Below are 99,269 nucleotides of genomic sequence, written 5' to 3'. Positions count from 1 at the left end.
TTAAACTCTTGTCCAAGACGAATTGGCACCGCATCTTGTAAATGTGTACGACCCATTTTAATAACATGGTCAAACTGTTCTGCTTTTAATTCAAATACATCATGCATATAACCCATCGTTTGTAATAAGCCTTCTAATGCATTTAACGTTGCGATATGAATCGCCGTTGGGAATGCATCATTTGTTGATTGGGCCATATTTACATGACTATTTGGACTAATATAATGATAGTCTCCCTTTTCCATTCCTAATAATTCAAGAGCACGATTGGCAATGACTTCATTTGCATTCATGTTCATTGAAGTACCCGCTCCGCCTTGGATTGGATCTACGATGAAATGATCATGCCATTTTCCATCAAGAATTTCTTGAGCAGCTTCTGCGATCGCACCGCCCTTGTTTAATTCCAATCTTCCTACATCTGTATTCGCAAGCGCTGCTGCTTTTTTTACAACTGCGAACGCTTTAATTAAACCTTCATGGATTTTGTATCCTGTAATTGGGAAGTTTTCAACTGCACGCATTGTTTGTACGCCGTAGTATGCATAGTTTGGTACTTCTTTTTCACCTAAAAAATCTTTTTCAATTCGAACACCATTTTTAACTTCAGTTAATGTTGCCATGATTATTCACTCCTTAACGATTTCTTATGCTGCTTTTGTTTCTTTGACTGTTTCTACATATTGTTTTGCTTTCTCATTATCGAATTCGCCTTCCCACTTCGACATAACAATGGCCGCTAATGCATTTCCTAATACATTGACAGATGAGCGAATCATATCTAAAATGCGGTCAATTCCCGCAATTAATGCGATACCTTCTAGTGGTAACCCCATTGAACCTAACGTTGCTAATACAACAACGAACGATGCACCTGGAACTCCCGCCATACCTTTGGATGTTAACATGAGAACGAATAATAACGTTATTTGCTCCGTTAGTGACATGTGCACACCGTACATTTGTGCAACAAACAATGCCGCTAACGCTTGATAAATAGCCGATCCAGTCAAGTTAAATGTATAACCTGTCGGAATTACGAAAGAGGCAACTGCCTTTGGACAACCGAACTCTTCCATTTTTCTCATTATATTAGGTAAAACAGCTTCTGAACTTGCTGTCGTAAATGAAAGAATCAATTCTTCTTTTAAAATTTTTATTAATGTAAAAATGTTTACTCCAACCATTCGTGCATTAATACCTAATACAATCACAACGAATAGTATAACAGTTACGTATACAGCTAGCACTAGTTTTCCTAGCGGAAGTAGTGTTGCTACACCAAATTTTGCAACCGTAACGGCAATTAATGCGAATACACCAAATGGTGCAAATTTCATAACTTGATTTGTAACCCAAAACATGGCTTCGAGTACGCCTTCAAAAAAGTTAAAGACAGGCTTTCCTTTTTCCCCAATTGCCGCAACTCCTAAGCCGAATAATACTGAGAAGAATATAATCGGTAATAGGTCACCTTGTGCAATCGATTCAAATACGTTTTTCGGTACAATGTGAACAATTGTCTCAGCAAAACCTTTCTTCTCTGTTGCATCTGCAGTTTGTTTATAAGAAGAAATATCACTTTGCTGTAAATTACTCATATCAACACCAGTACCTGGTTGGAATATATTCGCTGCAAGTAATCCCATTAAAATAGCAATCGTCGTAATAATTTCGAAATAAAGAATTGTCTTACCACCCAGTTTCCCAAGCTTCTTCATATCTCCTACACCAGCTACTGCAACAATTAATGCTGAAATAACAATTGGTACTACAATCATCTTAATTAAGTGAATAAATATATCCCCAATTGGTGTGATATAAGAAATCGCCGTTTTATTGCCATAAAAGACTGCCCCTACTACAATCCCTAAAACAAGCGCGACAAAAATTTGTGTTGCCAATCCGAATTTTTTCATTTATGTTCATCCCCTTCATGCGAACGCTTTCAATTTGAATTTATAAAAGCTACTCACACATCTTATAAGCGAACCTACAAAATCATACAAAAACCTACAAGTTCGTCACAAAAAATTCAAATATTTTTCTTCTTTTTTTCATTGACACCATTTTGTTAAAAAACGATAAAATAAACTTGATAAGTAATCAGATTGTTTCGTATAATCAAAAAGATATATACTTAAAACAAATCAAAATGAAAAGGAGTGGATGTTATGAAAAACTATACAAAGCAATTCGTCCTATCTTCTTCTTTTCTTTTTCATTTTCTTAAAAAGGAACAAAGGCATTCGCCTTTGTTCCTTTTTTATTGCGATCTATATAGGGGGAATTGTTATGAAGCCATATAAACGTGTCTTAATTAAATTAAGCGGCGGTGCACTTGCCGATCAAACTGGAAATAGCTTTAACTCCAAACGATTAGAACATATCGCAAACGAAATTTTATCCATTGTTGATTTAGGTATCGAAGTATCCATCGTCATCGGTGGCGGTAACATTTTTAGGGGGCATCTAGCTGAAGAATGGGGAATCGATCGCGTAGAAGCTGATAATATCGGTACGTTAGGTACAATCATTAACAGCTTAATGCTTCGCGGTGTTTTAACAAGTAAAACAAATAGAGAAGTACGCGTTATGACTTCCATTCCATTTAATGCAGTAGCTGAACCATACATTCGCTTGCGTGCAGTCCACCATTTAGATAACGGCTATATCGTTATCTTTGGAGGCGGAAACGGGCAACCGTTCGTGACGACAGATTATCCAAGCGTACAAAGAGCTATTGAAATGAATAGCGATGCCATATTAGTCGCAAAACAGGGTGTCGATGGCGTTTTTACAAGTGATCCGAAGCATAACAAATCAGCAAAAATGTACAGCAAACTAAACTATAATGATGTCGTTAGACAAAATATACAAGTCATGGATCAAGCGGCATTACTGCTTGCCCGGGACTACAATTTACCAACGCATGTCTTTAACTTTGATGAGCCTGGAGTCATGAAAAAAATATGTTTAGGTGAACATGTGGGGACGTTGATTAATGATGATGTTACGATGCTGGTGCATGAAAAATAATGATTTCCCACCAAAAAGGGTGCCTTTTGTAGGCACCCTTTCCTAATCCATCATCACAAATAGAACTCAACCAATCCCGCCACTTTCTCCTTACAACGCTCCCAAAAAGATAACTTCTCAAAAAACTCTTTCGTCATTTCTTTCGAATCATGAAAATCCTCTGTTAACGCCTTATTAACTTGTCCTACAATAGGACCGCCATAAATATAAAAATTCATTTCATCATTTATATTGAAGCTACGCGAAGTAAAGTTTGTTGTACCAATAACAGTTAATTCATTATCAATAAGCATTAATTTGCCATGGAACATTCCTTTTTTATACCCATATACAGTAATCCCATTATTAACAGCTTGACGTATGTATGGATACGCCGCTTCTTTTATAAGAGGTAGATCTGGTTTATATGACCAAAGTATTTTTACTGTAACACCACGCTTTTGTGCTGCGATTAAAGCATTCATGGATTCTTTATTTTTTGCTATAAAATACGGCGTTGCAATTACAATGGAGTGCTGAGCTTGTTTTATGAGCTCTATATATTTTTCAGCAACGTAATGCCCATTGTAACTAGTCATAGTATGTAATGTATTCCCTTTACTAGCTTTATTCGTACTCCTCTTTATCTCTTCTTTCGTATCTCGTTTCCAATCTAAAGCAAACTGCTCTTCTAAATCTTTTGCTCCTTCTCCTTTAAGCCGTACATGATAATCACGCCAATATCCAAATCGCTTATCTTTCCCTAAGTACTCATCTCCTATATTAAATCCGCCTGTATAGCCAATATCCCCATCAATCGTCGTAATACGGCGATGATTACGATGGTGAAGTGAATAAAATCCGAATGGCAATGCAGGTTTTCTACTATATGTAAAATGCACACCACTTTCCCGCAATTCATTTATCATCTTTCTTTCAAATGATAAATCATTAATGCGATCAACTGATAAATAGACGTTTACTCCTTCTTTTGCTTTCTCTTTTAATAAGTTTAAAAAAGTATGACTACTTTTATCATCCGACAAAATGAAGAAATAAGTGTAGATGGAGCTTTTGGCTTCTCTTATATCAGTAAATAATTGTTTATAAAAAGACTTCCCTTCTACATATAATTGAAAGTCACTATAATGAGGCGCATACTCTGTCGGCATGTTTTTTCCAGCTTCCATTTTCCTACCTAAGGTAACATCGATATGCATACAAATTACAATAAAAACGAAAATAGCAATAATAATAGAAGTAACTCTTAATATTTTTTTAATCATTTTGGTTTCCTTCCAATCATATTCCTTACTATTTCGTAGTGTTTCATTTAAATATGTTTTCATACGAAATGTATTTCTTATTTTTATTGATACTAAACAGTTAAAGGAGATACGAATATGAGAAAAGGAAAAACTCCTATTGTTTTTATCTCAGGTCTTTTCGGTTCAATGAGCAATATTATTATTCCCGGCACTGGTAATTGGAGTTTTGGACTTTCTGCATTTGTTTACGAACCATTCATCATGATGCTAGAAAGTATGGGGTACGAACGAAATAAAGACTTGTTCATCTGTTTTTATGACTGGCGGCAGCGTATTGTTTTTTCTACACAAAAATATTTATTACAAACGATTGCTTATGCTAAAAAGATTACAGGTTGCGATAAACTAAATTTAATTTGTCATAGTATGGGCGGCCTTCTTGGACGTTCTTACGTTCAAAGTGACGAATATAAAAATGATGTGAATCAACTTATAATACTCTGCACACCAAACGCTGGATCTCCACCAAATTATAGTTATTGGACTTGAGGCAGTCTCCCTATCCATGCCTCTTCTAAAATAAATATCGTTCATTTTTATATGGAACAATATATTTGTTACTTAAGCATCTTACATAAAATGAATAAAGTTGAGGCAATACACATTTACTTTCCAGGATTACAAGATGTTATTCCTTGTAAAGATTACGGAAATTATTTATTTATAAAATCCAACTCTTCTATTACATTTCTTCCTTATAGTAAGATGGAAACGAAAAACCCTTTCCTCGATACATTAAATAAAAATAGATTTATTATACAAAAAAGAAATATTGAAACGACACTCATTGCCGGAGATGGAGAGGAAACAACTCAATATTTACAAGTCGTCCCTTCACATTCCAAACTGAAATGGACAGACGGCAAAGTCGTCGGTGATTTACTTACAAAACATGGTGACGGTAACGCTGTTCTACATAGCGTTTTTCTTCTAGAGGGAAATAAATATGTTTTGCATGCTTCACATAACGAAGTGCTCTACAAAAGCATTCCTATACTACAAAAGATACTCTAAGTTTCAAACAAAAAAGGTATGGCATTAAGCCACACCTTTTCACATTAAACAAAATTTCTCGCATCATTATTTCTTCCAAACTTATAAATAGCAATTAAGAAGAATGCAATTGCGAAAGCGAATAAAATTAAAATGTTTAAATACAACTCCGAGAATGGTATTCCCTGCTGTAGTTTTGATATCGTATCTAACAACCAGCGCTGCGGAAGAAAATTAGCTACTTTTTGTACTGCACTTGGCATAATATCATATGGGAAATAACATCCAGCAAGTAAGCATGTTGGTACAATGATCATATTTTGCATCGCATTTGCCGATGCTGAGTTTTTCGAAAAAGCTACAAGGACTAATGATATTCCAATTGCGATTAATGCAAATAGCATTAGTACGCCCATCATCACTATGAAAGGCATATTGATATTCGTATGAAAAACATTCGTTAGGAATAGGATTGTAATCAAAATTTGTACTGTTAGTATTATCATATTTACTCCGACATTAGATAATATAAACTTCTTCCCATCTATCGGCGTTGATAATAGTCTAAAGTACGTTCTATTCTCTTTTTCTTTTAAAATATGACCTGATAAGTTCGCTGCTGAAAACAGCATAAACATAATAAGGTAACCCATCGTTTGATTTGTCATATCTTTATTTTTCGAAGTATCTTCTAGCGTCTCAGTTTTCATTTTAAATGAACCTTTTTGATACCCTGCGTACATATTATCAAACGCACTTTGATCTGTTCCTGCCACTTTACTAATAGCTGCTATATTATCAATATAATTATATAAATATGATTTTATAAATCCTGTTACTTGATCACCTTTAATCGATGAAATTTCAATATGCTCTGGTTTTCCTTCTCGAACACTTTTTGAAAAACCAGAAGCTAATGTAATAACTCCATCAAGTTTTTTGGAAGTGAGTTTATCTTCTACTTCAGACTCCTTCACCTTACTCACATTCACATGATTTAATCCTTCTAAAAACTTTATCGTATCATTTGCTATCGGCTCATTTTCTTTATTTACAATCCCGATATTTAACGTTCCTTGCCCCGCATTTCCGTATATCGAAAAAGAGATGAGCGTTCCGATTATTGGCAAACTAATAATAATGAATAACCCTTTTTTATTTTTCAAAAGTACAGATAACGTTTTTTGTATGAGCCATAAAATATCCTTCATACTATAGCCCCTCCCGTCTACGTAATGCAATAATTGCAATTAATAAAAAGAGTGCTGATATTCCAAGGTTTAAAGAAATGACTGGTAGTGCTGCCCCTACATCATTTGCATAAATAATTTTCATAACAGCTGTATTTGCCCAAGTTAATGGCGATAAATTCGTAACGAAATTTTCTTCTACTACGAAATATGCACCTCCAAAAATAGAAGCTAATTGCACAACAACCATAATAATTGCCCTAGACGCTTCAGCTGTTTTCGTGATATATCCGATTCCTAAACCGAAGCTAATTGCTAGAAAGACTTGTGTTAATAAAATAAGAAATATGATTCCAAGATGGTCGCCCCAATTCGCTTGAAAAACAAATTTACTAAATAACATGACGAGTAATATGCACAGGGCATTTGCTACTAGGCTACCAAGTACTTTTCCAATGAATATTTCAGCTTTACTTATAGGTGCAGCAATGAGACGATCTCCTGTTTTACGTATTCGTTCTCCTCGAATTAAAGAACTCGCTCCCATCGCAGCATACAGTGCAATCATCGTTGTCATTACAACCGCATAGTAATCCATAGAACCTGGTTTTTTCGCAGCTTGTAAAGATGTTTCTTTTATATAATCATTATGATTTCCGTTTGAAATAACTGCGCTCACCTTAGTAGGATCTACTTTTGCAACTTCGACCGCTACATTGTACTTATCAACAAATGTTGTAAGCATTCCTTCCACAATACTCCCCTCAATACTACTTTTGTCACTTCCGTAAAATTTTGCACCATCTTTATTTAACTCTACATAAGCAGCATATTTATTTTTCTTCACTTCTTCTTTCCCATCTATACTGCCGGAAGCTTTTTTAAAATGAATACCTGATTTATCCACTTCTTTCGTAAATGCTGCAAACGATTGAGAAAACGTGCTACTCGCTTCATCTTTATATAGCACTTGTATATCTTTAATCGAATGACTATCACTATTAAATGCGTTGGTTAACGCTGTTCCTAACACAAGCATAAGTACAATCGGAAATGCTAACATAAAAACTAAAGTTCTTACGTCTCTGAAATCTCTTTTAATATGCATAATTGCAATATTGAAGATGTTCAATTGATGAACCTCCCTTTACCTTTTCTTCATTTACCTTTTATTTATCTCGTAAGTTTCTTCCGGTTAACGTAAGAAATACTGTTTCTAAGTTTGGAGCCTGCTCCTCTAATGAACGAATTTCAATGTCATGATTAATGAAATGCTGAATAATTTGATTTAAATTATTTAATCCTGCATCCGAGTTTACCTTGATTACGTTCTCTTCAATTTGAACAGCTTTCACACCGTTTATCTCTTTTAACTTTTCTACATCTAAATTTTCTACTGACTTCACTTCAATCCAAATATCTTTCGTATCTGTAATAATCGCTTTTAACTGTTCTTTCGTACCTTCTGCAATCACTTTACCGTGGTCGACAATTGCGATTTTCGTACAAATCTCTTCTACTTCTTCCATGTAGTGGCTCGTGTAAATAATCGTACTTCCCATTTCATTTAATTTACGTACTGACTGCAAAATGTAGTTTCTTGACTGTGGATCAATTCCAACTGTCGGCTCATCCATAATAATTAACTTCGGTCTATGAGCAATCGCACAAGCGATATTCAGTCTTCGTTTCATCCCGCCAGAAAAGTTTTTCGGATAACTTTTATGTTTATCGCTAAGTCCTACAAATTGAAGAGCTTCCTCTACCCTAGCTTTTAATTCGGCTCCTCGTAATCCGTACAACCCAGCAAAGAATTTCACATTTTCATAGGCAGTTAACTCTTCATAAATCGCAATATCTTGCGGAACAATACCAATATTCATCTTTGCAAATCGATTATGTTTCTTTATATTTTTTCCTAGTATGCTAATTTCACCTTCATTACTTCTTAACAAACCAGCAATCATATTTATCGTTGTACTCTTACCAGCACCATTTGATCCTAAAAAGCCAAATATTTCTCCTTCTTTAATAGATAAAGACATATTATCAACTGCGATGAAATCACCAAATTTTTTCGTTAAATTTTTAATTTCTAATGTATTCATCATTTTCACCCCTATTTCGGTTTCTCTGCTTTTAGTATAAACAAAAAGAATGAACCTGCTCAGTGCAGAAGTTCATTCTTTTCACATGAGAATATTCACTTTTTTCATATGAGATGGTTCATCTTCGTCCCATTCTCTTATATCGGCAACAACATCGTCACTGAAAAGCCACTTGTTCCATCTACAATAATTTTTCCGTTTACTGAAGCTGTTCGCTCCTCCATCCCCATAATACCGAGACCTTTTTTAACAAGAGCTGCCCCTTTTCCGTTATCCTTCACTTGCACCTTAACCATCTTGTTAAGCACATGAATATCTATAGAAATAACTGTAGCATCAGCATATTTCATTGCATTTGTTAGTGCTTCTGTAACATTCTCACCGATAATTTTCCACTGAATGGGAGAAATCATATCTAAGTTCCCTTTATATACAAAAGGAATATTCACATCATTCTTACCGGCAAATTCTTCTATGAATAATTTCATACGATGAATACCAATTTGCTCAGTTGGTGGCTTCATATTTTTTAATGTAATGCGAATACTTTCAATTCCATCTTTTGAAATGTGAATTGCATTTTGTAATAACTCCGCAGATTTTTCTTTATCTATTTCCATTAACCTTTTTGCTGCTTCCATTTGAATAAGCGCACCCGTCATCGAGTGACCAATTTTATCATGAATTTCTTGCGATAACCGATTTCTCTCTTCTAGCTTAAATGTGTATTCAGATTGTCTTATGTACTCTTTATTTTCATGTAAGCTTTTCGTAAGTCGTTGCATATCTTTTCGCATCTTATCATTTTGCGATTCAAGCTTTACTACACGCGATATATATCGATCTGCAATAGTTAAAACGAGAAAAGAAAATGCAACAATTAATCCATAAGTCATTCGAATACTTTCATCTGCAATCGTAATTGGGAGCATCATAACGACAAAGCGTGGCCAATTCTTTTCTATGTAATAGAATGTAATTTCGTATAAGTTCAAAGGTAAAAACAAAATGAAAAATGGATGAACCCTCCATGTAAATAACATAACTACGCCAATGGACATACAGATTAATATTTTTTTATACGTATCTTTTTTAAATATAGAAATCATTACGTTTACAGAGAGGTAAATAAGTAAAGTAAATATAACCCACGGTAAATTTGCTATATTTGCGTAAATATAACTGAACACAATATATAAAAAGACAATTAATTTACTTACAGTTAACCAAAATTCCATATCATTAATCTACTTTCCCTGTTAAGTAATAAATCGCAATTTGTGTGCGATGTTCAAGTCCAGTTTTCCCTAAAACTGACGTAATATAATTTGCAATTGTTCCCTCAGATATAAAAAGCTGTTTCGAAATTTCTTTATTTGAGAAACCTTTTGCAATTAATGCAATAATACTAAGCTCCCTTTCTGTGAAAAGGCTCTTATCAATTTTACATTCTTCCTCTTTACTTTCCATTAAATTAGACTTAATTTTATCGAGAATAACATCTTGCATAACAGTTTGACCGTTATATACTCCTTTTATCGCATCACGAATACGCTCCGGATCGTTATTTTTTAATAAATAACCTTTCGCTCCATTTTTTACTGCATCCAAAATATATTCATCATCATCAAACGTCGTTAAAATAAGCGGTTTTGTTTTCGTCTCTTCACAAATGAACTTCGTCGCCTCTACCCCGTTCATATTTGGCATACGAACATCTAAAAGAGCAATATCAACTTCATGCTTTTTACAATACGCTACAGCTTCTTCCCCATCATTTACAGTATCTACTACTTCAAACTCTTCGTATGTATTTAAAATAATTTTCATGCCTTCTCTAATAAAAGAGTTATCATCTGCTATTAATATTTTAATTTTCATGTTTGTTAGTATGGACCTTGCCCTACTAACATTCACATCCTTTCTACGTGTAACATTTCCTACTTGCTCATTATATACTTCTCTTTACCATTTTTTCACACCTTTTTTCATCTAGCTCTCCCGCAAAAAATATATTATTCTTTTTTTACAAAATGTGTAGGGTGACTTATCATTCTTTACGTCTATATAATAGAATGCGTCAAAAAGGAGGGAGAGACCGATTGAGGAAAAACAATTAATTGAAAAAGCACAGCAAGGAAGCGAGCATGCTTTTCGTATCCTTGTACAAACATATCGTCATTATATTTTTCAAGTTATCTTTTCTATTTTAAGACATGAAGAAGATGCGAAAGATGTTACACAAGAAGTATTCGTAAAAATTCACACCTCTCTCCCAAATTATCAATTTCGCGGATTAAAAACGTGGATGGCACGTATTGCCACCAATCACGCTATTGATTATAAGAGAAAGAAAGCTAGAGAAAGTGAAGAACTCTCCTTATGTAAAGAAGCTGAGGAAAATATACAGTCCTCTCATAATATTGAGGCTTTATTATTGACGAAAGAGCAAAAATTACTCATTGCTCAAAAACTGAGAGAACTTCCAGAAAATTACCGTGACGTCGTTCTCGCACATTACTTAGAAGAAAAGAGCTATCAAGAAATTGCTTTACAGGAAAACATCGAAGTAAAAACAGTCGAAATGAAACTGTATCGAGCACGAAAATGGATTAAAAAACATTGGAAGGAGGAAGAGTTTCTATGATGCATTATTCAAAAGAAGATTGGCGCAATTATACATTAGATTTTATAGAAAGCAATGAACGTGAATCTATGGAAGAACATCTTTATGAATGTGATTATTGTTTAGCACTTTATATGGAAAGTATTGATGAACAACATGAAAACCTTCCAATGATAAATGATGATTCATTTACGAACGAAGTTATGACGCAAATTAATTTTGAAACACTACAGTCTAATGAAAATATAAAAACAACCTCACTAAAGCGCACGATCATTCATTACATAATTGCGACTGCGGCTACAATTATTTTTATGGTAAGTGGTTTATTTCAGTATATTTTTACAGCGACATCAAATTTAGAGAAATCTTCAAAACATAACGAGTCTTCTATTTCACAACAAATTGTAAACAAATCGGTAGACACATCGAAAAAGGACGGAGGTTCAAAGCATGAATAAAAATCCCTTTTTAGCACTTGTATTAGGGCTAATTCCTGGGCTTGGACATTTATACTTAAAAAAACTAGGACGGTTTATTTTATATAGCGGAGGATCACTATTTCTATTCTCCTTTGCAGTATTTTGTACCATAGTAGTAAGAGAACGTGATATTGCTTTTCTTTCTCTATTTTTACTAGCTGTTCTATGGGTAATTAACTTACTAGATTTAGTTATCACCATTATAAACCAAACGAAAAAGCAAGAAGCTGGAGAAGTGATAAATTCCTCTAAAGAGAGCGAACGATTTTATATCATTCTCTTATCCATCATCCCTGGGCTTGGCCATTTCCAATTAGGACTTATGCAACGCGGACTTACATTTTTAGTAGCTTGCACAGGAATCGGGAGTATGATCATTTTCGTTGCACTTTTAACATCGCAAGAAAGTTTTCTTATCTTCCTTATTACGTTACCTGTTTTATGGATTTATAATTTCTTTGACGTTGTTCAGCAACTACAGAAAAAAGAACGTGGCGAGCAACTAGATGATCGTACTATTTTCGAAGAGTTTGAAGAACATCGTGAACAAGGAAAGAAGAATAAAACATTCGCTTCTATTTTAGCGATGTTCCCCGGAGCAGGACATATGTATTTAGGTTTACAACGCCGCGGCCTTCAGCTTATGGCAGCCTTTTTACTTTCAATATATTTACTCGATTTATTAAGACTTTCTGCGTTTTTATTTTTAGTTCCAATCATTTGGTTCTATAGCTTCTTTGACGCTTTACAGCAAACTGCAAAGTATGGAAAAGAACGTGTAAATGACGAGCCTATCATTGATTATTTTATCAATCATCAAAGATGGATCGGTATCGGGTTAATTACACTCGGTGGTTATTATTTATTAGATCAAACAGTCCTTCCTATTTTGAATGATTACTTTGCAACTATATTTAACATTCATCTTAGCGAGCTATATTATCGCTATTTCCAAACATCTATCGTTGCACTCCTCTTAATTGGCGGCGGCTTTAAATTGTTACTTGGAAATAAAGAAAACAAAGGTGGTACAAAAGAATGAGAACATGGCGTGTTGGAACATTCTCAATGGGGCTTTCTATTATATCGTTAGGATGCTTTTTACTTTTTTCAGTCGTAAAAGGAATTCAAGTATTAGATACACTAACTGCATGGTGGCCAGTTTTACTCATCATACTTGGAGCTGAAGTTTTACTATACCTTCTATTCTCTAAAAAAGAGCAATCTTTTATTAAATATGATATTTTTAGTATTTTCTTTATCGGCGTTTTAGGAAGTGTCGGAATTGCTTTTTACTGTTTATTATCAACTGGATTACTAGAAGAAGTTCGTCACTCTATTAACACAACGAGGCAAACGAGTAATATTCCAGACGGACAATTTGATATACCTGAATCTATCAAAAAAATCGTAGTAGATGCAGGACATCAGCTTCTAACGATAGAGGGAAATAATACAAATCAAATTCATCTTTTGGGAACTTATGAAATGACAACGAAAGCAAATGAAAAACTCAATTTAAAACGAGATGATTTCCTTTCAGTTCAAACGGCTGGAGAAACGATGTATATCACTTTAAAATCATTACCTGTTCAGCATACGTTATTTAATTCAGCACCACAGGTGAAACCAACGCTTGTTCTTCCGCAAAATAAAAATGTGGAAATCCGTGCTTCAAATAACGAACTATCTCTTTATCCAGGTCAATTACAAAATAATTGGTTTGTACAGGAAAGCTCAAGAGTGTCTGTCCATCTTGCAAAAGAAAGTGATGTATCTTTAACAGCAGTAACGAATCAAAAAGAAACCCATGGAAGTACACCTTGGGAACAAGTAGAAGATTTAACGAAAAACGAAAATACTTCTTCAGAAGAACATCCAGAATTAAACAACCAAGAACATTGGTATAAAAATTCGATTAAAACTGGAAATGGGACGTACAAGTTAAATATTGAGAAAGCTTATAATTTGAATATGAGTGTTCTCGAAAAATAAAAAACCTTCCGCAATTGCGGAAGGTTTTTCTCATATAATCGCTTTAATTCCTTCTAACACTAATCCAATCATAAATCCGCAAACCGCCCCGTTCACTCGGATCCACTGTAAATCTTTACCGACATTATTTTCAATCATTTCGATTAACGTTTTATCATCTAACTTATCAAGATTTTCTTGTACAAGCTTACCGATTTTCGAATGGTTCTTTTCCACAAGTGTGACAACTTGCTTTTGTAACCACTCCTCTATTTTTTGAACAGTTTGTTCATCTTCTTTTATTTTATTCATTTGTTTTTGTAAAAATGGAATAACATATTTATCAGCAAATTCTTCATTATTTACAAAAGCAACTGCTCTTTGCTGTACTTGCTCTAGCATCTCTTTTATTTTGTCAGTAGCATTCCAATTCGCAAGCCACTTTTCTTTCCAATTTTCTAATTCCTGTAATAAGGCTTCATTTTCTTTTACATTGATAATTTCTTGACGAATCTTCGCTAATATAAGTTGTCTTGTGCTATTATCAGCCTCTTGTAAGCTGTTAATATTACTAATGATAAACTTCTGCAAAATGCCGCCAATCTTATCTTCATCTACAATATTCATAAATGATTTCAAAGTAAACTGCAAGAATCCATCTACTTTTATATTTTCCATCGCCTTCATACCTAAGCTACCGAGCTGGTAACGAGCTTCATCTTGCGCTGTCCAATCTTTTACCTTCACTAATATGTAATCAAGTGTCTTTTCATCATATTCTTGCACAACTAATTGATCAACAAGCACTTGTAAAATGTTATTTGTATTAATTGTATGTAAATATGTCTTTAATTCTTTTTCAATAATAACCGCTAATTTTTCTGTATCGATTGAAACAATCGCCTTCTCAGCAATCGTTACAATGCCTTTTTTCACAGCATCAGACTGCATTTCTCTCTCTGCAATTTGTAGCACCATTTGTGCTAGCTGCATTTCTTTTACTTTATTCGTAATACTTTCTTTCGTTAGCCACTCATTTTCTAACGTATTGATGAGCCCTTTCGTTACTCGTTTACGGTTTTTAGGTAACAAAGCTGTATGCGGAATTGGAATTCCCATCGGGTGACGGAATAATGCTGTAACTGCGAACCAATCTGCAAGCCCGCCAACTAACCCAGCTTCAAATCCCCCTTGTATAATCTCTCCAGCTATCGTTCCTTGAAAAGGGATAGAAGCCGCAAAGCCTACACCCATAACCCCAAGCGAAATACCCGCTATATATTTAGTCTGTAATGACATCGTATACACATCCTCTTATTATGTAAAATAAAGCTTTTTTGTTGTATTTATTCAATATTAGTTATCCTTTATATATACTATAAAGAACTATTGTGAAAATAACAAAGATTTTTATGTACATGAAAAAATGAGGCTACAATTAGCCTCATTTTTCTTATACCGTTAACTCCAAACCTTTCCTATAATATTCATTCATTACATCTTTTGGAACCATACTTCCACCCGTTCCCCACACAATATGAGTACCTTTTTTCACCTTCTCTGTTAACTGTTGCTTTTGTAAATACTCATCTTCTTTACATACTTTCACTGGCCCTATCATACCTGCTAGTGCAGAAGGCTCTAAATAAATATTCTCCGTGTCAGCTAGTTCTTTTAACAATCTATATAACTCTTCATCGCTTACTGTGTAATTCCCACTCAAAAATGGTTCCATCGTTTTACCGACAAATCCAGACGGTCTTCCTACCGCTAGTCCGTCCGCGTCTGTTACATTATCAATCCCGATATCTTGAACAGCAATTTTATCATGAAGTCCTGTCATTAAACCGAGTAACATGCATGGAGAGTGCGTAGGCTCCGCAAAGAAGCAGTGCACGTTGTCTTTATACAATAACTTTAAACCGAATGCTACCCCGCCAGGTCCTCCTCCTACTCCGCACGGAAGATAAACAAATAAAGGATGATTTTCATCTACTACAACCTCTAACTCTTCTAATTGCTTTTGTAATCGCGATGCTGCTACTGCGTATCCTAAAAATAAATCATGGGAATTTTCATCATCTACAAAATAACAGCTAGGATCGGCATCTGCTTGCTGACGCCCCTCTTCTACTGCTTTACTATAATCAGCTTCATACTCAATAACGTTTACACCTTTACTTCTTAATAAATCTTTCTTCCATTCTTTTGCGTCTGCTGACATATGAACCGTTACGTTAAAACCTAGTTTGGCACTCATAATCCCAATGCTTAGCCCTAAATTTCCTGTTGAACCGACCGCAATTGAATATTTGGCAAAAAACTCTCTACATGTATCACTATCCAAAATGGAATAATCATCTTCTTCTGTTAACATACCATGCTGCAAAGCTAATTGTTCAGCATATTTTAACACTTCATAAATGCCACCCCTAGCTTTAATTGATCCTGATATCGGAAGATGACTATCACATTTTAATAATAATTCTCCTAAAATAGGTTGCTTGTAATTTGTCTCTAAAGCTTCTTTCATAGAAGATATTTTCACTAAAGGTGATTCGATTATGCCATTCGTCCCTTTCGTTTCAGGAAAAACTTTCGCAATATATGGTGCAAAACGCTTTAATCTCTCTTCCGCATCTTTTACATTCTCTTCATTAAGTGGTGAATCTTTTATTGCCCTTTCATACTTTTCTATGTTTGGATTTATCCAAAATACTTCTTCTGTTGCAATAAGTTTATTCACTAATGGGTATTCTGCTTGTAATGCCCCTATTTCTTTCATTTTGTTTCCTCCTTATATCCTTGTAGCTCACCATATAATAAATTATAATTAAATTAATTTTAATATAGTTTAACACAAATCGTTAACTTTAGTTAATTTTAATTTAATTTATTTAAATATAATTTAATAACCCTTAAGGAGATTTTCATTATGGAAAATATAGATATTGGTAAAAAAATTGAAAAACAAAGAAAAGAAAAAGGTTTAACTAGTAAAGAACTAGCAAAGATGGCCGATATTACACCATCTATGTTAAGTCAAATTGAGCGTGGGTCTGCTAACCCTTCTATTCAAACATTAAAAGTGCTTGCTAAAGCTCTTGATGTGCCAACATTTAGCTTTTTACTTGAAGATACAAATACAGACGATTTAATTGTACGTTCCCATAAACGAAAGAAAATGATTATTGATAATTTATCATATGAAATGCTTTCACCTGATTTCACTGGAAATTTAGCAACAGCAATTATGACCGTCCCGCCTAATACAGCTTCATCAGAAAATGTGCTAGAACATAAAGGAGAAGAATTAGCATTTGTCTTAGATGGGAAAATCACATTATATTTAAATGAGGAAGAATACGTATTAGAAACTGGCGACAGTGTAAAAATACCTGCTTATTTAAAGCATAAATGGGTGAATCATTTTGAAAAAAATGCCATTGTTTTGTTTTCTGTTACTCCGCCGATTTTTTAATGTATCAATAAAAACAGGATGATTCTTATAAAATGCGGATTATCCTGTTTTTATTAAATAAGAAAGTGAAATTTTTGTTAAAAACTTAACAGTTGGACCCAATCCGAACAATCCTCCTAAAAACATTTTTACAAGTGAAGCTATCCCTCCCATTGATGCTAACGTATCATGAGTCAGATTCATCCCACCACTACCAGAGGCACTTGTAATATTCACATAAAAATAAGAAATACGTAAAAATTAATTAATTTTTCAGAATTTTGTTGAAAAATATGGTAAAATTACTCTTATACTTCTTCTATTTTGCTATTATAGAAATAATTAAATTAGGATACTTTTATCGGATGGGGGAATATATAATGAGTGTGTTATTAAAAGGGCATGAACAGATTGTCAACGAATTAAACATTTTATATCAAGTAATGGTAGCGGAGCAATTAATTGAAGCGAAACAATTAAAAGAAAAAATAGAGAAACAGATTAATAAAATTGAAGCTGATCAAAATCTATCGCTTTACTACTCCCTACTAAACTTTAAATATAAGGTCCTAACCGATTGGACAAACATTAAGTATGATACTTTTAGTCAAATTGTTCGTTTAGACAATCCAATAACTGAAGACTTTATTACTTATTATTATCACTTTTTTAAAGCTGAACATGCTACCATTATTGGAAATTATGATGAAGCAAAAAAAGAATACGAAAAAGCTGAATCCCTTTTAAAACATGTACCAGGCGAACTAGAAGAAGCTGAATATAAATATAAATTTGCTATATTTAATCACCATACAAACAAACCACTTACATCAATCAATTATGCAAATCAAGCGAAAGAGATTTTCTCAAAATATCCACGTTATGAAATTAAAATAGCTCTATGCGAAAACATTTTAGGCTCATGTTCTGTTTATTTAAAACAATTCGAACAAGCCGAAGAGAACTATAATTCAGCAATCAATATTTTACAAAAGCTGAAAGACGATACACTAATCTTAAAAGTTCGAAATAACTTAGGTTGGCTCTACTCTTCTCAAAATCTATCAACCCTTGCTATTAGACATCTTACAATAGTTACAAACAAATTACCTAAACACCTAAAAGCCAATTTTCTACAAGCCAAAGAACATTTTAGTTTAAATGAAAAAGAACTTGCAAACGATTGGGTTCAAAAAGGCTTAGAAATTTGTAATGAATTAAATAATCAAGAATATAAACACCATTTCACTATCTTAAAAACACAACACACTGGTATTCTAGACGACTTAGAAAACGCAATCATTGCAGGCACTACATATTTTAACAGTAAAGAATTATACGATTATGCACAAGAATATTACGAATTATTAGCAGTAGAATTTCATAAAGTGAATAAAATAGAGAAATCTCAAAAAATATTTTTTCAAAACTTACGAAGCAAAACAAAAATTATTAACTAAGGAGGCACTAAGATAATGAAAAAGATTAGTTTAGCTATTTTAACCTTTACATGCATACTTGCTTTTGGCTTTAATAATTTCACTGAAAATCAACAAGCAAAACAACTTCCAAAATGGGATACAGATAAACAAGAAACACATGCAGACCTATAGAAACCTAAAAACCCCTAATAAAGGGTTTTAGGTTTCTACAATATAATAATACGCTTATAAAAGATAGCCATACACAGATACTCTCTGTACATGGCTATCTTTTATTTTTTCGGCACCAACAAAATCCCTAAACTAATAATACAAAAGCTCATTATTTGCTGTGCTGATAGACCAAACAGAACCGAATTTTGTTCACTAACAAGCGAAATAATGATTTGAGCAAAACCCTCAATAATTAGAAAAACACTTATATTCTTTCCATTTCCGAGCCTTTCTTTTTTCATCCATAACAAGCCCATTATACAAAGAGCAAGGATGATCTCGTATACGAATATAGGGTGATATAAAAGTTTAGATTCATATATTTTCATTCCCCATGGTAGTGTCGTTGGTGCACCTACTTCATGATGTAATAGAAAATAAAAGATAGTGCACACACACAATCCAAAAGGGAGTACATCAAGTAAAATACGAAGTGAAAATTGTTCCTTTTTACTTTTCCAAACAATGTATACACTAGCAATTACGCATCCTACTACAATATGTTGCATACTTCCAATAGCTAATATTGCTTGCACTGGCGCCCCAAAAGCCCATACAGGATTTAAAATTGCTGGTGCAAACTTCCATACAAATACGATGATAAGAAACGCATTTGTTACGGCATCCATCATTTTTTCATATGATGCATTTTGATGCCTCATCTTTCGTTTCATCAACATAAATCCAAATAGACTTCCAATTATAAGAGATACGGGTTGTAATCTCACGATCCACTCCATCATCACGAAATCCCCTTTTAGCTCTCAATCAATTTCTTAAATTTCTTTTCTAATTGATCTGGTGGTAATACACCTCGTACATGATCTACTATAATTCCATCTTTATTAACAAAAAATGTCGTCGGTAAAGAGAATACTTTATAATCTAGTCCAGCTACTCCGTCCATATCTAGTAGAACCGGAAACTCAAATCCATAGCGATTAGCAAATGCGCTTGCTTCTTGTACTGGGTCACTAACAGTTGCATTCACCGCAAAAATTTCAACATCCTTTTTATATTTATCATACATATGAACTAAGTCAGGTGCCTCCATTTCACACGGCCCACACCATGATGCCCAAAAATTAATAATATACGGTTTTCCCTTGGCATCATTTAACGACTGCAACTTTCCGTCCAATCCTTTTAATGTGATGCCAGGTGCTTTAAAACCTACTTGTGGTAATACTTCTTTCTCTTGTAACTCTGCTTGTTTCGCTTTTCTTTCCTTTTCTTCTTTCTTTGAATTATAAAAGTTAACCCCCGCCCAAACGAGAGCACCTACTAGTATAATAGCAATTAGTTTCTTCACTTTTCTTCCTCCTCATTTTTAAAAACCTGTAAATCCACCAAATAGACGAATAAAGAATGCTGTAATTTTCGTCATTTGATTTGTATACAATAAAATACCTGTAATATATGATAAATAAGATATATATAGCGATAAAAAGTATAATGATATAAATGACAACACCTCTATCCACACTACATATAGTAGTGTTTATTCTTAAAAAAAGAGGCTATATGCACTCTCCGACAATAAGTACAATTGACACATAGAATAACCCTACTGTTACATATACCGAGTTCGTATGTAACGGAATAGTAAGCTTAGCAACCTTTTCATTTAACACTTGCTCGATTCGTAAATTTATTGCTGTTTTTGCAAATGAAGCTGTAACACATCGATTTTCCATTGTCTTTATTTTAATTAATTTTAATAATGCGCTACCTAACTCAAATGAAGATTCCATTTTTTGCATCGCATATTTATCTGCTGCTAACTCTTGATACGTATGATATCGTTGTAACAATTCTTTTAATATCGGGATGTACATCATTCCTTCTGCTAATAACGTAAAACAAAATAATTTTAGCGGATCCCAATTATTTTGATGATATTCTTCATGGAAAATAATCGCATCAATCTCTTCATCTGAAAACGTCTGAAGCAAACCTTCCGACATGACAACTTTCGGACGGAATAATCCAATTGTAAACGCTGCAACTTCCGCAGTCGGCAGTATATATATTTGTTTCCCTTTTCTAATAAATGGGATAAGTACTTTTTGTACTTTTTTACTATAGAAAAATTGCCGCCAAATTCTTTTACACACAATCAATACAGTAATTAATAATAACCCCGCTATTATAATACGAACCATTGATAGTTCTTTCATATGTTTTTCTAACTGAAACAAGCAAAACTTTGAAAGGAAGAATGCCTTATTTTGAAAGAGAAATGGATATGTAACATAATACAATAACAAGCTGAAAAAGAGGGTACTAACAATGAGCGCTAACAATACGATTTTACGCATTTTCCATTTCATTTCATCGATCCTCTTTTTTTAACTGATTCAATTTGTCTTCTAATTTTTTTATTAAATTCGGATCAGCCTGCTCTAACTCATCTATCATATGTGTTATAACTAAATCTCCAAATTCCCCCACTAATTCCTGTGTCATTTTCTTCGTTTGATTGGATAAGAATTCTTCTTTCGTTTGTATAGCACGATATATGCCACTTCTTTTCACAGTCTGTTTTTCTAAGTGTAATTTCTCTACTAACCTGTTCATAACTGTCATAACAGTATTAAAATTTACAGGCGATTCTTCACTTAATTTCTGCTGGACTTCTTTAATCGTAATACCATCGCTAGACCAAACAATCTCCATAATCTTCGCTTCAAGCGGTCCAAAGAAATGATTTAATCCTTGCTCATTTAACCTATAGTTTTGCGTAAACATCGTATGACTCCTTTCACACTACGAATTGTAGTACAAATTAAATGAGAGGTCAAACGCAAGTAATACAAACTAAAATTCACTACCTATAAATACGTACCACATTCTATTCATTATAAGCCTAACTTATCTCCAAATGTATCAAAGAGATACTGCTCTAATATTTGTACACTAAACTTCTCATTACGCCCAAGGGCAAATAATTCCCGATCCTTCGCTACGATAGTATCTAACGGAATAACTACATTATCCACTATTTTTGTAATTTCAATTATATTACTTTTTACATTTACTTCTGTTTTAAATTCAACGTTTTCTAACACTATATGTGAACGTCTTCCTGATGTAAAAAAAGTAAAATTAGGATTTTTAACAACGCCAATTTCAGTCTCTAACGCATATAAATAGTGAAAAATTACATCTCTATGTCCATCTTTTATTATTTTTTCATCCTTCTCATCGTCTAAGTATTCTTTCAGCTTCGTTGTAAATTCAAATCGAAAATCCACTTTTTTCACGCTCCTTCTTTGTATTTCATATTAAATAAATATATTGAAATAATTTTACCATATTGTAATACAACTTCCTATTAAAAGTAAAAACTGTTTTAGAAAATCGCTATTATTTCCGATACCCTTTTAAAATATAAGTATAAATTCAATATGAATGAATGCTTCATTACATCTATTTAAACATATTTTTTCCATTTTTTGAAACATTAGTATGAAATATTATATATCAATGAATGGTTTCTAATGTATTGGTATATATAGTCAGTAGTTTCTTTACTATTCTGATATACTTAAGCTACATTTTCTAATTATTGATTACATTACGGAAGGAATGTAACTCTCTTCTATCGAATTTTTATATAACAAAAATGATTAGGTGGTGCTTTACTATGAAATTAGCTGTCATTGGTGGCGGTGATTTACAAGATTCAAATCACTTGCCTATTAATGAACGCCTTATAGAATTAACAAATAAACAGTATCCAAAAGTATTGTTTATTCCAACGGCTAGTCATGATGATGAAAGCTATATAAAATTATTTTTAGACACGTTTGAAAAACAATTACATTGTGAAGTACAAATTTTACGCATTACAACAGATTCACCTTCTAAGTATGAAATAGAGGAGATGATTCATTCAGCCGATTTAATTTATCTAGGTGGCGGAAACTATATTCACATGCTTACGCAATGGAAAGAACATAGACTTGATGAAAAATTATTATTGGCTCTGCAACAAGGAACACTTATTGCTGGTTATAGCGCTGGTGCTATGTGTTGGTTCACGTCTAGTATCCGATCAGATTATGAAGGTTCTGGTTATATAGAGAGTAACGGATGGGGTATTGTTAATAAAAGATTTTGTCCACATTATAATCAATTAAACAGAATGAACGCCTTCCATTCCTTTTTACAAAATCATCAAGGGAATATAGAAGGAATTGCACTGGAGGATAATTGCGCTTTATATATTACAGAGGAATCCTTTGAGATTATCGGTGAACCGGAAAAAGCGTGGGAGTTTTATATGAGTGATAAAACACTCATTAGACAACATTTTGATATAACTTTAAAAAGCTATTTGTAAACCTGCACTTACGAAAAAATGTCCCTAAGTCTAATAACTTAGGGACATTTTTCTATTTAACTAACTAATCGTGTAATTCGTTTCTTTTGCCATGAAAGCTTATAATATGCATACTGCAATAGTAAGCTGACAATAAATGCTGCTGGATACCCGATCCAAATGCCTTCTATTCCAAGACTTGTATGGTAAGAAAGATAATATGCTACGGGTACTTCTACAAGCCAAATTGAAACAACTCCAATAACAGTTGGCCAAAGTACTGTACCGCTCGCTCGCATTGTCGCACTAATAATTTGTGCATGACCGAAAATTAAATAACTCCATAACGTAATCATAACTAAGCTATGAGCAATTTCAATTGTAGTTTGACTCGTTAAAAATAGTGATAAAATGTCTCTTGAGAATAAATAAATAAGAGATATTAACACACCACCGATGACGTAGTTCATAATAATTCCGGCCTTCACAACTTTCTGCAATCGATCAAATTGATTCGCCCCAATTGATTGTGCTGCAAAAATAGAAACTGTAATACCAAGGCTAACTGCTGGCATTTGTACATAACTTGCAACTTGATTCACAACGCCGTAAGCAGCTGTTGCATCCGAACCGTAACGATTTACAAATGCGATTACGGCAATCTCAGATAATGAAACTAATATCATATTTATACTTGCCGGTATACCGAGCCTTAGCAATAGCTTTAATAACTCCCCATCCATTCGAAGGTATTTTCTAACCATTCCATCTAGTTGTAATGGGTGATTTTTCTTCTTTAAATACACAAGCATGACAATAAACGTAATAACTGTAGATATAACAGATGCATAGGCTGCTCCATACACATCTAATTTCGGAGCTCCTAACCATCCAAAAATAAGAACTGGTAATAAAATCATATTTAGTGCTGTACTTACAATTAAAAAGTAAAATGGCGTTTTAGAATCTCCTGTACCTCTCATAAATGTTGTATATGCGAAATATAAAAATAATACTGGCATCGATATAAATAAAATCCGTGCATAATGTACACTTATTTCAATAATATTTTCTGGCGTTCCCATTAGACGCATAATATCCATCGCAAAAATACTTCCTATTATCGCCAACACAACTCCAATAATAAAGGTAAATGTCAGCGTCGTACCAACGATAGCTTTTAAACGATCTTCGTTTTTAGCACCAAACGCTTGACCAATTAAAATAGAGCTCCCTGAACCGATACCAATTACAAATGAAACGAGCAAGAAAAATAATGGGAAGAATGCTGATATGGCCGCTAAATCATTAACTCCAAGCCATCTTCCTACTACTACCATACCAAATAATTGTCCAACTGATTGTAGTACATTACTTAATAATAACGGTACTAAAAACATCGACATCGATTTCCAAATTGGTTTACTCTCACTTTCCAACTTATGTGACTCCGCACCTTCTTTATTGTTATCTGCAGGTGGTTTCAAATTTCATTTCTCCTTTTATTAAAAATCTATTTTCAATATCTATCTCTTTGTATAGTTGTTATAATACTGTGCTTCTATTCATTTTCTTTTCATATGATTATAACTTCACCCAATATTGACTTCCATCGGCTGTTCGATCTAAAAATCCATATTCGATTAAATATCTTCTTAAAGTTACGAAATCAGGGTATACATTTTCTATCACTGTATTTACTTCTTTTTCAGTATACTTTTTATTACTATCAAACTTTTTCACTAAATGACGCAATATAATTAATTTACGCTTTTGTTTCTTCGGAAATTTAGAGAGAGGTCCATCTAATCCTTCTGTAAAGTGAGCTTTTAATACTTCATTATTTTCTTCTTCCGTAATATTGTATCGGTCATCCACCATCGTTGCTGTTCTGTGAATTGGTACAAATTTCGTTTGTACTTTTGATTTTTCTTCTGATAATTCCATTAGCGCTAAAAATACTTTTGCTTGCTTCATTTTCTCTCGCAGTGTAAATCGATGATTACGAATTGTTGATGTACTTCCGCCATCCAACTCTTTTACAATTTCTTTATCATTCAGTCCCATATAGAAAAACTGAACCATTTTCTTTTGTAAATCCGTTAATCCAGTAAATTTCTTATCCATATTTAGCAAATAATCAAACATAGACGTATGCTCATTTTGAATATGCAATTGGACGAACTTCTCTGCTTCATACAAAACTTGATTATCTTGATAAATAACACCTTTAATAAATGTTTCACCACAAGCTAAGCAAATGTACCCCTCTTTTTCTTCATCAAACACATACCCTTTCTTTAATTCCTCTATTGACGCATCCCAAAACTTCTCTGAAATATCGCTCATACTAAACACTCCTTCAAAATGTTTATTTAAAAACCAAACAAATCGCTATATCGTTTATTATCACTTCTTCATCTTATCACAACACAAACAAACATTTCAACGTTTCGTTTGCCCATTTTATAAACTTTTATTAAAACATCTATCGAAAGGATTTGATATAACGAAAAGCGAATGTATTTATACAACCTCATTTTATAGGATGTGAAATAGAACATGAATATTCTTCAAGACCCTTGGTTTACCGTTAAGCAAATTACACAGAACGCATATGCGATTAGTGAATATGGAACTGGTATTCACTCATTACAAAACTTCAGTATTCAATTTTAACTACAAAAAAGATGTTTCCGTATAAGAAAACACCTTTTACTTTTTATCCCGCTATTTACCGGGCAGTAAGCCTCCCACTAATTAACGTTTCACTTTATATATTCTATTTACAGTCTCTACTAAAACCTTACTTGCTTGTACAAATGTATGCTTTCGATTTCTATCTTCAACAAATTTATTAGCACAACTACTCATAATCATCATACAACTAATTATGACTAACGCTATCTTTCTATTCTTGTAAGTCACTTTATGCCACTCCACTATTACAAAACTTCTTTGGAATTTATCCCATCAAGAAATTTTACATGAATAATAAAACGTGTGAATATGCAATTCTGCATATTCACACGTTTTATCACAATGTTATGATTTAATTTAGTTAAAGAACAAGTATACCGAGGTGACTAACTTGAAATTTAAAGCGAAAAAAATCCATTCCACGTCATTTTCATTACATTATTTATAATTATTTTTTTCGTTTCATTATTCTTCCAAAATGAAAATTCTATTTTTTTCTACTCTCATGATGCTGCTAAATATCGTGAATCTTTCTTCATTCTATTTCTCTCACTACAACGTAACGGAATCATCTCTTGTTGTAAAACACGGTTTCATTTTTCATACTGAAATTCCATTTGAAGATATTCGTCACGTTAAATACTCTGGTAAAAAACTTCATTCAAAAAAATGGACTAGACAACAATTAGAAATCCATTACAATTTATTTGACTCAGTGACCACTTTCATACCACTAGAAGAAGAAAAATTACATTTCACTCTTAAAAGAGAACTGCCCACAGATGAAAGTAATGAATACGCCTGCTAACAAATAATATATTTTGAAGCTTACATTATTGCAAGTAGATGAAACATAAAAATGAACATCAAAAAAGCCAAGATTCTATACTCAGAACCCTGGCTTTTTCTATTACTCTTTTGGAGCAATCATTTTCTTTGGATCTACAATTTCATCAAATTGCTCTTCTGTTAGTAGCCCAGATTGCAATGCTGCTTCTTTTAAAGTTAATCCTTCTTTATGAGCATGCTTCGCAATTTTCGCTGCATTTTCATATCCGATATGTGGGTTTAGCGCTGTTACAAGCATTAGTGAGCGATTCACATTTTCATTAATTACTTCTTCATCTGCTTCAATACCAACTGCACAATTGTCATTAAACGAAACAATTGCATCCGCTAATAAGTGAGCTGATTGTAAGAAGTTATAAGCAATAACAGGTTTAAATACATTTAACTCAAAGTTACCTTGGCTCGCAGCAAATCCGATTGTTGCATCATTTCCCATTACTTGCGCTACAACCATCGTTAACGCTTCACTTTGCGTTGGATTTACTTTACCTGGCATAATAGAGCTCCCTGGTTCATTTGCTGGAATAATAATTTCTCCAAGACCACTACGTGGACCACTTGCAAGCCAACGTACATCGTTAGCAATCTTCATTAGATCCGCAGCTAATGCTTTTAATGCACCGTGAGTATATACAACTTCATCATGGCTCGTTAATGCATGGAACTTATTTGGTGCAGAAACAAATTGTTTACCTGTAAATTGACTAATTTCCTCTGATACCATCTCGCCAAATTTAGGATGAGCATTAATACCTGTTCCAACCGCAGTTCCACCAATTGCTAACTCTTTCATATATGTATTGCTCTCTGCAATCATACGCTCTGTTTTTTCAAGCATACGGTGCCATCCGCTAATTTCTTGCCCTAAAGTTAACGGCGTTGCATCTTGTAAATGTGTACGACCAATTTTTATAATATGTTCAAATGCAGTTACTTTTTCTGCTAAAGTTTCTTTTAATTTCGTAATTGCTGGTAATACGTGATTTTCTACTGCGATTACACAAGCTACATGAAGCGCCGTTGGAAATGTATCATTTGAACTTTGTGACATGTTCACATCATCATTCGGATGAATATGTACGTCAGATCCCTTCTCTTTCAAAATTTGATTCCCACGATTTGCAATTACTTCATTCACATTCATGTTTGACTGTGTACCACTACCTGTTTGCCATACGACAAGCGGAAAATGTTCATTCCATTTCCCTGCAATCACTTCATCCGCAGCTTCTACAATTGCTTCTGCTTTTTCTTCTGATAGCTTTCCTAATTTTTGATTGCTAAGCGCTGCACTCTTCTTTAAAATTGCAAATGCTTTTACAATTTCAAGCGGCATTTGCTCTGTTCCAATTGGAAAGTTTTCTTTACTACGTTGTGTTTGTGCTGCCCATAATTTATCAGCTGGAACTTTTATTTCTCCTAATGTATCTCTTTCAATTCTGTACTCCATGTTTTCATCCCCTTGAAAATATAATACCTACATCTCTTATAATAACAGACTTTCTCTTAAATGATAAGAATTCTCACTCTTATATATAGATATTCTATATTTATTTTAAAAAATTCCTCTTGACCTAAACTTAAGTTTAGGCTGTATCCTTTCCATTGTAACCTACTATAACATTACTGGAGGAATTCAATATGAAAAAATATGCTTTTATAACAGGTGCGAATAAAGGAATTGGATATGAACTTGTTCGTCAATTAGCAGAAAAAGATTATCACGTATTTTTAGGTGCTCGTAATGAACAACTTGGACAACAAGCCGTAGAATCTTTAAATGTTTCAAACGTTTCCTATATTCAAGTAGATATTTCAAATTCACAATCCATTCAAGAAGCAACAAAGAAAATTTACGAAACGACTGATTACTTACATTTATTAATTAATAATGCAGGCATAGCGCTAGACTTCAATATGCTACCTAGTGAATTAAATATTGAAACTTTACGCCAAGGATTTGAAGTTAATTTTTTTGGAACTTTCCAAATGATGCAAGCCTTTTTACCATTATTAAAGAATTCAAGCAACGGTAAAATAATAAATGTAACAACTGACATGGCCTCACTAACAATGTTTGCTAATGGTGAAACACATCCAATTAATACACTAGGATATAATTCTTCAAAAACAGCTATTAATGCTTTAACATTAGCTTTTAGTAAAGAATTTGCCACTAACGGTCCAGAAGTATTTGGGGTAACTCCTGGTTTTACAACTACGGATCTTAATGGAAATTCCCCCGGTGGCCATACAACCACTGAAAGTGCTAAAATTATTATTAAATATGCATTAAGTGAAACAAACTATAATGGTAAAATACTTAACAAAGATGGCATTATACCTTGGTAATAAAAGGATGAATGATATGTATTATACAATTGGGCAAGTCGCCAAAATGCAACACTTAACTATTTCTCAAATACGTTATTACGATAAACAAGGACTGTTTCCTTTTCTGCAAAGAAACGAAAAAGGAGATCGAGTTTTTGATGAAGAAGCACTGAAATATTTAGAGATGATTTTGTGTTTAAAAAACACTGGTATGCCAATTCAAAAAATAAAACAATTTATCGACTGGTCTATGGAAGGAGAATCTACCATCCTTCAAAGGTTAGAATTAATGAAACAACAGGAGACCAATGTCTTACAGCTCATTCAAGACACTGAAAAAAACTTAAAAAAGATACAACAAAAAATTGCTAAATATGAGAATGAAATAACTTCAGCAAATGCTATTAAAAAATAAAAAAATCACCTTCTACATATTGTAGAAGGTGATTTTTATTTTATGATGCTTGCTTTCCTTTATCTGCATCATCTACATACCAGATGAATTTGCCTGTATATCCGTAAATAACTGCTAAAATTAACGATACGAAGCTTAACCACATAAACGGAACGTATGAGAACGTTGCTACACCTAAAATACCAGCCATAAAAATACCATTATCAGACCATGGAACCATACCTGAAGTTAACGTTCCACCTACTTCTGAGTTACGCGCTAATACACGACGGTCTATTTTTAATTTATCATAGCTATCTTCCATAATTTTTGGTGTTAAAATTAGTGATACATACATCGCACAACCAAATATATTAGCTAAGAATGCCACGATTAATGTAGACAATGTTACATTACCTGCAGAATTTAATTTCTTCTCAAATTTTGATACGATTACTTTTAAAACACCTAGTTTTTCAAGTAATCCACCAAATCCTAAACCGAAAATAATAACGGCTACTGAGCCAAGCATGCCGTTAATTCCACCACGGTTTAATAACTTGTCAACAAACTCAACACCAGATTGAATTGAGAATCCGTTATAAGCTGTTCCAATCGCCTCTCCAAAGTTCATCCCTTGGAAAAGAGTTGCCCAAATTGCACCAATTAAAGCTCCCATTGCAATTGTTGGCATAGACGGTTTCTTCATCGCTAATAGAACGATAACAATGACCGCCGGAACAAGCATCCATATTTTAATATCAAATTGCTTTAATAAAGCTTCTTTTAAAAATTCTACTCGATTCAAATCTACATTATCGCCGCCATACATCCAACCAGCTACAGTAAACATAATACTAGTAATAATATAAGCTGGAACATCTAATACGAGCATAGCTCGAACGTGAGCAATAACATCTACTTTCGCCATAGAAGCTGCAAGAACTGTGCTATCAGAAAGTGGTGATAATTTGTCGCCGAAATAAGCTCCTGAAAGAACTGCACCAGCAACAAGCGCAAGTGGTAAACCAAGTCCTTCACCAATCGCCATCATAGCAATACCTGCTGTTCCCACTGTTCCCCAAGACGTTCCTGTTGCGATAGAAGTTATAGAACAAATAATTAATGTTGCTAATAGGAATATGCTAGGGTGAATAAATTCTAATCCATAATAGATTAATGTTGGTACTACCCCACCAGCAATCCATGTTCCAATTAAAGCACCTACTGCAACTAAAATCAGTATCGCTTCTAATCCGTTAGAAATCCCTTTCGTAATTGCATCTTGCAATTCTTGATAACGAAATCCTAATCTTAATCCAAGCGCAATTACTAAAAACCATGAAATAAATAGCGCTAATTGAATTGGGAGATCAAAAATCGTTTGGAAGGAAAAGACAACAGCAAGAAATAGTAATAAAAGAACTATGATTTCTAGCATCGATGGTAATCTTACACTTTTCATTTTTTTCTCTCCTTACAAGTCGATAACATGACGTATGTCGTCTTACATGTATGTAATATACAATTAGCGAAGACAAAACAAAATTTTCATATTATTTCGATTTATTTTTCCAGTATAATATATTCACAACCCTTTCTATTGTAAAAGTAGATTACGTTTTTCGCAATGAAAAATATAAAAAATGTTGTATTTTTATTTATCCCGATATTTTCGGCCAATAAGACCCCCGTCTCAAAATTCAGTAAGTGCAAAGCACTTAGGTAAGAAATTAACTACTGTAAAATTCCGAATTGATATGAACGTATTAAAGCTTCACTTTATTTACAAAGAAAAATCCCATACTAACTTTTTTAATATTTGCTGCAACAAAACTTTTTACAACTATCTTAACTTTTTAATTCACACCATAATTTCCCACACAAAAATAGGGCACACATCATTAAAATGATGCATGCCCTACCTTTATTTATACATATTTTGTATTTCTTCTTTATTTTTAAGTATTTCCTCAAACTTATCACTACAACCCTTCGGAAATAACACTCCCAGTCCATATGAATGCGCAAATTGAAAATGAGGGTACTTCGCTTTTACCTCATCCCAAAACTTATATACGCCGAAATCACTACTTCTAACTTCAATATCATGAAATAATACAATACCGTTTTTCGCGACTTTCGGTAGCCATGTATTATAATCGTGAGAAACAGCTTCATACGTATGATAGCCATCAATATGCAAAAGATTTATCGTTTCATCTTGAAACCGGTCTACAGCATCATCAAAAGTAGATCGAATTAAATTTCCTATATTAAGGTAGTTATCGCTCACTACTTTTTCTACTATTTGAAAAACCCCTTCTCCATATGGACCTGTATGCCCATCTCCAGCCCAAGTATCTACTGCAAAGCATTTAGTCGATAACCCTCCATCTTTTACTCCCTGACAAAAACTAAAAAAGGAAGCTCCTAAATGTGTACCTAACTCAACTAAAGTTTCTGGTTTTTCAAATCGTACTAAGTCATATGCAAAATCTAAATGTCCACTCCACGCAGATTGTGACCGAATAATAGGACTAAATGTTTCAAATTCAAATGATGGTTTATGAGTAACCCAGTTCATCGCATAACTCCTTCTGCACATATTTTTAACAAACCAAATTACTCTTATCTTTATTTTTTTATCGCCTTGATTATGATTCTATTTCATGAAAATATGAAGAATTTATTCTTTTCTATTGAGGTAAAGCATCATATACATATGGGTCAGTTGGCTTATTAATTTTTTCGATTTTGTTTACTTTTACAAGTGGAAAGACTGTTCCTTTATATGTCGTTTCATCTAATAATCCTGTTATTTTTACCCATGTTTCTTCTGGAATTTTCTCAATATTTTTCCCGGTAACAATCATCCCCCAGACTGATGCATCCGCAATACAACAAGTTATGCCATATCGAGCCACTACTGCTTTATTACCCGTCACATCTTTATCCTTATATATAAACCCTAAAAATGTAATTTCTTTCCCTTTAAACCAATTAACATTTTGACCAATTACATTCATTGTTTGAACATAATCCTTATCCTTTACTTGTAGTTTACGCTGTCCTAACATACTTTTTACTACTTGCTCTTCCGTTTTATAAGTCGTTGCTAAATTTGATGTTTCTTCTGAATCAACTAATACTTCTCGCTCATCAAACTTAACCTGTTTCCCCTCTTTTTCGTTTCTTTCCAGACTTCTCGCCTGTACACTTTGATTCATACCCCTTTTTCCTGCTAAACTTCCATCAATTGTTACACTTCCAAAGAGAAAAGCACTAACTATCGGAACAACAAATAAAACATATACAAAGAAACTTTTTATCCCTGATTTTGATGTTGTATGATGTTTACAACAATTATAATCATGCTGTTTTTCTCTTCCATCCCCCCAAACTTGTACAATACCAAAAATTAAAATTACTACAAAAGCTATATACGTAAATTTGATCATTTTTGGAGCGATAAAATTATAAATATTCCCTGTTACAAGTAGTTTAAATAAGAGCATTGCTAAACCAATTAAAATAATGCTACGAATATAGCGATGATATGCCTTCTGCTCCTCTTTCTCCATTCTTTCTCACCTCCTATAACATTATGATTTGCACGATGGTATACACAGATACAATGACAATTCCCATCAAAAAGAATACAAATCTCTTTTGAAAATACGCAAATAGCATTAACGTATTTTTCATATCAAGCATAGGCCCAAACACAAGAAATGCGAGAAGTGCCTTTATCGAGAAAACATGTCCAAAAGACGCAGCTATAAAAGCATCGGCTGCAGAGCAAATTGATAAAACATAACCAAACCCCATCATAATAACGGGAGCAATTACTTCGTTATGTGCTACTGCATCCAGTACATTCCGATCAAAAAACGTTTGAAATACACTTGCTAAAAAAGCACCAATCAATAAATACTTACCAGTATCAAAAAACTCATCTACAGTGTGATTCATAACATCTTTCCAACTCTTTTTTTTGCTTGTTTGAGCTGAAACCTCTACGTCTTTTAAAACATTTCTTTCGCGATAGCAATAATACACAATTAGACCTATGAATAGAGCAACTAGAATTGTTATCCCAAAGCGTGCATATACAACGTAATCATTTTTTGGAAACGCATATACAGTAGATAAAAAAACGACTGGATTCATAATGGGTGCACTCAGTAAAATAACAATGCCTACATGAAGTGGTAACCCCTTTTGAATGAGCCTTCTTACAATTGGTATAATGACACATTCACACATTGGAAAAAGAACTCCCACAAATACTGCTGGAATCATTGCAACAATTGGAGATTTCGGCATTACTTTTTGAATCATATCTTCCGTCACAAACACTTGAATACATGAAGAAACAATTACCCCTAATAAAATAAAAGGTATTGCTTCAAAAATGATACTTAAAAATACCGTATTCACATTCAGCCATTCCTGCGGTATATTTGTGTGCAAATTTACTAGACTTGTAAAATCTACAAAAAATAATAAAAAGAGAAACATAGCGATAAGAGCTATGCCTACTAATTCTTTTGAAACTCTATTAAAGACCAAGCTTCTCGCCTCCATTTTATTTACATGTAAACATGTGCTTGTCCAAATGCTTCATACTACAGCACAAATTTTATAGTCTATTTCTATTCTTAAATCGTAATCATTATGATTTATTATTGATTTTTCTTTTCCTATCGTTTAATATAAAACGTAATCATAACGATTTAAAGGAGAGATCGTTTCATGAAAAAAGTACCTATCACTGTATTAAGTGGTTTTTTAGGATCTGGAAAAACTACCTTACTACATCACATTTTGACTAATAAGAATAACTTAAAAGTAGCTGTTATCGTTAATGATATGAGCGAAGTAAACATTGATGCATCTCTTATAAAAAAGGGTGGTTTTTCACGTACGGAGGAAAAACTAGTAGAGATTCAAAATGGCTGTATTTGTTGTACACTACGAGAAGATTTAATGATAGAAGTGAATCGTCTTGTGGAAAATGGTGATATTGACTATATTATTATTGAATCTTCTGGTATAAGTGAGCCTATTCCAGTTGCTCAAACGTTTACTTATACAGACGAAGTTCTTAACATTGATTTAACGAAAAATTGTCGCCTCGATACGATGGTTACAGTTGTAGATGCAAATAGATTTTGGGATGATTTTGCAGATGGAGAAAGTTTATTAGACCGAAAACAAGCAATCGATGAGAATGATACCCGGGAAGTTATTGATTTATTAATAGATCAAATTGAATTTGCAAACGTAATTATTCTTAATAAGATAGATTTGCTAGAAAAAGAAGATGTGATAGAGCTTCATCATTTACTAAAAAAATTAAATCCTAATGCAAAAGTTCTTGAATCTTCGTTTAGCAAAGTACCATTACAAGAAATTTTAAACACAAATCTATTTAATTATGAAGAAGCCAGTCAATCGGCCGGCTGGATACAAGAATTAAATAGTGACCATCATACACCAGAAACGGAAGAATACGGTATCAATTCCTTTGTTTACCGCCGCAAATATCCTTTCCATCCCGAGCGCCTTATGAATTGGCTAGAAAGATGGCCTTTAGATGTTGTAAGAGCGAAAGGATTCTTCTGGCTGGCATCTCGTAATAATATGATAGGGCTTCTATCTCAAGCAGGTTCCTCTATTACAATTCAAGGAGCCGGTGAGTGGATAGCGGCATTACCTGAAACTGAAAGAAATCAAATGATTACAGAAGAACCAGAAGTATTGAAAAACTGGGATAAACAATATGGAGATCGAATAACCGAACTCGTATTTATTGGAATTGATATGAACCGTTCTTTAATTGAACAATCATTAGATAGTTGTCTATTAACAGAGAAAGAAATGAAACAAGATTGGGATAGATTTGTTGATCCTATTCCAGCTTTTACTTATACTTCATAACAATTAATAAAAGGCTTCAGTAGAATGAAGCCTTTTTACTTTATAGTACTCTTATTTAATAAGTTTGCTTTAATTATGAATACAATTGTACCTAAAACAATTAATATAGCATATACGATACCAACTACATTACCTATTTTTTCTAAGCCAAGCGGTAATATTATAGTAGCAACTCCAACTATATAAGAAAATGCTCCTGAAAGCTTCGCTAATTTATTTTTATCTCCAACAAACGTTTCTTCTTGATATCCTGCTAACAAAAACAACCCCTTTTTCACATGTATTTGATACCCTAAAAAAATGATAAGTAACCCAACAAATAAACAAACTAAAAATCCAGCTAACATATACTCCCCCTCCTCTACAATATTTTACTATACATAAAAAACAAATTAGAAATTTCAGTTTATTAACGAGTCATTCTGTGATATATTGCATATTGTATTCAATTTGTATTTTTAGAAAGGAGAATTTTAGATCATATGGATTCAAATCGATTAAAAGGAATTATAATGGTCATAATCGGTGCTTGTTTATGGGGCTTGTCTGGTACAGCTGCACAACAACTTTTTCAATATGACAATGTCTCAACCGAATGGTTAGTTACGATCCGTTTACTTATATCTGGAATTATTTTGCTCATTATTTCCTCATTCGGAACGAGAAAAAAAGAGATATTTAGCATTTGGAAACAAAAATCTGATGCTATTAAAATGATTTTGTTTGGTCTATTCGGTATGCTTGCTGTACAGTATACGTATTTCGCTTCAATTAAAGAAGGAAATGCTGCCGTGGCAACATTATTACAATATTTAGCTCCTATATTCATCACTGTATACTTACTTTTCAAATGGAACGTTCGTCCATCAAAAATTGATTTCATTTCAATTACCCTTTCATTAGTAGGCACTTTTCTCTTACTAACAAACGGGTCTGTTCATAACTTGGCTGTTTCTACACCAGCTATTATTTGGGGGATTTTATCTGGATTATCTCTCGCTTTTTATAGTTTATATTCAAAGGAATTGTTAGAAAAATGGTCTTCCTCCGTTATCGTTGGATGGGGCATGATTATTGGGGGTATTGGTGTAACGATTGTACACTTTATTTCTACAAACGAATTCATTTTATTATCAACTATGAAATATGTAAAACTAAGTACCCTACCGCTCATCACATTTGTCGTCATTTTCGGGACACTTATTGCCTTTTATTTATACTTAGACAGCATACGATACCTGACTCCGAAAGAAACAACATTATTTGGTTGCACAGAACCACTCGCAGCTATTATTTCTTCTGTACTTATATTGCAAGTGCCATTTCAATCTTTTCAGTTATTAGGCGCTTTTTGTGTCATTGTAATGGTGCTCATCTTAAGCCAAAAGCCGGATGAAGGGAAACAAAAATTAAAGCTTGTTCATGCAAAAAAAGAAAATATACAATGAAAGGATTGAATTCACTATGCCTGTCCCTCAAAATTATAAAAAACCAGGAAGAGTTTCAGCAAAATCACTCGTTTTAAATCAACTACAAAATTGGATTATTGAAGGTGTACTGAAGCCCAATGAAAAAATTAATGATGGGGAATTGGCTGAGGCACTAGGAGTAAGCAGAACACCTGTAAGAGAAGCACTTCAAATATTAGAGCTTTCTGGATTAGTGGAAATGGTACCAGGGCAAAAAACGAAAATTGCTCCTATTAAGTTAGACGACGTATCTATCATTTATGAAACGATGGCTGGTCTTCACTCTATTATAGGAAAGCAAGCTCTTCAAAACATTACAAACGCTGATATTCAACTACTTTCTGAAATAAATGAGCATTTTCAGCAATCTATAGAGAAAAAAAAAGCAAAACAAGCTTTAGAATTAGATATACAATTCCACAATACAATTTCTTCTATTGCTAAAAACCAATATATTGAACCCTTTCTAGAAAATATGCAACTTCACGTTTTACGTCTTGAATATTTGTTTTTCCAAAACTTTGTTCCAGCAAGTCAATCTATTGAAGAACATCACTCTATCATTCAAGCATTACAGAAGCAGGACGAAAAACAAATGGAACAAATAATGACCCAAAACTGGCTCCGTCCCATGAAAGAAATACAAAAAATAATTTCTACGAAATAAAAAGAGGGCTGGTTACACAAAATCGTAACCAGCTCTCCTTTTACTAATCTATATAGCTACGCCTGAATATTCGCATAATCTTCCATATCTTCGTACTCTTTTTCCAATTCCTCTAAAGACAGCTCGTATAATTGTCGGTCGCGAATCTTAAACACACCTGCTCCAATTAACTCATCAATTAAATGCCTCTTACGATTTTCAACAGCAAAACGGAGTTGACTACTCATCTTTTAAAAAACTCCTTTCTACGATCATTGAAAATGATAATCTCTATCAATTACCACTTTTGATTATAAAAGATGACTCTTTATAAGTAAAGTAATTTCATGAAATATTTACCTTGCAAAGTACTTGTGGCCACATTATATATATGTATGCCGTGCGAAAAATGTTATGACACTTTTTCTTATCCTTTTTCTTTCATACTTTGCAAGTTGTCTCATCATGATTAAATTCACCATCTATTTCTACTTGAATGGTGACATGTTCTACATGAAATTTCTCCTTTAATACATACGTAGCCTCTTTTAATACACTTTGCGTTTCATTTCCTTTAATAATAAGATGACATGTTAATACTTGAAAATCTGATGTGACAGACCATATGTGCAAATCATGAACTTCTTTGACAATCGGAATATTTAATAACGTACTTTTTACCTCTTCAACATTTATGTGCTGTGGTGCACCTTCCATTAATATATGAACCGTATCACGTGTTACACGCCATCCACTAATAATGACTAAAATAGACACAAGAATACTAGCAATCGCATCTGCAGCAGTCCATCCGAAAAATTTAATAAGTAACGCAGCAATAATCGCTCCGACGGAACCCAATAGATCGCCTAGTACGTGCAGGAAAGCACTTCTTAAATTCAAATTACCTTTCACATCTCCGCCTCTCATTAATATCCAAGCTGATAAAATATTAATAAGCAGACCCAGGACTGCAATAATGAGCATCCCATTACTAGCAATCTCAACTGGTTCTTTAAAACGACGGATTGCTTCAATAAAAATGTATACCGAAATGACAATAAGAACGACACCGTTACATAATGCTGCTAACATTTCGACTCGCTTATACCCGTATGTTTTCGCAGTTGTTGCTGTTTTTTCTCCGAGTTTAAACGCAAGTAAACTTAAAGCTAAAGATACTGCATCACTTAGCATATGCCCCGCGTCAGATAGTAGTGCTAAGCTATTTGTTACAAATCCACCAACAACTTCTGCAATCATAAAACTTGTTGTTAGTAGGAAGGCAATTAGTAACGCCTTTTTATTTTTTGAATGACCATGATCATGCGAATGTCCCATACTTATACTCCTTTAAGTACAATATCTGTATGTTAGTATGAAACAAACTCCCCATCTTTATCCCGAATTGACTGATTGTAAACGCCCGCTTCCTCTGTATACACACTTCGCTATTTTTTAAACAATCCCTTTTTCTCAAATAAAACAAGACTACTTCTTTTTTATTTTCATATTGTTTACTAATGAAAGAATTTTTAAGGAGGTTACTTAAATGAAACGTTTATTTCTCTGTATGGAACGTGAACTTGTTGTAGTGAAAGAACACAATGATAACTATGAAACGACTTATCACTTACAAAATATGCAACCTACCTGTATCGCTGTTGATCCATTTCAAAAGAATCGTGTATATTGCGGAACATTTGGACGAGGTCTATGGTTAAGTGACGATAGTGGGGATTCATGGCGACCAATTGGAGATTCTTATCGTTACTTTGATTTCCCTAAAGAAGATGGTATTTTGCACTCCTCTATCACTTCCATAACAATAAGCTCAAATGAACAAGTTAACGGATATGGGGTCGTTTATGTCGGCACAGAACCGAGCGCTTTATTTCGCTCTGAAAATGGTGGTGAAACGTGGACTGAACTTAAAAATATGAAATCATTATTATCTTCTTATACATGGGCTTTCCCGCCTAGACCTTTTACCCATCACGTACGCTGGATTACAGTTGATCCAAACAACCCTAATACAATACACGTTTCAATCGAAGCTGGTGCTGTTATTCAAAGTAATGATAAAGGGCATACATGGATTGATAAAAAATTCGGTGCTCCTATCGATGCTCATCAATTACTTATGCACCCTGAAGCACCAAATCGTCTTTATGCATCATGTGGTGACGGATTTATGGGCGGACCTGATCGTGCTTATCTTGAGAGTTATAACAATGGAAACAGCTGGATCTCATGTAGTGCAGGACTTGAACATCATTATTTATACAGCATGGCTATCGATCCAGCTGATTGTGATACGATTCTCGTTTCTGCTGCGCCAAGTGCTGATCTCGCTCATCATCGTATCCCTTATGAATCTTATATTTATCGAAAAACGAAAGATACTCCGTTCCAGCAAGTACAACAAGGATTACCATCTGCAATCGGTACAGTCATTTCGATGTTTGCGACAAACGAAGCCGAACCACATACGTTCTACACGTTAAATAACAATGGCGTCTTTCAATCCAATGATAGCGGCGAATCGTGGGAACAACTAAATATTTCGTGGAAAGATGAATATAAAACGCAGCATCCGCATGCATTGCTCGTTACTAGTTCTTAACAAAAAAAAGACTGCCTAAATGATTTTAGGCAGTCTCTCTTTTATTTCTTTAAATCAATGACAATATCATCTAACACAATATCTTTACTCTTCGCTTCTTTTTTCGGTACTTCTATTTTCTTCTCTTTCCCATTCACATACTCTACTCCACCATGATTTTCAGGTGTATGTACTCGCAAGTGCACGCGAGGTGTAACGATAAGCTTTGTTGCATTTTCGTTTAGTTTTTGGAAGGTGGCACTCCAATGGATATTGTAAGGATCGTTGCCACTTCCCCCATTTCCTTCACCCGAATAAATATTCCCTAAATCATCCTTAACCGTCAATTCAACATCTACACTATCCCATTCTTTCCTCGCGCCCTTAGAAACCTCTTGATTGTAATAAAGAATAAATGAAACTGGCGATATTGCGACCTTTTCCATATTTGCTTTTATACCTTCTTTTTCCGAACTCCCACCAATTGTTCTCTCTTTACTATCCACTGATTTTACAGTTAACGCGAAATTCCAATTACCTTCTATTGATTTTTTCCTATCTGGCATCTCTATTCTCTCTATATTCCATCTAAAGTTTACTTTGTCCTTTTTATTGCTATCATGATGCGTCGTTGTTACCATACCTACATACTTTTTTTCAGTAACTTTAGTCATTTTACCACTGCCTGAACTACCATGAGCGTCCATTATATCCAATCCACCTAATATGATAGGATCCTCCCCTAAGTCCTGCTCACTTTCCAGTGAATACGTTATAGATAATGTTCTGCCATCAGAAATTACATCATTAATTGTAACCTTAACCCCATTACTCTCTTTTGTCATATTCAACTCAGTCGAAAATTCCTTATAATTTTCATATAATCCCGTTCTACCATTATCTAAAAATCGGAATATGTCACCTACAATTGGCAATCCCCCAGCATATGTAGGAAATCCGATACCAAGAGTTGCAACCGATAACCCTACTAAAATTGATGCAGCAGCGACACCTTTTTTCCAACTTTTCATCTTTTTCTTCGTACGTATCGATTGTTTTACATTTCGTTTTACTTTTTCCTTTTCAATTTCAGAAGCCTCAATTTCTTCTAGTTCTTTTTCATCTATATCAATATCATTTAATAGTTCATAAATGTCTTTCATATTGCACTACCTCCAAAACTAATATTCGTAGCATTTTGTTGTAGTTTCTTTTTCCCCCGGTACACTCGATTATCAATTGCTGCCCGAGTTAATCCTAACTTGTCACCTATTTCCTCTGTCTTCATACCAAGTAAATATTTCATAATGAACACCTTTTGATCTAGCGGTTCTAATTGATTAATGAGCTTCAATAATTCTTCCCTATCTTCCATAACGATTAATTCGTCTTCTGCTGATTTTTCTGTACTGATATGAAACTCATCTGAAATGATTTCTACTGTTTTAGTAGATTTCCGGTAATAATCAATTGCTTTAAACTTCGCAATCGCTGCAATCCACTTTTTAAAATCACTCGGCTCTCCATGGAATTTATTTGCGTTATTCCAAATGGAAAGAAATATATCGTTTATACATTCCTCTATGAGTCCATCATTTTGAATGGGAAGTAGAACTTTATGCGTGATCCCCTTTATGAGTGGTAAGTATGTATCGACAACGAATTCTAACGCGTCTTCTTTTTGCCGCTGTAATCTTTTTATAAAATTTTTCTCATTTGATTTCATGTAGCGATTCCCCTTATTGTTTTGTAAAAGCTTTTACACCCTATATAACGTCTGAGAAAATTTTTTCTCTCATCTTTTTTATTTTTTATATGTAATGGAATACTTTCCCTTAGCCATTTTCTCACATAACTATGCATTCAAGGAAAACTTTCTCAAGTCTGTAATTTAATTCATGTAGTACACTATTTATATAGTCACTCTTTAATTTAGTGTACATTTTATTTCATTAATCTATTTTAAAAATTAGGAGATGAGATGTGTATGTGTGGAATTACAGGTTGGGTAGATTGGAAAGAAGACCTTTCAAATCAACATGTTATTTTAAAAAAGATGGCAAATAGTATTCAGCATCGTGGTCCAGATGCTGAAGGATTTTGGTTTTCACCTCATGCGGCCTTTGCACACCGGCGTTTAATTGTAATTGATCCAGAAGGCGGGACACAGCCTAAGACATTTCGTGCTGGTGATTATACGTATGCTCTTACTTATAATGGAGAAATTTATAATTTCCGTGAACTGAGAGAGCAGCTTCAAAAATGTGGGCATGCATTTGAAACCCATTCAGATACAGAAGTATTACTACATGCTTATTTAGAATGGAAAGAAGACTGCGTACGACATTTAAACGGAATTTTCGCTTTTGCCTTATGGGATGATCAGAAGCAACAATTGTTTTTAGCACGAGATCATTTAGGTGTAAAACCACTCTTTTTTACAGAAAGAAATGGCAGTATTATTTTCGGCTCTGAAATTAAAGCATTATTAGCGCATCCATCTGTCCCTGCTGAAATTGATGCGAATGGAATAAATGAAATATTTGGATTAGGCTTATTTCGCACTCCAGGATGTGGCGTCTTTAAACATATTCAAGAAGTACGTGCTGGACATTCTATAACATTTACACGTCATAAAAAAGTAGTTACTAAGTATTGGCATTTAGAAAGTAAGTTCCATACAGACTCTATAGAAGATACATCTTCGCATATTTTATCTATTTTACAAGATACAGTAAAAAGACAATTAATTGCCGATGTTCCTCTCGTTTGTATGTTATCAGGCGGATTAGACTCTAGCGGTATTACTGCACTTGCGGGTAAAGAATTTGCTGCTGAAAATAAAACACTTCATACGTATTCTGTTGACTTTGTAAATAGCGCAAAAGATTTCGAACTGACATTTGCTCGCACTGGTTTAGACGCTCCTTGGGTAAAACGCGTTTCTGAACATGTCGGGACAGCGCATCATGATATTATTGTGAATGCTGAAGAATTAGCAAATCACTTATTCGTTCCCCTTCATGCGAAAGATTTACCGAGTGCTGGTGAAATGGAAACTTCACTATATTTACTATTTTGCGAAATGAAAAAAGATGCGACCGTAGCTTTATCCGGCGAATCAGCTGATGAAGTATTCGGTGGATATCCTTGGTTTCATCAAGAAGAACTACTATATGTAGATAAGTTTCCTTGGCTAACAAATTGGAAAAATACATCTCCTCTTCTACTAAATGAAGTAAGTAACCAATGTAATCTAGAAGACTATATTGATACACGATTCCAAGAAGCGATACTTGAAGTACCTACTCTTGAAGGCGAAAGTAAAAAATCCGCGAAACAACGTCAAATGTTTTATTTATTTTTAACAAGATTCCTTCCTTTCTTACTTGACCGTAAAGATCGTATGAGTATGGCTGTTGGATTTGAAGTTCGTGTACCGTTTTGCGATTATAGATTAGTTGAATATTTATGGAATGTTCCTTTCAACATAAAAAGTATTGATAATATCGAAAAAGGCATTTTACGTAGAGCACTACAACCAGCTTTACCTGACGATGTACGCAATAGAAGAAAAAGCGCTTATCCAACTTCACAAGATCCACACTACTTACAAACAATCCGTAATTTAACACTTGATATGTGTAACAATAAAAACAATCCTATTTTCTCACTTATTAACCATTCCATCTTACTTTCAATTGCTGATCAAAGTAATAAAGTGATTAACAATTTTGAAGCAAGAAGTGCCATGGAGTATATACTACAAGTAAATGAATGGTTGAAAACATATCACATCCATATTGCTTAACAAAAAGGAGTTCAAGGATAAAAACCTTGAACTCCTTTTATATTAATTAGCACATTGTTTATTATCAGTATCAATAGACCATCCAATAATCGTGGCACAGTCTCTACCTTTCCACTGCAGTACATTTGTTAATACGGGCTCAATCTGCAAGCTATTTCCGTCGTGTAATATTTCTACTAAAGATTGATCATCATCAAACCTTCGTTTGTCACACTCTAAAATACCGTCCGTTGCCATTACAATGTGATTCATTCCTTTTTCTAATCCTCTTACACCTGACGTAAAGCAAGGTGTATTTGCTGCAAAAATATTTTTCCTGCCAATATATTCGTAATTTTTCCGTTTATTTAATCGTCCTTTTCCATTTTTCGTTTTCTCAGAATGGAATAAATACGCGAAACAATCACCAACTGATAACCAATATAAAAATTCGCCTTTTCGTAAACAAATTAAGCAAGCGAGTTCCTCATCATCTTGATCACACTTTTTAATAAATAACTCATCTGTAAATAACGCTAATAAGTACATATGTGTATGATGAAAAGCTAAATGTATTGGATAGGAGAATAACTCTTTTAATTTCTCTTTTCTTTCTGAAATCGCTTCTATTATATAATCAATATTTTTTGTTTTGTGGTGTGTATCAAAAATCATAACAAATTCAAATTGTAATTCAGGATCCCACCAAGCAAGCACCGCATCTCCTCGTTCATATGCATCACTTTCTTGATTTCCCCCATATACGCCGACTGAAAGAGGACCACATTTTTCAACATGTATTTCATCTACATACATCTGTTCATGACTCATCCATTTGAATGTATTCACAGCTATCATCCTCTCTCTTGCTAAATGTATACCTTTACACATAGATTACCTTATATTTCAATAAAAATAAACTTTTTCAACATTTTTTATCCAAATAAAAGGATTTTATTTCTAAAATGACGAATATATCTTATTATACGATATAAAAAAGGGGATTTATTATTATGAACAACATTAATCAACATTGGGAGAGCATTTATTATCACTTACGATACGAATACGAGAACAACCTTTCCCACCAAGCAATTCGTATTTTACAAATCGTTTCTCGTGAGAAAGATATAACAATTGGAAAAGTCGCTACTGAGCTTAGTCTTTCTCATAACACAGCATCTGAACATATAAAGCGCCTTATTCAAAAGGGGTTCATCGTTAAAGAGAGAAATAAAAAAGATGAAAGAGTGGTAAACCTTACATTAACAATTGAAGGAATTGAAGTATTAGAAAAACATACTTTACTAGATAAAGAAAAGATAAAAATATTAGAATCACAGTTATCAAAAGAAGAACAACAATTAATTGAAAAAGCATTTTCGTTATTAGCGAAGGAGGCAAAATATGCATTTCCTCGTTAAAGTAATCGTTTCGGCACTTATTATCGGCGTTATCACTGAAGTCGCTAAACACTACAGTACGATAGGTGGCTTTATTGCTGCCCTTCCTCTCGTGAGTTTAATTAGTCTATTTTGGATTTCATTTGAAGGCGGGAATAAACAAGAATTGAGTCAATTTGCTTTAGGGGTATTATATGGATTCCCCGCATCAGCACTACTATTATTTATCGTCTATATTGGTTTGAAAAATTCATTTACACTTAGTACATCTGTCCTACTCGGTATAGGTGTTTGGTGTATCGTTTTTGCTTTTCAAAAATTATTTCAAGCTTAGGGGGAATTAACATTCATAAATTTGTAGAAATAATGGGGCAAAATATAGAAGTACATATAAAAGGAATTGGTAAACAAACTGTAGTCATTCAAACCGGAATGAGTTGCTCATTTTATGATTGGTTTCCTATTATAGAAAAGCTTTCAGAGCACTTTACAGTCGTTTCATACCATCGCCCAGGTTACGGGAAAAGTGATTTAGGCAATCAGCCACGTACAATAAGGCAAGTTACAAAAGAGCTACATATGTTACTAAACAAACTAGCTATTCAAGAGCCATTTATTCTAATCGGTCATTCCTATGGAGGATTATGTGCACAACATTTTGCAATGTTACATGAAGATAAGCTGCAAGCACTTATTTTAGTTGATTCTACTTCGATGAACTTACACCGTTTAGATGAACTTCATTTACCAATTTCTGATCAAACTGACTCGGATGATATGTGGCTTAAAAAATATAATACATACTCCAAAATGGATGTAGACACACTTTATAATGAACTAAAACCTATTCTCACCGATCAATCAAAACAGCAAATTGGATTCTCTACCTCGCCTTCATTATATAAAGCGACAGCTTCTGAACTATCGGAGTGGAAAAACTGTGCTCTCTCACTAAAAGAGCTATGTAAAACATTAGAAATACCATTAATCGTTATCGGTAGAGATCCTCAATATTCTATTACTCAATTGACTAATGGTGGCATGCCAGAAGAGGAAGCAACACAACTTGAAGCAATGTGGCAAGAACTGATCCATGAACAATTACAACTCTCAATACATAGCCAATATATACTTGCCGAACATGCTGGTCACGGAATCGAAATTGATCGGCCTGATATTATTATTGGGGCTGTTCAATCTCTATAAATAAAAAAAGGAAGCAACTAAAGTTGCTTCCTTACTTATCTATTCATAATCTTCTTCATCATCGATTTCTTCGTAATAAGCATTCCCATTACTTACATAAATAGGGCCATTCGCAACATCAATACGTAATACCCATGCCCATGGCACAGCTAAACGCTTATGTATTGCTCGCCAAAAGCTCATTGATTTTCTTTCGTACTCCTGGAACTCCTGAAGTAACTCTTTATAGGAGGAACCGTCTAACTGAATATTTGCTTCTAGCAAACGAGAATGGGCATAGTACTGCAGCTCTAGTTCAGCAGCAATTTCCATTTCTTCTTCTGTTGCCATACCAATAATTGTTCCATCTGCTGGTGCAATTTCATATACGTTGTGAACTTCAATAAGCCCTTCTTTCTCTTTCTCAAACATGTAAACAGCCTCCTTTAACATATATTTTTTATGTTACAAAGTCATACTTCTACAATAACTTCTCTCTTTCCTCTTTTTTTGATAAACTTTTACAAAATATTTAACCGATGACCTGTTTTCTCTATTCTTTCAGCAGAAATGAAACGATTTTTATCAAAATTTAATTTATACACATCAGGCATATGAAGTGTTTTCCAAAACTCCAAATCATATTTCGAATTAAAATAATTCATTAGTAATACCATAATATTCCCATGCGTACCTATTACAATATTCTTACCTTCATATTTTTTTAATATATTTTGTATACATATTACAGCGCGCTTTTGTGCTACAGTATTTGATTCTCCGCCTTCGTATGCAAAACTCCAATCTTTCCACATATTCTGCATAGCATCATTAAAATTTGATACTGGCTCTGTGCTCAATAATCTTTCACGCAAATCTTCTTCAGTTTGTATTGATAATTTATATGTATTCGCAATTCCTTGTACAGTTTGGATTGCTCTTTTGTAAGGACTAGAAATAACAACATCAATATGTTTATCTTTTAATAAATGCGTTACATTTTCTGCATCACAGTGCCCTTTTTCAGATAAAGGTCGTTCCCGTTCTTCTTTTGTATATGTAGAATGGGCATGGCGAACGAAATATATTGTTGTCATTTTTCAACCTCCTTTCTTATTTTCCATCTATATTCAATAATAAGATTGGAAAATCCTGTATTACAAAAGAGCACTTTTCATAAGTGCCCCTTTGTTTACATAATAAAATTATTTCATTATAATTTATTTCTGAATTCCTCACTTATGACAATATCTCGAATAAAGTAATCCATATTACTTAGAAGTTTTTCAAATGCTTTTTCACTCAAATTGTTCATCATAAAGACAATCTCAATCTTATTCCCTTTTTTATCAGTACCATAGAAACTATTTGTTAATACAAATGCCGTAGAACCACCTTTCTGTCCAGCAAATTCGAATATACCCTCTCCTACGGTTCCTTTAAATATATTCTCAACCTCACCTTGCATTTGTGGTGTAAAATAATTTCTGCTATTTATCTTTTCCAATAAACTCATGTAATCCTTCGCATTTGCACCTATAAACCGATCTGACCAAATACGCTGAAAATCCATATCGGCTTTTAACGATATCTCGCGTTTTGTCCATTCTTTCTCGTCTTTCATCCATTCATGTATTTGCCATACATGCTTAACATATTCATCATTAGACATATTACGTAGCTTGTCCAATGCTTTATTTTGAGGAATATGCAGTTCTTTTCAACATAGCCCCTCATATATAATGCCCCTGTATACGTTGGATAAAATTCATCGTGACTATTTAAGCCTAACTCTTTCAAACTTTCATTTATCCGCGCTGCTCCAAGCTTGTCCAATAAATATGATGCATTCGCATTCGAACTATAATGGATCATTCCTTTCACTACTTCTTCTAAAGAAGTTTGACCACCCTTCACTAACTCTTTATCTTTTACATCATCTAGCCATGCAGGGTGTGCACCACCATCAGTATTTTTCACATAGTATTTTTCTAATTCTTTCAATGAAATTTTCTCGTCTTTTCTTATTTTCCCTTCAGCTACTTGCTTAGCATATTCAATTGCTATAACGATTTTCGACATACTTGCTAGCGGTAATTTTTCTTTTTCATTTATTGATGTCAATGTTTCACCATTTCTTTTAACAATTAAAGAAGTTGTTTTATCATCCTTATGTTCTTTTATGTAATTTAGCACATAATTAGAGTCTTCTTTGGAATTGACATATTCCTTCACTGAAAAGAAAGCTATACAGCCTACTATAATAATTCCAGCTATAATTCCAACAACTTTTAATCCCCTCATGATACTCCCCCTAAAATAAACATATTATATATTATACTAAATAAATTTCCCTTTTTAAGTAATAATTAGATTATTTATACAAAAACACTTCTTTTCTTAAACAACAAAAAAACATGCCTTCATTAGGAAAGCACGTTTTGTGATATTCTTCACATTGTTTAGTTAAAAAATAAATGTTTACTTACCATGATGTAACATTAAATCACTAAGTTCTTCTTCAATGTGATTTAATTTCGCAACGCCTTCTTTCCATTTATGAATATAACGTGAAACCCCAACGAAAAACAAAACAATAATTGTGGAAAGAATAATACCATATACGATTGCTACAGTACTCATAGTTACACTTCCTTATAATTAGTAATGTGGTTATTAGTTATATTTTTATTATAAACCTTTTTCTTTTAAAATACTTCGATTTCAACTTTTTGTAACAAAATTGATTTTTCTAACATTTCATTCGTGAAAATGGCATATTTTTCACAAATTATACAAAACTTCACCATATGTACTATTACCATATGAGTTATATTATTAAATAGAATAAAGGGGATGATATACTATGACGACTTGGTTTATTGTAATGTTAGTTGTATTTGGCGCATTTAAAATTATCGTTTCTAGCCTTCCTAACACTGTTATTGAATCCATTATTAGCAAGTACGAAACACATCCAAAACTTGAAGAAGAGAATGTGACTATTACAATTCACGGAAATAACGTAGAAGGCGAACAGAAATCAAAAATTATTCATGATTTTAACGAAGGTTTATTTTTAGATCGCTATTATGCACCACCACACAATGAGGGTACGCCTTTAATTATCAATGCAAAACGTGGCAAAAAGAATTTTACATTTTATATTTATAGTCACGAGGAGCATGTTGATGTTGTAAAACAATATAAAAAGAAGGTAGTTGCTTATAGTTTACGCTCTAAAAACCTTCAAAATAGTGATATGTTCGTGTCAGCTGACTTAGCTTAATACTCATATATTAGAAAAAGGAATCCAAGAAATATGGATTCCTTTTTTTCTCATTTACTGAAAAATAAGCTCTGTCTTCAAACTATCTTTCGGTAACAACCAGCCTTTTTTCTCTAAACTCGCCATTAATAATTCCCTTTGTTTTGTCGCAATACTTTCTTCATTTGTTTTAAATGACACTTCTATTACGAAGTCATCTTCTAATTTTCCGGTATTACTTAATGGCCAAATTTCAATATTTGCTTTTATGTTTTCAAACTCTCCTGTATATCGTTTCATTAATACAGGACCGTAAATACGGGAATTCTTTAACATTTCCTCTCCCCAATTTGTATACAACCATTTGTTCATTTTCCCTGGTAATTTTTCTACTAACATGTTTTGAGCAGCTTGTTCATTTGGTAAATCAAGTATCCCATATCCTTTAGCGCTGTAACTTTTCTTATTTGAAATGCTTAATTTTTTCTTCTCAAATCCCCAATCTATTTCCGCCTCATAACTATCCGTATTACTATCGAATCCTTCTTTTTTAGCTACTTCTAGTGCATCTTGAATTACACCATTTGGAATAGGATATCTTTTTTTATATGTTAATTCAAAATCTTTACTAAATTCTTTCTTTCGAATTCTAGCAAACCAACCTTCCTCGCTTAAACTTTTATTCGCAGTATCTAAAAATTGCACTTGTATTCTTTCATATTTTGTACCAGCCTGGAAATGTTCTAGCACCTCTTGCTTCATCTCTTTGTTATCACCTAATACTTGTTCTGGCTTCAATAATAACTTTACTTCAAAACTAGGTTTCATTGGACTAGCTGCAAACCCTTCCTTAACGTTATAAAGGAAACAACAAAAGAAAATGCTTACGAATACAAATACTTTTTTCATATACCTATCCCCTTTACATTTCAAATGACTTCTATACGTTCCATTGCAAGTGAATATACATTTTCATACCCTGCTGTACTTAGCTTTTGTTGTAATCGATCCGTATCCTCTTTCAAAGCGTGCACTAACACCGTATGTTCTGGTAATAATGTATTTAGCATCTCTTTAACGTCTCTTATACTTTGGTGAACTTTATACGGAACTCTCTTCACCCTACATGTACTCCTTACATGTTCTTTCATAACTTTTTCTGCAAAACTCCCTTTCGCAATATGCCCAGTAAAAATAACGGCATTCCGTTTTTCATTCCGAAGTTGTTCATAGTATAACTGTGCTCGTTTCGTTTGCATATTCGCATCACTCATTACAACTATTCCGTAACTATTTTGCATACTAATGTCATTATCCATCACTATTATGTTTCTTTTTAAACTCTCCATAATCCATTTAAGTTCTTCATTATTTTTTATCCAACCTTTATATATGAACATCTCTTCAAATCCAGCCAAAATTTCTTTATCTACTATAAGCGGAAATTCTTTATATCGTTCATATAAATACAATACTATATCTTGCGCCCTACCAAGTTGTGGCAGCGGTAATAATGCTATTCCTTCATTTTGCATAACTCGTTCAATTTCTGCACATAGATCGTCTAATCTTTCATTTTGCGAAACATCATCTGTGTGATAAGCGGCATCTACAATTGCAACTTTTATATTGTGGCCCAATTTCTCAGGTAAATTAGCTCGTAGTATATTAGACTCTGCTGAATAGTCGCCTGAATAAAATACGTATGTATTACACATATCAACTAAAAACCAAACAGCTCCTAATACATGCCCACTATACCCCCACTGAAACCGCAATGTAGGAGTAATTTGTATCCATTCATTTGGATTACTAATCTCATCAATACATACATAATTTAAATCTTTTATATGTTGGTCGCTATAAGGTAACTTCCACCCTTGCATCACATTATAGTTTCTCCATTTTTCATAATATAACGGCAGTTGCTCCTTCGTATAACGAGTCGTCCAAATTTTTTTCTTATATCCATACTTCGCCAATAAAGGTAAACCCATCGTATGATCTTCATGAATATGTGATAAAAATACCGCATCTAAAAATTGAACAACTTCTCCCTCTATTTTTGGATAACTATTCTCATATGATCGATTAATACCACAATCAAATACTATTTTCGTCTCTTTATTTTTTACAAAATAGCAAGAGCGACCGTATTCTCCTGCTCCTCCCCATACTTCCACTCTCATCATGCTACCCCTTTTCGCTTTTGCTCCATATGTTGCAGCAGTAATAAGCACATTGTTGTAAGTCCAACAGAAACAACGGCCATCGCCATTCCTATAGATACTTCACCCTGTTCAAATTGAGCAAAAATAAACGTTGCTGACGTTTCTACTGATGGAGGTAATACGAGAAGTGATGCTACTAACTCTCTTATTGAAATTGTAAATGTCATCGCCCATCCGGCAAGAATGCCTGGGATAATAAGAGGCAATATTATTTTTCTAAAAATATAAATATAATTTCCAGAAAAAATACTTCCTGCCTGCACGAGAGAATCATCAATTTGTCCGAGTGATGATTTTACATATTGCACCGTGTAAGGTAAAAACAGAACAACATACGTTACGATAACCATGATTGGTGTATTATAAATTGACATAGGCATATATGGTGAATTCCAAAATAGAATAAGACCTACAACCATAACGATTCCTGGTACCATATTCGGTAACATACCGCACATATCAAGCCATTTTTCAGAGGTTTTTTTCCCCTTTCGAATCATAAGTGCCAAAAAGACTCCAATCATTACCGCAATAATCGCTGTTACGAGTGAAAAAAGAAAACTATTCCATAAAGCCTCTAATCCCGGAGACCCCATTGTAAACAATGCCTCATAATGACTTGTTGTAAAGTTATTTACATGTAAACCGCCGCCTCTTAATTTTGAAAAAGAAGCAATAAGTATAGAAAAGTATGGAATTCCAATCGATACGATTAATAAACCAATTACATACATCCATGCTACAACGCGCGTAAATATAGACAAAGTATATCTTTTAGATTTCACACCTTTTCCACTAACCATTGCATATGAATACTTTCGATTCAATACATTTTGTATATACCACATGAGCATACAAGCACTAAGTAATAAAGAAGATAATGCTGTTGCACTACTGAAATCAATTGGCCAACTCGAAATAAATTTATGAATTTCTGATGTTAACACGTGGAATCCTATTCTACGTCCGAATGTAGCCGGTGTTCCAAATTCAGCAATCGTCTTTACGAAAATGAGTAAAGCACCCATTACATAACTTGATACTAATAACGGCAATATTATTTTTCTTAAGCGATAGAAAAAACTTCCGCCATGAACTGCTGCAGCTTCTTCTTTACTACTCCCAATCTGAAGCAACGTGTTTTTCAGCATGAAATAAAGGAATGGGAATAAATGCAGACTCATAATTAATACCATACCTCCTAAACTAAAAAACGATGATGAAACTGTCTTTAACATCGGGAAAAATTGTTCAAAATAGCCGTTAGGTTGCATGAACAAAATCCAGCCCATCGATCCAATATACGGCGGTGTCATAAATGGAATCATAAAAACAATATCTAACTTACTATACTTTCCTACATCTGTTTTGCTCATAATAAATGCCAATGGAAATGCAAATATTGTAGCACCTATTACAACGAGTGCACCTAGAAGCATCGAATTTAGAAAAATCCCAGCTAATCCACCACTCTGCATCACTTCAAAAGGCTTTAAAAAATTCCAACTGCTATTTTCATATACACTAGAAAATAAAATAAGAAAAAGTGGAATGACGATTAACATCGCCACAAGTAATAACGCTACCGTCATTCCAACTTGTCTTACTGATACGAATCGATTTACCATGGAATCACCATCTTATTGAAATACTTTCTTAAATTGTTTTCCTATTTCATCTTGCTCTTTCTCAACTGTTTTCCAATCAATATTTAATACTGGAATCTCTTCTATATTTGGTCTATTTTCAGCTTTTATATCTGTTCTACCAGGCAATAAATACGCTTTAGAAACTTGTTTTTGTACATCATCGGATAATAAATAATCAATAAACTCTTTTGCACCTTCAACATTTTTACTATCCTTCATAATCCCCGCTGCACGTGGGCTAATAACTGTTCCGCTTTTTGGATATACAATATCAACAGGTTCACCCTTTGCTTTTGCGCTATACGTCATATAATCAACACCCGCAATGACCATATCTTTCGCACCTGTTACAACTGGGTCTAACGCTTCCTGGTTTGCTCCTGCTACTGTAACTTCATTTTTCTTAAGCTGCTCAAATAAATTCCATCCATCTTGTCCATTCTTTTTCACGTATCCTGTTACAAAGTCTAAAGCTGAACCTGAAAGTGCTGGATCTGGAAGATTCACTTTCCCTTTCCATTCTCCTTTCGTTATATCGCTCCAATCTTCAGGCGCCGTCTTCACATTTTTTGTATTGTACACAATCCCTAATGCTGAAGCACTATACCCGAAATAATGGCCTTTATCATCTGACCATTCAGAACGCAGCTTATCAGCTTGTTTCGCCTCTTTATAAGCTAACGTTTGACCCTCTTTCTTTAATCCTTCCATCGCTGGTAAGGAAGCGAGTACGACAACGTCAACGACTGGATTTTTCTTTTCAGCTTCCATTCTCGCTAAAATTTTACCAGTTGTCCCTTGAAACATTTCCACCTTTATACCAGTTTTCTTTTCAAAGTCTTTTTGAATTTTTTCTGCTAACCCTTTTGGCCCTGCACTATATACAACAATTTTCTTTTCATTCATATTTTTACTTTTTGCATCTGCATTACCTGTCTTTGAACTACAACCTGTTACTACAGTAGAAAATAGTAAAGTACATACAAATAAAGACTTAAGCGAACTGAATTTCTTCATACGATTCTCCCCCTATATGATGAATACATTTTTTGGGTACATATAACGATACTGGTTTCCCGATGCTTAGCTTACTATTGTGATAGGCTGTCCAGATGCCTAAAGTCCCCATATTTACTTTCACTTCATAACGCTCTCCTACGTATGTAACGTGCTGAATTTCACCTGTATACATTTCGCACACATCATTTTTTGTCCAACTCACATGCTCTGGACGAATCATTTTTTCACCCTCTACAAGCCAATTCGCCTTACCAACAAATTTGGCAACAAATTCATGAGACGGTTTCACATAAATATCTTCCGGTGTTCCTTTTTGTAATACTTCTCCTTGTTTCATGACAATAATTTGGTCTGACATTGACATTGCTTCTGTTTGATCGTGAGTAACATACAGTGCAGTTAAACCAATGGAATGAACGATATCCATAAGCTCTATTCTCATTTCTTCTCGCAAAATTGCATCGAGTGCACTTAGCGGTTCATCAAACAAAATAAAATGAGGTTTTGTTACAATTGCTCTAGCGAATGCGACACGTTGTTGCTGTCCACCAGAAAGTTCGTGTGGATACCTTTTCTCCATACCTTGCAGGCGAACTCGCTTTATCGCATCCTCTACTTTTTCTCGTAAATGATTCGTTTGCTTTGTAGCTCTTAAACCAAATGCAACATTTTCAAAAACAGTCATGTGCGGCCATAAAGCAAAATCTTGAAATACCATACCGATATTCCGTTCATGAGGAGATGTCTTTATCTTTTTTGTAGCAGAATACATGCATTGGTCTCCAAAACATATTTCTCCCTTATCCGGTTCTTCAAGTCCTGCTATCATTCTAAGTAAAGTCGTTTTCCCACATCCCGAAGGTCCTAAAAGTGTAGTGAATTCCCCTTTTTTCATTACAATCTGCAACGGCTTTAACGCTTGTGTTTTTCCAAATGTTTTTTCTAATCCATTAATTTTAATATCCATCGTCTCACCTCTCTCCCCTCATTCTTAACCTGCTTTCATTCTATATGGAAGATTTATACTGAATGTTAATGCACTGTAAAGATTAAATTAAAAAACTTCTAATAAACTATTTATTTCTATAGATTTTTTCTATAGTTAAAATAAAAAAGGCGGCAATTCATAATGAATCTCTTAAAATTAGAAATTGTAGTACTTATTAAGAAATACCAAAAGCTTACAATCGTTGCAGAAAAACTTGGCGTTAAACAACCAACTATTACTTTTCATATAAAAAGCTTAGAAGAAGAACTCGGTGTGTCTTTATTCGAATTACGTTCTGGAAGGTATTTCTTAACAGAGGCTGGTGAGGCTTTGCACCATTATGCTTGTAAAATAGATGCACTTATGAAAGAAGCTAGACGTGTCACGCAAGAGTTTAAAGATTTTCATAAAGGTGCTATAACAATTGGCGCTAGTTATGTACCAGCGACTTATCTTTTGCCAGCAGTCGTTCATCAATTTCAATGTGAATTTCCCAATATAAAAATAACGCTACTAGTGAAAACAGCCCCTGAAATTCGAATGATGCTACAAAATCACGAAATCGATCTTGGGATAATTTCCGCTGCTCCATTTGATGAACCACTTTTAAAACAAACGAATATAATGCCCGATACACTTGTTCTTGCCTTTTCCAAAGAACATCATTTTTCAAAAAAAGACAATGTATCGTTACAAAATATAGAAAAGGAACGCATACTATTGCATCGTAACCCATCTACAACGAGAGATTTACTTACACAATGGACGTTAGCGCACAACATTACATTCCAATCAGAAATTGAATTAGATTCATTAGAAACGATGAAACAAATTTTAAAATATGGTAATGGAATTGCCTTGATTTCTAAACTTGCTATCGAACAAGAAATACAACGAAATGAGATATGCTATATACCAATCCCTGAATTTGAATTTCAGCGTAATATTTATACGATTCATCATGAGGACAGATGGAATTCTAAAATCATTTCTTTTTTATTACAGAGCATCACTTCATTTGCAACAAAAAATTAAAAGGCTGTCGTTATGCACGACAGCCTTTTAAACTATAAATCTATTTATTTTTCTTTGCCTCAATTTTTGCTTGCGCCTCTTCAGCCTTATCTAATGCTTCTGATACTTTCTTCTCTTTTTCTTTCACTTCATCTATACTATCGACAGCTTTAATAATTTTATCGATTCCCTCTTCTTCTACCTTTCTACGCTTTGCCACTCTTTCATTTACTTTCTCTTCCACATCTTTTGCTTTTTGAAGCATATTCTCTGCATTTGATGTTACAGCTTTTTCAAGTTCATCATCTTTTTTCTTTTGTAACACTTCATTTGCAATGTCTTTCGCTTCTAAATACTTACCGTCTTTTAATGCTGTTGCTCCCTGATCCATTTTCTCAGCAACTTCTTTATATGATTTCGCTTCATTTCCTGATTTCTCTTTTTCTGCTTTTTCGAACCACATTGTTGCATCACTATACTTTTCATCTTTCAATGATTGCATACCTGTTTCAATATATGTGTCATAATTGCTACATCCAGCCATTACGACTAATAGAAAAAGCATAACAAAACTTAATTTTTTCATGCTGTTGTCTCCTTTTCTTTGCAAGCTCACTTTACTTTAACATACATGAAAAAGAGTTTCAAAAACTAAAATACTAATTTAGTCATTTTTATAATGATAAGTCAAATTTTTATTATTTTTAAGCGGACACATCTAGTTGTTTTTTCGCCATATGTTGCTTTACTCCAACTAATACAACTAACAATAAACCTACGCCTAATGTCATCATAACAATGCTAGTTGGCAACATATCTAATAGTAGTCCATATACAATCATACCAAGTGGTGCGATTGCAGTCGCAATTGTTTCAAGTAGGCCAAACACACGCCCTAGGTAGTTCGGATCTGTCGTTTTTTGCATATGTACTTGCATTGGAATGTTTACAATCATAATTGCTATACCAGTTAACATCATAAAAGCAATATAGTAAATAAAACTTGCTACTTTTGGAATGGTAACTAACAACGGAAAGACTGTACATAAACTTAAACCTGCAAACAAAAACAGTCCAGTATAAATTGAACGAAACGGATTATTCACTTCTTTACGCACCGATAAAGCAATCGCACCAATTAACATCCCGACTGCTAACATTCCCTCTACAGTACCAAGTTGCTTTGAAGATAAATGTAATGTATGTACGATAATGTATGGAAGTGCAACGGTTAGACCACACGCAAAAAAGTTTACCCACAATGCTATTTTCATTAAACCATATATTTCATGTTTTCGTTTTATATATGAAAAACCTTCTTTTATACTCGTCAAGAAATGCTCTTTACTCTCAGCCACTTCTTTTTTATATAAATCAAATACAATAAATAATTGCAAAATAACCGCTAAAAAGAATGTAATGCTATTCAACAAAAAGAACGACTGAATTGAAAAGAAACCAAATACAACTCCGCCAATAATCGGCCCTAAAATATTTGATAAAGAAGCCGCCGTTTGATTTAAAGCACTCGCTTTTTGAATACGTCCTTCATCTACTAAACTCGGAATAGACGACGTTAATGCAACGGAATAAAAACTTGCACAAATTGATAATAATGCTGCTGAAATATAAATAAAAAGAAGTGATGGTCCAAATATAGTAGCAAGAATAAACATACTAAGCATCGTTAAACTACTTAATAAATCAGTACCAATGACAAGCCATTTTCGATTGACGCGATCTGCTACAGCACCAGCAATTGGACCACAGATCATCCTTGGAAGTGATCCGCAAACGAGCGTAGTTGCAAACCCCATCCCTGAACCAGTAGTCTTTAATACGTATAACCCCATTGCGAACGTATAAATACTTGCGCCTAATAAAGACGTCATTTTTCCAATCATCATTAAAATGATGTTTCTCGTTGCAATCTTCATTCTTGAATCATGTTGTCCTATACTTATATCTCCCATTTTTGACTCTCTCCCCTTAAAAGTTAAATTGTGTTAAACTTATTATATAATCAATTTTCCGATTTCCACAACATAAAGTTAAATATAATTTAACTTTTTAAATATAAAGGAGCAATAATATGGCAACTCTCGGCGAAAAAATTAAAACATTAAGAAAAGAAAAAAAGCTTACACAAACAGAGCTGGTAGGTTCGGAACTGACAAAAAGTATGCTTAGTCAAATTGAAAATGGAAAAGCTACACCTTCTATGAAAACATTACAATATATTGCTGAAAAACTTGAATGTGAAATGAGCTTTTTATTAGAAGAAGATGAAGGAGAAATTGTAGAACTCATTCAAAAAATGGAGCCATTAATAAAAGCAAAGAAATGCGATGAAGTATACAAAACTTTACTACCTATCGTTCAAACAGAGCTACCTTCTACTTTAAATACAGCTCGCTTATATAAACAGTTCCTAACAGGAGCAGTTATTATGAACGATTATCATATTGAATATTACGTTGAAACTGCTGTTTCTATATTTGAAAAATATACTTTATATCGAGAAAGCACTGAAACGAAACTACTGTTTTACTATATGCTCTTCAAACGTAAAAAATATAAAGAATGTTTACAGATGATTGCTACAATTCGTGATGAATATAAAGCAAAGAATTTAGAAATGGATCTGATTACACATATACAACTATACTTAAAAGAAGCCATTATTTTACTCGCATACGGCAATTATGAAAAATGTGAAAAAGTCATTTTAGATGCACTTGCATTTTCAAAAAAGCATCAAGTGTATTATAAAACAGATGAATTTTACCGGATTTTATCTTACCAAAAAGTCATTACAGCTGATAAAGAACAATATTTATATTACATAAAAAAATCTGAGCAATTTGCCATTTTTACAGAAGATATTCTATCCATCGCAATTATTGATATTTTAAAAGCATACTATTACAACACAATTACTAATGAATATACAATCGCATTAAAACATCTAGAACAATTTCGAGAAAAACTAAAAGATGAACCAATCTTTCAAGACGATGGATTATATTATCTTGAAAAAGGAAAATCTTTGTATGGCTTAAAACGTTATAAGGAAGCTTTGGCAATATTAAAACACGCTACCATACCAGATTATATGAGTCATCCACTTGATCAATCGTGGGTATTAACAGCTGGGTCTTATCGTGCCCTTTGCTATATAGAACTTCAAGATAAAAAATCTGCCTTAAAAGAGGCAAAAGAAGCCGTTCAAGCAATAGATAGCTATCCTGATTCCATCTTCACTTCATTTATTAAAGAAACATTACAAATAATACAAAAACTTTAAGAATGTCTCTAAATGGTATATTATTCCTCTTTTTTAGCAAAGATAATAATGATGGGAGGAATATAAATGAATATTCAACGTGCAATAGAGCTTTCTATGTCAGCAGAACAAGCCAATGTCAATTTTCAAGGCATGCCTGTTATGATTCAACACGTCGATGAAAGCAATGAAACCGCCCGCATATATGAAGTAAAAAACCCAGGACGCGAATTAACTGTTCCAGTTAATAGCTTAGAGGAAATATAAGAAATGCCACTTCTCTTTTGAAGTGGCATTTTTCTTCTTTCAGATTACTTATTATAAAGTTCTTCAATCCTTTATTTTACATGAGCTGAAAAAATAAGAATTTTCTACTTCTTTTCTTTTTGTGACCTGCTAAAATACAAACTATGGATTAATTATTCGTACTATACATTAAGGGGGAAAAATAATGGCATCTAATTTAGAAAAAAACAAGCCTTATTATGCAGTTATATTCACTTCTAATTTATCAAATGATACAACTGACTATAATACCGTTGCCGAAGAAATGGAGAAACTTGCAAAGCAACAATCTGGATTTTTAGGTGTAGAAAGTGCACGAGGTAATTCTGGACTCGGAATAACAATTTCTTATTGGGAATCACTTGATGCGATTGAAAATTGGAAGAAGAACACCTTACATAAAGAAGCGAAAAAAAGAGGTCGTGAGCAATGGTATGAAAACTTCCATCTGCGTATTTGCCTTGTTGAGAAAGAATTTAAGTTTCATAGAGGTAATTTATAACTATGAAGGAAAAATTAGCTCTCGTTATTGTTCATGAAATATATGGTGTGAACGACCATATGCATCACGTTACCCAGCACTTTACTTCATCTCATATAGATGTATTCTGTCCTAATCTTCTACAATCACAACACGCATTTCATTATCGTGATGAAGAAAAAGCATATGAACATTTTGTAAATCATATTGGATTTGATGATGGAAAAAAGCAAATTGAAGAATTCATTTCTCATCTTTCTAGTAGTTATACACATATTGGACTTATCGGCTTTAGTGTTGGAGCTACCATCTCATGGCTATGTAGTAACAATCCGAAAATAGATTTTATTATCGGATGTTACGGTTCTCGTATACGCGACTATGTCCACATAAAGCCTACATGCGCTACATTACTTATATTCCCTGAAAAAGAATCTAGTTTTTCAGTATCCTCTTTAATTCACACATTGCAGCAACAAAAGAATCCTTTATTAGAAATCAAACAACTACACGGTGAACATGGATTTCTAAATCCGTACACTGAAAAATATAACGAGCACTCTACAAAACAAGCATACAATTTAATAGATTCATTTCTTGTAAAGTGAAACTTCAATCAGTGGGGGGGGCATCCCCCACCTAATCTCTTTTCTTACGCTGAGTTTTAAGGTGTGGGTCTTACTGCCCATGCGTGATAAAAACAATCTTATACAGGAGACTCAAAATGACGCTGACATTACTCTTACTTGTTTTCATACTCATTGCCTTTATCTCAGCGCTAACTATCATTTTTATAACCGTAAAAAAAGGGAGATTTTTCAACCGCCTCTACTTACAATCTATTATCGTTTGCATTTTATTTTTTACTAATTGGATCTTATATGTAACAACTTTTTATTCGTTACTTCCCGAGAAAATTAGTGAGTTCATATTCTTACCCATTTGGTTTTTCCTTTGTATTTTAGGTTTTATAACTTTCTGGCGCGAATGGGGAAATAATCGTGTATTCTCCATATGTATCGGTTTTCTTTCCTTGACTAGTTTTTTATTTGGATTATTGTTGTTAGTTCTTTCCGGGATGTAATAGAAGAAGGAAGAAAAGCCAACTTTCAACTTTTCTTCCTTCTATGTTTACCTTTAGTTTTCACTGTCACTGATTCACAAGGTGTATAATATATTTGAGGTGTCGCCTTATCAACAAACATCATAAACGTAATAAAGCCGATAATAAAGAAAATAAATAACGTTAACAAAATTGCTCCTATCGTTAAAAGTATCATAACACCACCCCTATATTTTTCATGTTATTACACTTTTCGCTATGATATGAGTGTAATCCTTTTTAGAAAAGGAAACGTAACAAAATAATCACAATCACTCCCGTTAATACTGTACCTAATAAACTACGAGTATATATCGCTACAAGAAATGTTGGAATTGCTGCAATAAGATAATCCCACTGCATCGTTTCATGCATAAATAAAACTTGTGCTAAAAGCGCTGCTAATATCGCAATTGGTATGTAATTTAACCATTTTAAACCCCAGTCAGGAATTTGTAGTTTGCTAAATACGAGTAGAGGTAAAATACGTGGCACGATTGTAACAGCTCCTGCTGCTAGTAAAAGTAATAATACATCTAATCTCATTTCCATTTTTCAATCAACACTCCAATCGTCGCAGCTAGTAAGGTTGCGATAATAACCGCTATACTATCTGGCATAAATAGGTGTGAAACGTATGCGATAATAATCGCTACAATTGCAACACTTAAATGAATTGCTAGTTTCGGTTTACTACTTATGAGCTGAAGAACAAATAATCCGATAAACATCGCTGGTAATGCATAATCCATGCCGTATGTATGTGGATCTGGTATCCACTCACCAAATAGCCCGCCAATGATAGTGGCAAGAATCCAATTTAAATACGCTGTTACATTAAGCCCTATCATCCATCTTTCACCTAAATATCCTTTTTGCGCAGCATGCTGCACTGCAACGCCGAAAGTTTCATCTGTAATTTGCGAACCGATGATTAGGTTTTTAAATAGAGGAATTTTCGTAAAGTACGGTGCAAGTGCAGCACTCATAAGAAGGTGGCGCAAGTTAACAAAAAATACAGTAAAAATAATTGCGGAAGCAGGAGCACCGGCTGCATACATACCAGCTAATATAAATTGGGCAGAACCTGCATAAATTAAAGTGGACATAAATGCAATTTCAATGATGGAGAAACCAGCTGTTTTTGCAATTACACCAGCTGCTATACCGATGCTCAAGTAACCAAATACAGTTGGTAAACAATCTTTTACTCCTTGCTGAAATGTATCGTCACTCTGCAAAGCTACATGTGCCTGAGCTTTACTCATCTCTATCATCCTCCATTCCTTCTAAAGTTCGTTTTCCTGTTACGACATGAACTAAATCTATATTTTCACGCCATAACGTATCTAACTTATCAGCTCCAAATTCCTTTGTGATTTCTTCAACCATAATATCGTGCCGCACATACTCTGTAGCAACGAGAACTAGCGCTGGGTCATACGTTGTAACGGCCCATGAAGTGCTATCATTTGAGAAGTTCGCAATTAATACTTCCTCTCCATCACGAGCAATAACAGTTAAATGACCACCCATTCTCTTTTCAACAACGTGGGGCGTCATATAATTATGATGAAACGTCGCTCCTATTTTTGTTTCTGGAGCTCCAAATAAGATTGAAAATATATGTACGCCTTCCTCTTCCTTTTGATGAATGTATGGCTCAATTTCATGCACTTGTTCTTCCCATACAGAAATCCATAATTCTTCCTTTGCCCTATTAATTATATTGCATATTTCTTTTAAAACACGATCATTTGAGCGAATATGCGAAATTACATCTATTTGTCGCTCTTGTTCTAAACAATTTAATTTCTCATCTAAAAATTCAAAGGACTTTTCAAAGTCTTTTCGCATTCGATTCATTAATTCGGTAGCTGGTACTGGTACATATTTAACTGGTTCAGAAGGTACAATATGCACCGCTCCTTTATCCATTAACTTACCGAGTACCTCGTAAATCATAGAACGAGGTACTCCTGTTTGTTTACTCACTTCATAGCCTGTTACTGGAGAATGTTTTAACAATCCAATATACGCTTTACATTCATATTGGGAAAATCCCAACTTTTGTAATTCCTTTATAATTTCATCCATCGGTAACCCCTCACAATCTAAATCGCTCTTACTTCAAAACGACGATTTTGCTTCCCTTTACTTTTTACTTTATCAATAACAAGTGTTCCTATTTCACTCGTATTTTTCACATGTGTGCCTCCACAAGCTTGTTCGTCTAAATTTTCAATTGTAACAATGCGGATTTCTTGGATAGTAGTTGGCAGGAGATTTATTGCTGTTTTAATCATTCCTACAGCATTTTCTGCTTCTTCGCGGCTCATATAACGAGTGGAAATTTCTTTATTTTGCTTAATAAGTTTATTCACTTCCTCAACAATTTCTTCTACTTCCACGCTCGATAACTCTTGTAACTCATTAAAATCGATACGTGCTTTATCAGGATAAATTTGATTTCCAGTGCATAGAGCTCCATACTTTTCATAAACAACAGCTCCGATAAGATGCAGTAAAGAGTGATGACGCATTAAATTATGACGTCTTTCCCAATTTATCTCTAATTTAACTGGACCTAACTTTACTTGTGCTTCGTCTTTTATATAGTGAACTATTTCTCCTTGCTCCTTCTTTACTTTTTCAACTTCAAATACAGACCCATCTTGTACAATGACACCCGTATCACATTCCTGTCCTCCACCAGTTGGATAAAAAACTGTTTCTTTTACAAATACTTTATTCCCTTCTACTCTTATCACTTCTGTTTCGCAACTCGTTTTGTATGCATCTTCTAAATATAATGCCGTTGTCATACTCTCACCTCTTTAGTAGTTATAGTTATACCTACTAATATAAAAAAGAAGCTTCATAAAGTCAATTGATAATTCTGAAATTTGAAATTAATAAAAGACTCCTTTATTAGGAGTCCACTATCTCAATATTTCATTCGCTTCTTTTTCATAAATTTTATCAAATGACGTCATAACACGCTGTGATGCTTGAATCATCTTTTGATCTGTCATAAGATCTGCCATCTCTTTCGTCATATCTACATTTGAATTTTCTAGCATATGATTTTTTACTATTCCTGTTCCGTTCGGTAAATTAGCAATGTTTCCTTCTGCTAGTGTAAAGCTTTTGTTTTCACGTTGCACGAGACGTGCATTCGTTTCGGCATCTACTGTTTTTGCTTGTAAACGAGCAATATTATTTTGTGTTACTTCATCATATAATGTACCATCTGCTTGTACAGCAACCTTTGCTCCTTCTGGAATACGAATACGCTCATTATTCTCTCCCATTACGAAAGCACCAGAGGACGTTTGTAAATAACGATCACTATTTAATGTGAAACTACCATCTCTCGTTAAAAACGTTTCATCATTTTTAGAAGTAACGAAAAATGATGTTGTGCCGGCCGCGCCGTCATCTAAAAAGAAATCTGTAGCGCTATTTGTCATTTGTATATTTCCTTGTACTAAATTCACATGCGTTGCAGCTGGTACTACAGCGTAATCGACCGAACCGATATTTGTTACCGCCCCATCTCCGCGGCGATATGTGTCTTGTACATCAAATACTTTAGACGTCATATTTTCTGCTTTAAATCCTGTCGTTTGAGCATTTGCAACGTTATTCGAATGAACATTAATGCGCTGCATGTAATTCATCATGCCCATAGAACCTATATAAAGACCGTTCATATTCGTTTGAATAAGGCAAGCGCCTTATTCTTCACCTCTTTTCTACGATGTTTGTAACATTTGTTTTGCTAAATGTTCAGCTGTAGCGATATGTATATTTTTCTTTATGTCTTGGCCATCTGTCATTAATACAATAGGAGCTGATGATACTGCTGGAATTTTCAACAATTCGCCACTACTTGCTGTTTCATCAAATTTCGTAAACACAATACCATCTATATGAATATCTTTAAAGTTTGTAATAATTTCAATCATATCTTTACTTTTCATTGAAGCTGATAACGTTAAACAAATATAATCTGGTTCTACTTGTCCCATCGTTTCAATCATTTCTTCCACTGTTTCTGACGTACGATAATTTTTCCCTGCTGTATCAATTAAAATATAATCGACGCGTGCTTCTTCTTTAAAATACGTAAGCGCTCTTGTCATTGCAGCTTCATCACGCACAGCAATTACTTCAGATCCAATTGTCTTTACGTTATCTTGCAATTGCTGCACTGTCCCTATGCGCGAATGATCGGTCGTTATAAAACCAACTGTTTTTTTCTTACCGTGAAATTGCCATGCCATTTTCGCAAGTGTCGTCGTTTTACCAACGCCAGTTGGACCTATTAATGCAATTGTTTGTACTTCTTTTTCAAAGACGTTTTCCGTATTAAAATGAGATTTCATATCTTCCAATATGTACCTGATAACTTCTTCTTCCGTAATCATCGTTGCATTTTCAAACTTTATTTTTAACTTTTCAGCATATGCATGAATGAAATATTGTTCCACATCGTTTTGTTCTAGCATCCGAATTACTTTTTGAATAATAAACGGTACAGATTCTTGATTTTCTTTCTTTGGAGCTACTTCTTCTTTCTTTACTGGAACGACTTGTTTCACAACTTTTTTCTTTTTCGTTACTTCCGTTTCTTTCATCGGTTTCACAACGACGATTCCTTTTTCAAACAGCTTTAATAGTTTCTCTTTTTTTCTTGCCCATTCTTCACTATTTCCTGTTTGCATCGCCGCGTATGACATAGAAGTCGTTACGTTTTCTAAATTGTGCAGTACTGATTGAATTCCATTCGCCTTCACAATTTGTTCTGAAGGATCATTCACAACATCCATTAATTGTTCATGAAATTGAGCTGTACTTTCATTCACTTCTTCCTGTTTTTCTTCTGGAAATGCAACTAACATTTCATAATCCTTTTTCCAAAAAAACGGTATATTTCGTTTTACACTTTCATCGACAACGTAATAATAATCTGTACCATATTGGTCAAATAACTTTCGATACAATTCATTTTTCGAAGCTGCTTTTATTCGCATTAACGCTTCTTTCTTTTCTGTACTTTCCATTACTTCACCCCCTACTATTCAATATAGGCAATTTGATCCACAACAATTTCTGGTGCTAATTCACTAATACAAAGTACTTGTGCTTCCACTTGATAACGTTCTAGCAGTCTTACAATCGCAAATCTAAAATCTTTTCTACGTGTTAATAACACTGGTTCTCTTCCCATTAAACGTGCTTGCTTAAAGACGCGCTGCACTTGCTCAACGACACGTGTTTCTAAATCTAAATCCCAGTTTAATAAGTAACCTTGATATGAATTATTCACAACATCCGCATCTAACTCGATTGAATCAGAGAAGAGCGCTGCATATATTTTTCCGTCCGGATTTTTCGCATTTTCACAAATAACTTTTGAAATACATTCACGAACAAATGATGTTACACCATCCACGTGGTTTTGATAAATTTCTTTGCCGTCAATAATACCTTCAATAATTGTTGGTAAATCACGAATAGAAATACCTTCTTTTAGAAGTTGTTTAATAACATTTTGAACAAGTGATAAATCAATTTCTTTTTTCTTAATCTCTTCTAATAGAACGCCATTATCATTTTCAAGCGAGTTAATTAAGTCTTTTACATGTTGGCGCTGAATTAATTCATGAAGATTACGTCTAACGACAACATCTAAATGTGTAATTAATATGCTAAGTGGCTCTAACACTTGATAGCCTTTCATTTGTGCATCTTGCACCATATGCTCTAAAATCCAATATCCATCTTCACCAAAAATTGGATCTTTCGCTGGCTCTGCATCTAAATCAGCCATTACGTTTGGTGTTTTCAGTGCTAATAAATAACCTGATTTTAAAACACCTTCAGCCGCCTTCGCACCTTTAATTCGAATAATGTAACGTCCGCGTGGTCTAAAGCTCGTATTATCTTTAAAGTTAATTCCAGGAACGTTAATACCAAGGTCAGTAATAATTGACTTCCTCATAAGAACAACTTTATCACGCGCTGTTTCCCCGTTAATTTTCTGCTTTACAAGTGCTGCTAAATCTAAACCGAGTTCTACTATAATTGGATATTTATCCGTAAATACTCCAAATGAATCTTCTACTTGTTGCAGTTGCTCATCTTCGCCTTGGATCATTTCTATTTCTTTTTGAAGCTCGTCTTCTTTTTCTTTCTTTATTCGATTTTTATTACGAATTCCTAAGAAGATAATTGTTCCGCCAACGAGTGCGAATGGTAGAAACGGTAGCGGAGTAAAAATACCCATTGCGATAAATAAACCACCGAGCGCATATACAACGACTTCATGCGCTAATAACTCTTTAAAGATACCTTCTGTTACTGTATCTGGTGAGCCGTCAAATACACGCGTTACGATAATACCTGTTGAAATTGCAAGCATTAGCGATCCAATTTGGTTTACGATTCCGTCACCGACAGTTAACTGTGTATAATGAAGAGCCGCATCTGCAAAGCTCATCCCCTGCTGCATCATTCCGACAATTAAACCGAAAATAATGTTTACGAATAAAATGACAATCCCGAAAATAACGTCCCCTTTAATGAACTTTCCGGCACCATCCATCGCCCCATAAAACTCTGTTTCCATATTTAATTTTTTTCGTTTTGCTTGTGCATCTTTTTCTGAAATAATACGCTGGTTTAAATCAGCATCGATAGACATTTGTTTCCCTGGTAAAGAATCAAGTGTAAAACGAGCTGCTACTTCAGCTGTACGAGACGCACCGTTTGCAACAATAAACTGGAATATGATTAATACTGTAAAAATAACGATACCAATTAATAAGTTTCCGCCAATTACGAACTGGCCGAACTCTTCAATAACATGACCTGCATTTCCATCTGTCAAAATCGCTCGCGTCGTCGAAACGTTAATCGATACGCGGAAAATCCCGATTAATAACAACATCGTTGGAAATGACTTTAATTCATCCCACTCGTTAATACTTGTCGCTCGCATATAAATAAGCACTGACATACTTAGTAGAAAAACGATAATGATATCAAGTATAAATGGTGGAAGTGGAATTAAGAGCGCCACTACAAATGACGCTGCTAAAAAGATAGAAAAATAGGTTCTTGCAGACTCTATCTTAAACAAAGAGATCTCCTCCAAACGCGCTATTATACTTCAAGTTCGTTCGTCTGAATTAAATAGCGCATAACTTCAATTACAGCTACGTATAAATCTTCTGGAATCGTCTCATCTTCCTCGACTTGATAATATAAAGAACGAGCAAGCGGACGGTTTTCCACCATTGGTATTTCTTGTTCACGGGCAAGCGTTCGTATATATAACGCGAGCTCATCTTCCCCTTTTGCAACGACAATTGGTGCTGCATCAACGTGTTTATTGTAACGAAGTACGACCGAAATATGAGTCGGGTTGTTTACAATAAACGTTGCGCCATCCATCTTCTTCGCAATTGTTCCTTGCAAGATTGCATGCATAAAGTTTTTTCGTTTCCCTTTTACTTGCGGGTCCCCTTCATTATCTTTATGCTCTTGTTTCACTTCTTCTTTTTTCATCTTAATATCTTGCTCGTACTCCCATTTTTGATAAATGAAATCAATAATAGAAAGAACGATTAAAATAATTAAAATTGCTAAGAAAATAAATTTAATTTGCCTAATAATTTCAGTAAGTGACGCAGTCCAGTTAAATCCAATCATGCTCACGATTTTCTCTAAATTCTTTTTAAAAAGAACGTAAGCGACGTAACCGATTAATCCCATATAAAACAGTGATTTCAAAATATCTACTAAACTTTTACGACTAAACAGTCTCGTGAAATAGTTTTTCGGATTAATACGTGATGCTTTCGGTTTAATGACTTTAGAAGAAAATAGGAACCCGACTTGAATCATATAATTGAATAAATGAAAAGCGTATACGAGTATTAATATCGGAGCCGATACTTTCAGTAATAAAATCCCCATTAAATAAAAATACTCGGTTGAATCTGTATTTTTTCCAATTTGATCAAACAGCACCGCTACGGAGTTCGCAATCTCATACCCTAGCCAATCTCCGAAGAAATAAACGACAACTGCTAATACGAGAATGGAAAATAAATTATTTAAATCTTTACTCCGGGCAATATTCCCTTCTTCACGCGATTTTTTACGCTTCTGCGGGGTGGCCTTTTCTGTTTTATTATCCTTTGCCATGCGCTTCCCCCTACTTCGTTAAGAAAAAGTTAAATAGTTTCGTATACTCTTCAAGTAATACATCCGTCATATTTTTAAACACATAACCGAGCATCGGTACACTCATCGCAATAAACAAAATACCGCACGTAATTTTAATTACGTATGCATTCATAAAAACGTTTAATTGCGGAGCGTTTTTTGCAATTAAAATAAGAACAAAGTTAATGATGAATAAACTTCCCATGAGCGGAAGAGCAATTTCAACCGCTGATGTGATCGCAAATAATAGCGTTGCGAGTAGACTATCTAAGAAACTAGTCGTCAGCAATTTTGAAATCGCCTCTGTATATTGAAACGACTTTAAAATCGTGGCAACGAAATAATTAATGCCGCCAAGTGAAATAAAAATAATGAGAAAAAATATATCAAAAATGGTTGATAGTAAAGTAGACTGTGAGCCCGCATTTACATCAAACAAACTTGCTTGTGATAAACCGATATCAAAGTCTAAAATATGCCCGGCCATTTTAGGAATGTTCCACAGCATTTCTACAATTTTTGAAAGAGATAATCCAATGACAATTTGCGTCGCTGCATAAGCAGCTACATCCCAAACCGTCTTTATATGAGAAACATCAACTTGATCGGCAACTGTAATCGACAGACCGAGCCCAAATGTAACCTTCGCCATAGCTGGAATAGATCGTCCTGAGAAAAACGGTAAAAAATATAAAAATGAAGTAATGCGGCAAAACGCAAAAAACGTCGCCGCCCATAATTCCATATTCATTTCAATTCACCTATCTTAGTACGAACGCAATAGCGATGGGATTTTATCAAATAAATCTAAAATAAGCGTCGTTAACTCTTGGAACATCCACGGACCTAAAATGATAATAACGAGGACAATACTCGCCATTTTCGGTAAAAACGTCAGCGTTTGCTCTTGAATTTGCATCATCGCCATAATGACAGCGATGATAATAACGACAATCATACTTACGCCGGCAACCGGCATTAAAATCATAACCCCTTTATAAAAAAAGGTTTGAAAAATATCTATAATTGGTGACGTATTCATTTATATGACTCCTATCACATAGCATCAAACGCTTCAGGCGACCGTTTTAAACATAATGTCGACGATTTTCGTATATCCACCTAAATATACGAAAACGAGTATTTTAAACGGTAAACTTAAAATCATCGGCGGTACCATCATCATCCCGAGGTACATTAAAAGTGTACTAATAATCAAATCTATAAATACAAACGCTAAATAAATGAACATCCCTGTTAGTAAACCCTTTTGAATTTGCGTTAACGTAAAGGATGGTACGAGCGTAAATAGTGAAAGATCTTTCAAATCTTTCGGCAACTCTTCTCCGCGTACTTTCAGCATCATTTTTAAATCATGCTTATACGTATGCTTTGACATATATTCTTTCATAATAGGAGCTGTCGTTTCCGCAGCTTGACTTACTGTTATTTTCTCTTTCGTCATCGGATCCCACACATCGCTCTTCAGTTGCCCGAGTACAGGCTGCATCGTAAAGAGTGATAAAAATAATGCAAGTCCAACAAGCACTTGGTTTGGTGGTAAATTCATTACCCCAAGTCCTTGACGTGTAATCCCTAGAACGATCATAAAATAAGTAAAATGTGTAAATAATAGAACGATAGAAGAAGATAATGATAAAAGGGTAACGAGCGCAAATAGTTGTACACTTGAATTACTCGTAAACTCTTTTCCATTTTCGAAATTAATAAAACCGTTCGGGGCCGCATACGCTGGATTTACAAAAATAATTGAAAAAACGATAGAAAATACGAAAATAACGGCTAATAATGATAACTGTTTCTTTATTCTCATGATGGATCCTCTACTTTTTTCGTTTCAGTCTTTACCGCGTCTTCTAGTGCTTGTTGAAACTGATTTCCTGTTCCGGTTAATTGCACAGACTGCACACCGTTATTACTAATAACAGTGAACACTTGCTTTCCGTCCACTTCAAATAAAAAGGCACTCGTTTGATGATTTAAATACACGCCGTCTTTTACTTGAATATGTCCATTTTCACCCTGCTTAAAAAACTGCTGTTTGCGCGTCTTTTTCGTCATATAATATGCACCGTAACCGAGCGCACCAAACAGTAAAACGACTTGAAATAAGGTCGTCATATACGACATATGACTCCTCCTCTACTCTTTATCTTGCATTTGACTTTGCGCTTTCATAAGCGCCGCTTGTTTCTTATCAGCTTCAATTTCAGAAATGATAATACCGAATTTCTCGTCCATTACGATTGCTTCACCGATGCCGACTTTCATATTACTTAAATACACATCTACTTTATGTCCTAAGTTTTTCTCTACTTCAAGAACATCGCCAACTTTTAACTGCTTTACATCACCAAGCGTAATAGATGACTTTCCAAGCTTTACACCAAGTTCAATCGAAATATCTGAAACAGTATCAATATGTGCTTTGCCTGCTTCATTTCGCTTTCCTGCAAAATCTTCTAATCCCATTAATGACACAGGAGATACTTCATGCTTCATATGGATCCTCCTACTCTACAAAACTTTTAAATAGGAGCGCCTTACGCGTTCCATCTTTTCCAATAAAACAATTAAATTTATGCTTTCCATCTACATAACCAAGTAATTCATCCGAAACTTTCGTATGAAGCGGAATGATATCGCCTTCTTCAATTTGTTCAATCTCACTCATTGTCATTTTCTGCTCGCCAATTGCAACGTGAACAGGTTTGTACACTTGATTTACTTTCACTTCCACTTCAGACGTATACTTTTTACGCTTGTCTGAAGAATGTTCGACAATATTTTCAGACGTTAACTTATCCATAATTTCTTCAACAGATAAGAATGGAATCCCGATACGCACCGTCGTATTCCAAAAATCTGTTTTCATATTTACGTTAAGTAATGAAATGATATCGCTCGCTGTCGTAATCTTTAGTGCATTCGGATCTGTTTCTGTCGTTACAAATTTCGGTTCAATCGCAACAACACTTTCAAATGATTGCTCTAAATTTTTACAAAGAAGCAAGAATATATTATCAAGCGTTAAAAACTCAAATGCTGTTAACGGTCTGCGCATCGTAAAGTTACGCTTACTATCTCCGCCAAGCCAACATTCATGAATATAAATAACGAATGCTAAATCAATCTCAATAACAATTTCTCCAAGCTCTGGTAAACCGAGATCAATTACACAATATAAATAATAATCTTTCGGCATTTTCTCCACATACTCACTCGTAAATGGAACTTGCTCAACCGTTGAAGGCTCTAGTTCAATTGGAATACGCATACGCGCTGATAACGTCTGTGACGTCTGTTTCCCAAACGTAGAAGCAATCGCTTGCAAACTACGTAAATGCTCAACACCGAACTTCTCTGGTCTATTAAAATCATACTCTTGAAATTTCTCTTGCTTTCCTGCTTCTTGTGCGAAAGCTGGCATTTCCTCGCCTTCATTTACCGCCTTCAGCAGGGCATCAATTTGCTCTTGGCTTAATTTTTCGCCACTCATGACAATCCCCTTCCCTACCTTTTCAATTCAACGATTTCAACGTACATCTTTCCATTCTTCGTCAAAATCTTTCCGGTTCCAATCTCTTCATTCTCAAGCATAAGACGCACCGTATTTTTCGTTGAATTTTCAAGACGATACAATGTACCTTTCGTAATATGAAGCAGATCTTCAATTTTCTTTTTCGTATTTCCGATTTCAAAATAAATTGTTAACGGAATATCATCTTGTAATTTCAAATCTAGCCAACTCCCATATCATGTTCACGAAAATTTCATGTTCTCTCTATATATGAAACTTCTTATTTTGAAACGTCGATATTTAATATTTTTTTAATATATCCTTGCGTTTCTTTAAATGGCGGTACGCCTCCGTACTTTCTCACATTACCAGGACCAGCATTATAAGAAGCAAGCGCCAATACTAAGTCGCCGTTATTTTTCTTTAAATAACCGCTTAACTCTTTCACGCCACCTTCAATACTTTCAGCTGGTGAAAAGGGATTCTTCACACCCATCTCCTTCACATTCGCTGGCATAAGCTGCATAAGACCCATCGCACCGGCATGTGACACCGTTTTCGGATTAAAATTAGACTCTACTTCAATCATTTTTTGAATTAACGTTTTTGGAATTCCATATGTACGACTTACACGATCAATAATATCCTCATACTTCCCTTCATTGGAAGAACGTATTTTTTGAATATTATACTTCTTCGTTAATCCCCACGTATCAGCAGCCTCATTTTTCGTTTCTGGGAAACGTCGTCCAAACTCTTTTTGCGCAACTTGCACTTCATCTGCTTTCTTCGTTTCACCCTTTTCTTCGGGCTTACTCGCTTCATCTACTTTATTAATAGATTGTTCCGGCTTATTAACAACCGTTTCTATTTTCGTAGATTGTACCGGCTGACTCATATCCTCTACTTTTGCCGGCTGCGTAGTTTCTTTCGTCTCCTTCGCAGGCTCACTCTGCAACTTCTCTTGAAAACGACTACTAACAAATGCTTGTGGACTACTTAGCTTTTGCTGAATTTGCCCTTTCTTATATGCAAGCACTTCTTTTACTATATTTCCAACTATCATAATATCACCTTTTCGGAAAACAAAGATAATCTAATATTAGAGTTTTTTTTAAAGTTTGCAATAATCCTTTTAATAATTATGTAATAAAAAAATGAATATATTGTTAAACTGTTATTTTTTTATATTTATTAATTCGAATTTTTAGTTGACACCCGCTATGACAGGGATTACAATAAATCTCGAAATTGATTTTTTCGCATATTATCGTTTTTCAATTTGCAGAAAAGTCAATATAAAAAAATGGGGGTTTCTTAACATGAGAATTAATACAAACATTAACAGCATGCGTACTCAAGAGTACATGCGCCAAAACCAAGCTAAAATGAGCAACGCTATGGACCGTTTATCAAGCGGTAAACGTATCAACAACGCTTCTGACGATGCAGCAGGTCTTGCAATCGCAACTCGTATGCGTGCTCGTGAAAGTGGATTAGGAGTAGCAGCTAATAACACGCAAGACGGTATTTCATTAATCCGTACTGCTGATTCAGCAATGAACTCAGTATCTAACATCTTACTTCGTATGCGTGACCTTGCAAACCAATCTGCAAATGGTACAAATACTAACGAAAACCAAGCTGCATTAAACAAAGAGTTTGATGCATTAAAAGAACAAATCGATTATATTTCTACAAACACTGAGTTCAATGATAAAAAATTATTAGATGGTTCAAATAAAACTATCGCAGTTCAAACATTAGATAATGCTGATACAAGTAAGCAAATCAACATCAACTTATCTAATGTTTCTACTAAAGAATTAGGACTTGATACTTTATCTATTGGAACTGATAAAGTAGAAAAAACAGTATATGATGCAACTACAAAAGCATTTGCTGATCTTGGAGCAAAAACAGGTGCTGATAAGGCCGCATTTGATGCAGATGTAACTGCTGCTATGAAAGAATTCGATAAGGTTAAACCATTCATGTCTGCAGACGATGTAAAGAAAATTGAAACGAAACTTGAAGACTACAATAAAGCAAATGATGCTGGTGCACAAGCTGCTGCACAAGCACTTGGTAAAGAATTTGCTACATTAACAAAACTTGAGACTACAGATCTTAAAGCTAATGCTTCTGGTGCAATCGCATCTATCGATACAGCATTAAAAAATATTGCTTCTAACCGTGCAACTCTAGGTGCTACATTAAACCGTCTAGACTTTAACGTAAACAACCTGAAGAGCCAATCTTCTTCTATGGCTTCAGCTGCTTCTCAAATCGAAGACGCTGACATGGCGAAAGAAATGTCTGAAATGACTAAGTTCAAAATCTTGAACGAAGCTGGAATCAGCATGCTTTCTCAAGCAAACCAAACTCCACAAATGGTTTCTAAATTATTACAATAAGCCATTTGAGTTAGTTTCCTGAATAAACCTCTCTGCTTGCGGAGAGGTTTATTTTTTCTATATAGATAGATTGAAAGATTTTTTAACTTAAAGAGAAGCTCTAGCCATATTTAGTAGCGGTCAGGGCCTATTTTATTCTCGTTCGTTGTATGAAAACAAAAAGATAAAGTGAGAATAAGTCTCTTTTTCTCTTCATAGCCGTTTATTAGCTTTTGAATATTGATTATATCAATCTATAAGGAGTGTCTATTATGCGTATTGGTACGAATGTTTTGAGTATGAATGCTAGGCAGTCGTTGTATGAGAATGAGAAGCATATGAATGTTGCAATGGAGCATTTGGCGACTGGTAAGAAGTTGAACAACGCTTCGGATAATCCCGCAAATATCGCAATTGTTACTCGTATGCATGCGAGAGCAAGTGGTATGCGTGTGGCGATTCGTAATAATGAAGATGCGATATCGATGCTTCGCACGGCGGAAGCTGCCCTTCAAACTGTGACAAATATTTTACAGCGTATGCGTGATTTAGCCGTTCAATCTGCGAACGGTACAAATTCAAATAAAAACCGTCATTCGCTGAATAAAGAGTTTCAGTCTTTAACAGAACAAATTGGCTATATTGGCGAGACGACTGAGTTTAATGATTTATCTGTATTTGACGGTCAAAACCGCCGTGTTACATTAGACGATATCGGTCATACGGTACATATATCAAAATCTATTTCCCCTTCCCCTACACAACATGACATCAAGATTTCAACGGAACAAGAAGCAAGAACGACAATTCGTAAAATCGAAGAGGCTTTGCAAAGTGTGTCACTTCATCGTGCCGACCTTGGCTCTATGATAAATCGTTTACAGTTTAATATTGAAAATTTAAATAGCCAAAGTATGGCGTTAACAGATGCTGCATCTCTAATTGAAGATACAGACATGGCGCAGGAGATGAGTGATTTTTTAAAGTTCAAATTATTGACTGAAGTTGCAACTAGTATGGTTTCACAAGCGAACCAAATTCCACAAATAGTCTCTAAACTACTACAATCATAAAAATTCATCTTCCTTCTTTGGAACGATTCCATACAAAATAAAAGGGAAATACATATAAACTATGTATCTCCCTTTTATTTTGTACCCAAATTTTATTACTGTGTTACCGTCATAACTTGTCCGCTACGGTCAACCATTATTTTCATTTTTCCGTCTTGTGCATTATATAGCCCGAGTTTATGTAATTCCATTTTACAATCTTGTACGAAAGTTGGTAATTTACGAATTTGATCGATATCAGAACTTGTAATGAAATGAATTAAAAGCTGCGTCATACCTTTAATATCTTGTACAAGCTCTTCTTTCTCTCGTTTTAGCCTTTCATTTTCTAGTTGTAACGACTGCAATTCACCTTCTAAGCTACGTGTATTCTTTGCTTCTCTAGAACGCCCTGCCGCCATGCTAGAAAGCTTATAAATACCTTCCATAAACTGATGTAGTTCGTCTTCTTTCCTTTCACTACATTGATTAATTGTTTCAAAGTTATCAACGATACCAGATATAACTGTTACAAGATTTTTTTCATCCTCTTTATGCTGGATTTCTTCTTTTAATTCGTACTCGTTTTCTTGTTTTCTTGCAACGATTGTCTCTTTTACTGGTATATATTTTCGCTTTCGTCCCGGTTTTTGTTTTTCAATATTTTCAAACGGTATTTCACGTTTTTTCAATTTATAATACGTATTTTGCAATTGACTTTCTGTTTTTGGAAAAAGATTTAGTTCATTTTTACTTACGTATTTTGAAATATTTAAAATGTTTAAACCGTGACGTTGACAAAATTGATACACTTCATACAGTAGCTCTAGTTCAGACTTCAGCCATGTAATTGCTGATTTTTCATATGCTCGCATCCCGCCATTTTTTTCTATATCTATTTGAAATAATACCATTCTATTATGTAAATCAACTAATTCTTCATACTTTACTTGGAATTCTTTTTCTATTTTTTTAAATTCCACCTCTAGTTGCATATCGTTCATTTTATTATTTGACATGTTTTGCAAAAGACCTAATACATTAATTGCTGTGTGGTGATACATAATCTGTGCCACTCCCCCTCATCCTTTCACAATTCTCATCTGACTCCCATGTCTTTTAAGAAAATAGCAATTTTTACATATCCATATTATAACAGTTCGAAATTATCTGTCAAATAATAAACATACAAAAATGTATAGAAAGTATAAAAATTTGGAAAATGTTTTTTATTAATATGCAAAATTGCATATTAATTACATTTAATTATATTATATGGTATTTTGAATGTTTTTTCACCGAAAAAATTTGCGTTACCACGAAATATTACTAAAATAACAATCGAAAATACGTTTGTTTATATTTTTAAATCAAAAATCTCTAAATAAAGATTATTCACACATACAGCGACAAACACCCAAGAAACCTTTCATTTTTCTACCAGCTTAAAGTATAGAATACTAAAAAGGAATTAGCCATATGTAGCATTGGCTAATTCCTTCCTCTCTCTAACAGAATAGAGTTATAAACCCAGTCTTCAAATCCTCAATCAAAGTCTCACTTCTTCTTACCTAAAACTACTTCATACCTCTGAACTCACATCGCATGAGACTCTATTAAGCACTGAAAAACTTCCTTACATAAGTAGTTCCTCTATTCCTACTAAATAGAAAAATGTTATACACCAGCTCTTCTACTTACCTATAACCACTCCATATATCTGATCTCAACATCGCATAGGGCTCTATTAAGCACTGACCGCTCAACACTTGGCTAGAGCTTCTATTCCGGCTAAATAGAAGCTTTTAAAGCACTAACTTATCAACTAAACCAATTAGCTCTTGAATATCTGGCTTACTTACTTGGGCATTTGCTCCTACAGCTTCACCTTTATGGAATAATTCATTTGTAATTAATGAAGAGAAAATAATGACTGGTAAACGATTCATTACTTCACTATCCTTAACCACTTTCGTTAAATGATGTCCATCCATTTTTGGCATTTCAATATCCGTAATTAGCAAGTGAATATGCTCAAACATTTTTTCGCCTTGCTCTTTCGCTAATTTTTCAATTTGCGCTAACGCTTCTGCACCATTGCTGAAGAAGTTCATTTTTGTATATCCAGCTGATGATAATGTTTCTTCTAATATTTGGCGAAGCATCGCTGAATCTTCTGCAATGTAAATTACTTTTTCAGCTCGATCTGTTTTTTGTTCTAATCCTGCAATTGATTTATTGTCATAACCAGTGCCGCTAATTTCACATACAATTTTTTCATAATCTAATAGTAAGATGATTTTTCCATCTAGTTTTACAATACCAGATGTCGTTTCTTCTAGTCCCATAGATAATGAAGCTGGTTCATCAATTTGTTCCCACGAAATACGTTGAATACGATGCACTTCATCAACGCGGAAAATAACTTTCATTTGGTTTAATTCTGAGATGATAAATTTCGTTTGATCAAGTGGCTTTGTTGACTTTAAATTAAGAGCCATTGCCAAGTTAATAACAGGTAAAATTTCACCACGTACTTGAACAACACCTTCAACTGCATGATGAGATTCTGGCACAGTTGTAACAGGGAATGGATTAATGATTTCACGTACTTTCATTACATTAATACTAAATAGGTTTTCACCAACAGTGTACGTAACAATCTCTAATTCATTTGTTCCGCTTTCTAATAAAATACTTTGTGCTTGTGACATAAAGGTGTCGCTCCCCTTCCATTAATTCCGTATATCTAATTATTAAGCTTTATAAAAGAGAAAAAGTCAACTACCTATATAAAAAATATAGATAGTCGAACGATTCATTTTATAAAAAAACAATTAATCTTGTATAAACGAAGCAAGTGCCTCTAATAAAACTTCTTGTGCACCTACAATTTCCGTCGGCATTGCTTCCCATTTTTTCGAAAGCTCTGTCTCTACTCTTATTCTCAGTTCAGAATTCATTTCTGCTAGCACATATTCTTTCGTTGCTATATCAACATCAAGTAGCGCGAGTGCATATAATTCCGGGTCATTTATTTTTTCGAATAATCGCTTTAATACTACCGGTGCTATATGTTTTAATTTTTCAATATGAATTTCCTTATCCGAAAATAGTAACTCATATTGAATAAACGTAACATTTTCTTTAATCACTTTAAAATAACAATTATTTTTTTTATCATTCACAAAATAACCGTTTGGATCTGCGATAATACTTTCTACTTTACGAATTAAATCTGGCAAACTATTCGCCGCCATTACAGTCCGCTGCTCAACCTCACTCGGCGAAATGAATGTAACGCGATACTTATTTTGCGCCATCCTCCTCACCTCTCCTTTTATAAAAATCTATCGTCACATTCTATCCAGAAGGCACTGTCCTACTATAAAATGATTATCTCATCTCCAACTATCTCAGTACGCCTTCATAGCTCTATTCTTACAACTAGGAGCTCTTCTGGACCATAACTGTTTATCCACACTAAACTTTGCTTACCTCTTTTTATACTACCCTAGTAACTCTCCATACCTTTGTCCTTACACACCAGTCGAGGCCCTATTAGGCACTAACCGCTCAAAAACAACGCTGGGTCCTCTCATCAACCCTAAAAAGAGCTTTTTAGATCTTTTTAAGAACTTTTCAATAACTCTATGTTATTAAACCAAAACGCTATTTGCTGATCCGTAATATTTGGCAACATAACAAAAAACTCACGACACTTCATCTCATCCTTAAACAGTTGATACTTCCAAACACTATCGCTACCAACACTTATGAAATAAAACTCATGGATACGGCCAATGATTGCTTGTTTTTCGCCAAATGAATACGGTGGCACTTGCTTAATTTCAAATTGATCTGGTAAATATACATGCTCTTCTCGTTCTATTTTTAATACTTGCTCGGCAAGTTCACGTTTATTTTCGAAAAAAGGCAATTGTAAAATTCGCTCTTGTCTTGTCATACGAATAAAAAACCCTTTCTACTCCATTACATTTTTTCCATGCGATATATATTATCGAATTAAGTTTACAACTTCATTTAATACTTCATCTGAAACTTTAATAACTTTCGCATTTCCTTGGAATCCGCGTTGATATAACATTAAGTCAACGAATTCTACAGATAAATCTACGTTTGCACCTTCTTGTGCACCACCACGTACTTTACCCGCACCGTTTTGACCAGATGTACCAAGAGCTAAAATACCTGTTGTATTCGTTGCTGTATAGTTACCATTACCTGTTTTCATTAGTCCGCCTTCGTTCGGGAACATCGCAACAGCTAATTGACCTGCAGATTTCATACTTCCATCAGAATATTTTACCATTACGTATCCACCGTCAGCAATGAAGCAATCTTTAACCGTCGCTGCAGCTCTACCATCTACGTCTGTTACTGATAATGTTTTATCTGTTGGATGATTTGTTAAATGGCTTAAGTCTAATTTTATAGAACCGCCATCAAATGGAATATTGGCTCCTTGCTCTTTCGGATTTGGATTTCCAACAGCATCAAATGTCATATTACCACCTGCACCTGGAACATCTTTAAACTCTGTTTCTTTTTTCGAGTCATTGCGCATTTGTACTTTATATGTATAGTTATGTTCACTCGTTTGTTTAAACTCTACACGCATTGTCCATGTATTCCCCGCATTATCATATACAGGTAAATCTTGTGTAATTTGTTTTTCACCAGTTGGAATATTCCCTTTAATTGTCCCTTTCGATGTTCGAATACCACCAATTGCTGTTCCCATTGGAATTTGCAACGGTCCTGGAATTCCAGATAAATCAACTTCACCAGTTGCCTCATTTGCAGGGTAGGCAAATACGTATTGACCTTCAGTATTCGTAATATAGTAATCTGAAGATATCCCAAACGTACCTTTACGAGTAAATTCCATATTTCCGCCTTTTGAATCACCTACAACGAAGAAACCATTACCTTCCATTGCTGCTTGTGTTTTGCCACCTGTTAACGTAATTGTACCATCACTATAGTCCGTAACCGTACCACTCATTTTCACACCGTTACCAATACTTTTCGGATTCGTTCCTGCGTATTTACCGTCACCTTTTGCACCAATCGAATTGTTATATAGTAAATCATCAAACATTGCTTTTTGTTTTTTATAACCTACTGTTTGTGCATTGGCAATATTATTTGAAGTTACACTTAATGCATTTTGTGTTGCATTCATCCCTGTAATACTTGTATATAACGCTTTAATCATAACGTATGGACACTCCTTATGAATTTGTAGTTTTTACTTCTTCAGTTACTTTTTGATCGTCTTTCTTTGCGTCTTCTGGGTTCGTTTCCCCAATCGGTTTATCAGACACTCTCTCAACGAAACGAAGAGAGACAACTTTATTATTAATAACGAGCTGTACATCGTTATTTTCCGCAAGACGAACCGTTTCTACTTGACCGGTTACTTTGTTTCCGTCACCGTCAACACCTCTTACGTATTTCCCTAAAAACTTCATTCCACCATCAAGTGCTGTTGAATACATCGTTGATTGCAGCTTATCTACTGCTTTCGTCATATTCTGTACTTGTTCCATAAGAGATAGCTGCGCTGTCTGATTCATCATTTGATTCATATCCATCGCATTAAATGGATCTTGATGTTGGAAACTTGATAAAAACAATTTTAAGAAATCATCTTTCCCCATTACCCCAGGAGTCTTTTGGGCTCCTGCTGAAACTCCATTACTTTGTTGCACTGGCGATTGTACACCATTAACAGGTACATTACTTTTTTGCGCTCCTGCTTGTAACGGAATATGATTTGTACTCGTTGTATTTAATCCAACTGTTGGCACGCTTTATTCCTCCAATAATCCCGCAAATTCTGTTGATTGTTGTTTTTCATGATTTGTATTTGCTAATTTCTGTTTTTGCCTTTGCTCTTGTTCTCGCTGTTCTTTACGATTTTCATCTTTATCTGAATAGCTAATTTGAATATTGATTTCTTTTTCTTTTAACTTTAATCTCAATTCATCAAAAATGATTTCAACACGTTTTTTCGCATCGTGTTTTTCCATTTCTACGTGAACGTCAATTTGATCTCCGTGTTTTTTCATAAACACTGTTAATGTACCAAGTTTTTCTGGATTTAACTGGAATAAAACACGTTCTTGTTTCACTACAAATTTTTGCAGCGCTTCTACTTGCGCTTCCATTTTCTTTCCTAAGTCAGGTAATGAAACTTTCTCAGCACCACTATTTGATTTCCCTATTTGTTCGGTACTCGTCGTTTTATTTAATAATTCTGCACCTGCAGAGCTCGAATCGTTTAATGCATCAACTTCTGGCAACTCTACCTTTGCATCATCGCTCTCAAGTTTCGGAAGATCTACCTCTTTAGACTCTTCTTGTTCCTTTGCAATATTACAAGTTTCTGTTTCTACAACCTTCAATGCTTGCATCGTTTGCTCTGGCATCTTCATTTTGTCTAATACCATTTGCATTGTATCTTCTAAACATATAGCATTTTTGATATTCATATTTGAAAGAAGTTCTTGTAATTGTTGTAATTCAGCTGCAGGTAATTCATTAAGTTTAATATTGCCATATTCTTTATATAGCTCTTGTATTTTTTGTATGTATTGATATAACAATTCCGGCTGCACATGTAATTGCTCAATTGCAACCATTTGCTCAGATACAGCTAATAACAACTGTTCTGTCTCTTTTTTTCTTCTTTCTTTACAATAGGTTCTTCTTCCGTTACCGATTTTTTAGAAAGAATATAATCTTTTCTCTCTTCTTTTGGTGCTTCTTCTCGTTTCGTTTTCTCCGTTTGCGGCTGTTTTTTATTTTCCATTCTCATCGTACGATCGAATGAAGAATCTTCATTTTTTGATTGTACTTCTAGCCCTTTTTCTTTTTGCGGAGGTAAACTTTGTTGCACCGGTAATACAGACTGTATCACTACATTCACCTCATCCATTCATACACATTTTCAAATCCAGAAGCATTTTTTCTTCCAGCTTTTCTTGTGCTTTCGCAAGCTTTTTGCAATCTTCTTGATACATCTCATCAATGACACGTTCTTTTTCTTTTACTTGCTCTAAAAGGCTTTCATTTTTTTGAATAAAACCTTCCGTTTTTTAATTTTTCGATTCCATTCTTCTATTCTTTCAGGTGAAAACGTATGTGAAGAAAGCATGCCAGCCATAATACGTTGCCCAGTTTGTACGACTTTACTACGCGATTTCACAACATATAAATCATATTCTTTTTTTGTTCTATTTTTCTTTTTTCAGCTGTTAATTCATACACTTCTTTTAAAATATGTTCTTTTTCTTGGTTTATTTGCAATTTTATTGTGTCGTACTGCTGTTTATCCACCTGTTTTCATAGCCCCTTTCTATTATAACGTTCTCTTTTTCTATTATATAGTTTTTTTCCAAAAAAATCTGTGAAATATTAAAAAACAAAAAAATAAGACCTCTTGGGCAGAGGCCTTATACTATATGCTGTATCGCTTCAACGATATCATCAAATTGGAAACTATCCGATCGACCTTGCTTTAAAAATGTATTTATGCCTTCTACTTTATTTTTACATTCAAAAATATAAGCATTTTCTTCATTTTCTTGAATCGTTCCTAGCTTAAAATACAATTCATTTTCTTTATAAATTGATAAAATCTTTCTCATTTCATTTGCAAGTTGCCAATGATGTGGCGAAACAATTTCTTCCATAATCCTACTTACTGAATCTAATACTGAAATTGCAGGATAATGACTAAGCGTTGCAAGCTCACGCTTTAATACGATATGTCCATCTAAAATACCACGTGCTAAATCTGGTACAGGACCATTTAAATCATCCCCATCAACAAGCACCGTATAAATACCTGTTATAGATCCCTTTTGTGTTTTTCCGGACCGCTCTAACAACTTCTTCATATAACTTTCCATTAACAGTGTTTTACCACCAATCGGTAATTCTTTAACAGCAATATCAACACTTCTTCGTGCATCGGCAAAACGAGTAACAGAGTCCATCATAAGTAATACGTTATTACCTTGATCACGGAAGTATTCAGCAATAGACGTTGCGAGTTTCGCTGCACGAAGTTGCATAAGATGACTTTCATCTGACGTCGCTACAACAACGACGCTTTTTCGCATCCCTTCCTCGCCTAACTCTTTTCGAATAAAGTCTTTTACTTCCCGGCCACGTTCCCCTACTAAACTAATAACATTTATATCAGCTTTTGCATTTTTTGCTATCATTCCAAGTAAAGTTGATTTACCAACACCTGACCCAGCAAAAATACCAATCTTTTGACCGATACCAATTGTTAGCATAGAATCAATTGATTTTATTCCTGTTTCAAATACATCGGTAATCTCTTCACGTTCAAATGCATGTATAGGCGGTGCATCTAGTTTTATTTTCTGTAATGGAATGTTTTCAGCTTCCTCATTTAACACTTCACCATTTGCACTTAACACTTTTCCGAGCAAGTGATTACCACGTGGTACAACAACATCTTCTGAAACTAATGTCACTGAATCTCCATAACATACTTTTTCTGTCTGTTCAAATGGAAGTAGCATATTATTTTCTTTTTCAATGGCAATCACTTCACATAAGACGTTATGTTCTCCAACGAAGCAAACATCTCCGATCTTCGCTTTCGGCCCTTTTGCTACGAAAAACTGTTCTTGTACACTATGAACTTTGCCTACTTTCGTATACAGCGGTGTTTCAATGAACTTATTCCATTTTTCGTTCTCATTCATTAACAGGCGGCTCATACATTTTGCTCCTCAAATAACTTCTCTTCTTCCCATTTCTGACGAAGTTTCGCAAATATAGGTGCAAATTTAAATTCAAAGAACTCTTTCTCTTCTTCCAGAACAAATTCACCAAACTGCAGGGAGAAATCATATTTCCATTCTACTAATTGTAGTAACCAATATTCTTTCGTATTCTCCTTCTCTTCTTGAATACGTTCAAACGTTTCTGGATGTACTGTAATGATTAATTTTTCAAACGAAGTTGGCAATGTTTGCACGATGCCAGTTAAAATAGGTAACACATCAAGCAATCGTGAATCTACCGCTTGATTCACGATTTTTTCTGCTAGATGAAAAGATTGATCCCATAACAACTCTGTCCATTCATACGCTGTTTCTTGTTGTTCTTTTTGAAATTGCACACGCGCTGCTTCCATCTGTTCCATTTGCTCATGAATATGCATTTGAAATTGTTCTTTATCTTGTAATAACTGCTGCCGCTCTCGTTCTAGCATTTGCTTCTCTTGCCTTAGCTGATTCATTTCCATATGTAACGATTCTTGCTGGGCACGAAGTTCTGCATGATCTGCTTGTAATTCTTGCTCTTCTATTTGAACTGAAGCTGGTTTTGGAAATTGTAATTCATACGTTTCTTCAGAAAAAGAAACAGAATTCTTCGGAATTCTGTTTTTAAATAAGGACATCCTCTTCACCTCTTTGAACGATAATTCTTCCTTCTTTCTCTAGCTTTTTCACTGTACCAGTGATCGTTTGCTGCGCTTTTTCAGCATCCGTCATCTTAAGCGGTCCTAAGCCATCTAATTCTTCTAGAATCATCTCTTTACGGTTTGAAGACATACATGTAAATAATTTCTCTTTAATTTCTTCTTTTGCAATTTTAAGTGCTTTCGCAAGAACACCGTTATCTGTAATTTCTTCTAATACACGGCGAAGAGCAAGATCTTCAAGACCAAGTAAGTCTTCAAAGACAAACATATTTTCTTTAATTTTCTCAGATAACTCATAATCGACTTCATCCAGCTTTTGAAAGACTGTTTTTTCAACACCTCGTGAAACATTATTTAAAATATTTACGATTGTTTTCAAGCCATCAGTTTTATTAATTGCACTAAATGCCATATTATTTAATTTCGATTTTAACAACTCACCAATTTGATTAATTAACTCACCATCAACTTGTTCTAGTTTCGCTATACCCATTACCGTTTCAACGCGCTTATGATCTGGCAATCTCTCAATTAATTGAGACGCAAGTTGCGGTTTAATATAAGAAGCGATAATTGCAATTGTTTGTGGTGACTCATCATTAAGCACTGTAAGAAGTGGCTCTAAATCTGTAAGTGAATTTAAGAACTCAAACGGATTATCTTTGTTATACCAAAGATCTTCCAATAATTTTTCCAGTTCGTCTTCTGGCATGTTTTTAAATATGCGACGAATGTATTCTTTATCTGGAGTGACTAAGTTCAATTCTTTTACATTTAGTTCATATAAGAACTCTCCTAGTACATTTTCTAACGTTTCTGGTTTGTATACACGAAACTTTGCGATTTCACGAAGTAATACTTCTTTTTCCTCAGCTGTCATATATTCAATGACTTTTGCTGCCACCCCTTCTTCTAATGTACGAATAAGGATGGCAGCTTTTTCTTTGGAGGAGATTTCATCTAACATCGTTGTTCCTCCCTTACTGTCCGTTTAACCATTTTTTAATTACTTTTGCAGTTCCTTCTACATGTTCTTTCGTAGCATCCTGCACTTGTTCATCTAACGTTGGTTCTTTCGGTTCTTCTGGTTCAGGTTTTGGCTCTGGCACTATTTTTTCTTCAGGAATTTCCAAGATACTTTCATTACTTGCAGCAATTTCCTCTTCTGCTAAGTATTCTTCATATTCCTCTTCTTCTTTCTTTCTCTTACGTCTTGCTAGTAAGAACCATACTAGGCCACCAATCGCTAATAAGCCAGCTGTAATTCCACCGAATAACCACCAGTTCATACCACTTTTTTCTAGCTCTTTCTCTTTTTCGGCTTTCGGCTGATCGAACTGAACAGTTACAACGTTAACTTGACCATTTATAAAGTTACCGTTCGGATCAGCTTGAAGTCCTGCCGCTGTTCCGATTGCTTCTTTAAAAGTTGTCATATCAATTCTACGTTTTACTAACGTATCATTATCTACCCATACAACAACATTCGTTTTCGTTAATTCTGGGTGTTTCTTAATTGTTTCAACTGTTTTATCTATTTCATAATTTTCAATTTTGTTGCCATTTTTATTATCGTAGACAACTTTACCATTTTGATTATTGTTCGTACCGTAGTTTGGCACTTCACCGTTAGCTGTAATACCAGCACCTTGCTTCGTATCTGCCCCTTCTTGCGCAGTAGAGCTTTCCTCTTGCTCTTGTTTACTACGAAGTACACCTTTATCACCATACTTCTCTGACTGACGTGTAACTTCATCGTAGTTTACAGATACTTTCGTATTCACTTTATATTCATTCGGTTTAAACATCGTCATTAACGTTGCATCAATATCTTGCTTTAATTTACCTTCAAGTTGGTGCTGCATCTCTACTTCTTTCTCATAAGAAGAGGAACTACTAGAATGTGCTTCATCTGCTCCTTTTGAGATAACACCTTTTTTACTATCAATAACACTTACTTCTTCTGCTTTCACACCAGGAACCGCTGCACTAATCATTTGCTGTATACCCGCAACTTGATCAGCTGTTAACAATTGTCCACGCTTCACTCCAACCGTAATCGCCGCTGTTCCTTTTGCTTTTTCTTCATCAAAAATTGTCTCTTTTTCAGGCAATGTAATTTGAACATTTGCCGTTTCAACTGTCGCAAAATTTCTTACAATATCTTGCTCCAATTGCTTCTTCGTACCGACAATTTGCTTCATTTTTTTATCTTGCTCACTTGAACCGAGAGAGCTTTCTAATAAAATTTCCTCACCGCTTTTCGAATTAAACGGTAAGCCCATCCCATTCATTTCTTTTCGAACCCATGGAGCATCATTCTTTTGCACACGAATCGAACCATCGGCCGCTAATTGATAATCGACACCTAACTTCGATAATTCTGCTGTAATCTCTTGTTTATCTGTATCATTTAAATTTTGATATACAACAACATATTTATCTGGCAAGGTGAAGTATAAAAGTGCTCCTGTTACAATCGCTAAAAGCGCAGCACCAATTACTAACTTATGCCACGTTTTTAACGATTGAATAACATTTTTCATCTTTTCCATTTAAACACACCCGTCCACTTTCCTAAATTTGCATATTAATTAGTGACTTATAATTTTCAATAAGATTATCACGTACGAGAGCAGCTGTTTTCATTTGAGACTCAGCTTTCTTTTGCTGAATTAAAACGTCATGTGTTTCTCCTACCCCTTTAGTTAGTAAATCATATACTGCTGTTTGCGCATTGTTTTGCGTTTGATTCATATCTTCCAATAAATCAATAAACTTTTTCCCCTCAACTACAGATGTTTGAGAAGTTTTCGGTGCACCAATTGACTGAATTGCTCCAAATGGTTGTGTATGTAACATTGGTTGAATTTTCATATTACTATCTTCCCCCTTATCCTCGGCCGATTTCTAAATCTTTATCAAGCATTTTTTTATTCGCATTTAATACACTCGTATTCGCTTCATACATTTTTTGAGCAACCATTACATTCGTCATTTCAGCAGTTACATCAATATTGGGATAACGTACATATCCTTCTTCATTTGCGTGCGGATGCGTCGGATCATACACTAAATTTTCCGTTTTGTCTGCTTCAATACTTTTTATTTTTACTCCGTTAGTAGGAGCCCCATCTAGCATACTTGCAAAACTATTGTTTGATTCTAGCACCACACTACGACGCTCATATAAATCTGCCCCCGGAGCCGCCGTCGTATTTGCATTTACAATATTGTTAGAAGTAACTTCCATCCACTTTCTCGCTGTCGTTAGTCCTGAGCCACTTGCATTAATTGCCTGAAACATTCGTTGTCTCTCCTTCTACTTTTAACGTCCGCGTGCCGCTTGGTTAATTGCATATTGTGTATTAATTGCGTTAACTGAAATACCGTATAACTGATTTGCTTTCATTAAATCTAGCATTTCTGTCGTTACATCCACACTATTTCCGTCTTTATTCGTTTGCATTGATTTTGTTTGAATCTTTGCATATGTATTTTTCGTATTTACTGTCGGCAAGTGCATTTCATTCGTTTGATATAAATCTGGATTACTCTTTAAATCAGCCGCATTGTTTTTATATAATGCACTACTTTTATTCATCTGCTCAGCAAATGTTACATCTTGTGCTTTATAGCCAGGTGTATTCGCATTTGCAATATTACTAGAGACCGTATTTCGTTTCGTCACTAAATAATTCATATAATGGCTTACATCACTCACTAAATCTGGCATATTCCACACCCTTCCCTTTCTAACTTAATGATCCACTGATAGAAGTTTCACTTCATTATTTATTTTCTTATATGCATTTATTAAAATATTTACTATTATGTACCCTTACATATTTTATTCCATTTTTTCTATTGTTGTCTTTAGAAAAATATAAAAATATAAAAAAGAATGCAAAAAACTGTATACACACAGTAATCTATAGAACATTTCAATATATAAACTAAAGTCCATTTTTCTATTATTTAGATTACAATTATTATTTCATCACAGTCATAAAATGAAACCTCAATCAGCGGGTTCTTTATGTAAACGAAGGAATAGACCCCCTTTTAAAAGGGGAATCTGTTTCCAAACGTTATTATTAATATTTACCGTAAAATGAATTAGCCTTCATTCGTCCATCATTTGTCATAATCATTTCTTCCAAAATCTTTTGCTTATCCCGAATATGCTGTGCTGCCTTAATAATGAATGGGCTTACTTCTGCTGCAACTTGTGCACGCGTTTCTTCATCCAATGTCATCATCCAGCGATTTAACATCTCACTCTTCTCAGCAAACTCTCTGTCTGACACTTGCAATTCACCGATTTCATTAAAACAGCTGACAAACGTCCGATAAATATCATTGTTCATTTTCAAGTGCTCCGCGGTAACCGTCTATTAAATCTTGTAACACTTTCACAATTGCATCAATATCTTTCGCTTCACGCGTTACTTTCATCGTTTGAATTTGAATGCTAATCCAATCATATAAACCATAAAGACTATCATATAAATCTTTCGTAATCTCAGGATTTAATTGAAGCTTTAGTTCTTCAAAAATACGTTCTAATTTTTCAAGAAGTGCGTCCCCTTCTTGAAGTTTAAAAGTATGTAAAAGTTCTTCTAAATTACGAAACTCTACAATACATCTTTCATAAATAAAAATTGTATTTTTAATCGGATTACTCGTCATAATATCATTTTGCATATAACGTTGCCATGCTTGCATACGATCACTTCCTCAACTTTCATTAATCATCACTTTTTTGTTTTGTCATTGCTTTAATTGTTTTTAGTTGGCTATCAAGCGCCGCCAATGTACTCTCTAGCTTTTGATACTTCTTCACGATTTCATCTTGCTTTTGCAAGTTTTGCGTCTCAATATCTTTAATCTTTTTATCTAAATCACTTACACGTGAGTCAATGTTTTTAACTCTCTCGCCGACTACACCTTTATCACCGAATAGTTTATCAAGCGGTTCTTCCATCATTTTTCCTAAACCGTTAGAACTAAAGAAAAATTGCTTCGCTGCATCGGGTTTTTCTTTTAATGCTTGTGTTAATTTTTCATCATTAACTTCCATCGTTCCATCTTGCTTTAATTGAATACCGAATGTGAATAAATAATTACCATCTTGAGAAAATGTTACGACATTGTTCATTGCCTGACGTACACTTTGCATAATAGCTTGCCCTTGGAAAGCTCCACCTTTTCCAGCAAAGATATCTACTGTAGAAACAGCTTTATTATAATCAGCTACCATTTTTTTAATAACATTCGATGCGTCTGTTACGTTTGAGTCATTTACTGTAAATTTTAGATCTATACCTTTTGCTTTTTGATCTGCATTTGTACCTGTTCCATCTTCTGGTTTATTTTCCACCTTTGATTCCGTTACTTTCAATAGCTCAATTTTCACACCTGGTAATGCTTCAATTGTATTACTATCACTTTTTCCCTCAACACCATTAATACTATATTTTGCATCTAGCGCTTCGTTAATAGTATTTAATTTCATTTCTGTCGTAGGTTGATTATTCTCATCTGTACCTTCCACTTTCGTATAAAACAAATCTGTAAGTACATTAGGCGGTGTCTTTTCTAATTTAATTTCATTCATTGCCCCTTCTTTTTTCGAGGTCATGAAAATTTTATTTCCAAGTGTATAAGCTGATACGCCATAATCTCCATCATTAATCTTATTAATTAAATCTTTATATGTCATATCAGTTGTTACTTTTAGTTCTTTACCACCTAGTTTTAATGTTTCATCTTTAGGAAGTTTCGCATTTATATCTTTAATTTCATTAGAAGCTATTTGATGACGTTGCGCGAGCTGTGTAATTGTCATATTAAAAGTTCCTGCAATCGCACCACCATCTGCTTTTACATTAATATAACCTTCTTGTGTTGTCGTTACTTTTTTCTCATTCCCTTTAAAAGCCGCTAAGTTTTTAAACGTTTGTGTGAAAGAACTAAATTCTGATTTTAAACTTGTATATAATAATTTATCATTTGTAAGGTCGTTCTTTTCTTTCGTATATGGTGTTTTTCTCATATCTAACGCTTGCATTTCTAATTCTACTAGGTTAGAAGTATCGATCATATTATTTCCGAGGTTCCAAATTTGTTGTCTACCACCAATACCTGTCATCGTTGTTCCTGCCATTTTTCTCACTCCTTGTAGATTACATGTAGTCTAAAATACTCGTTTTACTCATCGTACTAACTGCTTTAAGTGTCGCTTCATACGTCGCATTTATATATGCCAAGTCAGAAATTGCGACCGCTAAATCAACATCCTCAATTTCTTTACGGTTTTCTTGAAGCGCTAAATTTTGCTCACTTAAAATTGTTTTAAACGTCTCCATTGTGTTCATTGTTGAACCAACTTCAGTTGTACGGTTAATGATGCCATCTAAGTTTTTCTTATTTTCTCCTAATAACGGTTGTAACGCTTTTTGGTCACCCTTTTGCATCGCTTCGCTCATCTGTTTTAACGTTTTTATTACCGGGGATAATAATGCTTCTCCGTTACGGAATGCCTTTAACTCATAACCGTCATTTAGTTGCCAGTTCACATCATTTTTTCCGCCCTGGTACGTACCATCTTCTGTAAATGGTGACTTTTCTGCACTATCACCACCGAAAATATAACGACCTTGCTCTTTCGTATTCGCTAAATATACAACTTGTTTTAAAATTTGATCAATCTCTGCACCGATGGCTTTCAATTCTTTTTCACCATTTGGCTCATTTAATGCCTGTACCGTTAATTGATCTGCTCTCGTTAAAGATTTAAAAATACCTTGCAAAGTATTTTCAGTTTGTGTTAATACATTTTTTGAGTCAGCTAAATCTTTTTGCATTTGTTCAATATTCGCCAATGAATGTTGAATCGCAAATGATTTACTCGCTGCAAGTGGATCTTCACTCATAAGAAGATTTTTCTTCCCTGAAGTTACTTGGTTTCTATGGTATTGTTGTTGCACATTCAAATCCATTAACTGATTCTTTGCCCAGTTTGCATTTTGAAATGTAGATACTCTCATTTCTATCTCCTCCTTATATATTTCCAATCAATTATTATCACTTATCGAATAATCGAAAATAGACTATCAAAAACTTCATTCATCGTAGTAATAGCTTTAGAGTTTGCGACGAAATATTTTTGGAAGGCCATTAAATTTACCATTTCCTCTTCCATATTTACACCTTCAACGCTCATTTTTTCTTGTTGAATACCTTCTAGTAAGTCGCCATGAATTTTTTGATAACCATTTACTGCACTTTTATCAGATGCAACACGAACTATAAATTGGTCTAATGCTTGTTTATAAGAAAGACCTTCTTTATAATCGTCATCTGTAACTGCTGCTAGTTTATTTGCTGTTTCAGCAGACATTTTCATTTTCGAAACATCTTTTTGGAATTCTGGATTTAACTTCATATCTTTTGCATAATCTCCAACGAAGAAATCTTTTCCCATCACTGTATTCACTTGATTTTTCACTGAATTCATTAAGTCTTCGAGATTTTTTTTATAATCAACAATCTTTGCTTTCGTATCAATCGCTGATTTTATCGCTCCGCTAGTTACAGAGATTTCTGAACCGTAAATCTCAACTGACATTGGGTCTTTTTCTTTATTTAATTGAAGTGGATATGTATCTTGTCCATTTACTGTTAAAATACCATTCATTCTAACACTTGCGATATTAGGATTCATAGATTCATAAGATACTTCGATGTTTGCATACTTAGACATCTCTGTAATGATGCGATCTCGTTCGTCTAAAAGTTGATTCGGCACTTGTGTACCCGCTTGTCCAATTTTATGATTCGCTTCTGCTAAACTAGCAGCAAGACGATTAAATTCATTAACATGCGCTTCAATATCTTCTGCTGTCTGTGCTTCCACTGTATCTAAGTTTTTCGCAAGACGATTCACTTGACTTGTGAACTTCCCAGTTTCAGAAATTAATGTATCATAGTAGTTTGGTTGCTCTGGATTTTTTGCTACTTCACGAAAGGCATTAAAGAAACCGTCCATTAAACTAGATAATGAATTCTTCCCTGTCGTTCCAACCATAGACTCTACACGTGATAAAGTTGAATTCATGTAGTTATAGTAAGAGAGCTGAGATAATTGATCATTAAACTGCTTCGTCTTTACCTCATCAGTAATACGGTCAACACCTAGCGTTTGTACACCGTAACCAATTCTCTGTTCTGGCGTATGACCATTGCTTGCTCCAACAGATCCGTAATTCACCATTTGACGCACATAACCCGGTGTATGAATGTTAGACAAGTTTTGTTTCGTTGTTTGTAACCCCATTTGAGCCGCTAACATGCCCGATAGCGGTGTATTATAATCAGATAATCTCATAAAGCTTCACTTCTCCTTTACAATAGTTCGTTCATAAAGATTTGCGAATTATTGTTTCGCTCTAAGTTATATTCAGAAACAGAATCCACAATACTTTCTGTAGTTTTTAATAGTACGTTTAAGTAATATTGATTTTTCAAAAGAAGCATTTTTACATTCTCTTCTAATTCAGTTACGTTTTTTTGTAATTCTTCCATTTTTTCGATTTCTTCTTGAGAAAAATACGAAAATAACGTACTTACACGAAACGCTTCAACTCCTTGTTCTTTACAGAACTGAACAACCATTTCTTCTAATGAGCTTGATAACCCTTTTAAACCATCAATGTACTGCAATTGCTCTACTTGCAATTTTTGAACTGCATTTACATTTTTATTTTTTAAATTCTCATATATTTGCTCTCCAAGCGCTTGAATATTTTCATACGCTTTTTGAATAATAACGAGTTTTTCATATAATTGTATGTACATATAGCTTCCTTCCTTTTACAAGACTAAATTCACAATTAAACCATGGATTTCTCCAATTTGATTTAACATTTCTAAATGTCCTGTTTTCGTATTAATTAAATTCATAACATCTTCTAATTCATTCAATCCCATTTCTGCCTGTTTCACAATCGTCATTTTCTGTGAATATCCGTAACGCGGGTGACGAGACATGACATCTTTATACTGCAATACATTATCCACGTAAAAATTCAAAAATGATTTTACTGTATTTTTGTATTCCATTACATTATCAAGCGTTAATTCCATTTCAATTTTCTCTTTAATTTCTCCAATATTATCGACAAAAGCTTCCATTTGTTCTAGTAATTTATCTTTTTTCGGATCTGCATGCAAATTATCCGAAAATGCAAGTCCTGTCCTGACATTTGCTTCTTTCGGCATTTGAGTAGCAGGCGGTATATGCGATAAAATTGGATTATGCGAGATAGAACGTAGCATATATATCACCTATTTATTTTTTTATTTCTTCCTAAACTTAATCGTAAAATCCAGTTATTTATAATTATACTCTGAACAGTAATATTTTGCAGTTATTTTTTATAAAAGATATGTTACAATTTAGCATGAGGTGGCACAATTCTATGAATATTTTCCTTTGTGGTTCAAATCAATTAACAGCATTAGATCAAGAAGAAATTAAAAAATTTTTAACTGACTATGCTCACAAACATAAAATTTACATATTATGTTATAAATCTATTGAAAATGAGGTTCTTCGTTTTTTCGTTGAGAATGAAAGACTCGCTCAAAATTTATGCCTTTACACGCTGCAACCATTGCAAGCAATTACAGATGAATTTCAAGAAGTCGTTGATTACTTAAAAAAACACGGAGCCGAATATGTTGCTTTTGATCATCCTTCTGACTCCATTTACCGATCAGATTATATGTTTTTTGTTAAACAAATTATTGAAGACACTGATTTAGTTCTCTGTTTTTATAATGGGGACAAACATACATCTGTCATCCCTGTCGATGTTGCAAAAGAAGCAGGTATTGATGCTGTCATTTATGATTTACCAGGATTACATGAAAAGCAAATGAAAAAAAGCTTTGAACAAAAAATTCGTATGATGTAAAGGGGGAGGCACAATATCATTATTGTGCCCATTGTAAATATGATAATTGAACAAGATTACGATCATTTTATCGCGAGTTTTAAACAACAATTCAATATGGACATCGCTTCATATAAACAAGATAGAATGCGCCGTAGAATCGATGCTTTCATTTCGAGAAAAGGCTTCGAAAACTACACTAATTTTTTAAACAAATTACGCGCTGATCAAAATTTATTTTTAAATTTTATTGACTATATTACAATTAACGTTTCAGAGTTTTTTAGAAATAAAGAACGATGGCAAACTTTAGAGTCGAAAGCACTACCAAAATTACTCGAACAAAATAGCGGAAAATTAAAGGTATGGAGTGCCGCTTGCGCTGCTGGTGAAGAACCATATACACTCTCTTTAATTTTATCAAAGCATCTAGCTCCATTTCGTTTTGAAATTCAAGCAACAGATCTTGATTTTCATATTTTAGAAACCGCAAAACGCGCTCAATATACAGAACGTTCGTTAAAGGAATTACCTACTGATTTGAAAGAACGTCATTTCACAAAAGAGAATGATCTATATTCATTGCATCAAAACATTAAACAAAACGTCTCGTTTAAACAACACGACCTTTTAATGCAGTCATTCGATACAAATTATGATTTGATTATTTGTCGTAATGTAATGATATATTTCACAGAAGAAGCAAGAGTAAAACTTTACGAAAAATTTAGTCGTTCTTTACGAAAAGGCGGTGTACTATTTGTTGGTAGTACGGAACAAATTTTAACACCCGAACGTTACAATCTTCAGCGATTTGATACATTCTTCTACGAAAAAATATAAAAGAGGTCGTCACAATGGAGTGACGACCTTTTTACATAACTCGAATTAAAATAATACCGACAATCCATATGAAGAGAAAAAGAAACGTCATAGACCATTTATGTTCTTGCATCGTTTGTTTCAATGCCTGTGATAATTGTGTCATGTTCATTTCCGCAAGCGCTCTCCATACACTTACATCCCGATCTTTAGCAATGCGGTCTGTAACGCTAATTAAAATCGTTTCGTTAGACAATTTCGTTATATAAGCAGTAATAACCGTTACCATCAAATTTATATTTCCTTCTGAAGAATCACTTTCCACTCTAGAGATGAGTGCACTTACATCTAGTAAAGGAATATGTACTTTTCTACCAAATGATAGTTGCACTTCAGCGAAATCATATGTTCCATCTAACAAAGGAAGTTCTTTTATATGCGCCTGCTTAATAAGTCCTTGTAGGCTTCTAATTACTTGTTCAAACACTTTTTCTGATTGCTTTCCTTCTTGAGATAATGTATGTAACTTTTTAAAAAGTTGTAACACCGTATCCATCTCTTTAGAAAGTATTTCCTTCATAATCTTTCCATCACTTAAACTTGCAAGTAAAATACCTATTTCATTATTTTTCGAAATAATTTTAGACTGTCCAGTAAACACTAAATTGCTACGCTTTCGTTCTTTCTGGATTTCATGTTCCGAAATAGCTGCAGGCTGTTTTAATGGTTGTAGCGTCTTATCTTCAATTGTCGTACGTTTAATCTCCATTTAAGCGCCTCCACTACTATGAAATAATTAGCCCCATTCTTTATTACTCTTTAAAACTAAAAACAGTACGAACAAACCTGACATGATAGTAAATACATCCGAAGCTTGTACTCCCTGTTCACCTTTTTCTTCTTCCTTGTCTTTCGTTTCTTCTTTTTGTTCTTTCTTTTTAGTAGACAACTTGTTTGTTATTTTTCTCTTTTTGGTCCTTCGCCTTATGTATTTCCTTGTTTTCTTCGAACGGCTCTTTTATAACGTAAGTAAATTCCTCTTTCTCTTTCAACGGTTCTTTTATAAACTTATTTACTTTCTCATCTTGCTTCGGAATTTGAACAACTGGCAATTTTTCTTCTGGAAGCGGGTTTTTGATTTTCAAATCTTCTTGCTTCTCATTTTCTTTCTTATCTTCTAATTCATTTTCTAGTTTATTATCTAATTTATCTTCTTTCTCTTTTTCTTCTATCTTTTTATCATCTTCGTTTTTGGGCGCCAAAACAGAAATGGTATATTCACTTTCTTCAACAAGTTTATTACCTGCTGCATCTATTATCTCTACAAGTAATTCGTATGGCCCAGCCGGCAATGCTTCTGTTATTTCAAATACTTTTTGCCAATCCATATCATGCTTGTTGTAGTCTAATAAAAACGAAAGCTCTTTATTTTCTTTCCCTTTTAATGTAACGCGCACTTCTTTTACAACCGATTCTATATCTGACGCTTTTACTCGTATATGTATAGAATCTCCCTGTTTTCGTTCAACTAAGTTCTCTTTTACTTCATCAATAGTAACTTTCTGTAACTTTGGCAATTCTTTATCTATAGTTGGCGTTTCATTTTTAATACGAATGAGCGGGACTTTCACTTCATTTTTTATGAGCTCTTCTTTCTCATTCTCTTTGTAACTTTGAACGAGCTGAAGATTCCAATCACCTTGCAAATCAAAATCCCCTGCTTTATAGTTAGCAACCCAGCTCTTCGTTTCTTCATCATACTCAAAAAATAGTATTCTTTCTTGCGCATATTGCTCGCCATTTTTTTGTAGCTGCAATATACCTTTCATACTTTGAATGTTTTTCCCATTTGGTTCTACAGCAATTCGCACTTCTTCGCCAACTTTAAGCTCCGGCTTATTTACTGTAATAATTCCCTGTTCTGTTTCTATCTTTCTTTCATTCAATTGT

General features: G+C 34.1%; 109 protein-coding genes and 7 pseudogenes (1 of these 116 running past the window's edge). 32 read left to right on the top strand and 84 right to left on the bottom strand.

What is annotated here, in order from left to right; all coding sequences use genetic code 11:
* Together HMPREF1014_RS20665 and HMPREF1014_RS20660 are read right to left on the bottom strand one after the other, a co-directional pair.
* The coding region (locus HMPREF1014_RS20665; RefSeq protein ID WP_000224189.1) for a lyase family protein at positions 1–623 on the bottom strand (623 nt) is incomplete at its 3' end.
* 24 nt (positions 624–647) lie between these two features.
* The gene (locus HMPREF1014_RS20660; protein WP_000713291.1) at positions 648–1,919 is read right to left on the bottom strand and encodes a cation:dicarboxylate symporter family transporter; all 1,272 of its coding nucleotides are present in this window, start codon (positions 1,917–1,919) and stop codon (positions 648–650) included.
* Positions 1,920–2,295: 376 nt separating this feature from the next.
* Here HMPREF1014_RS20660 and pyrH point away from each other — a divergent pair, with 376 nt between their 5' ends.
* Complete coding sequence (gene pyrH / locus HMPREF1014_RS20655; RefSeq protein WP_000806138.1) at positions 2,296–3,039, top strand: UMP kinase; 744 nt, start codon at positions 2,296–2,298, stop codon at positions 3,037–3,039.
* A gap of 53 nt (positions 3,040–3,092) precedes the next feature.
* On the opposite strand, the gene cls is transcribed toward pyrH, so the two are convergent.
* Positions 3,093–4,304 carry a cardiolipin synthase gene (gene cls / locus HMPREF1014_RS20650; RefSeq protein ID WP_000591931.1) on the bottom strand — a complete coding sequence of 404 codons (1,212 nt, stop codon included), beginning with the start codon at positions 4,302–4,304 and terminating at the stop codon, positions 3,093–3,095.
* 117 nt (positions 4,305–4,421) lie between these two features.
* Here cls and HMPREF1014_RS20645 point away from each other — a divergent pair.
* A pseudogene (locus tag HMPREF1014_RS20645) lies at positions 4,422–5,360 on the top strand (esterase/lipase family protein).
* Positions 5,361–5,404: 44 nt separating this feature from the next.
* On the opposite strand, the gene HMPREF1014_RS20640 reads toward HMPREF1014_RS20645, so the two are convergent.
* The 5 genes from HMPREF1014_RS20640 to HMPREF1014_RS20620 all read right to left on the bottom strand — a co-directional run bounded on the left by HMPREF1014_RS20640 (position 5,405) and on the right by HMPREF1014_RS20620 (position 10,518).
* Positions 5,405–6,550: an ABC transporter permease gene (locus HMPREF1014_RS20640; protein WP_000651857.1), complete on the bottom strand. Its 1,146-nt coding sequence runs from the start codon at positions 6,548–6,550 to the stop codon at positions 5,405–5,407.
* A gap of 1 nt (position 6,551) precedes the next feature.
* Positions 6,552–7,661, bottom strand: a complete 1,110-nt coding sequence (locus HMPREF1014_RS20635; RefSeq protein WP_001020148.1) for an ABC transporter permease — start codon at positions 7,659–7,661, stop codon at positions 6,552–6,554.
* A 37-nt stretch (positions 7,662–7,698) separates the two neighbouring features.
* Positions 7,699–8,637 carry an ABC transporter ATP-binding protein gene (locus HMPREF1014_RS20630; protein ID WP_001093811.1) on the bottom strand — a complete coding sequence of 313 codons (939 nt, stop codon included), beginning with the start codon at positions 8,635–8,637 and terminating at the stop codon, positions 7,699–7,701.
* A 137-nt stretch (positions 8,638–8,774) separates the two neighbouring features.
* The gene (locus HMPREF1014_RS20625) at positions 8,775–9,875 is read right to left on the bottom strand and encodes a sensor histidine kinase (protein ID WP_000397678.1); all 1,101 of its coding nucleotides are present in this window, start codon (positions 9,873–9,875) and stop codon (positions 8,775–8,777) included.
* Positions 9,876–9,879: 4 nt separating this feature from the next.
* The gene (locus HMPREF1014_RS20620; RefSeq protein WP_000694092.1) at positions 9,880–10,518 is read right to left on the bottom strand and encodes a response regulator transcription factor; all 639 of its coding nucleotides are present in this window, start codon (positions 10,516–10,518) and stop codon (positions 9,880–9,882) included.
* A gap of 220 nt (positions 10,519–10,738) precedes the next feature.
* On the opposite strand from HMPREF1014_RS20620, the gene HMPREF1014_RS20615 reads away from it, so the two are divergent.
* The 4 genes from HMPREF1014_RS20615 to exsE are packed head-to-tail and all read left to right on the top strand — an operon-like array spanning position 10,739 to position 13,740.
* Positions 10,739–11,284, top strand: a complete 546-nt coding sequence (locus HMPREF1014_RS20615; RefSeq protein ID WP_306461541.1) for an RNA polymerase sigma factor — start codon at positions 10,739–10,741, stop codon at positions 11,282–11,284.
* Positions 11,281–11,724 (top strand): hypothetical protein, encoded by a 444-nt coding sequence (locus tag HMPREF1014_RS20610; protein WP_000972356.1) that lies wholly within the window; start codon positions 11,281–11,283, stop codon positions 11,722–11,724. The genes HMPREF1014_RS20615 and HMPREF1014_RS20610 overlap by 4 nt, the downstream gene beginning before the upstream one ends.
* Positions 11,717–12,787 (top strand): hypothetical protein, encoded by a 1,071-nt coding sequence (locus HMPREF1014_RS20605; RefSeq protein ID WP_001039119.1) that lies wholly within the window; start codon positions 11,717–11,719, stop codon positions 12,785–12,787. The genes HMPREF1014_RS20610 and HMPREF1014_RS20605 overlap by 8 nt, the downstream gene beginning before the upstream one ends.
* The gene (gene exsE / locus HMPREF1014_RS20600) at positions 12,784–13,740 is read left to right on the top strand and encodes an exosporium protein ExsE (protein WP_001261417.1); all 957 of its coding nucleotides are present in this window, start codon (positions 12,784–12,786) and stop codon (positions 13,738–13,740) included. Before HMPREF1014_RS20605 ends, exsE begins: the two co-directional genes overlap by 4 nt.
* A gap of 30 nt (positions 13,741–13,770) precedes the next feature.
* Here exsE and HMPREF1014_RS20595 read toward each other — a convergent pair whose 3' ends face one another.
* Both HMPREF1014_RS20595 and dsdA read right to left on the bottom strand, forming a co-directional pair.
* The gene (locus HMPREF1014_RS20595) at positions 13,771–15,018 is read right to left on the bottom strand and encodes a DUF445 domain-containing protein (protein ID WP_000058298.1); all 1,248 of its coding nucleotides are present in this window, start codon (positions 15,016–15,018) and stop codon (positions 13,771–13,773) included.
* Between the two features lie 154 nt (positions 15,019–15,172).
* Positions 15,173–16,504: a D-serine ammonia-lyase gene (gene dsdA, locus HMPREF1014_RS20590; protein ID WP_000658536.1), complete on the bottom strand. Its 1,332-nt coding sequence runs from the start codon at positions 16,502–16,504 to the stop codon at positions 15,173–15,175.
* Positions 16,505–16,654: 150 nt separating this feature from the next.
* On the opposite strand from dsdA, the gene HMPREF1014_RS20585 reads away from it, so the two are divergent.
* Positions 16,655–17,200, top strand: a complete 546-nt coding sequence (locus tag HMPREF1014_RS20585; RefSeq protein WP_000427637.1) for a helix-turn-helix domain-containing protein — start codon at positions 16,655–16,657, stop codon at positions 17,198–17,200.
* A gap of 39 nt (positions 17,201–17,239) precedes the next feature.
* Here HMPREF1014_RS20585 and HMPREF1014_RS20580 read toward each other — a convergent pair whose 3' ends face one another.
* On the bottom strand, positions 17,240–17,416 hold the full coding sequence (locus tag HMPREF1014_RS20580) for a hypothetical protein (RefSeq protein ID WP_001999537.1): 177 nt from the start codon (positions 17,414–17,416) through the stop codon (positions 17,240–17,242).
* Between the two features lie 143 nt (positions 17,417–17,559).
* On the opposite strand from HMPREF1014_RS20580, the pseudogene HMPREF1014_RS20575 reads away from it, so the two are divergent.
* Positions 17,560–18,655: pseudogene (locus HMPREF1014_RS20575) on the top strand (response regulator aspartate phosphatase).
* The gene (locus HMPREF1014_RS31730; RefSeq protein ID WP_000724010.1) at positions 18,655–18,792 is read left to right on the top strand and encodes a hypothetical protein; all 138 of its coding nucleotides are present in this window, start codon (positions 18,655–18,657) and stop codon (positions 18,790–18,792) included. The pseudogene HMPREF1014_RS20575 and the gene HMPREF1014_RS31730 overlap by 1 nt, the downstream one beginning before the upstream one ends.
* Positions 18,793–18,893: 101 nt before the next feature.
* On the opposite strand, the gene HMPREF1014_RS20570 is transcribed toward HMPREF1014_RS31730, so the two are convergent.
* From HMPREF1014_RS20570 to HMPREF1014_RS20550, 6 genes are all read right to left on the bottom strand, one after another.
* The gene (locus HMPREF1014_RS20570; protein ID WP_025967119.1) at positions 18,894–19,574 is read right to left on the bottom strand and encodes a prolipoprotein diacylglyceryl transferase family protein; all 681 of its coding nucleotides are present in this window, start codon (positions 19,572–19,574) and stop codon (positions 18,894–18,896) included.
* Positions 19,575–19,591: 17 nt separating this feature from the next.
* Entirely contained in the window at positions 19,592–20,146 is a 555-nt protein-coding gene (locus tag HMPREF1014_RS20565) for a TlpA family protein disulfide reductase (RefSeq protein ID WP_000733185.1), read from the bottom strand.
* A gap of 18 nt (positions 20,147–20,164) precedes the next feature.
* The gene (locus tag HMPREF1014_RS31910) at positions 20,165–20,305 is read right to left on the bottom strand and encodes a hypothetical protein (RefSeq protein ID WP_015382254.1); all 141 of its coding nucleotides are present in this window, start codon (positions 20,303–20,305) and stop codon (positions 20,165–20,167) included.
* A 49-nt stretch (positions 20,306–20,354) separates the two neighbouring features.
* Positions 20,355–21,167, bottom strand: coding sequence for a M56 family metallopeptidase (locus HMPREF1014_RS20560; protein ID WP_000871409.1), 813 nt, complete (start codon positions 21,165–21,167; stop codon positions 20,355–20,357).
* Between the two features lies 1 nt (position 21,168).
* Positions 21,169–21,585, bottom strand: coding sequence for a BlaI/MecI/CopY family transcriptional regulator (locus tag HMPREF1014_RS20555; RefSeq protein ID WP_000495079.1), 417 nt, complete (start codon positions 21,583–21,585; stop codon positions 21,169–21,171).
* 110 nt (positions 21,586–21,695) lie between these two features.
* Positions 21,696–22,091, bottom strand: coding sequence for a DUF3942 family protein (locus tag HMPREF1014_RS20550; RefSeq protein WP_000347530.1), 396 nt, complete (start codon positions 22,089–22,091; stop codon positions 21,696–21,698).
* A gap of 392 nt (positions 22,092–22,483) precedes the next feature.
* On the opposite strand from HMPREF1014_RS20550, the gene HMPREF1014_RS20545 reads away from it, so the two are divergent.
* Complete coding sequence (locus HMPREF1014_RS20545) at positions 22,484–23,182, top strand: peptidase E (protein ID WP_000762121.1); 699 nt, start codon at positions 22,484–22,486, stop codon at positions 23,180–23,182.
* Between the two features lie 56 nt (positions 23,183–23,238).
* On the opposite strand, the gene HMPREF1014_RS20540 is transcribed toward HMPREF1014_RS20545, so the two are convergent.
* The 3 genes from HMPREF1014_RS20540 to HMPREF1014_RS31725 all read right to left on the bottom strand — a co-directional run bounded on the left by HMPREF1014_RS20540 (position 23,239) and on the right by HMPREF1014_RS31725 (position 26,089).
* On the bottom strand, positions 23,239–24,648 hold the full coding sequence (locus HMPREF1014_RS20540; RefSeq protein ID WP_000804126.1) for an MATE family efflux transporter: 1,410 nt from the start codon (positions 24,646–24,648) through the stop codon (positions 23,239–23,241).
* Positions 24,649–24,745: 97 nt separating this feature from the next.
* Positions 24,746–25,510, bottom strand: coding sequence for a DUF2087 domain-containing protein (locus tag HMPREF1014_RS20535; protein WP_001280277.1), 765 nt, complete (start codon positions 25,508–25,510; stop codon positions 24,746–24,748).
* Between the two features lie 411 nt (positions 25,511–25,921).
* The gene (locus tag HMPREF1014_RS31725) at positions 25,922–26,089 is read right to left on the bottom strand and encodes a hypothetical protein (protein ID WP_000221433.1); all 168 of its coding nucleotides are present in this window, start codon (positions 26,087–26,089) and stop codon (positions 25,922–25,924) included.
* Between the two features lie 163 nt (positions 26,090–26,252).
* Here HMPREF1014_RS31725 and HMPREF1014_RS20520 point away from each other — a divergent pair.
* Positions 26,253–26,676: pseudogene (locus tag HMPREF1014_RS20520) on the top strand (PH domain-containing protein).
* Positions 26,677–26,771: 95 nt separating this feature from the next.
* Here HMPREF1014_RS20520 and fumC read toward each other — a convergent pair.
* On the bottom strand, positions 26,772–28,160 hold the full coding sequence (fumC, locus tag HMPREF1014_RS20515; protein ID WP_000456608.1) for a class II fumarate hydratase: 1,389 nt from the start codon (positions 28,158–28,160) through the stop codon (positions 26,772–26,774).
* A 191-nt stretch (positions 28,161–28,351) separates the two neighbouring features.
* Here fumC and HMPREF1014_RS20510 point away from each other — a divergent pair, with 191 nt between their 5' ends.
* Both HMPREF1014_RS20510 and HMPREF1014_RS20505 read left to right on the top strand, forming a co-directional pair.
* A complete protein-coding gene (locus HMPREF1014_RS20510) occupies positions 28,352–29,062 on the top strand; it encodes an SDR family NAD(P)-dependent oxidoreductase (protein WP_000759554.1) in 711 nt (236 codons plus the stop codon).
* Between the two features lie 16 nt (positions 29,063–29,078).
* On the top strand, positions 29,079–29,459 hold the full coding sequence (locus tag HMPREF1014_RS20505) for a MerR family transcriptional regulator (protein ID WP_000291861.1): 381 nt from the start codon (positions 29,079–29,081) through the stop codon (positions 29,457–29,459).
* A 40-nt stretch (positions 29,460–29,499) separates the two neighbouring features.
* Here the strand turns inward: HMPREF1014_RS20505 and nhaC are convergent, their stop codons facing one another.
* The 4 genes from nhaC to HMPREF1014_RS20485 form a co-directional block, all read right to left on the bottom strand.
* On the bottom strand, positions 29,500–30,903 hold the full coding sequence (gene nhaC / locus HMPREF1014_RS20500) for a Na+/H+ antiporter NhaC (RefSeq protein ID WP_000843978.1): 1,404 nt from the start codon (positions 30,901–30,903) through the stop codon (positions 29,500–29,502).
* 462 nt (positions 30,904–31,365) lie between these two features.
* Positions 31,366–32,025 carry a class I SAM-dependent methyltransferase gene (locus tag HMPREF1014_RS20495; protein WP_001104673.1) on the bottom strand — a complete coding sequence of 220 codons (660 nt, stop codon included), beginning with the start codon at positions 32,023–32,025 and terminating at the stop codon, positions 31,366–31,368.
* 112 nt (positions 32,026–32,137) lie between these two features.
* The gene (locus HMPREF1014_RS20490; RefSeq protein WP_000409955.1) at positions 32,138–33,022 is read right to left on the bottom strand and encodes a TIGR03943 family putative permease subunit; all 885 of its coding nucleotides are present in this window, start codon (positions 33,020–33,022) and stop codon (positions 32,138–32,140) included.
* 13 nt (positions 33,023–33,035) lie between these two features.
* A complete protein-coding gene (locus HMPREF1014_RS20485; protein ID WP_178379413.1) occupies positions 33,036–34,028 on the bottom strand; it encodes a permease in 993 nt (330 codons plus the stop codon).
* Between the two features lie 168 nt (positions 34,029–34,196).
* Between HMPREF1014_RS20485 and HMPREF1014_RS20480 the strand changes: the two genes are divergently transcribed.
* A complete protein-coding gene (locus HMPREF1014_RS20480; protein ID WP_000757671.1) occupies positions 34,197–35,384 on the top strand; it encodes a GTP-binding protein in 1,188 nt (395 codons plus the stop codon).
* 35 nt (positions 35,385–35,419) lie between these two features.
* Here the strand turns inward: HMPREF1014_RS20480 and HMPREF1014_RS20475 are convergent, their stop codons facing one another.
* Positions 35,420–35,731: a DUF3784 domain-containing protein gene (locus tag HMPREF1014_RS20475; RefSeq protein WP_000879368.1), complete on the bottom strand. Its 312-nt coding sequence runs from the start codon at positions 35,729–35,731 to the stop codon at positions 35,420–35,422.
* A 135-nt stretch (positions 35,732–35,866) separates the two neighbouring features.
* On the opposite strand from HMPREF1014_RS20475, the gene HMPREF1014_RS20470 reads away from it, so the two are divergent.
* Positions 35,867–36,832 carry a DMT family transporter gene (locus tag HMPREF1014_RS20470; RefSeq protein WP_000378087.1) on the top strand — a complete coding sequence of 322 codons (966 nt, stop codon included), beginning with the start codon at positions 35,867–35,869 and terminating at the stop codon, positions 36,830–36,832.
* 16 nt (positions 36,833–36,848) lie between these two features.
* Complete coding sequence (locus HMPREF1014_RS20465) at positions 36,849–37,520, top strand: GntR family transcriptional regulator (protein ID WP_009327327.1); 672 nt, start codon at positions 36,849–36,851, stop codon at positions 37,518–37,520.
* 56 nt (positions 37,521–37,576) lie between these two features.
* Here HMPREF1014_RS20465 and fbpA read toward each other — a convergent pair whose 3' ends face one another.
* Together fbpA and HMPREF1014_RS20455 are read right to left on the bottom strand one after the other, a co-directional pair.
* Entirely contained in the window at positions 37,577–37,747 is a 171-nt protein-coding gene (fbpA, locus tag HMPREF1014_RS20460; protein WP_000098302.1) for a Fur-regulated basic protein FbpA, read from the bottom strand.
* 193 nt (positions 37,748–37,940) lie between these two features.
* Positions 37,941–38,840, bottom strand: coding sequence for a cation diffusion facilitator family transporter (locus HMPREF1014_RS20455; RefSeq protein WP_000510035.1), 900 nt, complete (start codon positions 38,838–38,840; stop codon positions 37,941–37,943).
* Positions 38,841–39,051: 211 nt separating this feature from the next.
* Between HMPREF1014_RS20455 and HMPREF1014_RS20450 the strand changes: the two genes are divergently transcribed.
* Positions 39,052–40,125, top strand: coding sequence for a WD40/YVTN/BNR-like repeat-containing protein (locus tag HMPREF1014_RS20450; protein WP_000825300.1), 1,074 nt, complete (start codon positions 39,052–39,054; stop codon positions 40,123–40,125).
* Positions 40,126–40,166: 41 nt separating this feature from the next.
* On the opposite strand, the gene HMPREF1014_RS20445 is transcribed toward HMPREF1014_RS20450, so the two are convergent.
* Together HMPREF1014_RS20445 and HMPREF1014_RS20440 are read right to left on the bottom strand one after the other, a co-directional pair.
* The gene (locus HMPREF1014_RS20445; protein WP_000653125.1) at positions 40,167–41,267 is read right to left on the bottom strand and encodes a DUF4179 domain-containing protein; all 1,101 of its coding nucleotides are present in this window, start codon (positions 41,265–41,267) and stop codon (positions 40,167–40,169) included.
* Positions 41,264–41,830: a sigma-70 family RNA polymerase sigma factor gene (locus HMPREF1014_RS20440; protein WP_000840007.1), complete on the bottom strand. Its 567-nt coding sequence runs from the start codon at positions 41,828–41,830 to the stop codon at positions 41,264–41,266. Before HMPREF1014_RS20440 ends, HMPREF1014_RS20445 begins: the two co-directional genes overlap by 4 nt.
* A gap of 261 nt (positions 41,831–42,091) precedes the next feature.
* Between HMPREF1014_RS20440 and asnB the strand changes: the two genes are divergently transcribed.
* A complete protein-coding gene (gene asnB / locus HMPREF1014_RS20435) occupies positions 42,092–43,915 on the top strand; it encodes an asparagine synthase (glutamine-hydrolyzing) (RefSeq protein WP_000333940.1) in 1,824 nt (607 codons plus the stop codon).
* Positions 43,916–43,957: 42 nt separating this feature from the next.
* Here asnB and HMPREF1014_RS20430 read toward each other — a convergent pair whose 3' ends face one another.
* The gene (locus HMPREF1014_RS20430) at positions 43,958–44,785 is read right to left on the bottom strand and encodes a PP2C family serine/threonine-protein phosphatase (RefSeq protein ID WP_002004821.1); all 828 of its coding nucleotides are present in this window, start codon (positions 44,783–44,785) and stop codon (positions 43,958–43,960) included.
* A 122-nt stretch (positions 44,786–44,907) separates the two neighbouring features.
* On the opposite strand from HMPREF1014_RS20430, the gene HMPREF1014_RS20425 reads away from it, so the two are divergent.
* Genes HMPREF1014_RS20425 through HMPREF1014_RS20415 form a run of 3 tightly spaced genes read left to right on the top strand, consistent with a single transcriptional unit; the run spans position 44,908 to position 46,503 of the window.
* Complete coding sequence (locus HMPREF1014_RS20425; protein WP_001059791.1) at positions 44,908–45,318, top strand: MarR family winged helix-turn-helix transcriptional regulator; 411 nt, start codon at positions 44,908–44,910, stop codon at positions 45,316–45,318.
* A complete protein-coding gene (locus tag HMPREF1014_RS20420; RefSeq protein ID WP_000545626.1) occupies positions 45,302–45,631 on the top strand; it encodes a DUF3147 family protein in 330 nt (109 codons plus the stop codon). The genes HMPREF1014_RS20425 and HMPREF1014_RS20420 overlap by 17 nt, the downstream gene beginning before the upstream one ends.
* The gene (locus HMPREF1014_RS20415) at positions 45,592–46,503 is read left to right on the top strand and encodes an alpha/beta fold hydrolase (protein ID WP_002098609.1); all 912 of its coding nucleotides are present in this window, start codon (positions 45,592–45,594) and stop codon (positions 46,501–46,503) included. Before HMPREF1014_RS20420 ends, HMPREF1014_RS20415 begins: the two co-directional genes overlap by 40 nt.
* Before the next feature lie 39 nt (positions 46,504–46,542).
* Here the strand turns inward: HMPREF1014_RS20415 and HMPREF1014_RS20410 are convergent, their stop codons facing one another.
* From HMPREF1014_RS20410 to HMPREF1014_RS30530, 5 genes and pseudogenes are all read right to left on the bottom strand, one after another.
* Positions 46,543–46,914 (bottom strand): hypothetical protein, encoded by a 372-nt coding sequence (locus tag HMPREF1014_RS20410; protein ID WP_000461766.1) that lies wholly within the window; start codon positions 46,912–46,914, stop codon positions 46,543–46,545.
* Positions 46,915–47,003: 89 nt separating this feature from the next.
* The gene (locus HMPREF1014_RS20405) at positions 47,004–47,579 is read right to left on the bottom strand and encodes a histidine phosphatase family protein (protein WP_000208264.1); all 576 of its coding nucleotides are present in this window, start codon (positions 47,577–47,579) and stop codon (positions 47,004–47,006) included.
* A gap of 116 nt (positions 47,580–47,695) precedes the next feature.
* Positions 47,696–48,786: pseudogene (locus HMPREF1014_RS20400) on the bottom strand (serine hydrolase).
* 177 nt (positions 48,787–48,963) lie between these two features.
* Complete coding sequence (locus tag HMPREF1014_RS20395) at positions 48,964–49,125, bottom strand: hypothetical protein (protein WP_000108701.1); 162 nt, start codon at positions 49,123–49,125, stop codon at positions 48,964–48,966.
* 65 nt (positions 49,126–49,190) lie between these two features.
* Positions 49,191–49,307, bottom strand: coding sequence for a hypothetical protein (locus HMPREF1014_RS30530; RefSeq protein WP_001987133.1), 117 nt, complete (start codon positions 49,305–49,307; stop codon positions 49,191–49,193).
* A gap of 41 nt (positions 49,308–49,348) precedes the next feature.
* On the opposite strand from HMPREF1014_RS30530, the gene HMPREF1014_RS20390 reads away from it, so the two are divergent.
* Complete coding sequence (locus HMPREF1014_RS20390) at positions 49,349–49,771, top strand: YfmQ family protein (RefSeq protein ID WP_000214592.1); 423 nt, start codon at positions 49,349–49,351, stop codon at positions 49,769–49,771.
* A gap of 54 nt (positions 49,772–49,825) precedes the next feature.
* Here HMPREF1014_RS20390 and HMPREF1014_RS20385 read toward each other — a convergent pair whose 3' ends face one another.
* The 5 genes from HMPREF1014_RS20385 to HMPREF1014_RS20365 are packed head-to-tail and all read right to left on the bottom strand — an operon-like array spanning position 49,826 to position 55,617.
* Positions 49,826–50,659, bottom strand: a complete 834-nt coding sequence (locus HMPREF1014_RS20385) for a hypothetical protein (protein WP_000755308.1) — start codon at positions 50,657–50,659, stop codon at positions 49,826–49,828.
* Positions 50,660–50,679: 20 nt separating this feature from the next.
* Positions 50,680–51,942, bottom strand: coding sequence for an MBL fold metallo-hydrolase (locus HMPREF1014_RS20380; RefSeq protein WP_043308210.1), 1,263 nt, complete (start codon positions 51,940–51,942; stop codon positions 50,680–50,682).
* Positions 51,939–53,609, bottom strand: coding sequence for an ABC transporter permease (locus tag HMPREF1014_RS20375; RefSeq protein WP_000248153.1), 1,671 nt, complete (start codon positions 53,607–53,609; stop codon positions 51,939–51,941). Before HMPREF1014_RS20375 ends, HMPREF1014_RS20380 begins: the two co-directional genes overlap by 4 nt.
* Before the next feature lie 12 nt (positions 53,610–53,621).
* Complete coding sequence (locus HMPREF1014_RS20370) at positions 53,622–54,647, bottom strand: ABC transporter substrate-binding protein (RefSeq protein WP_000714716.1); 1,026 nt, start codon at positions 54,645–54,647, stop codon at positions 53,622–53,624.
* Positions 54,625–55,617, bottom strand: coding sequence for an ABC transporter ATP-binding protein (locus tag HMPREF1014_RS20365; protein WP_000351795.1), 993 nt, complete (start codon positions 55,615–55,617; stop codon positions 54,625–54,627). The genes HMPREF1014_RS20370 and HMPREF1014_RS20365 overlap by 23 nt, the downstream gene beginning before the upstream one ends.
* Positions 55,618–55,779: 162 nt before the next feature.
* Between HMPREF1014_RS20365 and HMPREF1014_RS20360 the strand changes: the two genes are divergently transcribed.
* A complete protein-coding gene (locus tag HMPREF1014_RS20360) occupies positions 55,780–56,673 on the top strand; it encodes a LysR substrate-binding domain-containing protein (protein WP_001050632.1) in 894 nt (297 codons plus the stop codon).
* A gap of 40 nt (positions 56,674–56,713) precedes the next feature.
* Here HMPREF1014_RS20360 and HMPREF1014_RS20355 read toward each other — a convergent pair whose 3' ends face one another.
* Together HMPREF1014_RS20355 and HMPREF1014_RS20350 are read right to left on the bottom strand one after the other, a co-directional pair.
* Complete coding sequence (locus tag HMPREF1014_RS20355; protein WP_000736441.1) at positions 56,714–57,238, bottom strand: COG3014 family protein; 525 nt, start codon at positions 57,236–57,238, stop codon at positions 56,714–56,716.
* Positions 57,239–57,356: 118 nt separating this feature from the next.
* A complete protein-coding gene (locus tag HMPREF1014_RS20350; protein ID WP_000502482.1) occupies positions 57,357–58,625 on the bottom strand; it encodes an MFS transporter in 1,269 nt (422 codons plus the stop codon).
* Positions 58,626–58,744: 119 nt separating this feature from the next.
* Here HMPREF1014_RS20350 and HMPREF1014_RS20345 point away from each other — a divergent pair, with 119 nt between their 5' ends.
* From HMPREF1014_RS20345 to HMPREF1014_RS20325, 5 genes are all read left to right on the top strand, one after another.
* On the top strand, positions 58,745–59,959 hold the full coding sequence (locus tag HMPREF1014_RS20345) for a helix-turn-helix domain-containing protein (protein WP_000212387.1): 1,215 nt from the start codon (positions 58,745–58,747) through the stop codon (positions 59,957–59,959).
* 66 nt (positions 59,960–60,025) lie between these two features.
* On the top strand, positions 60,026–60,205 hold the full coding sequence (locus HMPREF1014_RS20340) for an H-type small acid-soluble spore protein (RefSeq protein ID WP_001025731.1): 180 nt from the start codon (positions 60,026–60,028) through the stop codon (positions 60,203–60,205).
* A 184-nt stretch (positions 60,206–60,389) separates the two neighbouring features.
* A complete protein-coding gene (locus tag HMPREF1014_RS20335) occupies positions 60,390–60,725 on the top strand; it encodes an antibiotic biosynthesis monooxygenase family protein (protein ID WP_000157879.1) in 336 nt (111 codons plus the stop codon).
* A gap of 2 nt (positions 60,726–60,727) precedes the next feature.
* Positions 60,728–61,312 carry a dienelactone hydrolase family protein gene (locus HMPREF1014_RS20330; protein WP_000660124.1) on the top strand — a complete coding sequence of 195 codons (585 nt, stop codon included), beginning with the start codon at positions 60,728–60,730 and terminating at the stop codon, positions 61,310–61,312.
* Positions 61,313–61,428: 116 nt separating this feature from the next.
* Positions 61,429–61,788: a hypothetical protein gene (locus HMPREF1014_RS20325; protein WP_025967106.1), complete on the top strand. Its 360-nt coding sequence runs from the start codon at positions 61,429–61,431 to the stop codon at positions 61,786–61,788.
* 25 nt (positions 61,789–61,813) lie between these two features.
* Here HMPREF1014_RS20325 and HMPREF1014_RS20320 read toward each other — a convergent pair whose 3' ends face one another.
* From HMPREF1014_RS20320 to HMPREF1014_RS20240, 17 genes are all read right to left on the bottom strand, one after another.
* Entirely contained in the window at positions 61,814–61,984 is a 171-nt protein-coding gene (locus tag HMPREF1014_RS20320) for a DUF3951 domain-containing protein (RefSeq protein WP_000602236.1), read from the bottom strand.
* A 62-nt stretch (positions 61,985–62,046) separates the two neighbouring features.
* Entirely contained in the window at positions 62,047–62,358 is a 312-nt protein-coding gene (locus tag HMPREF1014_RS20315; RefSeq protein WP_000425938.1) for an AzlD domain-containing protein, read from the bottom strand.
* Positions 62,349–63,074, bottom strand: coding sequence for an AzlC family ABC transporter permease (locus HMPREF1014_RS20310; RefSeq protein ID WP_000030478.1), 726 nt, complete (start codon positions 63,072–63,074; stop codon positions 62,349–62,351). Before HMPREF1014_RS20310 ends, HMPREF1014_RS20315 begins: the two co-directional genes overlap by 10 nt.
* The gene (locus tag HMPREF1014_RS20305) at positions 63,067–63,903 is read right to left on the bottom strand and encodes a TrmB family transcriptional regulator (protein WP_000343357.1); all 837 of its coding nucleotides are present in this window, start codon (positions 63,901–63,903) and stop codon (positions 63,067–63,069) included. The genes HMPREF1014_RS20310 and HMPREF1014_RS20305 overlap by 8 nt, the downstream gene beginning before the upstream one ends.
* 17 nt (positions 63,904–63,920) lie before the next feature.
* Positions 63,921–64,631, bottom strand: coding sequence for an alanyl-tRNA editing protein (locus tag HMPREF1014_RS20300; protein ID WP_000205398.1), 711 nt, complete (start codon positions 64,629–64,631; stop codon positions 63,921–63,923).
* A gap of 117 nt (positions 64,632–64,748) precedes the next feature.
* Complete coding sequence (locus HMPREF1014_RS20295; RefSeq protein WP_001013933.1) at positions 64,749–65,522, bottom strand: flagellar basal-body rod protein FlgG; 774 nt, start codon at positions 65,520–65,522, stop codon at positions 64,749–64,751.
* Between the two features lie 42 nt (positions 65,523–65,564).
* A complete protein-coding gene (gene flhF / locus HMPREF1014_RS20290) occupies positions 65,565–66,875 on the bottom strand; it encodes a flagellar biosynthesis GTPase FlhF (protein WP_000446186.1) in 1,311 nt (436 codons plus the stop codon).
* A gap of 14 nt (positions 66,876–66,889) precedes the next feature.
* Entirely contained in the window at positions 66,890–68,956 is a 2,067-nt protein-coding gene (gene flhA / locus HMPREF1014_RS20285; protein ID WP_000472585.1) for a flagellar biosynthesis protein FlhA, read from the bottom strand.
* 23 nt (positions 68,957–68,979) lie between these two features.
* A complete protein-coding gene (gene flhB / locus HMPREF1014_RS20280; protein ID WP_001040114.1) occupies positions 68,980–70,026 on the bottom strand; it encodes a flagellar type III secretion system protein FlhB in 1,047 nt (348 codons plus the stop codon).
* A 10-nt stretch (positions 70,027–70,036) separates the two neighbouring features.
* Positions 70,037–70,798, bottom strand: a complete 762-nt coding sequence (locus tag HMPREF1014_RS20275) for a flagellar biosynthetic protein FliR (protein WP_001055702.1) — start codon at positions 70,796–70,798, stop codon at positions 70,037–70,039.
* A gap of 15 nt (positions 70,799–70,813) precedes the next feature.
* The gene (locus tag HMPREF1014_RS20270; protein WP_001098085.1) at positions 70,814–71,089 is read right to left on the bottom strand and encodes a flagellar biosynthetic protein FliQ; all 276 of its coding nucleotides are present in this window, start codon (positions 71,087–71,089) and stop codon (positions 70,814–70,816) included.
* 33 nt (positions 71,090–71,122) lie between these two features.
* Positions 71,123–71,881 carry a flagellar type III secretion system pore protein FliP gene (locus tag HMPREF1014_RS20265; protein WP_001220582.1) on the bottom strand — a complete coding sequence of 253 codons (759 nt, stop codon included), beginning with the start codon at positions 71,879–71,881 and terminating at the stop codon, positions 71,123–71,125.
* Positions 71,878–72,198: a hypothetical protein gene (locus tag HMPREF1014_RS20260; RefSeq protein ID WP_000121178.1), complete on the bottom strand. Its 321-nt coding sequence runs from the start codon at positions 72,196–72,198 to the stop codon at positions 71,878–71,880. Before HMPREF1014_RS20260 ends, HMPREF1014_RS20265 begins: the two co-directional genes overlap by 4 nt.
* Before the next feature lie 12 nt (positions 72,199–72,210).
* Positions 72,211–72,570 (bottom strand): flagellar motor switch protein FliN, encoded by a 360-nt coding sequence (gene fliN, locus HMPREF1014_RS20255; RefSeq protein WP_000680010.1) that lies wholly within the window; start codon positions 72,568–72,570, stop codon positions 72,211–72,213.
* A gap of 10 nt (positions 72,571–72,580) precedes the next feature.
* Positions 72,581–73,567 (bottom strand): flagellar motor switch protein FliM, encoded by a 987-nt coding sequence (gene fliM / locus HMPREF1014_RS20250; protein WP_000012360.1) that lies wholly within the window; start codon positions 73,565–73,567, stop codon positions 72,581–72,583.
* Between the two features lie 14 nt (positions 73,568–73,581).
* Positions 73,582–73,806 (bottom strand): flagellar motor switch protein FliN, encoded by a 225-nt coding sequence (locus HMPREF1014_RS20245; RefSeq protein ID WP_000775712.1) that lies wholly within the window; start codon positions 73,804–73,806, stop codon positions 73,582–73,584.
* 62 nt (positions 73,807–73,868) lie between these two features.
* On the bottom strand, positions 73,869–74,654 hold the full coding sequence (locus HMPREF1014_RS20240; RefSeq protein WP_000635234.1) for a lytic transglycosylase domain-containing protein: 786 nt from the start codon (positions 74,652–74,654) through the stop codon (positions 73,869–73,871).
* A gap of 256 nt (positions 74,655–74,910) precedes the next feature.
* Between HMPREF1014_RS20240 and HMPREF1014_RS20235 the strand changes: the two genes are divergently transcribed.
* On the top strand, positions 74,911–76,005 hold the full coding sequence (locus tag HMPREF1014_RS20235; protein ID WP_001222338.1) for a flagellin N-terminal helical domain-containing protein: 1,095 nt from the start codon (positions 74,911–74,913) through the stop codon (positions 76,003–76,005).
* A 251-nt stretch (positions 76,006–76,256) separates the two neighbouring features.
* A complete protein-coding gene (locus HMPREF1014_RS20230; RefSeq protein WP_001219687.1) occupies positions 76,257–77,057 on the top strand; it encodes a flagellin N-terminal helical domain-containing protein in 801 nt (266 codons plus the stop codon).
* A 95-nt stretch (positions 77,058–77,152) separates the two neighbouring features.
* On the opposite strand, the gene HMPREF1014_RS20225 is transcribed toward HMPREF1014_RS20230, so the two are convergent.
* The 22 genes and pseudogenes from HMPREF1014_RS20225 to HMPREF1014_RS20120 form a co-directional block, all read right to left on the bottom strand.
* Entirely contained in the window at positions 77,153–78,100 is a 948-nt protein-coding gene (locus HMPREF1014_RS20225) for a DNA-binding domain-containing protein (RefSeq protein WP_000274682.1), read from the bottom strand.
* Positions 78,101–78,841: 741 nt separating this feature from the next.
* A complete protein-coding gene (locus HMPREF1014_RS20220) occupies positions 78,842–79,750 on the bottom strand; it encodes a chemotaxis protein (RefSeq protein WP_000075943.1) in 909 nt (302 codons plus the stop codon).
* Positions 79,751–79,873: 123 nt separating this feature from the next.
* Entirely contained in the window at positions 79,874–80,359 is a 486-nt protein-coding gene (locus HMPREF1014_RS20215) for a hypothetical protein (RefSeq protein WP_000068301.1), read from the bottom strand.
* A gap of 308 nt (positions 80,360–80,667) precedes the next feature.
* On the bottom strand, positions 80,668–81,003 hold the full coding sequence (locus HMPREF1014_RS20210) for a DUF3964 family protein (RefSeq protein WP_000198167.1): 336 nt from the start codon (positions 81,001–81,003) through the stop codon (positions 80,668–80,670).
* Between the two features lie 51 nt (positions 81,004–81,054).
* Complete coding sequence (locus HMPREF1014_RS20205; RefSeq protein ID WP_000588321.1) at positions 81,055–82,278, bottom strand: flagellar hook protein FlgE; 1,224 nt, start codon at positions 82,276–82,278, stop codon at positions 81,055–81,057.
* Between the two features lie 16 nt (positions 82,279–82,294).
* Complete coding sequence (locus tag HMPREF1014_RS20200; protein ID WP_001143462.1) at positions 82,295–82,873, bottom strand: flagellar hook assembly protein FlgD; 579 nt, start codon at positions 82,871–82,873, stop codon at positions 82,295–82,297.
* Positions 82,874–82,876: 3 nt separating this feature from the next.
* Positions 82,877–83,985: pseudogene (locus tag HMPREF1014_RS20195) on the bottom strand (flagellar hook-length control protein FliK).
* 10 nt (positions 83,986–83,995) lie between these two features.
* Positions 83,996–84,404, bottom strand: a pseudogene (locus tag HMPREF1014_RS31370) (cytoplasmic protein).
* 116 nt (positions 84,405–84,520) lie between these two features.
* Entirely contained in the window at positions 84,521–85,825 is a 1,305-nt protein-coding gene (gene fliI, locus HMPREF1014_RS20185) for a flagellar protein export ATPase FliI (RefSeq protein WP_000088693.1), read from the bottom strand.
* Positions 85,822–86,511, bottom strand: coding sequence for a FliH/SctL family protein (locus tag HMPREF1014_RS20180; RefSeq protein ID WP_000051705.1), 690 nt, complete (start codon positions 86,509–86,511; stop codon positions 85,822–85,824). Before HMPREF1014_RS20180 ends, fliI begins: the two co-directional genes overlap by 4 nt.
* Positions 86,498–87,502, bottom strand: a complete 1,005-nt coding sequence (fliG, locus tag HMPREF1014_RS20175) for a flagellar motor switch protein FliG (RefSeq protein ID WP_000883364.1) — start codon at positions 87,500–87,502, stop codon at positions 86,498–86,500. The genes HMPREF1014_RS20180 and fliG overlap by 14 nt, the downstream gene beginning before the upstream one ends.
* 13 nt (positions 87,503–87,515) lie before the next feature.
* A complete protein-coding gene (locus HMPREF1014_RS20170; protein ID WP_000413950.1) occupies positions 87,516–89,090 on the bottom strand; it encodes a flagellar M-ring protein FliF C-terminal domain-containing protein in 1,575 nt (524 codons plus the stop codon).
* Positions 89,091–89,112: 22 nt separating this feature from the next.
* Complete coding sequence (fliE, locus tag HMPREF1014_RS20165) at positions 89,113–89,412, bottom strand: flagellar hook-basal body complex protein FliE (protein WP_000701672.1); 300 nt, start codon at positions 89,410–89,412, stop codon at positions 89,113–89,115.
* Positions 89,413–89,428: 16 nt separating this feature from the next.
* Positions 89,429–89,842 carry a flagellar basal body rod protein FlgC gene (gene flgC / locus HMPREF1014_RS20160; RefSeq protein WP_000484680.1) on the bottom strand — a complete coding sequence of 138 codons (414 nt, stop codon included), beginning with the start codon at positions 89,840–89,842 and terminating at the stop codon, positions 89,429–89,431.
* Positions 89,843–89,863: 21 nt separating this feature from the next.
* Positions 89,864–90,271 (bottom strand): flagellar basal body rod protein FlgB, encoded by a 408-nt coding sequence (flgB, locus tag HMPREF1014_RS20155; protein ID WP_001113109.1) that lies wholly within the window; start codon positions 90,269–90,271, stop codon positions 89,864–89,866.
* Positions 90,272–90,632: 361 nt separating this feature from the next.
* Positions 90,633–90,905, bottom strand: a complete 273-nt coding sequence (locus HMPREF1014_RS20150; protein WP_001058088.1) for a hypothetical protein — start codon at positions 90,903–90,905, stop codon at positions 90,633–90,635.
* Positions 90,895–91,263: a flagellar export chaperone FliS gene (locus HMPREF1014_RS20145; protein ID WP_001149516.1), complete on the bottom strand. Its 369-nt coding sequence runs from the start codon at positions 91,261–91,263 to the stop codon at positions 90,895–90,897. Before HMPREF1014_RS20145 ends, HMPREF1014_RS20150 begins: the two co-directional genes overlap by 11 nt.
* A 22-nt stretch (positions 91,264–91,285) precedes the next feature.
* Positions 91,286–92,704: a flagellar hook-associated protein 2 gene (locus HMPREF1014_RS20140; RefSeq protein WP_000929303.1), complete on the bottom strand. Its 1,419-nt coding sequence runs from the start codon at positions 92,702–92,704 to the stop codon at positions 91,286–91,288.
* 19 nt (positions 92,705–92,723) lie between these two features.
* Entirely contained in the window at positions 92,724–93,587 is an 864-nt protein-coding gene (locus HMPREF1014_RS20135) for a flagellar hook-associated protein 3 (protein WP_001266403.1), read from the bottom strand.
* A gap of 41 nt (positions 93,588–93,628) precedes the next feature.
* Entirely contained in the window at positions 93,629–94,927 is a 1,299-nt protein-coding gene (flgK, locus tag HMPREF1014_RS20130; RefSeq protein ID WP_001239706.1) for a flagellar hook-associated protein FlgK, read from the bottom strand.
* Between the two features lie 17 nt (positions 94,928–94,944).
* Positions 94,945–95,397 (bottom strand): hypothetical protein, encoded by a 453-nt coding sequence (locus HMPREF1014_RS20125; protein ID WP_000275883.1) that lies wholly within the window; start codon positions 95,395–95,397, stop codon positions 94,945–94,947.
* A gap of 15 nt (positions 95,398–95,412) precedes the next feature.
* The gene (locus HMPREF1014_RS20120) at positions 95,413–95,877 is read right to left on the bottom strand and encodes a YaaR family protein (RefSeq protein ID WP_000946323.1); all 465 of its coding nucleotides are present in this window, start codon (positions 95,875–95,877) and stop codon (positions 95,413–95,415) included.
* Between the two features lie 143 nt (positions 95,878–96,020).
* Here HMPREF1014_RS20120 and HMPREF1014_RS20115 point away from each other — a divergent pair, with 143 nt between their 5' ends.
* On the top strand, positions 96,021–96,518 hold the full coding sequence (locus HMPREF1014_RS20115) for a flagellar motor switch protein FliG (protein WP_001020110.1): 498 nt from the start codon (positions 96,021–96,023) through the stop codon (positions 96,516–96,518).
* 39 nt (positions 96,519–96,557) lie between these two features.
* Positions 96,558–97,340 carry a CheR family methyltransferase gene (locus HMPREF1014_RS20110; protein WP_000582873.1) on the top strand — a complete coding sequence of 261 codons (783 nt, stop codon included), beginning with the start codon at positions 96,558–96,560 and terminating at the stop codon, positions 97,338–97,340.
* Positions 97,341–97,371: 31 nt separating this feature from the next.
* On the opposite strand, the gene HMPREF1014_RS20105 is transcribed toward HMPREF1014_RS20110, so the two are convergent.
* Both HMPREF1014_RS20105 and HMPREF1014_RS20100 read right to left on the bottom strand, forming a co-directional pair.
* Entirely contained in the window at positions 97,372–98,088 is a 717-nt protein-coding gene (locus tag HMPREF1014_RS20105) for a hypothetical protein (RefSeq protein WP_000403960.1), read from the bottom strand.
* Positions 98,089–98,115: 27 nt separating this feature from the next.
* Positions 98,116–99,269: pseudogene (locus tag HMPREF1014_RS20100) on the bottom strand (transglycosylase) (it continues 278 nt past the right edge of the window).

Source organism: Bacillus sp. 7_6_55CFAA_CT2, assembly GCF_000238655.1.
GTDB lineage: Bacteria > Bacillota > Bacilli > Bacillales > Bacillaceae_G > Bacillus_A > Bacillus_A cereus.
Note: the sequence above shows the minus strand (reverse complement) of the source record. Positions and strands in the feature narration are given on the sequence as shown.

Excerpts from the sequence above, each read along its gene's own strand:
- HMPREF1014_RS20660 (WP_000713291.1), bottom strand. The coding sequence starts at position 1,919 with ATGAAAAAATTCGGATTGGCAACACAAATTTTTGTCGCGCTTGTTTTA.
- pyrH (WP_000806138.1), top strand. The coding sequence starts at position 2,296 with ATGAAGCCATATAAACGTGTCTTAATTAAATTAAGCGGCGGTGCACTT.
- cls (WP_000591931.1), bottom strand. The coding sequence starts at position 4,304 with ATGATTAAAAAAATATTAAGAGTTACTTCTATTATTATTGCTATTTTC.
- HMPREF1014_RS20640 (WP_000651857.1), bottom strand. The coding sequence starts at position 6,550 with ATGAAGGATATTTTATGGCTCATACAAAAAACGTTATCTGTACTTTTG.
- HMPREF1014_RS20630 (WP_001093811.1), bottom strand. The coding sequence starts at position 8,637 with ATGAATACATTAGAAATTAAAAATTTAACGAAAAAATTTGGTGATTTC.
- HMPREF1014_RS20625 (WP_000397678.1), bottom strand. The coding sequence starts at position 9,875 with ATGGAATTTTGGTTAACTGTAAGTAAATTAATTGTCTTTTTATATATT.
- HMPREF1014_RS20620 (WP_000694092.1), bottom strand. The coding sequence starts at position 10,518 with ATGAAAATTAAAATATTAATAGCAGATGATAACTCTTTTATTAGAGAA.
- HMPREF1014_RS20610 (WP_000972356.1), top strand. The coding sequence starts at position 11,281 with ATGATGCATTATTCAAAAGAAGATTGGCGCAATTATACATTAGATTTT.
- HMPREF1014_RS20605 (WP_001039119.1), top strand. The coding sequence starts at position 11,717 with ATGAATAAAAATCCCTTTTTAGCACTTGTATTAGGGCTAATTCCTGGG.
- exsE (WP_001261417.1), top strand. The coding sequence starts at position 12,784 with ATGAGAACATGGCGTGTTGGAACATTCTCAATGGGGCTTTCTATTATA.
- HMPREF1014_RS20595 (WP_000058298.1), bottom strand. The coding sequence starts at position 15,018 with ATGTCATTACAGACTAAATATATAGCGGGTATTTCGCTTGGGGTTATG.
- dsdA (WP_000658536.1), bottom strand. The coding sequence starts at position 16,504 with ATGAAAGAAATAGGGGCATTACAAGCAGAATACCCATTAGTGAATAAA.
- HMPREF1014_RS20585 (WP_000427637.1), top strand. The coding sequence starts at position 16,655 with ATGGAAAATATAGATATTGGTAAAAAAATTGAAAAACAAAGAAAAGAA.
- HMPREF1014_RS31730 (WP_000724010.1), top strand. The coding sequence starts at position 18,655 with ATGAAAAAGATTAGTTTAGCTATTTTAACCTTTACATGCATACTTGCT.
- HMPREF1014_RS20570 (WP_025967119.1), bottom strand. The coding sequence starts at position 19,574 with ATGGAGTGGATCGTGAGATTACAACCCGTATCTCTTATAATTGGAAGT.
- HMPREF1014_RS20560 (WP_000871409.1), bottom strand. The coding sequence starts at position 21,167 with ATGAAATGGAAAATGCGTAAAATCGTATTGTTAGCGCTCATTGTTAGT.
- HMPREF1014_RS20555 (WP_000495079.1), bottom strand. The coding sequence starts at position 21,585 with ATGTTTACGCAAAACTATAGGTTAAATGAGCAAGGATTAAATCATTTC.
- HMPREF1014_RS20545 (WP_000762121.1), top strand. The coding sequence starts at position 22,484 with ATGAAATTAGCTGTCATTGGTGGCGGTGATTTACAAGATTCAAATCAC.
- HMPREF1014_RS20535 (WP_001280277.1), bottom strand. The coding sequence starts at position 25,510 with ATGAGCGATATTTCAGAGAAGTTTTGGGATGCGTCAATAGAGGAATTA.
- fumC (WP_000456608.1), bottom strand. The coding sequence starts at position 28,160 with ATGGAGTACAGAATTGAAAGAGATACATTAGGAGAAATAAAAGTTCCA.
- HMPREF1014_RS20510 (WP_000759554.1), top strand. The coding sequence starts at position 28,352 with ATGAAAAAATATGCTTTTATAACAGGTGCGAATAAAGGAATTGGATAT.
- HMPREF1014_RS20505 (WP_000291861.1), top strand. The coding sequence starts at position 29,079 with ATGTATTATACAATTGGGCAAGTCGCCAAAATGCAACACTTAACTATT.
- nhaC (WP_000843978.1), bottom strand. The coding sequence starts at position 30,903 with ATGAAAAGTGTAAGATTACCATCGATGCTAGAAATCATAGTTCTTTTA.
- HMPREF1014_RS20495 (WP_001104673.1), bottom strand. The coding sequence starts at position 32,025 with ATGAACTGGGTTACTCATAAACCATCATTTGAATTTGAAACATTTAGT.
- HMPREF1014_RS20490 (WP_000409955.1), bottom strand. The coding sequence starts at position 33,022 with ATGGAGAAAGAGGAGCAGAAGGCATATCATCGCTATATTCGTAGCATT.
- HMPREF1014_RS20485 (WP_178379413.1), bottom strand. The coding sequence starts at position 34,028 with ATGGAGGCGAGAAGCTTGGTCTTTAATAGAGTTTCAAAAGAATTAGTA.
- HMPREF1014_RS20480 (WP_000757671.1), top strand. The coding sequence starts at position 34,197 with ATGAAAAAAGTACCTATCACTGTATTAAGTGGTTTTTTAGGATCTGGA.
- HMPREF1014_RS20475 (WP_000879368.1), bottom strand. The coding sequence starts at position 35,731 with ATGTTAGCTGGATTTTTAGTTTGTTTATTTGTTGGGTTACTTATCATT.
- HMPREF1014_RS20470 (WP_000378087.1), top strand. The coding sequence starts at position 35,867 with ATGGATTCAAATCGATTAAAAGGAATTATAATGGTCATAATCGGTGCT.
- HMPREF1014_RS20465 (WP_009327327.1), top strand. The coding sequence starts at position 36,849 with ATGCCTGTCCCTCAAAATTATAAAAAACCAGGAAGAGTTTCAGCAAAA.
- fbpA (WP_000098302.1), bottom strand. The coding sequence starts at position 37,747 with ATGAGTAGTCAACTCCGTTTTGCTGTTGAAAATCGTAAGAGGCATTTA.
- HMPREF1014_RS20455 (WP_000510035.1), bottom strand. The coding sequence starts at position 38,840 with ATGGGACATTCGCATGATCATGGTCATTCAAAAAATAAAAAGGCGTTA.
- HMPREF1014_RS20450 (WP_000825300.1), top strand. The coding sequence starts at position 39,052 with ATGAAACGTTTATTTCTCTGTATGGAACGTGAACTTGTTGTAGTGAAA.
- HMPREF1014_RS20445 (WP_000653125.1), bottom strand. The coding sequence starts at position 41,267 with ATGAAAGACATTTATGAACTATTAAATGATATTGATATAGATGAAAAA.
- HMPREF1014_RS20440 (WP_000840007.1), bottom strand. The coding sequence starts at position 41,830 with ATGAAATCAAATGAGAAAAATTTTATAAAAAGATTACAGCGGCAAAAA.
- asnB (WP_000333940.1), top strand. The coding sequence starts at position 42,092 with ATGTGTGGAATTACAGGTTGGGTAGATTGGAAAGAAGACCTTTCAAAT.
- HMPREF1014_RS20430 (WP_002004821.1), bottom strand. The coding sequence starts at position 44,785 with ATGTGTAAAGGTATACATTTAGCAAGAGAGAGGATGATAGCTGTGAAT.
- HMPREF1014_RS20425 (WP_001059791.1), top strand. The coding sequence starts at position 44,908 with ATGAACAACATTAATCAACATTGGGAGAGCATTTATTATCACTTACGA.
- HMPREF1014_RS20420 (WP_000545626.1), top strand. The coding sequence starts at position 45,302 with ATGCATTTCCTCGTTAAAGTAATCGTTTCGGCACTTATTATCGGCGTT.
- HMPREF1014_RS20410 (WP_000461766.1), bottom strand. The coding sequence starts at position 46,914 with ATGTTTGAGAAAGAGAAAGAAGGGCTTATTGAAGTTCACAACGTATAT.
- HMPREF1014_RS20405 (WP_000208264.1), bottom strand. The coding sequence starts at position 47,579 with ATGACAACAATATATTTCGTTCGCCATGCCCATTCTACATATACAAAA.
- HMPREF1014_RS20395 (WP_000108701.1), bottom strand. The coding sequence starts at position 49,125 with ATGAGTACTGTAGCAATCGTATATGGTATTATTCTTTCCACAATTATT.
- HMPREF1014_RS30530 (WP_001987133.1), bottom strand. The coding sequence starts at position 49,307 with ATGGTAATAGTACATATGGTGAAGTTTTGTATAATTTGTGAAAAATAT.
- HMPREF1014_RS20390 (WP_000214592.1), top strand. The coding sequence starts at position 49,349 with ATGACGACTTGGTTTATTGTAATGTTAGTTGTATTTGGCGCATTTAAA.
- HMPREF1014_RS20385 (WP_000755308.1), bottom strand. The coding sequence starts at position 50,659 with ATGAAAAAAGTATTTGTATTCGTAAGCATTTTCTTTTGTTGTTTCCTT.
- HMPREF1014_RS20380 (WP_043308210.1), bottom strand. The coding sequence starts at position 51,942 with ATGATGAGAGTGGAAGTATGGGGAGGAGCAGGAGAATACGGTCGCTCT.
- HMPREF1014_RS20375 (WP_000248153.1), bottom strand. The coding sequence starts at position 53,609 with ATGGTAAATCGATTCGTATCAGTAAGACAAGTTGGAATGACGGTAGCG.
- HMPREF1014_RS20370 (WP_000714716.1), bottom strand. The coding sequence starts at position 54,647 with ATGAAGAAATTCAGTTCGCTTAAGTCTTTATTTGTATGTACTTTACTA.
- HMPREF1014_RS20365 (WP_000351795.1), bottom strand. The coding sequence starts at position 55,617 with ATGGATATTAAAATTAATGGATTAGAAAAAACATTTGGAAAAACACAA.
- HMPREF1014_RS20360 (WP_001050632.1), top strand. The coding sequence starts at position 55,780 with ATGAATCTCTTAAAATTAGAAATTGTAGTACTTATTAAGAAATACCAA.
- HMPREF1014_RS20355 (WP_000736441.1), bottom strand. The coding sequence starts at position 57,238 with ATGAAAAAATTAAGTTTTGTTATGCTTTTTCTATTAGTCGTAATGGCT.
- HMPREF1014_RS20350 (WP_000502482.1), bottom strand. The coding sequence starts at position 58,625 with ATGGGAGATATAAGTATAGGACAACATGATTCAAGAATGAAGATTGCA.
- HMPREF1014_RS20345 (WP_000212387.1), top strand. The coding sequence starts at position 58,745 with ATGGCAACTCTCGGCGAAAAAATTAAAACATTAAGAAAAGAAAAAAAG.
- HMPREF1014_RS20340 (WP_001025731.1), top strand. The coding sequence starts at position 60,026 with ATGAATATTCAACGTGCAATAGAGCTTTCTATGTCAGCAGAACAAGCC.
- HMPREF1014_RS20335 (WP_000157879.1), top strand. The coding sequence starts at position 60,390 with ATGGCATCTAATTTAGAAAAAAACAAGCCTTATTATGCAGTTATATTC.
- HMPREF1014_RS20330 (WP_000660124.1), top strand. The coding sequence starts at position 60,728 with ATGAAGGAAAAATTAGCTCTCGTTATTGTTCATGAAATATATGGTGTG.
- HMPREF1014_RS20325 (WP_025967106.1), top strand. The coding sequence starts at position 61,429 with ATGACGCTGACATTACTCTTACTTGTTTTCATACTCATTGCCTTTATC.
- HMPREF1014_RS20320 (WP_000602236.1), bottom strand. The coding sequence starts at position 61,984 with ATGATACTTTTAACGATAGGAGCAATTTTGTTAACGTTATTTATTTTC.
- HMPREF1014_RS20315 (WP_000425938.1), bottom strand. The coding sequence starts at position 62,358 with ATGGAAATGAGATTAGATGTATTATTACTTTTACTAGCAGCAGGAGCT.
- HMPREF1014_RS20310 (WP_000030478.1), bottom strand. The coding sequence starts at position 63,074 with ATGAGTAAAGCTCAGGCACATGTAGCTTTGCAGAGTGACGATACATTT.
- HMPREF1014_RS20305 (WP_000343357.1), bottom strand. The coding sequence starts at position 63,903 with ATGGATGAAATTATAAAGGAATTACAAAAGTTGGGATTTTCCCAATAT.
- HMPREF1014_RS20300 (WP_000205398.1), bottom strand. The coding sequence starts at position 64,631 with ATGACAACGGCATTATATTTAGAAGATGCATACAAAACGAGTTGCGAA.
- HMPREF1014_RS20295 (WP_001013933.1), bottom strand. The coding sequence starts at position 65,522 with ATGAACGGTCTTTATATAGGTTCTATGGGCATGATGAATTACATGCAG.
- flhF (WP_000446186.1), bottom strand. The coding sequence starts at position 66,875 with ATGGAAAGTACAGAAAAGAAAGAAGCGTTAATGCGAATAAAAGCAGCT.
- flhB (WP_001040114.1), bottom strand. The coding sequence starts at position 70,026 with ATGGCAAAGGATAATAAAACAGAAAAGGCCACCCCGCAGAAGCGTAAA.
- HMPREF1014_RS20275 (WP_001055702.1), bottom strand. The coding sequence starts at position 70,798 with ATGAATATGGAATTATGGGCGGCGACGTTTTTTGCGTTTTGCCGCATT.
- HMPREF1014_RS20270 (WP_001098085.1), bottom strand. The coding sequence starts at position 71,089 with ATGAATACGTCACCAATTATAGATATTTTTCAAACCTTTTTTTATAAA.
- HMPREF1014_RS20265 (WP_001220582.1), bottom strand. The coding sequence starts at position 71,881 with ATGAGAATAAAGAAACAGTTATCATTATTAGCCGTTATTTTCGTATTT.
- HMPREF1014_RS20260 (WP_000121178.1), bottom strand. The coding sequence starts at position 72,198 with ATGTCGTATATGACGACCTTATTTCAAGTCGTTTTACTGTTTGGTGCG.
- fliN (WP_000680010.1), bottom strand. The coding sequence starts at position 72,570 with ATGAAGCATGAAGTATCTCCTGTGTCATTAATGGGATTAGAAGATTTT.
- fliM (WP_000012360.1), bottom strand. The coding sequence starts at position 73,567 with ATGAGTGGCGAAAAATTAAGCCAAGAGCAAATTGATGCCCTGCTGAAG.
- HMPREF1014_RS20240 (WP_000635234.1), bottom strand. The coding sequence starts at position 74,654 with ATGATAGTTGGAAATATAGTAAAAGAAGTGCTTGCATATAAGAAAGGG.
- HMPREF1014_RS20235 (WP_001222338.1), top strand. The coding sequence starts at position 74,911 with ATGAGAATTAATACAAACATTAACAGCATGCGTACTCAAGAGTACATG.
- HMPREF1014_RS20230 (WP_001219687.1), top strand. The coding sequence starts at position 76,257 with ATGCGTATTGGTACGAATGTTTTGAGTATGAATGCTAGGCAGTCGTTG.
- HMPREF1014_RS20225 (WP_000274682.1), bottom strand. The coding sequence starts at position 78,100 with ATGTATCACCACACAGCAATTAATGTATTAGGTCTTTTGCAAAACATG.
- HMPREF1014_RS20220 (WP_000075943.1), bottom strand. The coding sequence starts at position 79,750 with ATGTCACAAGCACAAAGTATTTTATTAGAAAGCGGAACAAATGAATTA.
- HMPREF1014_RS20215 (WP_000068301.1), bottom strand. The coding sequence starts at position 80,359 with ATGGCGCAAAATAAGTATCGCGTTACATTCATTTCGCCGAGTGAGGTT.
- HMPREF1014_RS20210 (WP_000198167.1), bottom strand. The coding sequence starts at position 81,003 with ATGACAAGACAAGAGCGAATTTTACAATTGCCTTTTTTCGAAAATAAA.
- HMPREF1014_RS20205 (WP_000588321.1), bottom strand. The coding sequence starts at position 82,278 with ATGATTAAAGCGTTATATACAAGTATTACAGGGATGAATGCAACACAA.
- fliI (WP_000088693.1), bottom strand. The coding sequence starts at position 85,825 with ATGAGCCGCCTGTTAATGAATGAGAACGAAAAATGGAATAAGTTCATT.
- HMPREF1014_RS20180 (WP_000051705.1), bottom strand. The coding sequence starts at position 86,511 with ATGTCCTTATTTAAAAACAGAATTCCGAAGAATTCTGTTTCTTTTTCT.
- fliG (WP_000883364.1), bottom strand. The coding sequence starts at position 87,502 with ATGTTAGATGAAATCTCCTCCAAAGAAAAAGCTGCCATCCTTATTCGT.
- HMPREF1014_RS20170 (WP_000413950.1), bottom strand. The coding sequence starts at position 89,090 with ATGGAAAAGATGAAAAATGTTATTCAATCGTTAAAAACGTGGCATAAG.
- fliE (WP_000701672.1), bottom strand. The coding sequence starts at position 89,412 with ATGAAAATTCAACCAATGTTACATACACAACCATTTGGAGCAATTCAG.
- flgC (WP_000484680.1), bottom strand. The coding sequence starts at position 89,842 with ATGTTTCAGGCAATTAATGCAAGTGGCTCAGGACTAACGACAGCGAGA.
- flgB (WP_001113109.1), bottom strand. The coding sequence starts at position 90,271 with ATGCCAGATTTAGTGAGTGATGTAAGCCATTATATGAATTATTTAGTG.
- HMPREF1014_RS20150 (WP_001058088.1), bottom strand. The coding sequence starts at position 90,905 with ATGAACAATGATATTTATCGGACGTTTGTCAGCTGTTTTAATGAAATC.
- HMPREF1014_RS20145 (WP_001149516.1), bottom strand. The coding sequence starts at position 91,263 with ATGCAAGCATGGCAACGTTATATGCAAAATGATATTATGACGAGTAAT.
- HMPREF1014_RS20140 (WP_000929303.1), bottom strand. The coding sequence starts at position 92,704 with ATGGCAGGAACAACGATGACAGGTATTGGTGGTAGACAACAAATTTGG.
- HMPREF1014_RS20135 (WP_001266403.1), bottom strand. The coding sequence starts at position 93,587 with ATGAGAGTATCTACATTTCAAAATGCAAACTGGGCAAAGAATCAGTTA.
- flgK (WP_001239706.1), bottom strand. The coding sequence starts at position 94,927 with ATGAGATTATCTGATTATAATACACCGCTATCGGGCATGTTAGCGGCT.
- HMPREF1014_RS20125 (WP_000275883.1), bottom strand. The coding sequence starts at position 95,397 with ATGTACATACAATTATATGAAAAACTCGTTATTATTCAAAAAGCGTAT.
- HMPREF1014_RS20120 (WP_000946323.1), bottom strand. The coding sequence starts at position 95,877 with ATGCTACGTTCTATCTCGCATAATCCAATTTTATCGCATATACCGCCT.
- HMPREF1014_RS20115 (WP_001020110.1), top strand. The coding sequence starts at position 96,021 with ATGAATATTTTCCTTTGTGGTTCAAATCAATTAACAGCATTAGATCAA.
- HMPREF1014_RS20110 (WP_000582873.1), top strand. The coding sequence starts at position 96,558 with ATGATAATTGAACAAGATTACGATCATTTTATCGCGAGTTTTAAACAA.
- HMPREF1014_RS20105 (WP_000403960.1), bottom strand. The coding sequence starts at position 98,088 with ATGGAGATTAAACGTACGACAATTGAAGATAAGACGCTACAACCATTA.